Source organism: Clostridioides sp. ES-S-0010-02 (assembly GCA_020641055.1).
Taxonomy (GTDB): Bacteria; Bacillota; Clostridia; order Peptostreptococcales; family Peptostreptococcaceae; genus Clostridioides.
In genome coordinates, this window is sequence record CP067345.1 from 1,870,146 (window position 1) to 1,985,488 (window position 115,343).

At 27.3% G+C, this 115,343-nt stretch carries 97 protein-coding genes and 3 pseudogenes (2 of these 100 cut by a window edge); 80 read left to right on the forward strand and 20 right to left on the reverse strand.

The genetic code is table 11. The features are described 5' to 3' along the window. Window positions 1-1,342: the 3' portion of an FAD-dependent oxidoreductase gene (locus JJC01_08530; GenBank protein ID UDN59892.1), read on the forward strand. It extends 659 nt beyond the left edge of the window; 1,342 of the gene's 2,001 nt are visible here — the last part of the coding sequence; its start codon lies off the left edge, out of view; it ends in the stop codon at window positions 1,340-1,342. A 225-nt stretch (window positions 1,343-1,567) separates the two neighbouring features. Here JJC01_08530 and JJC01_08535 read toward each other — a convergent pair whose 3' ends face one another. Further along, entirely contained in the window at window positions 1,568-2,200 is a 633-nt protein-coding gene (locus JJC01_08535) for a CatB-related O-acetyltransferase (GenBank protein UDN59893.1), read from the reverse strand. Window positions 2,201-2,616: 416 nt separating this feature from the next. On the opposite strand from JJC01_08535, the gene JJC01_08540 reads away from it, so the two are divergent. Then, window positions 2,617-3,828, forward strand: a complete 1,212-nt coding sequence (locus tag JJC01_08540; GenBank protein UDN59894.1) for a GNAT family N-acetyltransferase — start codon at window positions 2,617-2,619, stop codon at window positions 3,826-3,828. A gap of 78 nt (window positions 3,829-3,906) precedes the next feature. Here the strand turns inward: JJC01_08540 and JJC01_08545 are convergent, their stop codons facing one another. Then, on the reverse strand, window positions 3,907-4,815 hold the full coding sequence (locus tag JJC01_08545; GenBank protein UDN59895.1) for a LysR family transcriptional regulator: 909 nt from the start codon (window positions 4,813-4,815) through the stop codon (window positions 3,907-3,909). 303 nt (window positions 4,816-5,118) lie between these two features. Here JJC01_08545 and JJC01_08550 point away from each other — a divergent pair, with 303 nt between their 5' ends. The 10 genes from JJC01_08550 (at window position 5,119) to JJC01_08595 (ending at window position 18,274) form a co-directional block, all read left to right on the forward strand. Beyond that, the gene (locus JJC01_08550; GenBank protein ID UDN59896.1) at window positions 5,119-5,886 is read left to right on the forward strand and encodes a type I 3-dehydroquinate dehydratase; all 768 of its coding nucleotides are present in this window, start codon (window positions 5,119-5,121) and stop codon (window positions 5,884-5,886) included. Between the two features lie 451 nt (window positions 5,887-6,337). Continuing rightward, entirely contained in the window at window positions 6,338-6,904 is a 567-nt protein-coding gene (locus JJC01_08555) for a carbonic anhydrase (protein ID UDN59897.1), read from the forward strand. A gap of 304 nt (window positions 6,905-7,208) precedes the next feature. Further along, window positions 7,209-7,670, forward strand: coding sequence for a MarR family transcriptional regulator (locus JJC01_08560; protein UDN59898.1), 462 nt, complete (start codon window positions 7,209-7,211; stop codon window positions 7,668-7,670). Between the two features lie 67 nt (window positions 7,671-7,737). Then, the gene (locus JJC01_08565) at window positions 7,738-9,984 is read left to right on the forward strand and encodes an ABC transporter ATP-binding protein (protein UDN59899.1); all 2,247 of its coding nucleotides are present in this window, start codon (window positions 7,738-7,740) and stop codon (window positions 9,982-9,984) included. Continuing rightward, window positions 9,977-11,809 carry an ABC transporter ATP-binding protein gene (locus JJC01_08570; protein ID UDN59900.1) on the forward strand — a complete coding sequence of 611 codons (1,833 nt, stop codon included), beginning with the start codon at window positions 9,977-9,979 and terminating at the stop codon, window positions 11,807-11,809. The genes JJC01_08565 and JJC01_08570 overlap by 8 nt, the downstream gene beginning before the upstream one ends. A gap of 648 nt (window positions 11,810-12,457) precedes the next feature. Further along, window positions 12,458-13,735 carry a GTPase HflX gene (gene hflX / locus JJC01_08575; GenBank protein ID UDN59901.1) on the forward strand — a complete coding sequence of 426 codons (1,278 nt, stop codon included), beginning with the start codon at window positions 12,458-12,460 and terminating at the stop codon, window positions 13,733-13,735. A 232-nt stretch (window positions 13,736-13,967) separates the two neighbouring features. Continuing rightward, on the forward strand, window positions 13,968-14,507 hold the full coding sequence (locus JJC01_08580) for a flavodoxin (protein ID UDN59902.1): 540 nt from the start codon (window positions 13,968-13,970) through the stop codon (window positions 14,505-14,507). A gap of 207 nt (window positions 14,508-14,714) precedes the next feature. Then, window positions 14,715-16,175, forward strand: a complete 1,461-nt coding sequence (locus JJC01_08585; GenBank protein ID UDN59903.1) for an aldehyde dehydrogenase — start codon at window positions 14,715-14,717, stop codon at window positions 16,173-16,175. A gap of 51 nt (window positions 16,176-16,226) precedes the next feature. After that, window positions 16,227-17,393: an AI-2E family transporter gene (locus JJC01_08590; GenBank protein ID UDN59904.1), complete on the forward strand. Its 1,167-nt coding sequence runs from the start codon at window positions 16,227-16,229 to the stop codon at window positions 17,391-17,393. Window positions 17,394-17,491: 98 nt separating this feature from the next. Next, entirely contained in the window at window positions 17,492-18,274 is a 783-nt protein-coding gene (locus tag JJC01_08595; protein ID UDN59905.1) for an esterase family protein, read from the forward strand. A gap of 120 nt (window positions 18,275-18,394) precedes the next feature. On the opposite strand, the gene JJC01_08600 is transcribed toward JJC01_08595, so the two are convergent. Both JJC01_08600 and JJC01_08605 read right to left on the reverse strand, forming a co-directional pair. Beyond that, window positions 18,395-19,048: a TetR/AcrR family transcriptional regulator gene (locus tag JJC01_08600; protein UDN59906.1), complete on the reverse strand. Its 654-nt coding sequence runs from the start codon at window positions 19,046-19,048 to the stop codon at window positions 18,395-18,397. A gap of 23 nt (window positions 19,049-19,071) precedes the next feature. Beyond that, window positions 19,072-20,436 carry a sodium:solute symporter family protein gene (locus JJC01_08605; GenBank protein ID UDN59907.1) on the reverse strand — a complete coding sequence of 455 codons (1,365 nt, stop codon included), beginning with the start codon at window positions 20,434-20,436 and terminating at the stop codon, window positions 19,072-19,074. Between the two features lie 674 nt (window positions 20,437-21,110). Here JJC01_08605 and JJC01_08610 point away from each other — a divergent pair. The 7 genes from JJC01_08610 (at window position 21,111) to JJC01_08640 (ending at window position 28,569) form a co-directional block, all read left to right on the forward strand. After that, window positions 21,111-22,541, forward strand: coding sequence for an MFS transporter (locus JJC01_08610; protein UDN59908.1), 1,431 nt, complete (start codon window positions 21,111-21,113; stop codon window positions 22,539-22,541). 99 nt (window positions 22,542-22,640) lie between these two features. Continuing rightward, window positions 22,641-23,744 carry a histidinol-phosphate transaminase gene (locus tag JJC01_08615; protein ID UDN59909.1) on the forward strand — a complete coding sequence of 368 codons (1,104 nt, stop codon included), beginning with the start codon at window positions 22,641-22,643 and terminating at the stop codon, window positions 23,742-23,744. Window positions 23,745-23,776: 32 nt separating this feature from the next. After that, window positions 23,777-23,995 (forward strand): 4Fe-4S binding protein, encoded by a 219-nt coding sequence (locus JJC01_08620; GenBank protein ID UDN59910.1) that lies wholly within the window; start codon window positions 23,777-23,779, stop codon window positions 23,993-23,995. 16 nt (window positions 23,996-24,011) lie between these two features. Then, window positions 24,012-25,061, forward strand: a complete 1,050-nt coding sequence (vorB, locus tag JJC01_08625; GenBank protein UDN59911.1) for a 3-methyl-2-oxobutanoate dehydrogenase subunit VorB — start codon at window positions 24,012-24,014, stop codon at window positions 25,059-25,061. Window position 25,062: 1 nt separating this feature from the next. After that, the gene (locus tag JJC01_08630) at window positions 25,063-25,803 is read left to right on the forward strand and encodes a 2-oxoglutarate oxidoreductase (protein UDN59912.1); all 741 of its coding nucleotides are present in this window, start codon (window positions 25,063-25,065) and stop codon (window positions 25,801-25,803) included. A 2-nt stretch (window positions 25,804-25,805) separates the two neighbouring features. Then, window positions 25,806-26,345 carry a 2-oxoacid:acceptor oxidoreductase family protein gene (locus tag JJC01_08635; GenBank protein ID UDN59913.1) on the forward strand — a complete coding sequence of 180 codons (540 nt, stop codon included), beginning with the start codon at window positions 25,806-25,808 and terminating at the stop codon, window positions 26,343-26,345. A gap of 124 nt (window positions 26,346-26,469) precedes the next feature. Further along, the gene (locus tag JJC01_08640; protein ID UDN59914.1) at window positions 26,470-28,569 is read left to right on the forward strand and encodes an acetate--CoA ligase family protein; all 2,100 of its coding nucleotides are present in this window, start codon (window positions 26,470-26,472) and stop codon (window positions 28,567-28,569) included. 133 nt (window positions 28,570-28,702) lie between these two features. Here the strand turns inward: JJC01_08640 and JJC01_08645 are convergent, their stop codons facing one another. After that, the gene (locus tag JJC01_08645; GenBank protein ID UDN59915.1) at window positions 28,703-29,218 is read right to left on the reverse strand and encodes a ferritin; all 516 of its coding nucleotides are present in this window, start codon (window positions 29,216-29,218) and stop codon (window positions 28,703-28,705) included. 99 nt (window positions 29,219-29,317) lie between these two features. Continuing rightward, window positions 29,318-30,528: pseudogene (locus JJC01_08650) on the reverse strand (ROK family transcriptional regulator). Window positions 30,529-30,747: 219 nt separating this feature from the next. Here JJC01_08650 and JJC01_08655 point away from each other — a divergent pair. The 12 genes from JJC01_08655 (at window position 30,748) to JJC01_08710 (ending at window position 46,605) form a co-directional block, all read left to right on the forward strand. Next, on the forward strand, window positions 30,748-31,113 hold the full coding sequence (locus JJC01_08655; protein UDN60148.1) for a hypothetical protein: 366 nt from the start codon (window positions 30,748-30,750) through the stop codon (window positions 31,111-31,113). Between the two features lie 976 nt (window positions 31,114-32,089). Further along, complete coding sequence (locus JJC01_08660; protein UDN59916.1) at window positions 32,090-33,532, forward strand: cell wall-binding repeat-containing protein; 1,443 nt, start codon at window positions 32,090-32,092, stop codon at window positions 33,530-33,532. An 80-nt stretch (window positions 33,533-33,612) separates the two neighbouring features. After that, window positions 33,613-33,966, forward strand: a complete 354-nt coding sequence (locus JJC01_08665; GenBank protein ID UDN59917.1) for a hypothetical protein — start codon at window positions 33,613-33,615, stop codon at window positions 33,964-33,966. Window positions 33,967-34,169: 203 nt separating this feature from the next. Then, window positions 34,170-34,991, forward strand: coding sequence for a histidinol-phosphatase HisJ family protein (locus JJC01_08670; GenBank protein ID UDN59918.1), 822 nt, complete (start codon window positions 34,170-34,172; stop codon window positions 34,989-34,991). A 273-nt stretch (window positions 34,992-35,264) separates the two neighbouring features. Then, window positions 35,265-37,148, forward strand: a complete 1,884-nt coding sequence (locus JJC01_08675) for an alpha-glycosidase (protein UDN59919.1) — start codon at window positions 35,265-35,267, stop codon at window positions 37,146-37,148. A 225-nt stretch (window positions 37,149-37,373) separates the two neighbouring features. After that, entirely contained in the window at window positions 37,374-38,258 is an 885-nt protein-coding gene (locus tag JJC01_08680) for a hypothetical protein (protein ID UDN59920.1), read from the forward strand. A 94-nt stretch (window positions 38,259-38,352) separates the two neighbouring features. Continuing rightward, window positions 38,353-39,033 carry a beta-phosphoglucomutase gene (gene pgmB / locus JJC01_08685; protein ID UDN59921.1) on the forward strand — a complete coding sequence of 227 codons (681 nt, stop codon included), beginning with the start codon at window positions 38,353-38,355 and terminating at the stop codon, window positions 39,031-39,033. Beyond that, complete coding sequence (locus tag JJC01_08690; protein ID UDN59922.1) at window positions 39,030-41,327, forward strand: glycoside hydrolase family 65 protein; 2,298 nt, start codon at window positions 39,030-39,032, stop codon at window positions 41,325-41,327. Before pgmB ends, JJC01_08690 begins: the two co-directional genes overlap by 4 nt. Window positions 41,328-41,544: 217 nt before the next feature. After that, complete coding sequence (locus JJC01_08695; GenBank protein ID UDN59923.1) at window positions 41,545-42,438, forward strand: glucosaminidase domain-containing protein; 894 nt, start codon at window positions 41,545-41,547, stop codon at window positions 42,436-42,438. Window positions 42,439-42,485: 47 nt separating this feature from the next. Then, the gene (locus tag JJC01_08700; protein ID UDN59924.1) at window positions 42,486-44,786 is read left to right on the forward strand and encodes a glycoside hydrolase; all 2,301 of its coding nucleotides are present in this window, start codon (window positions 42,486-42,488) and stop codon (window positions 44,784-44,786) included. Window positions 44,787-45,179: 393 nt separating this feature from the next. Then, the gene (locus JJC01_08705; protein ID UDN59925.1) at window positions 45,180-45,908 is read left to right on the forward strand and encodes an ATP-binding cassette domain-containing protein; all 729 of its coding nucleotides are present in this window, start codon (window positions 45,180-45,182) and stop codon (window positions 45,906-45,908) included. Continuing rightward, window positions 45,901-46,605, forward strand: coding sequence for an ABC transporter permease (locus tag JJC01_08710; GenBank protein UDN59926.1), 705 nt, complete (start codon window positions 45,901-45,903; stop codon window positions 46,603-46,605). Before JJC01_08705 ends, JJC01_08710 begins: the two co-directional genes overlap by 8 nt. Before the next feature lie 156 nt (window positions 46,606-46,761). Here JJC01_08710 and JJC01_08715 read toward each other — a convergent pair. Continuing rightward, a pseudogene (locus tag JJC01_08715) lies at window positions 46,762-48,017 on the reverse strand (MFS transporter). A 258-nt stretch (window positions 48,018-48,275) separates the two neighbouring features. Here JJC01_08715 and JJC01_08720 point away from each other — a divergent pair. From JJC01_08720 to JJC01_08755, 8 genes are all read left to right on the forward strand, one after another. Then, window positions 48,276-48,773 (forward strand): DUF3794 domain-containing protein, encoded by a 498-nt coding sequence (locus JJC01_08720; GenBank protein ID UDN59927.1) that lies wholly within the window; start codon window positions 48,276-48,278, stop codon window positions 48,771-48,773. A 27-nt stretch (window positions 48,774-48,800) separates the two neighbouring features. Beyond that, window positions 48,801-49,814, forward strand: coding sequence for a DUF11 domain-containing protein (locus JJC01_08725; protein ID UDN59928.1), 1,014 nt, complete (start codon window positions 48,801-48,803; stop codon window positions 49,812-49,814). A gap of 632 nt (window positions 49,815-50,446) precedes the next feature. Next, a complete protein-coding gene (locus tag JJC01_08730; protein UDN59929.1) occupies window positions 50,447-50,989 on the forward strand; it encodes an N-acetylmuramoyl-L-alanine amidase in 543 nt (180 codons plus the stop codon). A 343-nt stretch (window positions 50,990-51,332) separates the two neighbouring features. Beyond that, window positions 51,333-52,826, forward strand: a complete 1,494-nt coding sequence (locus JJC01_08735; protein UDN59930.1) for a DEAD/DEAH box helicase — start codon at window positions 51,333-51,335, stop codon at window positions 52,824-52,826. A gap of 129 nt (window positions 52,827-52,955) precedes the next feature. Next, window positions 52,956-53,195 carry a hypothetical protein gene (locus tag JJC01_08740; protein ID UDN59931.1) on the forward strand — a complete coding sequence of 80 codons (240 nt, stop codon included), beginning with the start codon at window positions 52,956-52,958 and terminating at the stop codon, window positions 53,193-53,195. 84 nt (window positions 53,196-53,279) lie between these two features. After that, on the forward strand, window positions 53,280-53,444 hold the full coding sequence (locus tag JJC01_08745) for a hypothetical protein (GenBank protein ID UDN59932.1): 165 nt from the start codon (window positions 53,280-53,282) through the stop codon (window positions 53,442-53,444). Between the two features lie 145 nt (window positions 53,445-53,589). Continuing rightward, window positions 53,590-54,354 carry an alpha/beta hydrolase gene (locus JJC01_08750; protein UDN59933.1) on the forward strand — a complete coding sequence of 255 codons (765 nt, stop codon included), beginning with the start codon at window positions 53,590-53,592 and terminating at the stop codon, window positions 54,352-54,354. Window positions 54,355-54,436: 82 nt separating this feature from the next. Next, complete coding sequence (locus JJC01_08755; protein UDN59934.1) at window positions 54,437-54,880, forward strand: VOC family protein; 444 nt, start codon at window positions 54,437-54,439, stop codon at window positions 54,878-54,880. A 308-nt stretch (window positions 54,881-55,188) separates the two neighbouring features. Here the strand turns inward: JJC01_08755 and JJC01_08760 are convergent, their stop codons facing one another. Next, complete coding sequence (locus JJC01_08760) at window positions 55,189-56,046, reverse strand: LysR family transcriptional regulator (protein UDN59935.1); 858 nt, start codon at window positions 56,044-56,046, stop codon at window positions 55,189-55,191. 113 nt (window positions 56,047-56,159) lie between these two features. Between JJC01_08760 and JJC01_08765 the strand changes: the two genes are divergently transcribed. Together JJC01_08765 and JJC01_08770 are read left to right on the forward strand one after the other, a co-directional pair. Next, window positions 56,160-56,732 carry a chromate transporter gene (locus JJC01_08765; protein ID UDN59936.1) on the forward strand — a complete coding sequence of 191 codons (573 nt, stop codon included), beginning with the start codon at window positions 56,160-56,162 and terminating at the stop codon, window positions 56,730-56,732. After that, window positions 56,729-57,289 carry a chromate transporter gene (locus JJC01_08770; protein ID UDN59937.1) on the forward strand — a complete coding sequence of 187 codons (561 nt, stop codon included), beginning with the start codon at window positions 56,729-56,731 and terminating at the stop codon, window positions 57,287-57,289. The genes JJC01_08765 and JJC01_08770 overlap by 4 nt, the downstream gene beginning before the upstream one ends. A gap of 148 nt (window positions 57,290-57,437) precedes the next feature. Here JJC01_08770 and JJC01_08775 read toward each other — a convergent pair whose 3' ends face one another. Further along, window positions 57,438-60,626 (reverse strand): DEAD/DEAH box helicase, encoded by a 3,189-nt coding sequence (locus tag JJC01_08775; GenBank protein UDN59938.1) that lies wholly within the window; start codon window positions 60,624-60,626, stop codon window positions 57,438-57,440. Window positions 60,627-60,885: 259 nt separating this feature from the next. Between JJC01_08775 and JJC01_08780 the strand changes: the two genes are divergently transcribed. Both JJC01_08780 and JJC01_08785 read left to right on the forward strand, forming a co-directional pair. Then, window positions 60,886-63,060, forward strand: a complete 2,175-nt coding sequence (locus JJC01_08780) for a molybdopterin-dependent oxidoreductase (protein ID UDN59939.1) — start codon at window positions 60,886-60,888, stop codon at window positions 63,058-63,060. Between the two features lie 13 nt (window positions 63,061-63,073). Next, a complete protein-coding gene (locus tag JJC01_08785) occupies window positions 63,074-63,505 on the forward strand; it encodes a 4Fe-4S binding protein (protein UDN59940.1) in 432 nt (143 codons plus the stop codon). A 170-nt stretch (window positions 63,506-63,675) separates the two neighbouring features. Here the strand turns inward: JJC01_08785 and JJC01_08790 are convergent, their stop codons facing one another. After that, window positions 63,676-64,428: an AAA family ATPase gene (locus JJC01_08790; protein ID UDN59941.1), complete on the reverse strand. Its 753-nt coding sequence runs from the start codon at window positions 64,426-64,428 to the stop codon at window positions 63,676-63,678. A gap of 327 nt (window positions 64,429-64,755) precedes the next feature. Here JJC01_08790 and JJC01_08795 point away from each other — a divergent pair, with 327 nt between their 5' ends. The 4 genes and pseudogenes from JJC01_08795 to JJC01_08810 all read left to right on the forward strand — a co-directional run bounded on the left by JJC01_08795 (window position 64,756) and on the right by JJC01_08810 (window position 66,994). Then, entirely contained in the window at window positions 64,756-65,235 is a 480-nt protein-coding gene (locus JJC01_08795) for a DUF2975 domain-containing protein (protein ID UDN59942.1), read from the forward strand. Window positions 65,236-65,724: 489 nt separating this feature from the next. Then, window positions 65,725-65,856, forward strand: a pseudogene (locus JJC01_08800) (amino acid ABC transporter permease). Window positions 65,857-65,902: 46 nt separating this feature from the next. Then, window positions 65,903-66,112, forward strand: a complete 210-nt coding sequence (locus tag JJC01_08805) for a hypothetical protein (protein ID UDN59943.1) — start codon at window positions 65,903-65,905, stop codon at window positions 66,110-66,112. Window positions 66,113-66,244: 132 nt separating this feature from the next. After that, on the forward strand, window positions 66,245-66,994 hold the full coding sequence (locus JJC01_08810; GenBank protein UDN59944.1) for an amino acid ABC transporter ATP-binding protein: 750 nt from the start codon (window positions 66,245-66,247) through the stop codon (window positions 66,992-66,994). Between the two features lie 201 nt (window positions 66,995-67,195). Here the strand turns inward: JJC01_08810 and JJC01_08815 are convergent, their stop codons facing one another. Beyond that, window positions 67,196-67,912 (reverse strand): Crp/Fnr family transcriptional regulator, encoded by a 717-nt coding sequence (locus JJC01_08815; GenBank protein UDN60149.1) that lies wholly within the window; start codon window positions 67,910-67,912, stop codon window positions 67,196-67,198. A gap of 163 nt (window positions 67,913-68,075) precedes the next feature. On the opposite strand from JJC01_08815, the gene JJC01_08820 reads away from it, so the two are divergent. The 5 genes from JJC01_08820 to JJC01_08840 all read left to right on the forward strand — a co-directional run bounded on the left by JJC01_08820 (window position 68,076) and on the right by JJC01_08840 (window position 74,181). After that, a complete protein-coding gene (locus JJC01_08820) occupies window positions 68,076-68,804 on the forward strand; it encodes a 4Fe-4S binding protein (GenBank protein UDN59945.1) in 729 nt (242 codons plus the stop codon). A gap of 63 nt (window positions 68,805-68,867) precedes the next feature. After that, window positions 68,868-70,460: a hydroxylamine reductase gene (gene hcp, locus JJC01_08825; GenBank protein ID UDN59946.1), complete on the forward strand. Its 1,593-nt coding sequence runs from the start codon at window positions 68,868-68,870 to the stop codon at window positions 70,458-70,460. Between the two features lie 373 nt (window positions 70,461-70,833). Further along, a complete protein-coding gene (locus JJC01_08830; protein UDN59947.1) occupies window positions 70,834-71,745 on the forward strand; it encodes a patatin-like phospholipase family protein in 912 nt (303 codons plus the stop codon). 191 nt (window positions 71,746-71,936) lie between these two features. Continuing rightward, window positions 71,937-72,890, forward strand: coding sequence for a peptide-methionine (S)-S-oxide reductase MsrA (gene msrA, locus JJC01_08835; protein UDN59948.1), 954 nt, complete (start codon window positions 71,937-71,939; stop codon window positions 72,888-72,890). 160 nt (window positions 72,891-73,050) lie between these two features. Continuing rightward, window positions 73,051-74,181, forward strand: coding sequence for a helix-turn-helix domain-containing protein (locus JJC01_08840; GenBank protein UDN59949.1), 1,131 nt, complete (start codon window positions 73,051-73,053; stop codon window positions 74,179-74,181). Between the two features lie 166 nt (window positions 74,182-74,347). On the opposite strand, the gene JJC01_08845 is transcribed toward JJC01_08840, so the two are convergent. Both JJC01_08845 and JJC01_08850 read right to left on the reverse strand, forming a co-directional pair. Next, window positions 74,348-75,301 carry an L-lactate dehydrogenase gene (locus tag JJC01_08845; protein UDN59950.1) on the reverse strand — a complete coding sequence of 318 codons (954 nt, stop codon included), beginning with the start codon at window positions 75,299-75,301 and terminating at the stop codon, window positions 74,348-74,350. A gap of 109 nt (window positions 75,302-75,410) precedes the next feature. After that, on the reverse strand, window positions 75,411-76,379 hold the full coding sequence (locus tag JJC01_08850; protein UDN59951.1) for an L-lactate dehydrogenase: 969 nt from the start codon (window positions 76,377-76,379) through the stop codon (window positions 75,411-75,413). Window positions 76,380-76,738: 359 nt separating this feature from the next. On the opposite strand from JJC01_08850, the gene JJC01_08855 reads away from it, so the two are divergent. The 6 genes from JJC01_08855 to JJC01_08880 all read left to right on the forward strand — a co-directional run bounded on the left by JJC01_08855 (window position 76,739) and on the right by JJC01_08880 (window position 82,589). Then, window positions 76,739-77,938, forward strand: a complete 1,200-nt coding sequence (locus JJC01_08855) for an alanyl-tRNA editing protein AlaX-L (GenBank protein ID UDN59952.1) — start codon at window positions 76,739-76,741, stop codon at window positions 77,936-77,938. A gap of 55 nt (window positions 77,939-77,993) precedes the next feature. Continuing rightward, the gene (locus JJC01_08860) at window positions 77,994-78,494 is read left to right on the forward strand and encodes a GNAT family N-acetyltransferase (protein UDN59953.1); all 501 of its coding nucleotides are present in this window, start codon (window positions 77,994-77,996) and stop codon (window positions 78,492-78,494) included. Between the two features lie 138 nt (window positions 78,495-78,632). After that, the gene (locus JJC01_08865) at window positions 78,633-78,947 is read left to right on the forward strand and encodes a hypothetical protein (GenBank protein ID UDN59954.1); all 315 of its coding nucleotides are present in this window, start codon (window positions 78,633-78,635) and stop codon (window positions 78,945-78,947) included. A 174-nt stretch (window positions 78,948-79,121) separates the two neighbouring features. Beyond that, window positions 79,122-80,075, forward strand: coding sequence for a VanZ family protein (locus tag JJC01_08870; GenBank protein ID UDN60150.1), 954 nt, complete (start codon window positions 79,122-79,124; stop codon window positions 80,073-80,075). 111 nt (window positions 80,076-80,186) lie between these two features. Continuing rightward, window positions 80,187-80,975, forward strand: coding sequence for a putative ABC transporter permease (locus JJC01_08875; protein ID UDN59955.1), 789 nt, complete (start codon window positions 80,187-80,189; stop codon window positions 80,973-80,975). Window positions 80,976-81,269: 294 nt separating this feature from the next. After that, a complete protein-coding gene (locus tag JJC01_08880) occupies window positions 81,270-82,589 on the forward strand; it encodes an aminotransferase class III-fold pyridoxal phosphate-dependent enzyme (protein UDN59956.1) in 1,320 nt (439 codons plus the stop codon). A gap of 72 nt (window positions 82,590-82,661) precedes the next feature. Here JJC01_08880 and JJC01_08885 read toward each other — a convergent pair whose 3' ends face one another. The 6 genes from JJC01_08885 to JJC01_08910 form a co-directional block, all read right to left on the reverse strand. Then, complete coding sequence (locus JJC01_08885) at window positions 82,662-83,096, reverse strand: hypothetical protein (GenBank protein UDN59957.1); 435 nt, start codon at window positions 83,094-83,096, stop codon at window positions 82,662-82,664. A gap of 89 nt (window positions 83,097-83,185) precedes the next feature. Then, window positions 83,186-84,562: a [FeFe] hydrogenase H-cluster radical SAM maturase HydG gene (gene hydG, locus JJC01_08890; protein UDN59958.1), complete on the reverse strand. Its 1,377-nt coding sequence runs from the start codon at window positions 84,560-84,562 to the stop codon at window positions 83,186-83,188. Then, the gene (hydE, locus tag JJC01_08895) at window positions 84,563-85,648 is read right to left on the reverse strand and encodes a [FeFe] hydrogenase H-cluster radical SAM maturase HydE (GenBank protein UDN59959.1); all 1,086 of its coding nucleotides are present in this window, start codon (window positions 85,646-85,648) and stop codon (window positions 84,563-84,565) included. It abuts the gene before it with no gap. Window positions 85,649-85,683: 35 nt separating this feature from the next. Then, window positions 85,684-86,892, reverse strand: coding sequence for a [FeFe] hydrogenase H-cluster maturation GTPase HydF (hydF, locus tag JJC01_08900; protein ID UDN59960.1), 1,209 nt, complete (start codon window positions 86,890-86,892; stop codon window positions 85,684-85,686). 14 nt (window positions 86,893-86,906) lie between these two features. Then, window positions 86,907-87,158, reverse strand: a complete 252-nt coding sequence (locus JJC01_08905) for an iron-only hydrogenase system regulator (GenBank protein UDN59961.1) — start codon at window positions 87,156-87,158, stop codon at window positions 86,907-86,909. 379 nt (window positions 87,159-87,537) lie between these two features. Next, window positions 87,538-88,578 (reverse strand): M42 family metallopeptidase, encoded by a 1,041-nt coding sequence (locus JJC01_08910; protein ID UDN59962.1) that lies wholly within the window; start codon window positions 88,576-88,578, stop codon window positions 87,538-87,540. Window positions 88,579-89,058: 480 nt separating this feature from the next. Between JJC01_08910 and JJC01_08915 the strand changes: the two genes are divergently transcribed. From JJC01_08915 to JJC01_08965, 11 genes are all read left to right on the forward strand, one after another. Next, window positions 89,059-90,219, forward strand: a complete 1,161-nt coding sequence (locus JJC01_08915; protein ID UDN59963.1) for a DUF819 family protein — start codon at window positions 89,059-89,061, stop codon at window positions 90,217-90,219. A 342-nt stretch (window positions 90,220-90,561) separates the two neighbouring features. Beyond that, window positions 90,562-90,723: a hypothetical protein gene (locus tag JJC01_08920; GenBank protein ID UDN59964.1), complete on the forward strand. Its 162-nt coding sequence runs from the start codon at window positions 90,562-90,564 to the stop codon at window positions 90,721-90,723. A 189-nt stretch (window positions 90,724-90,912) separates the two neighbouring features. Next, window positions 90,913-91,542 carry an endonuclease/exonuclease/phosphatase family protein gene (locus JJC01_08925; GenBank protein UDN59965.1) on the forward strand — a complete coding sequence of 210 codons (630 nt, stop codon included), beginning with the start codon at window positions 90,913-90,915 and terminating at the stop codon, window positions 91,540-91,542. Between the two features lie 251 nt (window positions 91,543-91,793). After that, window positions 91,794-93,053: a VanW family protein gene (locus tag JJC01_08930; protein UDN59966.1), complete on the forward strand. Its 1,260-nt coding sequence runs from the start codon at window positions 91,794-91,796 to the stop codon at window positions 93,051-93,053. 171 nt (window positions 93,054-93,224) lie between these two features. Beyond that, window positions 93,225-94,214: a protein kinase gene (locus tag JJC01_08935; protein UDN59967.1), complete on the forward strand. Its 990-nt coding sequence runs from the start codon at window positions 93,225-93,227 to the stop codon at window positions 94,212-94,214. Window positions 94,215-94,464: 250 nt separating this feature from the next. Beyond that, window positions 94,465-95,532 carry an RNA ligase RtcB family protein gene (locus JJC01_08940; GenBank protein UDN59968.1) on the forward strand — a complete coding sequence of 356 codons (1,068 nt, stop codon included), beginning with the start codon at window positions 94,465-94,467 and terminating at the stop codon, window positions 95,530-95,532. A 507-nt stretch (window positions 95,533-96,039) separates the two neighbouring features. Continuing rightward, the gene (locus JJC01_08945; GenBank protein ID UDN59969.1) at window positions 96,040-97,956 is read left to right on the forward strand and encodes an endonuclease MutS2; all 1,917 of its coding nucleotides are present in this window, start codon (window positions 96,040-96,042) and stop codon (window positions 97,954-97,956) included. 151 nt (window positions 97,957-98,107) lie between these two features. Next, window positions 98,108-98,857, forward strand: a complete 750-nt coding sequence (locus JJC01_08950; GenBank protein UDN59970.1) for an ABC transporter ATP-binding protein — start codon at window positions 98,108-98,110, stop codon at window positions 98,855-98,857. 25 nt (window positions 98,858-98,882) lie between these two features. Next, complete coding sequence (locus JJC01_08955; GenBank protein ID UDN59971.1) at window positions 98,883-100,862, forward strand: FtsX-like permease family protein; 1,980 nt, start codon at window positions 98,883-98,885, stop codon at window positions 100,860-100,862. 112 nt (window positions 100,863-100,974) lie between these two features. Beyond that, window positions 100,975-102,561: a hypothetical protein gene (locus JJC01_08960; protein UDN59972.1), complete on the forward strand. Its 1,587-nt coding sequence runs from the start codon at window positions 100,975-100,977 to the stop codon at window positions 102,559-102,561. Further along, on the forward strand, window positions 102,539-103,144 hold the full coding sequence (locus JJC01_08965; GenBank protein ID UDN60151.1) for a response regulator transcription factor: 606 nt from the start codon (window positions 102,539-102,541) through the stop codon (window positions 103,142-103,144). Before JJC01_08960 ends, JJC01_08965 begins: the two co-directional genes overlap by 23 nt. A gap of 138 nt (window positions 103,145-103,282) precedes the next feature. Here JJC01_08965 and JJC01_08970 read toward each other — a convergent pair whose 3' ends face one another. Then, window positions 103,283-103,906 (reverse strand): manganese efflux pump, encoded by a 624-nt coding sequence (locus tag JJC01_08970; protein UDN59973.1) that lies wholly within the window; start codon window positions 103,904-103,906, stop codon window positions 103,283-103,285. Between the two features lie 183 nt (window positions 103,907-104,089). Here JJC01_08970 and JJC01_08975 point away from each other — a divergent pair, with 183 nt between their 5' ends. The 11 genes from JJC01_08975 to JJC01_09025 form a co-directional block, all read left to right on the forward strand. Then, on the forward strand, window positions 104,090-104,737 hold the full coding sequence (locus JJC01_08975; GenBank protein UDN59974.1) for a helix-turn-helix domain-containing protein: 648 nt from the start codon (window positions 104,090-104,092) through the stop codon (window positions 104,735-104,737). Window positions 104,738-104,940: 203 nt separating this feature from the next. Further along, window positions 104,941-105,999 carry a potassium channel family protein gene (locus JJC01_08980; protein UDN59975.1) on the forward strand — a complete coding sequence of 353 codons (1,059 nt, stop codon included), beginning with the start codon at window positions 104,941-104,943 and terminating at the stop codon, window positions 105,997-105,999. Window positions 106,000-106,102: 103 nt separating this feature from the next. Beyond that, on the forward strand, window positions 106,103-107,287 hold the full coding sequence (locus JJC01_08985; GenBank protein UDN59976.1) for a D-alanyl-D-alanine carboxypeptidase: 1,185 nt from the start codon (window positions 106,103-106,105) through the stop codon (window positions 107,285-107,287). 206 nt (window positions 107,288-107,493) lie between these two features. Next, window positions 107,494-108,207 (forward strand): 30S ribosomal protein S2, encoded by a 714-nt coding sequence (rpsB, locus tag JJC01_08990; protein UDN59977.1) that lies wholly within the window; start codon window positions 107,494-107,496, stop codon window positions 108,205-108,207. A 78-nt stretch (window positions 108,208-108,285) separates the two neighbouring features. Further along, the gene (locus JJC01_08995) at window positions 108,286-109,197 is read left to right on the forward strand and encodes an elongation factor Ts (GenBank protein UDN59978.1); all 912 of its coding nucleotides are present in this window, start codon (window positions 108,286-108,288) and stop codon (window positions 109,195-109,197) included. An 83-nt stretch (window positions 109,198-109,280) separates the two neighbouring features. Beyond that, window positions 109,281-109,985, forward strand: a complete 705-nt coding sequence (locus JJC01_09000; GenBank protein UDN59979.1) for a UMP kinase — start codon at window positions 109,281-109,283, stop codon at window positions 109,983-109,985. A gap of 25 nt (window positions 109,986-110,010) precedes the next feature. After that, entirely contained in the window at window positions 110,011-110,568 is a 558-nt protein-coding gene (frr, locus tag JJC01_09005) for a ribosome recycling factor (protein UDN59980.1), read from the forward strand. Window positions 110,569-110,570: 2 nt separating this feature from the next. Beyond that, entirely contained in the window at window positions 110,571-110,774 is a 204-nt protein-coding gene (locus JJC01_09010; protein UDN59981.1) for a hypothetical protein, read from the forward strand. 28 nt (window positions 110,775-110,802) lie between these two features. After that, window positions 110,803-111,537, forward strand: a complete 735-nt coding sequence (locus tag JJC01_09015) for an isoprenyl transferase (GenBank protein UDN59982.1) — start codon at window positions 110,803-110,805, stop codon at window positions 111,535-111,537. Between the two features lie 12 nt (window positions 111,538-111,549). Beyond that, window positions 111,550-112,329: a phosphatidate cytidylyltransferase gene (locus JJC01_09020; GenBank protein ID UDN59983.1), complete on the forward strand. Its 780-nt coding sequence runs from the start codon at window positions 111,550-111,552 to the stop codon at window positions 112,327-112,329. A gap of 617 nt (window positions 112,330-112,946) precedes the next feature. After that, window positions 112,947-115,343: the 5' portion of a diguanylate cyclase gene (locus JJC01_09025; GenBank protein ID UDN59984.1), read on the forward strand. Its footprint extends 648 nt past the window's final position; only the first 2,397 of its 3,045 coding nucleotides appear in the window; its start codon is at window positions 112,947-112,949; its stop codon lies off the right edge, out of view.

Below are 115,343 nucleotides of genomic sequence, written 5' to 3' on the forward strand. Positions count from 1 at the left end.
ATCTTTAAGGATAAGTGCTGATGAATTTATAGAGGGAGGAAATACTTTAGATGATACTTTAAAGCTTCTTGAATATTTAAATGAAGAAGTAGATATATATAATGTATCAGCAGCATTAAATGATTCTATACAATTTCAAATCGATACAATGACATTAGAAGATGGGTGGCGTTCATATATGTCTAAAGCAGTTAAAAAAAGATTTGGAAAAACAACAATAATAACTGGAAATATAAGGAATCCAGAGATAGCATCAAAAATACTTGAAAATAATGAAGCGGATTTTATAGGTATGGGAAGAGGCCTTATAGCTGACCCTAATTGGGCTGAAAAGGTAGAAAATGGAAAAGAAGATTCAATAAGAAAGTGTATTTCATGTAATATAGGATGTGCAGGTAATAGAATTGGAGCAAATAGACCTATAAGATGTACAGTAAATCCAGACTTAATAAATGGAGAAGAATATAAACAAAGAAAAGTAAATAAGACAACAAATGTGGTTGTTATAGGTGGAGGAACGGCGGGTCTCGAAGCCGCAGCCACAGCAGCAGAGGTGGGATGTAATGTATTTTTATTAGAAGAAAAAGCAGATATAGGAGGGCTTGCTGAGACAATATCAACTTTTCCGGATAAAAGTAGAATAAATGATTTTCCAAAGTATTTAAAACAGAGAGTTAATAAATTAAAAAATTTAATTGTTTTTAAAAATACAAAGGCCGATATTAAATTTATAGAAAATTTAAAACCTGATATAATTATAAATGCTACAGGTTCAAAACCATTACTTCCACCAATAACTGGTTTGATGGATAGGATAGACCAAGAAAATGGAAAGGTGAGTTCAATATTTAAGCTATTTAATGATATAGAATATTTTAAAACAAAAGACTTAGAAAATAAGAAAGTAGTAGTTGTGGGTGGTGGAGCTGTTGGATTAGATGTTGTAGAATTTTTCTCAGAAAATAAGGCTAAAACTTCTATAGTTGAGATGTTACCAGTTGTGGGCAAAGATTTAGACCCTATAACAAAGGTGACAATGATGAAGATGTTAAAAGATTACAATGTTGATGTTTATACAAATACAGCATTATTGGAAGTTGAGGATGATAATTTTAAAGTTAAGAAGAATGAAGAAGAGTTCTTACTAAATTTTGATTATGGATTTATATGTTTAGGAATGAAATCTAATAATCCAATTTTGAATAATTTAAAGAAATATTTTGAAGCTAAAAATGTGGAAGTTCTAAATATAGGAGATAGTAAAATAGCTCGAAGAATAATCGATGGAGTTAGAGAAGGAAGAAATATAATAACAACTTTAGAAAAGTTAAATCTTTTATGATAATAAATAATAGAGATGATTTTAGAAAAGTCGAATCTCTTGTAGAGAATAAATAATAAAAGTAAAGTAATTTTAGAAAAGTTAATTTATCTTTGTTTTATAACCTTAGTACTATTTTTAATTTTAATTATATCAAGTAGGACTATTGGCAATATAGTAGATTTAAGGGAATTCCTAAAAAGATTTCCCCTAAATCTCGTTTTAAGATAAATTAGTCATAAAATATTAAACTAATCTATCAATAGCTCCTGATTGAATGTGTTGAATACTTGATTGGATTTTTTCATATGACCAATCCCACCACTTAATTTTTAATAATTTTGAAATTATATCATCATTAAATCTTTTCTTTATAATTTTTGCAGGTATTCCTCCAACAATAGAATATGGAGGGACATTATTAGTAACTACAGCTCTTGTTCCAATAATTGCTCCATCACCAATTTTTACACCTGGCATAATTACAGCATCATAGCCTATCCATACATCATTTCCAATTACAATATCACCCTTATTATCCCAAGCATCTGTTATATGATTTATGTCTAAATCCCATTCTTCATAAAAGATTGGAAATGTATAAGTAGAGAGTGATTTCATAGTGTGGTTTCCACTAGTCATTAAAAACTTTACATTACATGCAATTGAACAAAATTTTCCGATTATTAATTTATCATTGTTTATAGGATATTGATATAGTACATTATTTTTTTCAAAATCCCTTGGGTCATTATAAAAGTCGTTATATATTGTATAGTCTCCAACTTTTATATTGTCTCTTGTAATCACATTTTTAAGATATATAGTTTGATAATCATTACTTCTTGGATATATTTTATCTGAATTTGGAATAGTCATGTTTAAATCTCTCCTTTATATTATGTTGTTTTCCTGACTATCCCATTATTACAATGCATCTCTTCACAGAATCACTCCTTATATATTACTTATTTATTTATAGTTTATTATTTTATTTTAAATAAAATATTTTTAACTAAATTGTATTTTATTACAATTGTCTATTTATTTGATTATATCAAAGTGATAAAAAATTACAAGTATTTAAGATATACTAAATATAAATCATTTTTTATTAAGTTAAATAATGCTATTATTGAATTAAACTTTAATTTTCAACAGTGATTTGACTAGAATATATTGGGTATGATAAAATTATGTTTATATAAATATTTATGTAGTATTTATGTAAATTTATTATCTATATTATATAAATAGATAGTATTTATATGTATTTATTTTTAGGAGGTTTTATTATGAGTCGACTAGAGAGACTCGAAATGAAGAAAGTAGAAACTAAGCATTTGCAACAATTCAATCAATTGTTACGTTATGTATTTCAAGTGACAAACCATGATTTACAACAAGTAGGTTGGGAGGAAAGAGAAATAACTCTTGCTAAACTACCTGTATTAAGACAAGCAGATGTATTTGGTTGGTTTGATGAGGATAAACTAGTATCTCAAATAGCTGTTTATCCATTTAAAATCAATATATTTGGTCAAGAATACGATATGGGTGGTCTTACTGGTGTTGGAACATATCCTGAATATTCTAATTTAGGTCTTATGGATAAATTGATGCGACAAGCATTAACAGATATGAGAAAAAGAAAACAATCTATATCTTATTTATTTCCATACTCAATTCCATATTATCGCCGTAAGGGATGGGAAATAATATCAGATAAGATATCTTTTGAAATTAAAGATACTCAGTTGCCAAAACCTAAAGCGGTATCAGGAGAAGTTGAGCGTGTAAGTATAGAACACGAAGATGTCAGAAATGTTTATGAACGATTTTCTAAAAAGAGCCATGCATCTATGATTAGAAGTGAGTTGGCATGGGAAGAATACTGGCGTTGGGATTTAGATGACTTAACATGTGCAATTTATTATGATAAAAACCATGAAGCACAAGGTTATGTGTTATATTGGATTTCTGATGAAATATTCTATATTAAAGAAATGGTATTTGTAGAAGAAGAGGCACGTACAGGATTATGGAATTTTATAAGTGCTCACTTTTCAATGATAAATAAAGTGGTTGGAAATACATATACAGATGAACCATTGGCATTTTTACTTGAAGATGGAGACATAGAAGAAAATATAAAACCATACTTTATGGGTAGAATTGTTGATATAGAACAATTTATAAATCAGTATCCATTTAAAGAACAAGAAAATGAAGTAAAGTTAGTATTTCAATTAAAAGACCCTTTATTAGATTGGAATACAGGAGTATTTACACTAAGTGTTTCTAAAGAAGGTAAAGGTATACTAACCTCTGGTGGTGATAAGTATGATTTGAAGCTTGATATACAAACACTTACAACTATGTTGCTTAGTTACAAAAGACCAACTTATCTTCATAGAATAAAAAGAATTACTTGTGATAAAGAAATAGTAGATTTATTAGAAAATCTTATTGAACGTGAAAATCCATATTTCTCAGATTATTTCTAATAAACTTTAATAAATTTTAAAATGTGTCTGGGATTGTACAGAGTATTTACTCTGAAACAATCCCTTTTTAACTTGTTCTTATTCCATTTTATCAATTAGATTATTGTTTTTACTATAATTAATAACAAAGTTTCTAAAACTATTAACAGCAGGAGTTAAATATTTATTTTTCATTGTAGCTAAATATATGTATCTTTCATGTATAGGATTTGTTATTGATAAAACCTTTACATTAAAATATTTAAGAGCAAAAATATTTGGAACAACTGCTATACCATAGTTAATAGAAACTAAACCTGCGACAGCTGTATCTTCTTCTGTTTCACATACAATTTGTGGTTTTACATCAACTTTTTCAAAGAGCTTATCAATAATTGGTCTAACTCCACTATCTTCACTGAAAAATATAAAAGGATAATCCTTTGTATCCTTTAAGTCTACACTTTCATTTGAGGCTAAAGGATGGTTATATGGCACTATTACAACCAATTCTTCCTGAAGTATAGCTGTAAAATCTATGTTGGGTTCATTTGGAACAAAAGAGCAAAATGCTAAATCAAATTTTTCATCTTTTAAACTTTGGATAATCTTTTTAGTAGTACCTTGACCAAATGAAAATGAAATATTTTTATTTGACTCTTTTTCTAAAAACTTACCAAGTATATCTGGAATGAAGTAAGCTCCCAATGTATAAATAAATCCTAAGTCTATGACACCTTTTGATATACTCGTATATTCTCTAAGCTTTTTTTCTCCTCTTTCTAATTCACTCAATGCTTTATCAACATAAGTTAAAAAAAATTTACCATATTTAGTTAAACGAACATTTCTACCTTGTTTTTCAAATAAAAAAGTTCCCAGTTCTTTTTCAAGAGCAGATATAGCATGACTTAAGCTTGGTTGAGTTATAGACAATTGTGTAGCTGCTTTTGTATAGTGCTCAACTTTGGCTAAAACTCTAAAGTAATGCAAATGATTTAGGTTCATTGATATTCAATCCCTTCATAAGTAATAAAATTCGGGTTATTTCTACAAAATTATACCATATTATACCATAATTCATAGATTAATTCTATCAATATTAAGAATAATATGTATTTTATTAATAATAATTAAGTAATATAATGAAATTACAAGAAAGAGTGTAAAAAAATTAAATGTAAGTATATAAAATGAAGTACTACTGTAGAATTAGTATTGTTATGACTTATAGTATTTTTACGATATAATAATATTGTGATGTAAAGAATATAAAATCTGATAAAACTTCTATATGTGTGGAGGAGAAATATGAATAATATAGTACAAGTAAAAAATATTAGAATAGGAGAAGGTATACCTAAAATCTGTGTACCAATAGTTGGAAAAACTAAAGAAGAAATTATTGAAGAAGTTAATGACTTAAAGGAAATTTGTTTGGATGTTGTAGAATGGCGTGTTGATTTCTTTGAGAATGTAGAAAATATTCAACAAGTTAAAGAAGTTATTAATGAATTAAGAAAATATATACCAGATACACCTCTATTATTTACATTTAGAAGTATAAAAGAAGGTGGACAAAAATTAATATCAAAAGATTATTATACTATTTTAAATAAGGAAATCTCTAATACAGGATTAATAGACTTAATAGATGTAGAGCTATTTATGGGAGATGAAATTGTAAATGAAATAGTCGAGTTTGCTCATGAAAAAGAAGTGAAAGTAGTCATGTCGAATCATGATTTTAATAAAACTCCCAAAAAAGAAGAGATTATATCTCGTTTATGCAAAATGCAAAAACTAGGAGCAGACTTACCTAAAATAGCTGTTATGCCAAAAAATGAAAGAGATGTTCTAGTGTTGCTTACAGCTACAAATGAAATGGTTCAAGTTTATGCAGATAGACCAATAATAACTATGTCTATGGCAGGAATGGGAGTTATAAGTCGTTTGTGTGGGGAAATATTTGGCTCAGCATTGACTTTTGGAGCAGTTAAAAAGGTTTCTGCACCAGGTCAAATGTCAGTTGAAGAACTAAATTCAATACTACGTATATTACATAAAAGTATTAATTAGTTTAAAAGACTTGAGTATATATGATAAAGGTTGATGTTGTTTCAGGTTTTTTAGGAGTAGGAAAAGCTACACTCATTAAAAAAATATTAAAGGCATAAGGTTTTGTAAATTCATCTGATGTATATTTAGAATTTAGCTATTCTTCTGGCAAAACTAATGTTTTTAAATATAGCGGAGTTAAGGATGGAAAAGTAACTATAATAGGATTAAATTTAGGTAATAAAGTTTTAAAAGAATTATTTAATTAAATAACAAAAATATATAATTCTAATTTTGATTATTAAAAGATTATTATAAGAGTCTTTACTAATATAACTAATATGTGAAATTATGGAAAAATAATAATTTTATAAAAATAGATGATAAATATAAATTAAATTATATATGTATATATTGTAGTCCAATAGTGATATAATAATATAAAAAATTTTTATAGAGAGTGAGATTACATATGCGAAGACTTGAAGAGATATTAGAGTACAATAAATCATTTGTAAAAAATAAAGAATATGAACAGTATGCAACCTCAAAACATCCAAATAAAAAAATAGTAGTCCTATCATGTATGGATACAAGATTAACTGAACTTTTACCTAAAGCCATGAATCTTAAAAATGGAGATGTTAAACTGATAAAAAATGCAGGTGCTACTATAATGCATCCATTTGGAAGTATTATGAGAAGTATTTTAGTTGCAATTTATGAATTTGATGTGGATGAAGTTATGGTTGTAGGACATCATGGATGTGGTATGTGCAATGTGGATACGGATAAATTACTAAATAAAATCTTAGATAGAGGAATATCAAATGATGTAATACTTACACTTCGTAGTGCAGGAATTGATACAAAACAATGGTTACATGGATTTGATTCAGCAGAGGATTCTGTAAAAGATAGTATTAATTTAATAAAAAATCATCCTTTAATTCCAGAGGGAATTGTTGTGCATGGGTTGATTATATCGCCAGAAACTGGAAAAATAGATGTTGTTGTAAATGGATATGAGGATAAATAATATATTGTTATAGTATATAAGTAATATATTATTAAATAAGAGGTTGTTTCAAAATTTATTTTGAGACAACCTTTTTTAATTGATAAATTTATGAAAAGGTTTATCTTAAGGTTTTAATGAAAAATATAAGTAGTTAGCTAATTAAAAAACTTATTATTAACTATTAAAATCATAACTAATCAATAGAAAAATATTTAATAAATGAAATTTATATGAATTTTTTATAAATATATTGAAAAAAGATAGCTGTTATAGTAAAATAATCATTAGCCGACTAAGTAATATAAAAATAAGGAGGGTAAGTATGAATAGCAATTCTGAAGAAAAATTAAATGATGTTTTCTTGCAATTGATGCGAATATATTTTATAAGAACTCATTTTTATTTTGATAAATTAGGCTTGTACCAGGGTCAGCCACAAATACTTTTTTCTCTTAGGATGAAAAATGGTCAAAGTCAAAAAGAATTAGCAGATAAAAGAAAAGTAAAAGCATCTACAACGACAGTTATGATAAAAAGAATGGAAAAAACTGGGCTTGTAGAAAGAAAACAAGATGAAAAAGACCAAAGAATTTCTAGAATTTTTTTAACAGATAAAGGCCTAGAAGTATGTAAGAAAGTTGAGGAATTTAACAAAGAATTAGAAAGAGAAATCTTTTTAGGATTTAGTGAAGAAGAAAAAATAGTACTTAGAAGACTTCTAATGCAAGTTAGAGACAATTTAAAAGCAGGATGTCATAAACATGAGCATGAAAAATATTTCTAAAGTTTAAAACAATGTTTTTCAATTTAATGCTATCAGACTAATTAATATTACAGAAGGGAAGAAGTGTATGTTTAAATTAATTAAATATTTAAAGAAGTCAGCCTTATCAATAGTAATAATAGTATGCTTATTGGTAGTTCAAGCAGTATGTGACCTTTCTTTACCAAAATATACATCTAATATAGTAAATATAGGGATACAGCAAGGTGGAGTAGAAAACTCTGTTCCATCTATAATTAGAAAAAGTGAATTAGATAAGATTACTTTGTTTATGGATAAAGATAATAAGGATAAAATATTAGACAATTATACTTTATTGAATAAGGAAGATTACAGCAAGTATAAAGAGAAGTATCCAAATTTAAAAGACGAATCTCTTTATGAGTTAAATACTAAAAACAAGGATACTATAGATGAGTTAAATACTATTTTTGGTAAATCTATTTTAATTGTATCAGGGCTTGAGGGGGACAGTAAGGAAGTAAAAGCAATGAAATCTCAGATAATGAGTCAACTTCCTACACAAGGGACTCAAGGTGAAGAAGTTGATATATTTAAAGTGTTATCAATGATGCCAACAGAACAATTAGACAAATTAACTAAAGAGATGAGCAAAAGCTTTGAAAGTATGCCAGAAAGTATGATAACACAAAGTTCAGTATCATATGTAAAAGCAGAATATGAAAACATAGGTATTGATACAGAAAATATGCAAAATAATTATATATTACTTACTGGTGCAAAAATGCTTGGTATAGCTATGATTAGTATGATAGCTACAATTACAGTTGGATTTTTAGCAGCAAGAGTAGCAGCAAGCGTAGGAAGAAATTTAAGAAGTGGAGTTTTTAGAAAAGTTATGTCATTTTCAAATAGTGAAATGAATGAGTTTTCTACAGCATCATTAATCACTCGTAGTACAAATGATATTCAACAGATACAAATGTTGATGGTTATGCTACTTAGAATAGTTTTTTATGCTCCAATAATGGCTATAGGTGGAATAATAAAAGTTTTAAATACTAATACTTCAATGGCTTGGATTATAGCAGTTGCAGTAGTAGCCATTTTATCTTTAATAATTGTATTATTCTCAGTTGTTATGCCTAAGTTTAAATTGGTTCAAAAGCTTGTCGATAAGTTAAACTTAGTAAGCCGTGAGATAATTACAGGTATTCCAGTTATAAGAGCTTTTAGTACTGAAAAACATGAAGAAAAAAGATTCGATGAAGCAAATAAAAATTTAACTAAAACAAATCTTTTTGTAAATAGAGTTATGACATGTATGATGCCTGCTATGATGCTTATAATGAACCTTATTACAGTTCTTATAGTTTGGAGAGGTGCATATAGTGTTGATTCTGGAGCAATGCAAGTTGGAGATATGATGGCATTTATACAATATACAATGCAGATAATAATGTCATTCTTGATGATATCAATGATATCTATTATGCTTCCAAGAGCATCTGTTTCAGCTACACGTATAGATGAAGTGTTGGTATCAGATATAAGTATCAAAGACCCAGAAAAATCAAAAGTACAAGAATTTAAAGAAGATAAAAAAGGTCTTGTTGAATTTAAAAATGTTTCATTCATGTATCCAGATGCAGAAGAAGCTATATTGACAGATATATCCTTTACAGCAAAACCAGGAGAAACAACTGCATTTATAGGAAGTACTGGTAGTGGTAAGTCGACTCTTATAAATTTAATTCCTCGTTTCTTTGATGTTACTGAGGGAGAAATATTACTTGGTGGAGTTAATATAAAAGATGTTGCTCAACATGATTTAAGAGAAAAAATTGGATATGTACCTCAAAAAGGAGTATTGTTCTCTGGTACCATAGAATCCAACTTGAAATATGGCAGAAAAGACGCAACAGATGAAGAAATGAGAGCTGCAGCTGAAATAGCTCAAGCTACAGAATTCATTGATTCTAAACCAGAAGCTTTTAAAACTGAAATTTCTCAAGGTGGAACAAATGTCTCTGGAGGTCAAAAACAAAGACTTTCTATTGCAAGAGCAATAGCAAAAAATCCAGAAGTTTATATATTTGATGACAGTTTTTCGGCTCTTGACTTAAAAACTGATGCAGCTCTTCGTAAAGCTTTAAAATCAAAAACTGCTGAAAGTACAGTATTAATAGTTGCACAAAGAATTAGTACCATCTTGCATGCAGAACAAATAGTTGTTTTAAATGAAGGAAAAATAGTTGGAATAGGAACACATAAAGAGCTTCTAAAAAATTGCGAAGTTTATGAGCAAATAGCTTTATCACAACTTTCAAAGGAGGAGCTAGCTAATGAGTAGAATGGGAAAAGGTCCTATGGGAAAATCTATAGGAGCAGGACAAAAAGCAAATGACTTTAAAGGAACCATGCGAAAACTAATTGCATACTTATCTAAATTTAAAATATCAATAATTTTGGTAATTGTATTTGCTATTGGTAGTGCATCGTTTTCTATAGTAGGTCCAAAAATTTTAGGTAAGGCGACTACAAAGATATTTGAAGGATTAGTGAGCAAAGTCTCTGGAGGCAATGTAGGTATAGATTTTGACGCAATTGGAAAAATTTTAGCCTTATTACTTTGCCTTTACTTGGTAAGTGCACTATTCTCTTTTATACAAGGATTCATAATGAGTGGAATTTCTCAAAAAGTATCTTATAATTTAAGACAAGAGATTTCAGTAAAATTGGATAGATTGCCAATGAAGTATTTTGACACTAAAACACATGGTGAAATACTATCAAGAATTACAAATGATATAGATACTCTAAACCAAAGTTTAAATCAAAGTATGACACAACTTATAACATCAGTAACAACTATGATAGGTGTTTTGATAATGATGTTATCTATAAGTGGTATTATGACATTAGTGGCAATTTTAATATTACCAATATCAATGTTTGTAATTTCAAGAATAGTAAAGAAATCACAAAAATACTTTAGATCCCAACAAGAATATTTAGGGAATGTAAATGGTCAAGTTGAGGAAACTTATAGTGGTCAAACAATAGTAAAAGCATTTAATCGTGAAGAAGAAGCAATTAATGAATTTGATAAATTAAATGATAGTTTGTATAATTCAGCATGGAAATCTCAATTTTTATCTGGGATAATGCAACCACTTATGATGTTTATTGGAAACTTAGGATATGTAATGGTATCAATCTTAGGAGGTTGGCTTGCAATTAAGAAAACAATTGAGGTTGGAGATATACAGTCATTTATACAATATGTAAGAAACTTTACACAACCAATGACTCAGATTGCACAGGTTGCTAACTTACTACAGTCAACAGCAGCAGCTTCTGAAAGAGTATTTGAGTTTTTAGAAGAGGAAGAAGAAGACCAAGTTGTTGAAAATGCAGTTTCAATAGATGGTTTAGAAGGTAAGATTGATTTTGAAAATGTTAATTTTGGATATAATTCAAATAAGACTATAATAAATGATTTCTCAGTAAATGTTAAACCTGGTCAAAAAGTTGCTATTGTTGGACCTACAGGAGCAGGTAAAACTACTATAGTTAAGCTTTTAATGAGATTTTATGATGTTAATAGTGGTTCAATACTAATTGATGGTCATAATATTAAAGATTTCAATCGTAGTGAGCTTAGAGAAATGTTTGGTATGGTTCTTCAAGATACATGGTTATTTAGTGGCTCAATTATGGAAAATATAAGATATGGTAAACTAAATGCTACAGATGAAGAAGTTATAGAAGCAGCTAAATCTGCACATGTTCATAGATTTATCAAAACATTGCCAGATGGATACAACATGAAATTAAATGAAGAAGCAAGCAATGTTTCTCAAGGTCAAAAACAATTATTGACTATAGCTCGTGCCATTTTAGCAGACCCTAAAATCTTAATATTGGATGAAGCTACAAGTTCTGTTGATACTAGAACAGAAGTATTAATTCAAAAAGCTATGGATAATCTTATGGAAGGTAGAACAAGCTTTGTTATAGCACATAGATTATCAACTATACGTGATGCTGACATGATTCTTGTTATGAATGAAGGAGATATAGTTGAACAAGGAAACCATGAGGAACTTCTAAAGAAAGGTGGATTCTATGCTAATCTTTACAATTCTCAATTTGAAGAAGATGAAGCAATGTAGTAAGAATTTACTTTAAAATATGAGTATCGTTGTAAGAGAAATATAGAATAAACTATGTAGATAAGATTATATTTTGTAAGATATAATCTTATCTATTTTTTTATGTATTTACAAAGTTATGTATTTTGTTATAATATATAATAAGGAAAATGTTGGAGGTGATTATCAAGATGTATATTTAATCGTATTCTTTAAATTTTATTAATAATAAAATTTAATTTTAATAGTTAACAATTATGTAAAGTTATCTACTTTAGTTACTTTTATTAGTTGTGTAAAAAACTACTTAAATTTAAGAATTGGGTTAAATATAATATAATAATCACATATGAGTCAATTAAATTGACATATTTTTAATATATATTTAGAATTTTAATCCTTCTTATAATGTAAGTAGATTGTTTTGTATTACTTAGATTTATAAGGAGTTTTTTTATTGAAAAAACTACATAATATAATTGAGGAGAGGTGTTTTAAAGTGATTTTTTATATAAGATTAAGAAAATAACGCACGATTATGGTTATTATAATATTAAATTAGAAGTATCATTTAAGGATAAAATTAAACAAGCAAATTCTTAATGAATTTAATTATAGAGCCATAATCTCGTGCTATATATTAAATAAAAAATAGTATATAAGGAGAATATGGATATGGCAAAAAAAGGAATAATAGTAGGACTAAACATAAATAGTAAATCTGAGGATTTCAACGAACTAATGATTGAACTTGAAAACTTATGCTCTGCATGCAATATTGATGTTGTAGGAAGTATAACTCAAAATGCAAAGCAGGTTAATAGAGCATATTATATTGGTATAGGTAAAGTTGAAGAATTATTAAATATAATAAAACAAGAAAAAGCAGATATAGTTGTGTTTTATAATGAGCTTTCTACATCACAACTTAAAAACCTTGAAGAAAAATTAAACTGTGAAATTATAGATAGAACAGCATTGATACTTGATATATTTGCACAAAGGGCAAAAACTAGAGAAGCCAAGCTTCAAGTGGAAGTAGCAAGTTTAAGATATATGTTACCAAGACTTATAGGCTCAAATGAAAATTTAGGGCGTCAAAGTGGAGGAGTAGGTACTAAAAATAGAGGTTCTGGTGAAAAGAAATTAGAGCTCGACCGTAGAAGAATAGAAGAAAAGATAACTTCTCTAAATAGGGAATTAGATGATTTAAAATTCCAACGAGAAACTCAAAGAAATATGAGAAAAAAATCTAATCTTCCAAATGTAGCTTTAGTTGGATATACAAATGCCGGAAAATCTTCAATAATGAATGAATTAGTTGATATATTTAAAAACTCTGAAGAAAAGAAAGTATTTGAAAAAAACATGTTATTTGCGACATTAGAAACTTCTATTAGAAGCATAGTTCTTCAAGATAATAAAGAATTTTTATTGTCTGATACAGTTGGATTTGTAAGTAATCTACCACATGATTTAGTAAAAGCATTTAGGTCGACATTAGAAGAAGTGTGCGAAGCAGATGTGTTATTACATGTTATTGACGTTTCAAATCCAAGCTATAAAAATCATATTAAAGTAACAGTAGATACTTTAAATCAAATTGGCGCAAATGATATCCCTATAATAAATATTTACAATAAAATTGATTTAGTTGATGAAGAATTATTAAATGATATTGTAGATGATATAGGCAAGGAAGGTATATTTGTTTCAGCCAAAAAAAATATAAATATAGACAAAATGGTAAAATGCATTTGTGATAGCATATTTAAAGATTATATAAGATGTAAGTTTTTGATTCCATACAGTGAAGGAAATGTAGCTTCTTATTTTAATAATAATACAAGTGTCATAAATACAGAATATATGGAAGAGGGAACTCTTTTAGATGTAGAATGTAGTAATATAGAATATAACAAGTATAAAAAGTATGTTTTAGAATAAACTTTTTAAAAGGTATTGTAATCTAGAATTTATTTAAAGTAGTTAGTTTGGAGTTAAGTTGTAAAATTATTATAAATTATAATTTGTATAAAGCGGTATAGTTATCTAAGCTATACCGCTTCATTATATATGATAAAAAATAAGATTATTGACACAAAAGTAATTAATTACTATAATATAAAGTAACTAGTTACTAATTATAGTTATTATCAAGATTAAGGAGATAATTAACATGAAAAATATAGTGATAATTTATAAAAGTAAGTATGGTTCAACAAAAAAATATGCTAAATGGCTTTCAGAATCATTAGCTTGTGATATTTTTGAAATTAAGGATGTTAATCTAGAAAAGATTATAGATTACGATACAATTATTTTAGGTGGAGGTCTTTATGCTTGTAATATAGCAGGAATTTCTTTTTTTAAAAAGCACTATGAGAAATTAGCAGGTAAAAATCTAGTTGTTTTTGGTGTAGGAGCATCTCCATATGATGATTCAGTAATAAGAAAACTGAGAGAAGTTAATTTTAAGGATAAGTTGAATAATATTCCTTGTTTTTACTGCCGTGGCGAATGGAATGAAACAAAAATGTCATGGCTTGATACCACTCTTTGTAGTTTTCTTAAAAAGTCAATAGCTAAAAAACAACGTCAAGGTTTTAATCCAATAGAAGCTCCTTTATTATTAGGAGAAGATTTTGATTGGTGTGATAAAAAGTATCTAAATCCTATACTTGATTATGTGGATAAACTTCAAAACACAAGCTTATAACTATATTGTAATTTATAGAGTAATTAATTCTTAAAAATACAATTTTTTTATTAGTTCTCCTGTATCTAAAAGGGGGGCTTTTTTTATTTGTAAATTTATGTTATATTGATATGAATTTATTATTGTATAAAAATTATATTAATAGAAATTTAAACAATTTGTTTTAAAAATAGAGTAGTCTAATTCTTAAAGAGGGGGGTTTAAATAGTGGATATAAATAAGATAGTAATGATGCAAAGGGAATACTATAATACAGGTAAAACAAGAGATGTATCATTTCGTTTAGAGCAGTTAAAAAAGCTAAAGTCAGTTATATTAAAAAATGAAGATAAAATACTTGTGGCATTAAAACAGGATTTAAATAAATCAAATTTTGAAGGATTTATGACAGAAGTAGGTATTTTATATAGTGAGTTGAATTTTGCTATAAAAAATATAAAAAAATGGAGCAAAACAAAAAGAGTTCGTTCAAGTATGGTCAATTTTCCATCTATATCTAAGGTTGTTCCTCAACCTTATGGTGTTACACTTATAATGTCACCTTGGAATTATCCATTTCAACTAGCTCTTATACCATTGGTTTGGTCATTAGCAGCAGGCAATTGTGCAATAATAAAACTTTCTGAGTACTCTGTATCAACTTCACATATAATCAAAGACATACTTGAAAGTATATTTTCAAAAGAATATATTGCAGTAGTTCAAGGTGACCAAGAAGAAAGCGAAAAAGTACTTTTAGAAAAATTCGATTATATATTTTTTACAGGAAGCACTGCGGTAGGTAAAGTAATTATGAAAGCAGCATCAAAGTATTTAACTCCTATAACTTTGGAACTAGGAGGAAAAAGTCCTTGTATTATACTAGAAGATGCAGATATAAATCTTGCTGCAAAAAGATTGACATGGGGAAAACTAATAAATGCAGGACAAACTTGTGTAGCACCAGATTATATTTTAGTACATGAGAATAAAAAAGATGAGTTAATAGAGAAAATAAAATATTATATTGAACAGTATTTTGGAGAGAATCCATGTGATAATGAGCAATTTCCTAAAATTATAAATGAAAAGCATTTTAAGCGTATAATATCCCTTATTGATATGGAAAAGGTAGTATATGGTGGTAATTATAATAACCATACATTAAAAATAGAGCCAACTATAATAGATGATGCTAGTTGGGATGATGATATAATGAAGGAGGAAATATTTGGACCAGTATTTCCTGTTTTGACATACAAAAACTTAGACGAAATTTTGCAAGAAATTATACAAAGACCAAATCCACTAGCTCTTTATATATTTACAAAAGATAAGTATTTGGAAAATAAAGTTTTAGAAATGATTCCAGCAGGAGGGTGTTGTGTAAATGATACAATTATCCATATAGCTACCAACTACTTACCATTTGGAGGTATTGGTGAAAGTGGTATGGGTTCATATCATGGTAAAGCAGGATTTGATACATTTACGCATTACAAAAGTGTATTGAAAAAATTAAATTTAGATATTCCTATTAGATATGCACCATATAATGATAAATTAATTAAAATTCTTAAAAAAAATGATGTAAACTATATTGTAGAAAAAATACAAATCAAATTAAAAATATATATTTTGATTATATTTTATCAAATTAAAAATTTTAATTTGGCATATTTGTTATAAAAGTAGTAATTTTGTGATAAAATTTAATTATATAGAAATAAGGAGGAAAAAATGAAAATTAATTGGAATACAAAGTACACGACAATAGCAATTTATACGTTTATAATATCTGCTTGTAGTATTATATTCTATCTTATATCATCACAAATTGATGTATTCTCCAACAATTTAGATATTATGTTTACAACATTACAGCCATTTATAATAGGGTTTGCTATTGCATATCTTCTGAATTTTATTTTGAAATTTTATGAAGAAAGACTTTTTATCAAAAGTGAAAAATTAAAAAGCCTAAAACAAAAATCAAAAAGAGGATTGGGTCTTTTATTAACATATGCAACAGCTGCATTGATACTTTACTTATTTATGCAATTCGTATTACCTCAAGTAATTGAGAGTATTGTTGGATTAGCAAATGATATACCTATGTATGTAAACAACGCAACTAAGCTTCTTGATAAATTAATGACTGATTTAAATCTTGATGAACAATACTTTAATTTAGCAGTAGATAAATGGAATGAATTTGTCACATACATTATAAAATTTGTAACAGATTTAATACCAATATTAGGAAATATGTTGAAGGATATAGCTTCTAGTATATGGAATATTGTACTAGGATTGATTGTTTCAGTATATTTGCTAATTGATAAAGAAAAATTCTATGGATTAAGTAAAAAAATAACTTATGCACTTTTTACAGAAACACAAGCTGCTAAAATTCTAGAATTAACTCACAGAAGTAACTATACATTTGGTAGATTTTTAGGTGGTAAGATACTAGATTCATTTATTATAGGTATTTTAACATTTGTAATACTTACAGTGGTAAAAATGCCATATACATTATTAATATCAGTAATAATTGGTATTACAAATATTATTCCATTCTTTGGACCACTGTTTGGAGCAATACCATCTACAATAATAGTAATGTTTGTTTCTCCAATACAAGCACTATGGTTATTGTTAATTATATTAATAATACAACAAATAGATGGAAATATTATAGGACCTAAAATACTTGGAGACTCAATTGGGATATCTGCATTTTGGATTTTATTCTCATTGTTGGTTGCAGGTAAATTATTAGGCTTTGTTGGAATGGTAATAGGAGTTCCTCTATTTGCAGTAATTTATTCTATAATTAAAGATATTATTGAGGGTAAATTAGATAAAAAAGGATTACCAACAGATACTTCTGATTATATGTAGTTAAAAATATATAAATTAATAAAATATTTAAAGCACTGAGACAATTAAAATCTTGGTGTTTTTTAGATAATAAATTCATTATAGAAGAGGTGTTTTTTGTGGCATTTATAGAATGTAAATTTAAATCAAAATATACAGGAGGAGAGACTGATATAATCGTAGTTTTACCTATAGCAAATGGAAAAGAACTATTTACTGGCAAAGAGATATATGACTTTGAAGATAAGTTTAAAACATTGTACTTATTTCATGGGCTAGAAGATGACCAAAGTTCATGGATTAGATACACTAATGTAGAACATTATGCCAAAAGCAAAAATATAGCTTTAGTAATACCAAGGGTAGAAACTAGTTTTTACACAGATATGTTATATGGACATAAATATTTCACCTTTGTAAGTGAAGAGTTACCTAGATTTGTTAGAGCTATATTTCCTTTATCAGATAAGAGAGAAGATAATTTTGTAGCTGGAATGTCTATGGGAGGGTATGGCGCTTTAAAATTAGCACTTTCAAAACCAAATGAATTTTCAGCAGTAGCAAGTTTTTCTGGTTCACCTGATATGATTCATGAGTTGGAAAATCAGCAAATAGAAACAAATGCTGATATTCTATTCCATGACTTTGGGAAACCAGAAGATGCTAGAAATAGTGAGAATGATTTACTTTACATACTTAAGAATCTTAAAGAGAGTAATAAAGATATTCCTAAAATTTATCAATTTTGTGGTGATAGGGATTTTTTATATAAGAATAATCAAACCTTTAAAAAATATGCAGAATCTTTAGATGTTGATATTGTATATGAAGAGTGTGTTGGTGGTCATGAATGGCGTCTATGGGATTTATGGATAAAGAAATTTATAGATGCAATTGGATAAGCATTTTATTGTCATTAGAGCAAAATATTATAAAGTATTTTTAAACGTAATAAAGACTGAAATATTAAAATACAATTATGATTTCAAAATTTCAGTCTCTAAAAGTTCAATAAAATTTTATTAAGTTCTTATGCGAGTTATTATTGGCGTAAAATTATCAACTATATCTATATAGTATTTACTCAATTCTTCTAAAATATCTTCGCATAAATCAGTGCTGTGACCAAGGTTAATTAGAAACTGTTTTGTAAAATATTTTATTACAGATTGATAAGATATATCATATTTATGTGAAGTATAGACCCTAATTATCTCAGGTTTCATAGCGAGTATACCAATACAGGAAAGTATCAATTCGTCATGTTCTATAGATTCTTTTTCATTAACATATCTTTTCATGACCATTTCAGTTACACTTCGTTGATAGCTTAAAATAGCTTCCTCATAAGCTATATCCAAATAAAAGTTTCTATACGCTTCATTTTTTAAAAGAAAACAAAGGTCAGCATTCATAGCAAGAAAGAACATCATCATTGTACCTTCTTCATGATAATTATAGATTAAAGATTGCATTTCATCCCTTATATCTTCATATATTATAGCTCCTATTTCACTTTTACTTGAGAAATAATAACTTATTAAGCCTAAATTTATATTGGCTCTTTCTGCAATTTGCCTAGTGGTTGTCTTGTGATAACCTTGTTCAAAAAATAATTCTCTAGCAGCACTTATAATACTAGCTTTTGTTTCCTTACCTTTTTCTGATTTTGACATATTTACTGTGTATACCTTTCTTTTCAATCTTTTTTTGAAAATTTACTAACTATAAATATCGTAACCGAACCACCTATTATAGGTACTAAAATTCTGTCAAAGACAGTAAGGAGGCCAATCATATTTAAAAATGCTAATATTGCACTTACTATGACAGCACAGATAGCTCCTTTTTTTGTAGCACCTTTCCAGGAAAGACCAATGACAAATGGTGCAAATATCACACCTGTACATAATGGTGCTGGCCAAAATAATAGTTCTAATAAACTGTCAAACTTGAGTGCTATAATTGCTCCTATTATAGCTGTTAAAGCTGAGGCGATTTGAGAGTATTTAAGAGTATTTTTTAAATCATTAAACTCTATATTAGGATGTAATAATTTATTATAAATATCTCTCGATATTATGGCACTCATTGAGGTCATTAATGAGTCAGCAGTGGACATTATTGCAGCTAATATAGCAGCTAAGAATAATACAGAAACTAAAGGAGGTAGAGTTGTTGATATCATTTGAGGTAAAACCTGAACAGATGATATGTTTGGAAATAAACTACCACCAATAGCTCCAATTATGCCTATAGGGAAAGCAAGAAATAATAGTATAAATCCTGCAATAACACTGCTTTTAACTGCATTTTTAGCATTATCAGCACATTGGTATCTCAAAAAACTTTCATAAGAAAATATTGAGCCTAAAACCAATGGTAAAACTGTATACATAAAATCACTAAGCGACTTATTTCCTGGGAAGAATGGTTCTTTTACCATTGATTGTAACATAAGTAAAGGATTGTCGCCAACTAATTTTAAGCTTATATAAGCTACTATTGGCAAAAATACTACACAAATAGCAAGTTGAATAAATGCTGATACTGCAACTCCCCACATTCCTGATGCATAAGTATATATAATGATTACTATGACTCCTACAATTACAGCTATATCATAAGGGATACCAAATGCAGTAGATACAGAACCAAAAGATATTAGTTGACTGCCCATAATAGCTAATATTGATATTGGTGTTACAAGACATTGATAAGCTCTTAAGAATATACTATGACCATATCTAGTTTCAATATAGTCAGCAGGTGTTATATCACATGATAAGCTTCTTAATTTTCCTGCAAAAAACGCATTTACAAAACAAGCTAAAGCCGCACCTATAGTAGAGTACATACCAACCCATAGTCCTCTTTCAGCTCCCCATTGAACTCCACCAACCAAACATCCTCCTCCAAAAGACGTAGCAGCAATAGTTGCGGCAAGTATGGGTAAAGGAAGATTTCTACCCGCAATTAGGAAATCGGATGCTGTTTTAACTTTTTTAGAAAAATAAAAGCCAATCCATATGTACACTGCACATGTAGCAATTAAAAGTAACATAATTTTTTCTCCTTATATAATATTTTTTAAATAAAATTTATAAAATATATTTATAAAATATATTTTATATAAAAGTAAGACAATATTGACTTTAACTGGCTTTGGATTAGTGTAGCTACAATAATTTAACATATTATGTTATGTAAAAGTTAGATAAAATAAGAAAATTGAAAATTCTGAAATTAAAGATTATAATAAACGTTTACTTGATATATTCTTTTTTGTAATTGTAACATGCTTTTATTTTAAAATCAATAGTACATGTATAAAAATAAAAGGAATTTAAAGGGCGAAAAAATATTTTTAATATCTGATTGTAGTATATAAAAAGAAGATAAAAATTATTCTTGAATAAATTTATAATAATTTAAAATAAGTAAAATTTTGATAAAATAATTTGGAATGTATGCTTTGGTGACACTTTATATGGATATATTAATAAAAATAACGATTTAAATTAAGTATAAATGCCTTTTTGGTTCATTTGAGTAATGAAAAAATAAAACCAAAAAGTGTTTGACAATTATGAATTTTAAGAATATAATTAAATTAAAATTATACATATATAAAAATTTGATTCGAATTATAGAAAGTGTAGAGATGGATTTGAAATTCAAATTATTATACGTGAATAAAAATAAATAAAGAATAAATTATATTAAGGAGGGGTAGATGTGAGTAGTCAAGAAAGCAAACCAAAAGGAAACCTTATATCAAACTTTAGAGATGATATGAGAGACCCTAAAAAGAGAGCAGTATACACTTACTCAGGTTCTATAAATTTGGCATATAATTTTATAGGCTACTTTGTATCAACAGTAACAAACATATTTTTAACTGATGTAGCAAAGCTTGGGGTAATTATGGCAGGTGGTATGCAAATAATACAATCTTTCATAAAGATGGCTGTGGCTCCAATAACAGGGACTGTATTTGACAAACAACCATTTAAAAAAGGAAAATATTATCCTTGGCTTAGATATACACCAGCAGCATTAGCACTAACATATGGAGTATTTTTCATAGTTCCATTAATGAAAATAAGCCCAACATTACTTTTACCTTTAATGACAGCATTATTGTTAATAGCATCTTGTGCTCAGCAAGTAGTTTTCACTATAATCTATGCTATTTACCCTGTGGTTACTAAAACACCTAGAGACAGAGTTATAGGTTCGACTACTACAAATATATTCAAAGAAGTTGGAAAATTTTTAGTAGGTTTTTCATATCCGTTATTATTAGTTTTATTTGCAGATGTACTAGGTGGAGAAGGAATGGGTTATTTAGGTACTTATCTATTCTTTGCAGTAGGATGTCTTCTAGTATTTTGGTTTTCTTCAACAGAGATAATAAAGTCTGGAGCAGAAGCTGAAGTACTTCAAAAAGAAGAAAAACCAAAAATTAAAGCAAGTGAAATGCTAAAAGCTTTATTTACTAATGTACCACTTATGATGGCATTCTGTTTAGAGTTTCTTATATGCATAAGATCTATAGGGCTAGGACCTTTAGCTCCTTATTACTTTAAGTATGTAATAGAAGATGAACGTGGATTAGCAGTATTTTTAGCAATAATGCCTTTGGTAAGTGTAGGCTTTATGTTTTTCGCACCAGTATTTATAAGAATTTGTAAAGAACAAAAATTAGCTTCAATAATTTCTTTCTCTATATGTGCATTATGTCACTTGTTAGTTGCATGGACTCCTTGGGGGAGAACAACTTTAGGTGTAACTATGTTATTGGCAATTGGTGGAGGTTTCTCAAATGTAGTATCAATAATAAATCTTAACTTCTTTGCTGGTTCTTGTGATTATGGACATTGGAAATCAGGAAAAGATTTACCAGGTTTAAGTATGTCACTATATCCAGTTGCAATACAAGTAGGTGTATTACTTGCGACTACTATAAGAACAATTTTAATGAATTCAATGGGATATCAAGCTGATATGGTAGTTACAGCAGCAGTTAAAACAGGTTTTATAAATATGATTTCTTACTCTATGGCAATACCTTTAATAATAGCTGTTGTTATAGCAATCTTATATCCAGTAAGTGATAAAAAATTAAATCAAATAAGAGAAGAATTAAATCAAAGAAACGCTTAATAAAAAATTTGAGTAAATGACTTAGTTTAGTTGTGAGAGTAAGTAGACGCAATAGCGTTTATATAAATGAAAATACATATACAGAGGGGGCTTTTAAAAATGATAGAAAAATTATTGAGAAATACAGTAAAAGAATTACATCAATATGTTCCAGGTGAACCAATAGAAAAAGTAAAAGAAAAATATGGTGTAAAAGAAATAATAAAACTAGCTTCAAATGAAAATCCTCTAGGACCATCACCAAAAGCAATGGAAGCTATGATTGAAATGTTAAAACAAGGTCAACTTTATCCAGAGCCAGAAGCTAATGAACTTAGAAGAAAATTAGCTGAAAAATTGAATCTAAAAGCAGAAAATTTCATTGTTGCTAATGGAGCAGATAACGTTATCACGCTAATAGGTGAAGCTTTTATAAATAGAGGGGATGAAGTTATATACTGTGACCCAACATTCCCGTCTTATAGAACAGCAACTGTTAAAAATGAAGGAATACCAGTAGAGGTACCTTTAACAGAGGATTATAAGTATGATTTACAAGGTATATTAGATAAGATTACAGATAAAACAAAGTTAATATGTGTATGTAATCCTAATAATCCAACAGGAACAATTGTAGATGATAAAGAATTGGAAGAATTTTTAAAGAAAGTCCCTGAAAATATTATAACTATATTAGATGAAGCATATATAGAATTTTTAACAGTACCTAATTATGTGGATGGGCTTAAATATGTAAGAGAAAATTACAATGTTATAGTGACAAGAACTTTCTCTAAAATATATGGTCTTGCAGGACTTAGAGTAGGGTATGGTATTGCTAAAGATGAGATAATAAGAACTTTATTTACCGTAAAAGAACCTTTCTCTGCTAATCGTGTTGCGATAAGTGGAGCAACAGCAGCACTTGATGATGATGAATTTATAAAGGAGACATATGAGTTAAATAGAGTTGGAATGGATTATTTCAAAGACGAGTTCACAAAAATGGGATTTGATGTTGTAGATTCACAATCAAACTTCCTTTATGTAGATATGAAAACAGATATACCTAAGCTATTTGAAGACTTAAAACAAAGAGGTTTTGTAATAAGACCAAATGCTACACATGCACGTGTAAGTATTGGAACTATGGAAGAAAACAAGAAATTTGTAGCAGTTTTAAAAGAAATATTAAATCTTAAGGAAGAGCCAAGTATTGGCTAATAGATAGAAATATTACGAAATGGGGTGTAACTATGAGTTTAAAAATAAACGCAGAGAGATGTAAAAGTTGTGAATACTGCGTTATATCTTGTAAAAAAGGAGCATTAAAAATATCCGATAATATAAACACAGAAGGATATACTCATGTAGAAGTCGATGAAAGCAAATGCATACTTTGTGGAATCTGCTATCAAGTATGTCCAGATAATGTATTTGAAATAATTAAAGAAGAAGCATGTCAAGAGGCTTAAAAGGAGTTGGGAGAATATGAAAAAAATGTGGAAGGGGAATCACGCCATTGCAGAAGCAGCTCTAAGAGGTGGTTGTGAGTTTTATGCAGGATATCCAATTACACCACAAACAGAGGTAATGGAATTTTTATCACATAGAATGTCTGAACTTGGAAGAACTTTTATACAATCTGAAAATGAAATGGCTGCTATATATATGGTATATGGAGCATATGCAAGTGGAATGAGGTCTATGACAAGTTCTTCAGGACCAGGAATATCTTTAAAACAAGAAGGAATCTCATATTTATGTGCAAATCATTATCCTTGTGTAATTGTAAATGTGCAAAGATGGGGACCTGGTCTTGGTTCACTAGATTCAGCACAAACAGACTACCTAAGAGACACTAGAGGGGGAGGAAATGGAGATTATCATCTAATAGTTTATGCACCAAATAGTATTCAAGAAACTGTAGATTTAATGTATAACTCATTTGATGTAGCGGAGAAATATAGAGTGCCTGTTGAAATTTTGACAGAAGCAGCTTTAGGTCAAATGATGGAACCAGTAGAGTTTCCTGAATTTAAGAAAAGAGAAGAAGACTTAGGTTGGACTTATGATGGAAGCAATAGAGACCATGCAAAAGTTCCAGATAACCAAAAACCAGCTTTTTGTATGGAAAAGCGTATGAAAATAACTGAAAATGAACAACAATGGGAAGATTATCAAGTTGAAGATGCAGAATATGTGTTTGTAGCGTTCGGTATACCATCAAGAACAACTATGAATGCGGTTAGAAGACTTAGAGAACAAGGCGAAAAAGTTGGAATAATAAGACCAATAACAGTGTGGCCTTTCCCATATAAAGCATTTGAAAAGGTAAATAAAGATGTAAAAGGATTTATCTCAGTAGAGTCAACTGATACAGGGCAGTTAGTAGAGGATGTTGCATTAGCTTCAAAGAAAATATGCAAAGAAAATGTACCTGTTTATGGATTATTTAGTGGAAATCATATACCAAAAACATTACAAGTAATGGACACTTACAGCAAAATAAAATCTGGCGAAATTAAGGAGGTGTTCTAATATGGCTACAGATAGATTAACACCTAGCATTGTTTCAATACCAAATAAATTTTGCCCAGGTTGTGGTCATGGAATAGTAAACCGTATAATAGCAGAAGTGATAGAAGAAAATGGATATGAAAAAAATCATGTATTAACTTTAGGCGTTGGCTGTGTTTGTAATATGAATTTTAGCTGGAATGGAGATAAGATGCAAACCGCACATGGTAGAGCTTCATCTACAGCTATAGGAGTAAAAGTAGCACGACCAGATATGTTAGTTATGACTTATCAAGGTGATGGAGATGCATATGTTATAGGTCTTTCTGAAACATTAAATACTGCATATAGAAATCATAATATAACTGTGTTTGTAATAAATAACAATAACTTTGCAATGACTGGTGGTCAAATGTCATGGACTACTATGCCAGGTCAAGTTACAACAACAAGTGTAAATGGAAGAGATATAAAAACTACTGGTAGTCCATTAAAAGTTCCTGAAATGGTGGCAAATTACTTTGATGTAGCCTATGTAGCAAGAGGTTCAGTTCATAGTCCAAAAGAAATAATTAATCTAAAAAAATATATAAAAAATGCTATAGAAGCTCAATTGAATGGAGAGGGATATTCATTGGTTGAAATATTAGCACCTTGCCCAACTAACTGGGGTGTATCATTAGAAAAATCTATCCAGTGGATTGAAGAAGAAATAGTGCCATATTATACTCTTGGCGAATTTAAGCAAAGGGATGGTGAATAGTTATGGAAAAAGAGTTAGTATTTGCAGGATTTGGTGGTCAAGGAGTCTTAACTTTAGGTTTAATTGTGGCTGAATCAGCACTTGAATTAGGAAAACAAGTTACTTGGATGCCAGCATATGGTCCAACTATGAGAGGTGGAAAAGCATACAGTGTGGTTAAGTTTTCTGATGAGAGTATAGGTGGACCTGATATGGAAGAAATAGATGTTTTAGTAGCAATGAATAAGCCATCCTTAGATTATATAAATTTAGTAAAAGAAGGAGGAACAGTAGTTATTAATACGTCTGCTATAGATGAAAATATAGTATTAAGAGAAGATGTAAATGTAGTTAAAATAAATTGTCAGGAATTAGCTCAAAAGGCAAACAATCCAAAAGCCGCAAATGTAGTAGTTCTTGGAGCATTGGTTGCAAAAACAGGATTATTTGAGAAAGAATTAGCTATAAAAACTATGTGTGATTTCTTTGAGGAAAAAGGAAAAGGCAAATTTAATGTTCAAAATGAAGCAGCATTCATGGAAGGCTATAATAACGCCATTTAATAAATTACCCTTATCTTAAGTGATTCATCTCAAGATTTAGCAAATCTTAAGTGCCAAGAGAAGCTTTATCTTGAGATGGAATTTACTTAAAATCACAACTATAAACATATAGGAGAGTGAATTTATGAGTTTGGAAAAACTTATTAGACCAAAGAGTATTGCTATAGTAGGAGTTACTGATAAACTTGGTTTTGGTAGAAGTGCTGCACTTAGCATAGTAAAAAGTAAAGATACAGATAGAGTATATTATGTAAATCCAAAAAGAGAAGCGTTATTTGGCAGAAAATGTTATAAGACAATACAAGAAGTTCCAGAAGTTGTAGACTGTGTGGTAGTATGCACACCTAGAAATGTAGTTCCATCTGTGTTAAAGGATTCTGGAGAATTAGGAACAAAGGCGGCAGTGGTATATGCTAGTGGATTTGCAGAAGAAGGAACAGAAGATGGAGTAGATTTAGAAAATCAACTTATAGAAATATCTAATACATATGATATGAAAATATTAGGTCCAAACTGTATGGGATTACTAAACTGTATAGATAAAGTTAATCTATGGGCTGGTGGTTCTAAGTGGGATTTGGATACTAAAAAACCAGGGATAGGAATTGTAGGGCAAAGTGGATTTATAACTGCAGAAATTGTTTCAAGTGATTATTTTAATATATCTTATGGTTTTTCAACAGGAAATGGAAATATAGTTACACTAGAAGATGCAGTAGACTTTCTTGTAGATGATAATTATGCATCAGTAATAGCTATTTATCTTGAGGGACTAAAAAATCCTCAAAAATTTATAAATGCACTAAAAAAAGCAGCTCAAAAAAGAAAACCAGTAATAATCTTGAAGTCAGGAAGGTCAGAAAAAGGAGCTATATCAGCTGCTTCCCATACAGGAAACTTAGCTGGTTCAAGTAAAGCTTTTGAAAGTATTTTTGAAAAGTATGGAGTAATTTCTGTAGAGAATTTAGAACAATTTATGAGTTTAGCTCAGGCTTTTAGTGTCTTAGAGGGTAATTTACCTAAAAATTCTAATTTTGCAGCAATAAACTTCTCAGGCGGAGAAAATACTATTTGTGCAGATTTAGCAGAAGAAAATTGCGTAGAACTTGCAGAAATATCTGCTGAAACTAAAGAAGAGATGAAAAAATATCTTCCAGGATTTGCAACACCTAAAAATCCATTGGATGCTACGACTGCATTATTCCATGAAAAAGATATGATAGTAGGATTATTACACACATTTGATAAAGATGATAGTGTTGGATTTACTATGATAGGTGCAAATATAAGAGATGAAGAAAATGAAATGCATGAGACTCTTTGTCAAGCTGTAAGCGAAGCTAGAGAGCAGGGATTAAAGAAACCTGTATTTGCAGTTCCTACACTTGAAGGAAATAGATATCTGAATTATAGGGCTAGGTTAGAAAACAGCCAAGTACCTATAATGTCATCAGTTGGGACTACATTTACTTGTTTCAATAAAATGGCTAAATTTGTAGATTATGATTATTCAAAGAGAACTTTAGAATTTGAAGCTGTTAAGAAAAGAAACTCAAATAATGTAGTAGCTTTATCGGAATTAGACAGTAAAATTGAAATGAAGAAATATGGAGTACCAGTGCCAGGTCAAGGTATTGCAAAAAGTATTGATGAATTGGATGAAATTTTAAATTATATAAACTATCCTGTTGTCCTAAAAATAAACTCTTCAGAGATATTACACAAGTCTGATGTTGGAGGAGTCAAAGTAGGAATTAATAATAGAGAAGAGGCAGTAAACGCATATAATGAGATTTTAACTAACGTAAAAGAAGCAAAGCCAAATGCCAAGATTGATGGTATATTGGTTCAAGAAATGGTTGAAAGTGGAATAGAAATAATTATTGGTATAACTAATGATGACCAGTTTGGACCAATGTTATTGGTTGGTTTAGGTGGAGTATTTGTAGAAGTATTTAAAGATACTACTTTATATCCTTTGCCTATAAATCATGATGAAGCTATAATGATGCTTAAGAAGTTGAAATCATTTAAGCTTTTAAATGGATACAGAGGTAGTGAACCTTGTGATGTTGATGCTCTTGCGGATATGATGGTTAAATTAGGTAAATATGCTTATGAAAACAAGGATGAGGTTAAGGAAATAGATTTAAATCCTGTGTTCGTATATCCTAAAGGAAAAGGTGTATGTGCAGTAGACGCCTTAATAGTTAAATATAAATAGTTAACAAGTTTTGGTATTCAACCATAATTAAAGTACTGACTGAAAATCACACTAATTTATAGATTGTGATTTTCAGTCACCCCACATTTAATACACCTTATCTATTATACTAAAAATTTTAATGGTAATATTTTTATATTGTTACAGGTGGATTTGTTGGTGCTGAATATGTACGAGTAGCCAATTCTTGGTCCACAAAGAATAACCCACCTTCTCCAGCAAGTTTAACACGTTTTATATTGTCTTCGCAAGTTGTCTCTTCTTCTGCTTGTTCAGATATAAACCAAAGTAAGAATTGAGAAGTTCTAAAGTCTGCTTCAGAGTTTGCTACAGCAGCTAGATTGTTTATTAAAGCAGTAACTTTTTGTTCATGAGCTAATGTACGCTCAAGAACATCCATTGCAGAAGTGAAGTCTGCATCTGGCATTGGTATAGCATCAAGCTGAACATTTCCTCCTACATTATGTAAGTATTTGTAGAAATACATAGCATGGTCTGTTTCTTCTTTATATTGAACATAAAACCAATTAGAAAATCCTTTAAGTCCTTCTGCTTCAAGGTAAGAAGACATAGAAAGGTAAAGATATGCAGAATATAATTCATGGTTAATCTGTTCATTAAGTAATTTTTCCATTTTAGCTGAAATCATTTTTATACCTCCAAATTTTAAACGCTCTTATAAGATATAATAATATTAAATGGAAAAATATTCAACAAAAGTGATTAAATATTTTAATATTTTACATATTTAATCAAAACTTATACTACCATTAAAAAAATTATAGCTTACTATGGCTACAGAACCAATTAGTGGTGCATTTGCTCCAAAATTTGAATGCCTTACATTTATTTTTTTATATTTAGAAAAACTTGCTGAAGCAGTCAATTTCTTTAATAATGTATTTTCTATAAATGTACCAGGAATATTAAAGTCATAACCTATTATTATAGAACTACAATCAATTAAGGTAAGTGTATTTACTAATGCATATGATATATATGTACAAAATTCATCAAGTAAAAACATACCTAGATTATCCTTGTTATTGGCTTCATCTATTAACTTGACTAGAGAAAATCTTTACAATTAATTAGTGGAGAATCTGGATAAATATGACTTAACGATTCAATTCTTTTAATTAACTTACTCACACTTGTATAATAGTCTAGACATCCATTATTGCCACAACTGCATACTGGACCACTAAAATTAATAGATGTATGCCCTATTTCACCACTTTGCCCTAAATTACCAGTGTGAAGTTTATTTTCTAATACTAAACCAGCTCCGATTCCATTCATTATATGTAGATATATATAATTTGGAATATCTTTACCTAGACCATACATTTTTTCAGCCAAAGCACCTGCATTAGCATCATTTATCAAAAATATAGGTAAATCAGATATTTCTCCTATAAAATTTACTATGTTTAGGTTTGATACGTTTCCAAAGTCTGGAGGATTTAATATTATACCATTTATATTATCTACAGGACCTATTGAAGAAATCCCAATTCCAATTATATCTCTTTTGTTATTTTTCATTATTTTAGAAAACATTCGTTTTATTATATCTTTTAAAACGTCATTTGACAGATATTTAGGGTAAGTCTCAAAAAGTTGTTTGACAATATTACCTTTTAAATCTGCAATGATTACCTTACAAATATTTCTTCTTATCAAAATGCCACAAACACAAGGAGAGATATTAGAAATATCTAATAAAATAGGTTTACGACCTGATGAATGTGCATTTAAAGTTGATGATTCTATCTCTCTAATCATATTTTCATTAATAAGTTCAGTGACTAGGTTTGATAAAGTCATTTTAGTAAGACCTGTAGATTTAGCTAAATCAACTCTAGACATAGGAGTATTTGTAGAAAGTAGTTTCAGTATTATTAACTTATTTTTAATTTTTACATCTTTTATGTTAGAACCTTGTTTGTTGCTCATCGTAGATCTCCTTAAAAAAGTTAAGTATTTTTATGTATTTTCATATATATACTATGACCTTATAATAGAATAACATTTGATTAAGTTCGAAAATACCATTAATTAGAATATATCACATTATATATTAGAATAGCACTAAAAATATGTTATAATAGTATGAAAAAATATTAAAGTAAGTTAAGGTATACAATAATAAATTAGGATTTGAGGTGAAATACTATAGATAAATATACAAAAGAAGAATTGATACAAACACTAAGAGTTGTATCTTCAGTTATCGTAAGATGTGAAAAAGCACAACTAAAGTTTATGGAAGGGACTTCTCAACACTCACTCCTTAAGAATAGGATAAAAGCAATGTATATTTCAAAATCATTAATAACAGATGAAAATATAATTGATAAATATACAAAAGAAGAATTAATAGAAGCACTACGACCCGTATCTTCAAGTATAGGCAAATGTGAAAAAGCACAGTCAAAATTTGCAGAGGGTACTACTAATTACAAACGATTTAGAAATATAATAAAAGCAATGTATATTTCTAAATCATTAATAACAGACGAGATTAATAGAAGAAGTTAGATTCCAGATTTTTAAGTTATTAGAAGCTTATTTTTTAGGTTATTTTGAAAAAATAATTATTCCTATTTCTAAAATGGGAAAGTCATTTTATATAATCAATTAGAATAATAGTCATCCACTTAAATGCTATATTTTTGTGCCCTTTCTTAACTTTTTCATATCTAAAATTTTCTATTTTAATATCATGATGAAGGATTAGTCATACCTGCTACACTTGTTACTATAATATTTCTGCTTAAATTTATTACAATTGTTCCTGCACATGTAGTTACAAATACAATAATAAGGGTTTCAAGAGCAAAACCGAACATTAAAGAAAGAAGCAGTGAAATATTGATTGTTATTTTTCTCATTAACTTTAAAATAACAATTAGTACAATAAATAGAAAGAGCAATGTAATCGCAAATAACATGCAAATGATAAATGATAATATGATTTTTGAAAAAAACAAATCCTAAATTGTCTTTGTGCTGTTATTGAAAAGAGCTACAGTACCACCAGTCAGTACAGGTATTAAAGATAGGAGCAGAAGAGAAATCATTTTTTTGACTCCTTGGTTCTTATCTCCTACGCAATACATTATATTTCGTTTATTCAAATAAAGCAATAAAAGATATCTTTTATTGCTTTTTATAATATGTTTATTCAATAGTGAAAGTCTTATATAATTTTTATTAAATTTTTATATGCAATAAATTTCATTATTGTATAATATTAAAATGAATACAAAGTGTATTTACTATCTTTTATTACAAATTGTTACCAAATATGTATACATTAGAATTAAAAAATGGAAAATTGTAACTAAAATGTAAATTTTTTCTCTAATCTATCTAATATTATGGAAACTTTTTGTAATTTATGATATAATAAGAAACATATAATTATTAAATTATAATAAATGACTATAGCGTAGATGTATTACTATGTTATAGTCATTTTTGGATTAAACTTGATATATCAAGGGGGAAGAATATGAGAACAATTAAAAGAGTTTTAGCATTAGGTTTAACATTAGCTATATTTCTAATGAACGCACCTAATGTAAGTGCATTAACATCAGATACCATTAAAGGTAAGAACATATACGAGACGGCTGGATTAATAGCAGATAAAACGAGTTATGATACAGCAATTGTGGTAAATATGGATAGTTCTATAGCAGATGGTCTTTCAGCAAGTGGTCTTGCTGGTGCTGTAGATGCTCCGATTTTACTTGCTCAAAAAAGTAACATACCAAATGAGACAAAACAAAGATTAAAAAATGTAAAAAAGATATACATAATAGGTAAAGAGTTATCAATAAGTAAGTCAGTAGAAACTGAACTGAAAAATACAGGAGCACAAGTAACTAGATTAGGTGGAGATGATAGAATAAAGACTAGTTATAGTGTTGCCAAAGAAGTAAGTAGCATTAAAAAAGTTGATGAAGTTATATTAACTAATGCATATAAAGGAGAGGCTGATACTATAAGTGCTGCACCTGTCTCAGTAAGAGATGTAGCTCCTATAGTACTTACAGATGGAAAAAGTGTTCCTTTTTCAACAAGTAATGTAAAATCATATGCTGTAGGTGGAAGTATTTCTATGAGTACGAGTTTAGTTAACAAGACTAACTCTAAGAGACTTGGTGGTTCAGATAGATATGATACAAATAAAAAAGTTATAAAAGAATTTTATCCAGATTCATCAGAATTTTATTTAAGTGATGGATATGATTTAGTAAATGCTCTTACAGGTTCTACAATTGCTAAAGATAATCCAATTGTATTAGTATCAGAAGATAGTGATAAATCCATACTAGCAGGAGCAGATAAGATTACTAGATTAGGTTCAATAAGCGATAGTGTATATAATAAGTGTGTTTCTGCTGCACAGAATAATGGTGATTCGTCTACAAAAGGGGATTCACCTATGAAAGATGAGACAAGTATATTAGGTGAACCAACAGCTAGCTTAGAAGCTTGTTTAAAATGGGCAAAATCTAAAAAAGCCAATGATTTATTTATAGAATTAATACCAATACTGTATGATACAGCTGTTCAAGAAGGTGTAAATCCTGTTTTAGCTGTAGCTCAATCAGCAAAAGAAACTGGTTTCTGTAATTTTGGTGGAGTATTAGATGCATCTTTTAAGAATCCTTGTGGACTTAAGACTTCTGTTGGTGGTTCTGATACTGACAAAAATGCACACTCAAAATTTGATACTTGGGAAGAGGGAATACTAGCTCAAATTCAACATTTATGTCTATATGCAGGACAACAGGGTTATCCACTTTCAAATCCAGTAGACCCTAGACATGAAAAATCTTTGTTTGGGAAAGCTAAAACAGTTGAAAGTCTTTCTAATAATTGGGCTGGTGGTCAATATGGACAAGACTTAGTTAGAATGATGGGAGAAATTGAGGCGACAAAGTAATTAAATTATTAATTTAATGGTTATATTTAATGAGTTTCATTAAATAACCAATTCAAAATTACAAATAAGGAAAATTTATTATGAAAAAGAGTAATGTTTTTAGTATTATATTTCCTACAATCATAATGTTATTGGTGTTTTTGACTTTTGCTACAGATATATTCAATATACCAGATATTCATTCTAAAGGGATTTTTGTAATAGGGATGATTTTAATTTTTCCAATTGCCTTTTTAATTCAAGGGATAGTTTGTGTATTGAGTAAAACCAACTGGATTTTATCACTTGTAGTATCTTTAATAACTTATATAATATTAATGTATATGTTTTTAAATGATTCAGCATATATCTATATTTTACTTTATGCCGCTTTTTATATGATTGGATATATAACCACTAAAATTTGTCAAAAAATGCAAATTTTTAAAAGATAAATTAACCAAAATATATTAATAAGGAAGTGTCTGCATTGATTTTTTTAAATCAAAAGATAGACACTTCTTTTATTGTAAAAATAAAATATTTATTTAAGAGGAAGTATTGTAAATAAAATTTAACTATTATCATTTTCTTTTAACAATTGTATACAATAAACCTGTAGTATAATTAAGATAGATAAAATAAAGGGAGGGATAATATGAATTTAATTGATAATCATATTCATACTAATTTTTCAAGTGATGGAAAGGATTCAATGGAAGATACAATAAAAAAAGCTATAAGTATAGGTGTTAGATATTTAACTTTTACAGACCATTTAGAACATGATGAAGGGAAGGGATTTTGTATAGATTATAACAACTATGTCCCAGTGTTTAATACACTAAAAGAAAAGTATAAAAAGGATATAGAATTATTATTAGGTGTTGAAGTAGGATATAGAAAACATTTAAAAAATGAAATAAAAGATGTAATAAGTTCACATCCTTTTGATTTTATATTGTGTTCAACTCATACAATTGATAACGTACCTGTTCCATCAAAAAAATACTTTGAAGGACTTAGCAAAGAAGATGCGTACTATAAATATTTTAATAGCATACTTGAAACTAATCATGAGTTTAAAGATTATAATATATATGGACATTTAGATTATATATCTAGATATGGGATATATTCAGATAACAGAGTGATATATAATGATTTTAAAGATATTATTGATGAAGTTTTAAAGTCAATAATTAATAATGGAAGTGGAATAGAGTTAAATACATCTGGTTATAGATATGGATTAAATGCCATACATCCAAATGAAGATATCTTAAAAAGATATAGAGAACTTGGTGGTTTTATAGTTACTGTAGGTTCTGACTCTCATAGAGTAGAAGATATCTGCAAAGATTTTGATGTGGCTTACGATATGCTTAAATATCTTGATTTTAAATATGTATCATTATTTAAAGAAAGAGAAACTTATTTTTTAAACATAGAAAAAGTTAAATCTAATAATATAGCATAAAGAACTAATATGGCATATAGAGTCTTTTTAAATAATTTGAAAGTTAGTATAAAAATTAATAGCAGAATATTGTATCCTCTAGGAAAATACTAGAGGTTTTTATTTTGTAAAAAATGATAATAAAGAGGAGTTTAAGTTTAAGAAAAATGATTGTCTTAAATTAGAAAACTATTACTATTATATTTAACTATTATATCTTTTTATTATGATATAATAGTTAAATACATTAACCTATCTTTAAATCATGCAAATTATTAGAAAGAAGGGATAAAGTTGTCTAATAAAAATAAAGAAAATATAACCTTAAGCAATCAAATCACAGAATCAACTCAACAAACTTTAACAAAAGAGGCTATACTACATATACCAATGAGCAACTATGCTTATGGCTATGATAGAGAAACATTACATATAAGAATTAGAACCAAAAAAAATGAGGCAAAAAAAGTGACCTTAAGGATAGGAGACCAATATGTATGGGACAAAGGAGGTGCAGGAGGAGGGAATCTAAATGCATCTGGACTTGGTTGGTCTGGTGGAACAAATATAACAATGAACAAAGAAGTAGAAACAGAATTATTTGATTATTGGATAGCTGAGTGTAAGCCTTTAAATAAACGTTCGAGATATGGATTTATAATAGAAGGTCAAGAAGAAAAAATTTTATTTACAGAGAAAAAGATAATAAAATTAGGAAACGAAAATGATGAAAAAGAGTTATGCGAAATAAGTAATTTTTTTGGATATCCATATTTGAATTATATAGATATACCTAAAGTTCCAGATTGGGTAAAGGAAACTATTTGGTATCAGATATTTCCTGATAGATTTGCAAATGGAAATCCATCTATAAATCCAGAAGGAGTAGATATATGGGGCGCTATTCCAACAAGAGATAATTTTACAGGTGGAGATTTACAAGGTGTAATAGACCACCTAGATTATTTGAGCGATTTAGGGATAAATGGAATTTATTTTTGTCCTATTACAGTTGGAAAAACTAATCATAGATATGATACGATGGACTACATGGAAATAGACCCTACCTTAGGTGATAAATCTACTTTGAAAAAACTAATAGAAGAAGCCCATAAAAGAAATATAAAAATAATGTTGGATGCTGTATTTAATCATATAGGATATTATTCTAAGCAGTGGCAAGATGTAGTTAAAAATAAGAATAATTCGAGATATAAAGATTGGTTTTATATAAAAGATATGAGTAAAGTTGATACTCCAATAGAAGAAATAGATGAAAAAAACATACCTTATGAAACTTTTGGGTGTGAAAAATACATGCCAAAACTTAACACAGAAAATTCAGAAGTAATAGAATATTTATTGCGTGTAGGGAGGTATTGGATACAAGAATTTGATATAGATGCATGGAGATTGGATGTATCAAATGAAGTAGATCATGTTTTCTGGCGAAAATTCAGACAAGAGATTAAAAGAATAAAACCTGATATATATATATTAGGAGAAATTTGGCATGGAAGTTTACCATGGTTGATGGGAGACCAATTTGACTCAGTTATGAACTATTTAATGTCAGAAGCTATGAAACAATTCTTTTGTACAAATGAGATAAATGCTGAAGAATTTAAATACATGATAAATGATGTAATAGTAAGCTATCCAATGCAAGTTAATGAAGTTATTTTTAATTTACTTGGAAGTCATGATACTACTAGAATATTGAGCTATGCTGATGGAAATGTGGATAAATTTAAACTTGCATATTTGTTTATGTTTATACAATCAGGAAGTCCGTGTATATACTATGGTGATGAAATAGGAATGCAAGGAGAACTAAGTCCAGTATCTGAAGGACAAAGAAAATGTATGGAATGGAATGAAGGAAAGTGGAATAAAGATATACTTGATTTTATGAAGAAGATTATTAGACTTCGTAAATCAAATAGAGAACTTAGAACTGTATCAAATGAATGGATACTAGCAGATAAAGAAAATGGAACAATTATATTAAGGAAAGAATCTATTACAATAATAATAAATAATTCATCCAAAGATTTAACCTTAAGATTACCAGATTATTTGGTAAATAGAAAAGTAAAAGATTTATATGAAGAAAAAATAGTTGATTTAAAGGAAGAAATAACATTAAAAAAATACAAGTTTATTATTTTAAAATAATATAACCATGTGTTTGTTAGATTATACTATAACTTTTTATATTATTTAAACAAAGTATCATTAATTATAATAAGTGAATTCAGTATAATTTTATATACAAATTATTTGCAGTAAAACTTGTTAAGTAAAGTTTTTATTTGAATAAAAATTAATATTGAAATTTTTAATTATTTTGTAGTTAAGTAAAGATGTATAATTACTGAATAAGTAGAGGGAAGGGAAAACATGAATGACTATGAAGAATATATAGTTACAGTAAAATCTAGTATCGTGAATCTAATTTTAGGTTTAATATTTTTATCAATTGGGATTGTATTAATTGTATTTTGTGTATATATTAAACAGTACTATATATTATTAATTACTCTTGTACTTACAATATATGGATTAATTTCAATTCTCAAATATACAAGAAAGTATATTATTTTTGATTTATATAATATTAAAGTTCGTAAATGTATAGGGAGTGAAAAAGAGTATTCATATAATGATATTACTAGAATTTCAATAAATAATAAGAAACAGGAATGTCCAGTTAATATATATGTGGATAATAATAAAATTGCAACTTTTTTTGTATCGGATAAAAGTTATATGTCTGCTATAGCGGAAATGAAGCGAAGAGAGTTGCCATTTGATGATAAAAGTATAGACTATATATCAGATATGCCACTTTGGATTCCAATTCCATCTAGTGAGATTAAAAAATTTTGCAATGAAGCTTCAAGAAAACTTGAAAAACAGGTTAAAGAGGATTTGTGTAAAATAGAAAAGGAGTTTGGAAAAGATATATCCTTTTCTTTTGGTATAGATGTTGAAGAAAAAATATTTGTATGTGTATTTTTAGTATGTATTATGAAAAATGGCAACTATACAAAAGTTATAAAAAAATACAGAGGAAAAAAAGCATGGGCTATGTTTCCTGTATATATAGTGGGTCCACAACTATATAAGAAAGAGATTGAAGATGGCAAATTTATTTGTAATATAAATTATTTAAATGCTTTTTCTGGAAAAATGTGGTCAAATTTTTCTAAAATGATAAAAAAATATGGTGTGCAAGAGAGTGAAATAGAAGTTGATTTTGAATTAAAGAGTGAATTGGATTAAATAGTTCTATAGAGAATATCTTAAATATAAGGTATAGACACAAAATAAATTAATTATTAGTCTAAAAAATCCTTATAGAGAAAGGGGTACAAGAATGCTAGAAGCATTTATATTTGATTTAGATGGAGTGATTGCAGACACAGCATATTATCATTATTTAGCTTGGAAAAAACTAGCTGATGACATTGGCATAGATATAGATATAGAATTTAATGAGTCTTTAAAGGGTATAAGTAGAATGGAGTCATTAAATAAAATATTAGAATATGGATATAAAAAAGATTTATTTTCAGAAGAAGAAAAAATGAAAATGGCAGAAGACAAAAATAACTATTATGTATCTTTAATAAACAAAATAACTTCAAATGATATTTTGCCAGGTATAAAAAATTTACTTGATGATATAAAATCTAATGATGTAAAGATAGGGTTGTCTTCTGCAAGCAAGAATGCTACAAATGTATTAAAACATCTAGGCATAAGTGATAAGTTTGATTTTATAGCAGATGCGTCAAAATGTAGGAACACCAAACCATATCCAGATATATTTCTTATGTCAGCAAAGGGACTTGGTGTAAATCCTAAAAATTGTATAGGAATAGAAGATGCAAGTGCAGGTATTGATGCTATAAACTCAGCCAATATGTTTTCTGTTGGAGTTGGAGATTATAAAAATCTAAAAAAAGCAAATTTACTTGTAAATTCAACAAGTCAGTTAAATTTTAAGTATATATTAAGTGAGTATAATAAGTATATAGTTAGGAGCATTATATGAAATGTTTGTTTGATAATATAAATGAGTGGAAAGTTATACAAGACAAGATTGAAATTAAAGAAAATAGATTAGCAGAGTCTATAATGAGTATAGGCAATGGTTATATGGGTATGAGAGGAAACTATGAGGAAAGATATAGTGGAGATAGCCATAGAGGTTCTTATATAGCTGGAGTATGGTTTCCTGATAAAACTCGTGTTGGATGGTGGAAAAATGGATACCCAGAATACTTTGGTAAAATTCCTAACTCAGTTAACTATATAGGGATAAGAATTTTCATAGATGGGGTAGAGTTAGACCTTGAAAAATGTAATGTTGAAAATTTTTATAGAGAATTAGATATGAAAAATGGTATTTTAAAACGTAAATTTACTGTGAATATTAATGGTAAAAAATTTGAAGCTAATATAACAAGATTTTTAAGCGTATCAGTTAAGGAATTAGCTGTAATAAAGTATGATATAAAAGCTTTGAATTCTAGTGCTAAAATAAAATTTATTCCATACTTAGATTCAAATATAAAAAACGAAGATTCAAATTACGAAGAAGAATTTTGGAATGCAGTTTCTTCAAGTTCCTCAGAATATAGAGGAAATATACTTTCACGTACAAAAGAAAATACATTTAAGACACCCATATTTACAGTAGGTGCAACGATGCATATTAAAGCAAGAGGTAAAGTAGATGATATATCTTATTTAAGTACTGATAATTACTGTGAAAATTCAATAACAATGGATGTTTTAGAAAACGAAACTATTGGAATAGAAAAATATGTAACAATAACTTCCACTAGAGATTATAGTGAAAATGAGTTATTAAAGAAATGTGATGATATCTTAAATATAGAAATATCTAAAGAGTATGAAGAAATTTTAAATGAACATACAAAATTGTGGAATAAAAGATGGGAAAGTGCAGATATAAAGATAGAAGGAGATAAGAGTAGTCAACAAGGTATAAGATATAATCTATTTCAATTATTCTCGACTTATTATGGAGAAGATTCAAGATTAAATATAGGGCCAAAAGGTTTTACTGGTGAAAAATATGGAGGTGCTACTTATTGGGATACAGAAGCATATTGTCTTCCAGTCTATTTAGGTGTAGCAGATAAGAGTGTAGCAAGAAATCTTTTAGTATATAGATACAATCAGCTAAAGCAAGCAAAAGATAATGCCAAAAAACTTGGACTTAAGGGAGCACTATACCCAATGGTTACTTTCGATGGAGTGGAATGTCATAATGAATGGGAGATAACATTTGAAGAGATTCATCGCAATGGAAGTATAGTATATGCAATATATAATTATACAAATTATACAGGTGATTTTGGATATATAAAAGAAAAGGGCATAGATGTAATAGTAGAAGTAGCTAGATTTTGGGCTAGTAGGGTACATTTATCTACAAGAAAAGATTTATATATGATACACGGAGTTACAGGCCCAAATGAATACGAAAGTAACATCAATAATAATTGGTATACTAATTATATAGCTAAGTGGTGTTTAGAATATGCTGTAGAAAACATCTTAAAATTAGAAAAAGAGTACAGTGAATGTATTAAAAGAAATAATGTAAGTAAAGAGGAAATTGAGGACTGGAAAATAATATCAAATAAAATGTATTTGCCATATGATGAAGAATTACAAATAATAGTTCAAAATGATAATTTTTTAGATAAGGAATTTATAGAGGTAAAGGATTTGCCAAAAGAGAATCTTCCTCTTAATCAAAAATGGTCTTGGGACAAGATTCTTAGGTCATGTTTTATAAAACAAGCAGATGTGTTACAAGGAATTTATTATTTTGGGAATATGTTTACTAAAGAAGAGAAAAAGAGAAACTTTGATTTTTATGAAAAATATACTGTACATGAGTCTTCTTTATCTTCTAGTGTTTATTCTATTATTGCTTCTGAAGTAGATGACTTAAAAAAAGCTTATGAATTATACTCAAGAACAGCTAGGCTTGATTTAGATAATTATAATAATGATACTAATGATGGTCTTCATATAACTTCAATGTCTGGCTCATGGCTTTCTATTATACATGGATTTGCAGGGATGAGAACATGGAATGAAACACTATCTTTTGAGCCTAAGTTACCTCAAGAATGGAATAATTATTCTTTCAATATAAATTATAGATATAATAATATCCATGTTGATGTATGTAGTAATTTAATTAAGATAGAAAATTTAAAGGGAAAACCAATAAAAATTATTGTATATGGAGAAGAGTATGTATTAGAAAAATCTATAGAAATTAATAGAAGTAAATTAAAATAATGTCTTAGTGTATAAATAGTTAAAATAAATTTATCTAATTTTAAATTTATTTTAACTATTTTTTATTTAATGCAAACCTATATATTATAACAATAATCGTGCTTTAAATTAAATATATTACATAAATCTTCATAAAATCTTCATAATTTCGTAAAGAATATGTAACAAAAGTAGGGTATATTGTATTCTGTAGAGAATATAAGGGAGGAAATAATTTATGAAGAATAAGAAGTTCATTATAGCAATACTGATAATAATAGTTGGAATAGGTGTGTTAGTAAAAGAATATTCAATTAAAGAGATAAATAAGGCTGATATAGATGTTAGTAAGTATATAGAATATGCTGATTTAGCAAGTGAAAATAATGCACAAGTTAATTGGAAGTATGTAGCTTCTATCATTGCTGTATTAAATAAAAATAAGTTAGAAAAAGTTAATGATTCACAAATAAAAGAAATATCAGATTTATTTGTTAAAGATTTTTCTAAAAATAATAAAGTAGAAAATTTAAGTAGTGTTTTAGATGAGTTGAAATTTAATAATAAACAAAAAAGATTGGTTAATGATTATATAGAGGACCTTAAAGATTATGGAATAAAGCCAGAAAGATTAAAATCTGATACACAATATATGAAATTTATTAATGAGATTGAAACATCTGCTATACAAAACTATAAAAATTATAAAATATTGCCATCTATAACCATTGCACAAGCAATAATTGAATCTAGTTGGGGTAAATCAAGTTTAGCAAAAGAGTATAATAACTTATTTGGTATAAAGGCTGATGCCTATTGGAAAGGAAAATCAGTTACTTTAGAAACAAAAGAACATTTAGATACAATTATAGATGATAAATTTAGAATATATGATGATAAAAGTGAATCTATAAAAGACCATGCAGAATTTTTAGCTACAAATAAAAGATATAAAGCCAATGGTGTATTTGATGCAAAAACATATATCTATCAAGCTAAAGCATTAGAAAAAGCAGGTTATAGCACTGCAAAAGATGAAAGTGGAAGTAACATATATGCAGAACGTCTAATAGAATTAATTCAACAATATAATCTTCAATTAATAGATAGTGAAATTCAAAGTAAATTGTAACTTTGGTGTAACATAAGGGTGATATATTTATCGAGGAGGTGGATTTTATGAAAAAAATATTCTCGGTATTTACAAGTTGTATGATTATTGCAACTACTATCACTGGATGTAGTAGTAGTGAGGTTATTAATGACACATCATCTATGTATAATGTCAAAAATCTGGACTTTAATTTTGAAGTAAAACCAGAAACTTTTGAGGTATCAGTAGAATCTAATGGTTTAAAGGAAAAGATATCTGAACCATTAAAAGAAAGGAAAGTATCAAATTTTAAACAGACAAAAACAGAGACATCATGGACATATCCTGATGAAAACATAGACATAAATATAAAAAAAGAGGAAAGCTATTTAGATGTAGATATTAAATCTAATTCAGAAAAAGAAGCTAGTTTTAATTGGCCAAGAATTGAAGGCGAAAGTTATGTGTTACCACTTTATGAAGGTAAATTTATACCAAGTGATGATAAATACTGGAAAGAGCATTTAAATGAATCAGCTTACAATGTCATAGAATCCTTTTCGATGCAGTTTTTTGCAGTAAATAAGACAAAGTATTCTGTGCTTTATATTATTGAAAATGAATTTAATAATGAGATTAAATTTAATTCTAAAGATAAAATTAATTTTACATTTACACATGAATATCCAAGTATAAATAAAAATAAAGAGTATGGATTTAAAATATATTTGACTGATAAAAATATTACAGATGTGGCAAAAACCTATAAAAATTATATAGTTGATAAAGGTGAGTTTAAAACATTAGAAGAAAAATCTAAGGATAATAAAAACATTGAAAAGCTTTATGGAGCTCCTCAGATTTATTTTGCAGACAAATCTATAATAACAGTAGGTGATATTAAATGGGACAAATTAAAGGAAAATTTATCAGATGATTTAATTAATTGGATGAAAGAACTCCTAAGTAAAAAACCTGATAATAGTGAATTTATAACTGTACTTAATCAAATAAAAACCCAAGATTATATAGATAAATATCAAAAAAATCAAATAGTTCAAGCCTTTAATCAAGTTATGCAACTAAATACTTTTTATAATAGTAAGGTTTTTGATAGTAATGATAAAGAAATAAAAAAAGTACTAGATAAAGGAATATCTAAATTAAATAGAGTAGAATTTATAGAGTTTAACAAAAAGTTATTAAAGTCAAAATTGGGGAATAGTGTGAATAAAATTGATACATGGGCAAGATATAATACAATTGATGTAATTAATGATATGAATAAATCTGGTATTGATAATGCTTGGATAGGGTTTGATGATATGGAAGAAGGTTATGTATCACCAGAAATAGTCAAAAGAGCTAATGATTTAGGTTATCTTGTAGGACCATATGATTCATATCATTCTATACACAAGCCAGGGGAAGAAAAATGGAGTACAGCATCATTTAAAGATAAGTCACTATATGAAAATGCTACTATAGAAAATAAAAAAGGTGAAAAAGAATCTGGATTTCAAGGAGAAGGAAGACAACTAAATCCTACATTATCTTTACCAAGTGTAAAAGAGAGAGTAAAAAGTATATTGAATGAGGGGTATGAATTTAATTCTTGGTTTATAGACTGTGATGCTACAGGAGAAATTTTTGATGATTATTCTCCAAATCATATAACAACACAGTCACAAGATTTAAAAGCTAGACTTGAAAGAATGTCATATATAAGAGATAATGCAAATATGGTTATAGGTTCAGAAGGAGGAAATGACTTTGCAAGTAGCACTATAGCATTTGCACATGGGCTTGAAACACCAGCGTTTGCTTGGGTAGATAAAGATATGAGTAAGAACAAAGAAAGTGAATATTATGTTGGTAGATACTATTCTCCAACAGGAGGAGTGCCAGAAGTCTTTTCAAAGCAGATACCTGTAAAAGAAAAATATAAAAAAATATTTATAGACCCAACTTATTCTTTACCTTTATTTAGATTAGTTTATAATGATTCTGTTGTATCTTCTCATCAATGGCTATGGGGAACTTTCAAAATTAAGGATGAAGTTGGAAGTAGAATGATGAAAGAAGTATTATATAATACACCACCTATGTATTATATAGATAGAACTGAATGGGAAAAACATAAAGGTGAAATAATTTCTCATGATAAAGTATGGACAGAGTTCAATAAAAAGGCTATTAAAAGAGAAATGACAGACTTTAAGTTTATTTCTGATGATAGATTAGTTCAAATGACTAAATATGGAGATGATTTAAAAGTAGTAGCTAATTTCTCTGAAAAAGATGTTAAATATGAAAATGAAATTGTAAAATCAAATTCTTTGGTAATATATGATAATAATAAGAAAATTATGTATAAATCAGAATAATAGATTTAATGAAAATAAATTCTATCAAACTCACATATAAAATAATATTTAATTAAACTATACAAAATGGTGACTATAATTAATTTTAATAATTAAGATAGTCACTATTTTTATATCATTTTTAATATTGAAAGCTTTACTTCAGTAATATTAAATATCCTAATTATTCTAACATATGTCATACTCATTGTGCCTCTTAATAAATATAAGTTTTATTTTTATTTTAGACAATATATTGACTTTTTGTATTTGAAATAGTATTCTTAGATAAGACACTATATTGTCTAATTGAAGTAATATTATTTTATGAATTATGAATGAATCAAATTTGAAAGATTTAATAAACACTAAAAATAAATACTGGTTCATAGAGAAAGGAAAATATTAAAGAAAATGAATACAATCATTAAAGTTCAAGATTTGGTAAAAGTATTTGATAATCAAGAGGTCATAAAACATTGCAATATAAATGTAGAGAAAGGAAGTATTTATGGATTTTTAGGTGCAAATGGAGCTGGAAAAACTACAGTACTAAAATTGATAGCAGGTTTATTAAAACCAACCACTGGGAATATAATGATTTCTGATATGAATATATCAGAAAATCGTAATAATATTTTAAGAAAAATTGGATGTATTATAGAAACACCAATTTTTTATGAACATTTATCAGCTGAGGAAAATTTAAAGATACATAATGCTTACATGAATTTTTATGATGCAGATATAAATGCTGTTTTGCAAAAAGTAGGACTCGAAAATACTGGAAAGATACAGGTATGTAAGTTTTCTTTGGGTATGAAGCAAAGGTTGGGGATTGCTCGTGCAATGATACATAATCCAGATATTCTTTTACTTGATGAACCTATCAATGGTCTTGACCCTATGGGAATAAAACAAATGCGTGATTTATTCAGAACACTTGCAAAAGAATATGATATGACACTTATTATTTCAAGTCATATATTAAGTGAAATAGAGTATATAGCTGATACAATAGGCATTATTTCGAATGGAAGTATTTTAAAAGAAATTCCTATGTCTACAGTAAAACAAGAATTTCCTAATGGCTTGGAAGAGTATTTTTTTGAAATAATGAATGGAGGAAACAACTGTGTATAAACTTATAAAATTAGAACTAAAAAAAAATAATATTCGCCCTTATCTTCATGCCATGGGTATCATTACCTTATGTGTATTAGGATTTTTGTATACATTTGCTATGATTGCTTATACAGGGGGGGATACAGATTCTGCTGAGTTTTCTAATTACCATAATATTTGGGTAATCACTAACGTTCTACAAATGTCAGCTTATGCCATTTTATCAGCTGTATTGTTTTCCACATTTGTTATAAAAGAATATTCTGGAAAAAATGCAATTTTGATTTTTACTTATCCAATAAATAGAAAGACTTTATTGAACTCAAAGATTGTATTGATAGCTACATTATGTTTGAGTTTTATGTTGCTTGGGACGATTATTTCCCTCCTTATATTTATGGTTACAGAAGCTTTTTTTCCTATGATTTCTGATAATTTTACTCTTGGATTGTTTTTTAAGATTATTATTGAAACAATTTTGTGTGCTGTATTCTCTTTATTTATAGGTGTAATTTCTGCTAGCATTGGATTTCGAAAATATTCCATTCAAACAACGATTATAGTCTCTGTTATTCTTGCTTCCTGCACTGCTAACATTATAACAACTATGCTTCACACATATATTCCTTTTATTATTGTATGGATAGTAGCAGCAGTATTAGCTGGACTTTCGTATTTATGGCTTATCTCAAAAGTTGAAGACATAGAAGTATAATTGTATACTTAATAAAGGTAGTTCTAATGAATAAAGCAACAGATAATAATGCGTCATACTTTATTTATCTGTTGCTTTTTAACATTTTGTGGATGATTAAAGTATGTTTTCCAATCGGTTTGTACATTTAAAAATAATTTTTAATTATTTTATACTTTATGCTTTTGATTCATTCTTATATAGATACTTAGCAAGAATTGAAATTAATAGCATAATTATGAACATACATACTATAGGTATATAGACTGTGGAACTGAAAATTTCAAATAATTTTCCATGCATAATTTGACCAACTGGAGCAACACACTGTGATACAGCGGTAACAGTAGCCATTACTTTACCCAATAATTCATTAGGAGTTTGTTTTTGAACAATAGTTAAAACGAATATAGTAATAATTGTCATAGACATGGCTATAGGTATAACACAAATAAATAACAATATAAAAGATGGATAATATCCTAGTCTAAGCATTAAAGGTGAAATAGAAATAGCCATTGGTATCATCAGAATACTAATTAACATTAACCAGCGATACAGTGTATTCATTTTCATTTTTTAGCAAACAGACCTATTGAAAGTGCACCTAAAACACTACTAAATTCAATAATTCCTATCCCTATGCCATACATATTATTACTACTATGCATTGTTATACGTAAAATATATTGTATTCCTACAAGTAAGAATGGAGTCAAAAATAAATTTAAAGAAGCAGCTAGAATCATGGCTTTACTAATATAAGATTGTTTTATAACATAAGAAAATCCTTCTTTCATATCACTGACTATTGTTGATACTATGCTTCCATTAACTTTTCTTTTATTAAAAGGTATATGAATAAACATTTCCATTACTGCGGATAGAAAAAATGCAATACAACTTACAATAAGAAGCATCTTAATTCCAATAAGACCATATAACAAACCTCCAAGTACAGGAGCAAACATACTTGAAAGAGAGCTTATTCCGTTTACAATTCCATTTGCTTGTTCTAAATCTTTTTCATTTGCTATTAAAGGTATGCTTGCTTGTACAGTAGGTTGATACATAGAACTAATAATTGATAATAGTACCATAATAACCCCAATTAATATAATAGAATTGTTTAAAGTAGAAAGAAGACAAATAAAAGTAAAAATAATAACTGAACTAATAAAATCAAATATAACCATTAAATTTTTACGATTAAATCTATCAGCTATTGCACCACCAATTGGAGAAAATAAAAGAGGTATGCTTGATATTGCGTATAAAGCTGCAAATATGTCTGCACGTCCTGTCGTGTCTAAAATATAAGTGGAAAGTCCAAATCTTAACAACGATGAACCAAGTATAGAGACAATTTGACCAAGTACTATTAAATTAAAATTCTTATTAAAACAACTATTCATTTTATTTAAATCTTGCATTTCTAGAACACCTCACTTTTTAAGACTGACCGTCGGTCTATAAAAATTATAATCAATCACAAATAAAAAGTCAATAGAAATATTTAATTTATAATTTTAAAATTATATTTTTATTTTAAATAAAAGGTATGATATCTATCAAAAATATATCATATCTTATAAATAGCGATATTTATTTCATACAAAATTAAAAATGGTAATTTGAAATAGTTATAATGAATAGTATTAATATATAGATATAGGGAGATTGATGAAATCATGCATGAAAAAGATAAGGTTATATATAATCTGGAAGAATGTGAGAGTCTAGAAAATACACTCTACTTTTCTCAATTTAATACATATAAAAATTTTAAGCTAGTTTCTAAAAAATCTGGAGTAAATTTATTAGATACATCTGTTTGTGGAATGAATATCCACGATATAAAATTGATTGATACAATAGAATGTATGTCGTTAGAGGATGAGCAGATGACTGGTAAAAAGTTAATTTTAGTTGGTGATATAAATACTAACATAAGGTTAGAAAATATAAATAATGCTAAAAGAAATAGGAATTTTACAAAGAAAAATATACTTGAATTAAAAATACCTTTTAGTACATTTATACAAATGCCTAGAGGAATAAAAAATAACGATAAAATTAATTTAAAGTATATTATACAAGATATAACATCATCCATTTTAGATGACAATAATTTATTTATAAGTATAACTACAATTATAAGTTATGACAATAATTTTAAAATAAGATAATATTTAAATTATAGAAAGGTGGGTGCAATGAGAGGTATCAATGAATATGGGGGAGATTTTAGTTATAAGTTATTATCTAGAAGCCCTATAATAACAAAAACTACTTTTAGTAATATTGTTTCAAATGATATGAGTGGAAATATTTTAGAGGTAGAAAAATATGTTGATAAAGAATGTGCATCTGTATTTGATATTTTAACATATACTATTGTTGTTACAAATATGAGTAATCGCAAAACTGGGAATATATTTTTTAAAGATTATATTTCTAAGTACATAAAATTTATAAATAATACTGTAGAAGTTAATGGTATCAGAAAGGGTGGATTAAATCCACAACAAGGTTTTTACATAGGTAAAATAAATGGAAATTGTAAAAAAATAATATCTTTTAAAAGCATAGTATTAGCAAATTCAGCATGTAGGGTTATAGAAAACCACGCTAATATATATTATTATTATAAGTATGATATGGAAAAATTTCCAATGAAAATATCAATAGAAAGTAATCGTGTTTATACAAGTATTAAAAAAGCTGTATTTAAACAATTAAATATAAGCAATACTTTAAAAGCACCTAAAAATCTAAAAGATATATTAAAAGTGAAGACAAATAGCAAAATACTTAGTATAAAACTTATAAAAAATCCTATAAATAAAGACAAAAATCTAAAACTATGCAATTTAATAATTGTTGGAAGTATAGAGTTTGAAATTAACTATAGTTGTAGAAATTATAGTAGATTTAAATCAGTAAATAAATTAGATAATAGTTATAACATTCAAGAAGATAAGGACTATAGAAGTAATATAAAAATGGCTAATGAAAATATAGAAAATTACAAAAATCAAATTAATATTACTCCTAGCAAAGTTAAAAAAGTTACTAAAACCTTTGGTTTCTCTTGCTTTATTTGTTCACCTGTTGGAATAGTTTATGAAGATGTAAAAAGTATAAATATAAAAACTGAACATATATCAATAAATGAACTGAATAATGGTGAATTATTCATAAATACATCGCTTTTATTATACTATTAATTGGTTGTACATAAAATTTAAAATTACTAAAACAACTATATGATTTAATGTATACAAATATTATTATAGATTAGATATAAGGTGATAATTATTGTTAAAATAGCATCAATTATAAAAAATCAGTTAATCAAGTATTTATGACTTATAAATTGATTATAAAGCCTTAACAATAAGCTATTATCAAATAATTTATTATAATATTATAATGACAAGTATATAGTTTAAGAATAAAAGTGTTAGCAAAGTTAGAGATAAGAAATTTATGATTCTTGAGGAAATTTTAGCTTGCAATATATCTGTAATAAATATAGAAATATAAATTTAATAACCACAGTATTCTTAGGAATACACCAAATAATTCAATGTTTGTAACATATACTGTTAGATAATGTGTTGAACTATAATACTTATACTGGATTTACAGTAGTTATTATGAAATAGAGTTAAATAATAATTGTAATAAATAAAATTAAGCATCTAGATTTATGCTAAAATAAGACAAATATGTTAAAAAAATGATAAGTTATGAGAACTTTTGCCATCTTCAATTAATATATTATTACTAGTAATAGCTTTAAAATCATATTACTATTATACAAATTTTAGCTTTAAAAGAAGGTGACAAAAAGTAAATGAAAATATGCATAACAGTAGGTCATAGTATACTAAAAGGTGGAAAAAGTACAGGTGTAAATGCAATAGTTGATGAGTATAGTTATAATAAAAAATTAGCTCCTATGTTAGCAGAGATGCTCATAAGTCAAGGTAATACAGTAGATGTAATAATTTGTCCAGAAAGACATTTTGTAGCAGAAAAAGAAGAGTTTTTTTATAGAGTTCCAAAAGTAAATAGTGGCAAATATGATTTACTAGTAGAGCTACATTTAAATAAAAGTGATGGAAAAAGCTTTGGTGCAGAAGTACTTTATTATGGTAATGAAGGATTAGAATATGCTAAAAGAGTATCTAATAAACTTGGAGAATTATTTGAAAATAGAGGAGCTAAAAAAAGAGAAAATTTATATATCTTGAGAAACACGAATCCAGTTGCAATACAAATTGAAAGTTTTTTCTGTGATAATGTGGATGATTGCAATAAAGCCAATGAAGCAGGTTATGACTATATAGCACGATTAATTACAGAAGGTATTTTGAATAAAGATATAGGTATGTGAGATTATGGTAATTTAGGTATTGATTAATACCTTTTAATCTTAGATATAAATTGAAAAATTGTCTAGGAATATAAATTAAACCTAAGAAGTATACTAATTCAGTTTATTTAAATCAATTTAATTATCTAAAAAAAATACCCCTTGAAAATATTGACTTATCAATGTTAATAAGGGGTATTTTTTTAGATTTTATTTTGATTTAAGGACTAGTTCATAATTTTTTCTGCTAAAATCTATATATAATGATAAAAAGTATAAAAATATCGGTGTCTTACATTATAATAATATAATGGAGAAAAATATAATTGATAAGATAAAAATAAACATAATAAGGTGGTAATATATGAAATATACATTCGAAAGTTTTAAATTGGATAAAAAGATACTTAAGTCATTAAAAAATTTAGAATATAATGTACCTTCTAAGGTACAAATAGAAGTTATTCCAGAATTGTTAAATAGTAAAAATATAGCAGTAAAATCAAAAACAGGAAGTGGGAAAACAGCAAGTTTTGCAATACCGATATGTGAAAATATTGATATAGAATACAATAATATTCAAGCACTTATAGTAGTACCAACGAGAGAATTAGCGCTACAGGTAAAAGATGAGATATCAAGTATAGGAAGGTTAAAGAAGGTAAGATGTAGTGCTATATTTGGTAGACAATCTATAAAAGAACAAGTAGCTGAGTTAAAGCAAAGGGTTCATGTCGTTGTAGCTACTCCGGGTAGAATAATTGACCATATAAATAGAGGCACTATTAATTTAGAAAAAATAAAGTATTTAATAATAGATGAAGCTGATAAAATGTTTAATAAAGGTTTTCTTGAACAGATGGAAACAATATTAACAAATATACCTAAAGAGAGAACCTTAGGTCTTTTTTCAGCTACAATAGGTGAAGAGATAAAATATATATGTGAAAAATATACGCCAGATTACGGCATTATAAATGTAGAAGGAAATGAAAGTAACACTAATGAAGGATTAAGACAAATAGATGATAAAATAATCAAGTCAAAGGAAAGAAATAAGTATGTAGTTTTAAAAGAATTAATATACAGCGAAAATCCAAGGAGTGTAATAATATTTTGTAATACTAAAGAAAAAGTATCTAAACTATATAATAAAATGAGTAAGGAAGGTTTTTTGGTAAGAGAGTTACATGCAGATTTATCACAAGAAAAAAGAATATTTGTGATTAAGGATTTTAAAAATATAAAGTTTAATGTATTAGTTAGTAGTGATGTAGCATCTAGAGGAATACATATTGATGATATTTCTTTAGTCATAAACTATGATGTGCCACAAGATAAGGAAAACTATATACATAGGATAGGTAGGACTGGTAGAAAAGGAAATAGTGGAAAAGCTATCACTATAGTAGATGAAAAAGATGAGAAATATATAGATAATATAGAAACATATGTAGGATATAAAATAAATGAGTTAACTAATATAGAACAAAGTAGTATTATTAAGGGTAAAGTTTTGTTTGAAGAATATTCAAAAGAAATTTTGAAAGAAGTATCGAAAAGAAAAAAAATTGCTAAAAATTCAAACAAAAGTAAAGATATAAAATCAAATCTAGAAAATGAAGTAGTTAAATTGTATTTAAATGCTGGTAAAAAGAAGAAGATAAGGGTCTTAGATATAGTTGGAGCATTTAGTAATATAAAAGGTATTACTAATGATGATATAGGTGTAATCGAAGTTCAAGATTTATGTTCATATATAGATATATTAAATTACAAGGGAGACTTGATATTGAAAAGATATAAAGAGATTCCTATAAAGAAAAAAATGGTTAAGGTAAAAAGAGATATACAATAATTCAATTATCATTATTAGTTAATTATTATAATAAATTGCATTGGTTTTGTATTTTCTAAGTATAATGAGATTATAAAGGCTAGATAAAATAAAATTAGAAGAAAAAAGAATTTGATTAAGAGGTACTATATGAAATATTTTGGAAATGGGTTAAGTGAAGTACACAAAGAATTAAATAAAATCATACGTAAAGAAGAAAAAATAGAACAGGTAAAAACACTATTTTTAGAAATTCATTCAAAATTACATCTCTCAGAAATATCAAATACAGAAAAAAATGAAGTGGACAAACTTATTAATGACTTAAACAGAAATGAATATGCTATTGTGCCAACAAGTAAAGACGAAACTATTGCATGGGTTTTGTGACATATCTCAAGGATTGAAGATTTAACAGTAAATGTACTAGTTGCCCAAAAAGAACAAATTTTTAATGAACAATGGAAAGAGAGATTGAATATTTTTATTACAGATACAGGAAATGCTCTCTTTGATGATGAAATTATGAATTTAAGTAAAAGTATCAATACTAATGAATTGCTTTGCTATCGAAATGAAGTTGCAAATGGAAAGAACATTTTCGTACAAAAAAGAAACTTTACAGAAGTTAGATTATAATAACTTAAGTAAACAACAAATCAACTAAGGTATTATTGATTTTGGTTATACTCTAAGTTATACTATTTTTAAGTGTTTATGACAATAGTCATTTTAAATGTAAATCATAAACATATATTTATAGAAATATTAAAGGGGGAAACATATGGCATACTTTAAATATAATAACAAACAGTGTTACTATAATGAAATTGGAGATGGTACACCATTACTTTTTTTACATGGAAATACAGCCTCATCTAAGATGTTTGATGATATAATCGATTTTTATAAAGATGAATATAAAATAATATTAATTGATTTTGTTGGTCATGGCAAATCTCAAATGGTTGATAAGTTTTCTGTCGATTTATGGTTTGATGAGGCTATGCAAGTTATATGTTTTTTAGAAAAGATGAACTATAAAAAAGTAAATATAATTGGCAGTAGTGGAGGAGCTCTTGTTGCATTAAATGTTGCACTTGAAAGACCCGATTTAGTGAATAAGGTAATTGCAGACAGTTTTGAAGGAGAAGCTCCTCTAGAGTCATTTGTGCAAAATGTGAAATTAGAGCGTGAAGCATCAAAGCAAGATGATGATGCAAAAGCTTTTTATATTTACAATCAAGGCGAAAATTGGGAGCAAGTAGTAGATAATGATACAGAAGCTATTTTTGAACATTATAAAACTATAGGTAAATTTTTTCATAAGCCTCTAGAAACTATGCAACCAGATGTACTTTTAACAGGAAGTAAAGAAGATGAATTTGTATCTTTAGTAGCTCATGATTTCTTTGAAAATACTTTTTCATCACTTCTTGAAAAAATTAAAAATGGAAAAATGCATCTGTTTAATAAAGGTGGACATCCAGCTATTTTATCAAATGGATTAATTTTTTCAAATGTAGCAAAGAAATTTTTAAAAGAATAATTTAATGATATAATTTGAGCATGGAATAGAGTGTGTTATGGAAATAAAGAATACTTTATATTTTATAAAGGAGTTGGAATATATGAGATACGTACATACAAATATAATAGCAAGAGACTGGGAAAAGCTGTCTGAATTTTATAAAGATGTATTTGAATGCAGAAAAGTACCACCACAAAGAAACCTAAAAGGTGAATGGTTGGATAGATTGACAGGGATAAAAGATGCTCATATTGAAGGTGTGCACTTAGCTTTACCTGGATATGATGATTGTTTACCAACATTAGAAATATTTTCATATAATTTATATGGTGAAGTGCTTCAAAAAAATATAAATAATTATGGTTTTTCACACATCGCATTTGAAATTGAAAATGTTGAAGAAACCCTAAATAAAATAAAAAGTGCAGGTGGAGGTCAAGTTGGAGAAATTGTTAAAACAAAATATCCTAATGGACAAGTTGCTACATTTGTATATGCAACAGATATAGAGGGAAATATTATTGAATTACAGAGCTGGGATTAAATAATAACACAAACAAATTTTTATTTATATTACAAAAAATTTAAAAAGGGTGTTATTAAAATATGTAATTAGACATATCTATTATGTATTGATAATACTTTTTTAATAAATTGGTCATCCTGCAATTTTATCAAATGGTCTTGCTTTCTTAAAAATAGCTAAAGGTTTTCTTAAGAAGTAATTTAAAAAGTTTTTGTATATAATAATGAATAACAAACAATGGAAGAGAGACTTATAAAAAATAACAAACATTGTTTAAAAAGGATACTTGAGTATCTCATAGAATTTATCAAGTATCCTTTTAAATGCTAAATTAATTTACATAGTTTTTCTAATGAGGCAGATTTATACTTATTTTTATTTATTACTACAGTAATATCATTAAAAAGTTTAAAATCAGGAATAAATATCTGTATAAGGTTTCCTTTTTCTATTTCTTGCTCAACTAGAATTTTAGGAAGAATTGAAACACCTAAACTATTTTTAGTAGCTTCTATTAGGGATTGTGAATCTACACTTTCCCAGCTTGCATGTACTTTGTAACCTTGCAAGGTTACAGCTGATTCAAAAGTTTCACGTACAGCACTTCCTCTTTCTCGTAATAGTAAATCCATACCCAATAGTTGAGATAAACTTAACTCGGCAGTATTGCAATAGCTTGGTGAAGATACAATGCATAATTCATAAGAAGAAAATTTTCTGATTTCTAATGCGCCTTGTATGATTTTCCCTTCAATAAAAGCTATATCAACCTTTCCTTGTTTCAATAATTTTAATGCTTTTAATGCACTATGAACTTCAACATTAATCTTAGTATTTGGAGATATTTCTTGAAATCTCCTTATTAATTGAGGCAGCCATATTTGAGCAAACGTAATACAAGACGCAATATGTATGGGCGTTTCACACTCTAAGTTTTTAATCCTTGATTCAACATTTTCTAAATTTTCAAGTATTGGCAAAATTTCTTGTAAAAGAAGTTCTCCTGTTTTTGTTAATTTAACACTTTTATGTAATCGCTCAAATAATTTGGTTTCAGCCTCATTCTCAAGCTCTCTTATTGCATGGGAAACTGCTGATTGTGTAATAAATAGATTATTTGCAGCTTTAGTGAAATTTTCTACTCTTGCAACTTCTCTAAAAATAATGCAATGTTTAAAATTCATAATTAGACTCCTTTACTCATGAATTAAATTCATGTCTGCAACAATATTTTATCATTTTACAAATAGCAGTACAACATTTATAATATGTCCATGTGCACATAGAAAGGAATATTATGAGAAAAAATATTAAATTGTATTTATGGCTTTGCTATATAAGTTTATTTATAAGTGCCTTTACTTTTGGTGGTGGATACGTTGTTGTTCCTATGATAAAAAAGTACTATGTTATGGATAAAAAAATATTTAGTGAATCAGAGCTTATGGAAATGGCTACAATTGCTCAATCTTCACCTGGAGCAATTGCAATCAACTTAAGCATTTTAGCAGGTAAAAGAACAGCTGGATTTATAGGAGTAATTATCAGTTGTATTTGTTCAATTATACCTCCTATAGTAATTTTAGGACTTGTTTCAAGGTGGTATGTTGCGTTTTCTTCAAATATTTATATAATTGCAATCTTAAAAGGTATGCAGGCATGCGTTGCTGCATTGATTGTAGATTTGACTATAGATATGTATAAAATGATTCTTAATGAAAAATCAATGTTATTAAATCTATTAGTACCATTTTCATTTATTGCTTGTACTTTCCTTAAAATTAATGTAATACTCGTATTACTTTTAAGTTGTTTGATTTGTTTATTTGCTATATATATTCAACTTCGAAAAAAGGGGGAGAGTATATGATTATAAATTTATTCTTTACGTTTTTGAAAATAGGAATGTTTAGTATAGGTGGTGGTTATGCTATTATTCCAATTATACAGGAACAGGTAGTTTTTAAGCAAGGATGGATAACACAAAAGGTTTTTACTGATATTATTACAATTTCTCAAATGACTCCAGGTCCATTAGCTGTTAATACTTCTACTTTTGTTGGTATGCAAGTGGCAGGAATTGAGGGTGCTATATCAGCAACAGTTGGTTGTATAATATCAGGAATAATTATTTCTATGTTTTTATATGGATTTTTTAAAAAATATAAGAGTTCGAAATTTGTTTTTGAAATTTTAAATGGACTGAAAGCATCCTCTTTAGGATTAATCATCTCAGCAGGATTTACAATTATATTGTTGACATTTTTTGGTTCTTCAAATTATTATACTACCAATATTTTCAAAAATATAGATATTATAGCTGTTATTTTATTTTGTTGTTCATTGTATTGTTTACGAAAATATAAGATTGGACCTATACTTATGATGGTGTTATCTGGATTGTTTGGATTAATTGTATATTTATAAAGAAGGTTAATATATAAGCAAAGAAAGATTTACATATAATTTGCAAAGCTTAAGATATTATGGAGTCTCCTATATTTTAGGAAACTCCTGTTTATCAATTACAAATAACATAGTAGTATTTTATTTTTACTTACTATATATCTTACCTTCAATTAAACAAGTCCATTATCTCACTATCAGATAAACTTCTTAATACACCTTCGTTAGAAAGCTCTCCATTTATAAATTGATTTATAAGCTCTTTTTTATTTTCTTGTAATTTTATTATCTTTTCTTCTATAGTGCCTTTAGCAATTAACTTTATAACTTGTACTACATTTTTTTGACCGAATCTATGAGCTCTGTCACTAGCTTGATTTTCTACTGATGGATTCCACCATGGGTCAAAGTGAATTACAATATCAGCAGTTGTAAGATTTAATCCTGTACCACCTGCCTTTAAAGATATTAAAAAAACTTTTTTGTCAGTACTATTATTAAATTTATCTACAAGTTCAAGCCTTTCTTTAGCATTAGTTTTACCATCTATATAGTGATATGCAATTTTACACTTATCAAGTTCCTTGCCTATATTTTTAAGGACAGATGTAAATTGTGAAAATAATAATATCTTGTGATTTTCATTTATACTATCTCTAAGTATTTCTAGACATGTTTCTATTTTTGAACTTTTTTTATTATAATCTTTTACCACTATACTTGGGTCTAAACAAAGCTGTCTTAGTTTAGTTAAATAAGAGAAAATAACTATTTTATCTTTCTTAAGATTTTTATCTTTCATTTTATCTTGTATATCTTTTGCATACACACTATATATTTTTTTCTGTTCCTTATTTAATTCAACAAAAAAGTTTTTCTCAATCTTGTCTGGGAGTTCTTTCATTACTTCTTTTTTACTTCTTCTAAGAATAAAAGGCTTTATAAGTCTTTTTAAATTTTCAACATTATCTTCTTTATTTATAAATAACTCTTGAAATTTTCCTCTACTATATAAATATCCAGGCATTATAAAATCAAATATAGACCATAACTCTACTAAATTGTTTTCCATAGGTGTACCAGTAAGTGCAAATTTATTTTTTGCATTTATATTTTTTACAGCTTCTGTTACTAAAGCCACTGGATTTTTAATGTTTTGAGCCTCATCTATTACACAATAATCAAAAATTATTTCATTATATTTTTCTAAGTCATTTCTAAGAGTACCATATGTTGTAAGGACTACATTAAAATCGTTTATTTCTCTAAAGCACTTTTCTCTATCTTTTTTATTTCCATGTATCAATAGAACTTTTATATCTGGAGCAAATTTTTCAAATTCATTTTTCCAATTATAAATAAGTGATGTTGGCGTAACAATAATACTTTTTTTATTGAATACAGATAGTAAAAATGTAATAGTTTGTATTGTTTTTCCAAGACCCATTTCATCAGCTAATATACCACCAAATTTATAAAAATCTAAAACTTTAAACCAATTAAAACCATTTATTTGGTAGTCACGTAGATTTGCTTTTAAATTACTTGGAATTTCTGAATTTATAACATTAAAATTTCTAAATTTAGCACATGTATTTTCTAATTCATTTTTACCAGTTATAAATTTTAAATCTTTACCTTTTATCATTTCATTTATATATAGAGCTTTATTATTATGAATTTTATTATCTTTTGATTTATCAATTACATCCAAATTTTCAACCAGTTCAAAAAAATCTTTAGTTTCTTTTTCTGATAAGTCTATAAAACTTCCATCTTTTAGCTTATAAAAAGTACGTTTTTCTTGGAGAGCTTTTAGAATATCTTTGTACTCTTTTGGATTTATATCAGATATATTAAAATTAAATTCTAGATAATTTTGATTAGTTTGATTAATTGAAGCTTGAATTGATGAAGAATTATATATTTTCTTCAATTTAAACTTTTCAGAATAATAGATATCTCCAAATTCCTTTAAAGATTCTAACTGTGAATCTAAAAATGTAAATAGGTCATAGTCAGTTCCTTTAAATGTATATCTGTTATTTTCTTTTACAAATTGTGAAGAAAGCATTTTATTTTCAATTTTAGCCTCCTTTTGTATATTGGGAAGTATAAATTTTTTACCACTTTCATCATCATAGATATACTTTATGTCGCAACATACATTGCCACCAATTATATCAAAGTAAAACTCTGTTTCAAAATTATTTGCTATATTATTTTTTATGTTTTCATCCAAATAAACTTCTTTGGATATTGACTTTAATTTAGGCACTAATAGCCCTAAAACATCTTTAGAGTCTTCTTTATCAAATTTTAATTCCTTAGATTTTGATAATACTTGATAGATTTTTGAATAATCTCGAGCCTTTTTATGAGACAATAAGTAGATATTATTCTCATATAAAAGTACATCACCTTTTCTACTAAGTGGAACAGGTAGTAAGTCTTTGGAGGATAAGACAATTTTATCTTCTATATTTTTAAAATTAAATTTTATTGGTAAAATATCACTTGATACTTTTGGATGATATTCTTTCTTAGAAAAAATTAGAGTAAAATCCTTGTCCTTAAGAGCATTCAAAAATTGTTTCAGAGAACTCATATTTATTTCCATGAACTTTTTTGAGTATGACGAAGAAAAATTATATGAAAGATTTGTTCCATATTCTTCTATCATATCTATTAACTTCTCATCTTCATCAGCAAAATAATGGATGTTAGGATTATAAATAAATTTTTTTCCAAACTCCAATTCATATCCATTAAGTTTTGAATATGCAAATTCAGTGATATTTTTTAAAACATACATTTTATCGATTCCAATTTTAAACTCAGCAATTGCTTTGTTTGAATCAATGTTTAATAATACATCTAAATTGACTCTTTCTTTTTTAGTATCATTTAAAAAAGAAAGTAGTTGTTTACTTAAGTCCAAGCCGACTTTAGAATCAGTCTTAGAAAGTTTATCTTTATCATCATCTAATATATCTATTAGAACAGGAGGAATGTCATTTTTACTTTTTATTTGCTTTAGGCTTTTTATCACAATAGCAACTAGATGTTTACATATAAAGATGCCTCGATTTGTAATATTTGATTGACAATCAACACAACTACAGTCACTTTCAATTATTTTAAAGTGTTTTATATCTATTGTTATTGAATTAAAATAAAAGCTATAATTATCCTCAGAATTGACTCCACCACGAAATGTTAGCAAGTTATTTTGTAAGTCATCAATATCAATGTCTATATAATCAACTAATTGATTACTATAGTATTTTATACCTCTTGACCATCTTGATGGTTCTGTATTTCTTTTGATTAATTTATATATCATATCTATTTTCATTTTATTCACCTTACCTCACTGTATATATTATAATCTAAATCTATTCAATTTACACTCTAAATACAGTGTTTAAATTAAAGCATATATAAATAGCTTTTATCTATTGCAAAATATATATAAATAACAATTTGCTATTAGATTTTTATTGTAATCTCCTGTAAACTAGGAGTGAAAAATAATGATTTAAGTAGTTTATAAATGTATATAAAATTTAATTATTAAAAACATATTTTAAGTTTATGATATTTAAATTAAAAGAATGTATAATAATTATAGTGTTTTATATTTATCATTGGGAAAGGAAGATATTGATATGGATAGTTATAAATTGATTAAGGCTAAGATACCATGTAAGGAAACAGGAATAGAAATAAAGAAGACTTTATGTGATATTTGTTCTCCAGGAATTCATTGTGGAATTGATGCATATGTCAAAGATGGCAAAGTAATAAAAATAGAAGGAACAAAAGAGCATCCAATGAACAGAGGGTTGTTGTGTACAAAGGGGCTTTGTAATAGAGAATATATGTATCGAGAAGATAGAATAAAAACACCACTGAAGAGGATTGGAAAAAGAGGTGAAGGAAAGTTTAAGCCAATATCATGGGAAGAAGCTTATAGTGAAATAGGGGGAAAATTAAATAAAATAAAAGACGAATATGGAGCAAAACATGTAGCATTTTTTACAGGGTATGGAAAGTGGTATAGACCGTTTTTACAAAGGTTTGCATCTTCATTTGGTTCTCCTAATTATGGTACAGAATCAAGCTCCTGTTCAACATCAGCACAGATGGCTGGAAATGTTGCAACTGGGAGAAATTTTACAATGCAGGATATGGAAAATGCAAATACTTATTTAGGTTGGGGGTTTAATCCATACTACTCTAAATTTTTAAATAGTGTAAATTTAAGTAAACTAAAGGAAAAAGGTTTAAAATTTATAATTGTAGACCCTAGGATAACACCAACAACTCAAAAAATATCAGATTTGCACTTGAGAGTTAAGCCTGGTACTGATGGAGCTTTAGCTCTAGGAATGGCTAATTTATTTATAGAAAAAGATTTGATAGATAAAGAATACATAGAAAAACATGTACATGGGTTTGATGAATACAAGGAATATGTAAAATTATTTGATTTAGATACTGTCAACAAAATTACAGGGGTTTCTAAAGATGATATAGTAAAAGCTGTAGAGATGTTATCGAAAGGTCCATTTTGTATAAATGAAAGTGCTGCTCCAGTAGTTCATCACCAAAATGGATTTCAAAATTATAGGGCAATGATGTCTCTATCTGCTATAACAGGTAATTATGATAAAATTGGAGGTAACATACCAAAACAAGATTATTTTGCTGGTAAGGTAGGAGGATTTCAAACATTAGAAAAAGAGTTTGTAAAAGAAGTGCTACCTAAAAATATAAATGAAAGAATTGGTGGGGAAAGATTTCCTCTTTGGAATGAAATGGTAAATCAATTTCAAGCTATGGATTTAACTCGACAAATAGAAGAAAAGACACCTTATGAAATAAAAGCATTGTTTTGTCATGGTATAAATGCTAGAATGTTTCCTAATTCAGGTAGGCTTTTTAACGCTCTAAACACTGTAGATTTCTTTGTCAATATAGATTTATTTATGACAGATGCATCAAAATATGCAGATATACTTTTACCTGCATGCACATCTTTTGAAAGAGAAGAATGTAAGAGTTATCCAGGTGGATATATTACATATACGAAAAAAGTAATTGATACATTATATGATTCAAAATCAGATGTAGAAATACTTTCTGACTTAGCAAATGTTATGGACATAGATGATGATTTCTTAAAAGCAGGTTATGAAGCAAGTATAAGACATATGTTTAAAGGAACTTGTGTAGATGTAGATGAACTTAAAGAAAGTGATTCACCATTGAAATGTAAAGATTTTAAATCATATGAGGTAGGTTCGTATACAATGGAAGGTTATGATACTAGTACATCTAAGTTTGAATTAAAATCTACAATTATTGAAAAATATAAAGATTTTGGATTAGATACATTACCAACATACAAAGAATTTAATGATGATATAGATGAGTATAATTACCTATTAACATCAGGTGCAAGAATTCCAAATGCATTACACTCAAGACTTCATGATGTTAAGCTTTCGAGAATATTAAAAAATGAGGCTAGTTGTGACATTTCTAGTTTAGATGCAAAAGACTTAGGTATTAATAATGGAGATTATATAAAAATAACTACTAAAATAGGAAGTTTGAATGTCAAGGTCAATGTTACTGATAGAGTTTTATATAAAAACATACATATGTATCATGGATATAGAGAAGCTGATGTAAATAGTATCATCTGTGATAATTTTGACCCTTATAGTGGATTCCCTGCATATAGAAGTTGTAAGTGTAAGATTGAAAAAGTGAATAAATAATTGGGGGGATATAATGAAAAGTTTATTTGAATTCAATAAAGAGTTATGTACAGCATGTGGGGCTTGTTTGCTTGCTTGTATAGACCAAAATGATAATGACATAGATAAGGGTGAATTTTTTAGACATGTATTTACAGTGGAAGAAAAAGAAAAGGTAGAATATTTTTCATTATCATGTGTTCATTGTGATGAAGCAAAATGTGTAGATGTATGTCCTAAAGATTGTTTTAAAAAAGAAAATAAATTTGTCATATTAGATAATCAAGATTGTATAGGATGTAAACTTTGTGAAAAAACTTGTGAATATGGAGCTTTGATTTATGGAAATGATGGTAAAGCAAACAAGTGTAATGGTTGTGTTGAACGAAATGAGTGGGGTATGGATGCACCTTGTGTAATGGTATGTCCTACAGGAGCATTAAAGTTTAATATGGAAGTAGATTAATTATAAATTATAATTTATACTAAGATGTAAAATGAACTTTGTAAAAGACTACATTAAATTTGTATTATAACTAATTTAATATAGTCTTTTTATGTATATACTTATAAAATAAAAAATTGAGATAGTTAGAAGTTTAAATTTTTATTTTAAAAAGTTTGTCTTATGGATTACTAATCAATTAACATGTTTAAGAATTTTTCTTTATGATTTAAAAAATCTTGAGTAAGTTGATAATTTTCACTATCTTCGCATTTAACTTTATTAATGCCATTCTCATTTATTTCATAGATGATTGAATTAGGATAACAAATTAATATGGGTGAGTGTGTTGCTATGATGAATTGGCAATTTTGGGTTACTAATTCGTGTAATCTTGTTATAAAAGCCATCTGTCTAGCAGGTGAAAGTGCTGCCTCTGGTTCATCTAATATATATATTCCTTCTTTAGAAAATTTATGAATAAATAATGAGAAGAATGATTCACCATGAGATTGTTCATGCAATGATACTCCTCCATAATAGTTTATAGTTTTTACTCCTGACGAAAACCTAGAAGCTTTATCTATTGCAGTAGCTACATTATAAAAAGATTCAGCTCTCAAGAAAAAATTTTGCTTAGGTTTTTTAGGTCCTTTTGTGATTGTTATATATTTATGAAGTTCAGAGTGGCTATTATAAGTACTAAAGCCAAAGTTTTTTGTACCACCTTCAGGGTTGAATCCATATTCAATAGCTATTGCTTCTAATAATGTTGATTTTCCACTTCCATTTTCACCAATTATAAAAGTTACGTTTTTATGAAACTCAAGTTGATATAAGTTTTTTACTATTGGTAGATTAAATGGATATTCATTTATACTATGTATACCTTTTCTGTTTAGTTTAACTGACCTAATATATTGATTTATTTTTTCAGCATTCAAATTTAAAACTCCCTTTTATTGATTTTAATATACTTATTATAACTTAAAATTAGTGACTATATTTAGGTTTTTATCTAATAAATTTTAATATAGATATTAATAATTTTTAAATTGGAATCTAGATATAGATATTCATAGTGTTAATTATCAGAAACCTTACACTAACAACAGATAATTTTAATTACTCTTAAAATATTTACTTAGGAAATTAAAATATTTTATATTTTTAACAATAAAAATATATCTTTTATTATAAAAAAATTATTGAAAAACGATATTGTATGATGTAGTATATAATATATAAAATATTTTAAAGGAGTTGATATAGTGTCTGATAAATTTATAAAAAATCTATTAAATGGTATATTACAAATTTTATTTTTTCTTTTAGCATTAGTACTTTCTGTAGGAGGAATTAAAGGCTTTAGTTATATTTGTTTTAGTGGTGAAGCAACTATACAAAGTTTTATATCTGGTATGTTAAGGTTTTCTTTGGTTGTATCATATTTTATTATAGTAAAGTCATTGTTAGAAATATTAAATAGTTCTGAATATAGCTTATTCATAAATGAAAATGCAAAAAGATTTAGACTTATTGGCTATCTTTTACTTTTAAATTCTGTTATAGAATTTAGTTCAACTTTCGGTACTACTGGAACAGGAATGAGGTTCCTAGATTTAGGATTCGGATTTTACTTCACAGTCCCAACTCTTGTATATTTTGTGGTTGCTCTTATGAGTTTTGTGATTTCAGACGGATTTAAGAAGGCAATAAAGATAAAAGAAGATAATGATTTAATTATTTAGGAGGCACACTATGTCAATTATAGTAAATTTAGACATGATGTTTCGATAACTCTATATTTATGTTTAGTATATGGTAATAAAATATTTAATATATACTCAGTCTTTATTTTAATATATCCAGTATTCGTTCCATCACTACATCCATAATAATTCTTCTGAAGTAAATGATACACGAGATATATTTAATTCTTTACTAAATTTTTTCGTATCTAATTTTTTATTGATTAATATACAGTCTTCCACGGAGGTTGATTTGCAATAGCAGTAATGATATGTAAATATCTATATTACAACTTTTTCATATGTTTTAATTTTATAAAAACGAGTTAGACAGCCCAATTATATTAAATAAATTTGATATTAAAAAGGGCTATATAAGTGGGTAAGGAAATAGTTTTTTTCTATTGGAAAAATAAATAAAATTCTATTATAATTTAATATGTGACAAAAGTTTGCAAAAAACAACATTAAGTGAGGGGGACTTATTTTATGATTTTTAACATGAAATATTTTTTGGAATTATTTCAAATAATAATGAAATCATTCAATGTAACTGTGATTTTAGCAATAAGCTCACTGATATTTTCATTAATTATAGGAACGATAGTAGCGTTATTATCTTAGAAGAAAAAGTGCTTTAAAAATACTTGGAGATGAAAATATTGAAATGATTGATTTTTCAGCAATGACAGGTGAAGATTTTGCTATTTATATGAAGGAAAGACCTAGTTTATTTATGTATATAGGGGTAGGAAATAAAGAAAAAAATATAAATTACAGACTTCATAATAACAAGTTTAATATAGATGAAAAATGTTTAAGCACAGCATCTTCATTATTTGCACAACTTGCAGTAGATTATCTTTGTCAATGTTAGATTATAATTATAAGAATATATTCTATTTAAAAATAAAATGACTAAGTTATTTTTAGATTTCAAATTAACATATTAATTTTAGTATCAAATATATGATTAGTCTATTATATTTATTAAAAAAGGTGGATACTGATGATAAAAGTAGAGAATTTACATAAAAGTTTTAAAGGTACAGAAGTTCTTAAAGGTATAAATTTAGAAATAAATCAAAGTGAAGTAGTAGCTATACTTGGTCCATCTGGAACAGGTAAATCTACGTTACTTAGATGTTTAAATTATTTAGTTGAGCCTACAAAAGGAAAAATAATGATTGGAGATGTAAAAGTAGATGTAGAAAAAGCAACAAAAAAGGATATAGCAAATTTAAGAAAACATACATCTATGGTATTCCAAAATTATAACCTATTTAAAAATAAAACAGCATTAGAAAATGTAATGGAAGCATTGATAGCGGTACATAAAAAGAGTAAACAAGAAGCTAGAGAAATTTCGATAAAATTAATAGAAAAAGTTGGGATGTTAGATAGAAAAGATTTTTATCCATCAAAGTTATCTGGAGGTCAGCAACAAAGAATAGGTATAGCTAGAGCGATGGCAGTAAATCCAAATGTAATATTATTTGATGAACCAACATCTGCACTTGACCCAGAACTTGTTGGAGAAGTTTTAAGTGTTATAAAATCGCTTGCAAAAGATGGAATAACAATGCTTATTGTGACTCACGAAATAAATTTTGCAAAAGAAGTTGCTGATAAAATTATATTTATGGATAATGGTGTGATAGCTGAAGAAGGAACTCCTGATGAAATATTTAATAATCCAAAAAATGAAAGAACGGCAAAATTTTTAAATATTATTAGGAAAGAAGAAGTATTTAATTAAAAACATATAATTGAAGTATGTCTTAAGACATATGAGATACTTTCATAAAAGTAAGCTAATTAACATACAAAATTAATAGATATCTTAATTTATATAATTAAGATATCTATTAACTTTTTGAGTAAAAATATAAATTCTAGATTTAGACGTAATGCCTATAATTTGAATTAATTAAAATTATGTGTATTGAATCATATAAGTTTAAATATCAAACTTATTTTGGAAACAAAAGATTTCAAACTTATTTTTGTTAAAAGATAATAGACCTTCATCTCTCATTTTTCCAAGTTCTCTTGACATAGAACTTCTATCAACACATAAAAAGTCAGCCATTTCATTTCTTGAAAAAGGGATTGTAAACTTATAGTTACCTGTTCTCTCTATTTGATTTGAAAAGTACATGAGCAATTTTTCACGAGTTGTTTTACAAGAAAGCAACTCTATTTTGTTATGAAGTAAAATATTTTTTTCAGCTATTAATTGTAACATATTTTCAACAAGTCTATTGTGAAATTCACATGTAGACGAGCAAATACCAGTCACACTTTTAAACTTTATAAATAGAACTTCACATGAAGATGTTGTCACTACTGTTACAGTACTTTTATGTAGTCTAGTGCAAGCAAACACCTCTCCAAATAAATCACCAGGTAAAAGTTCAGCCACAATATTTCTATTACCTTCAATATCTTCTTTTATTATGTGTGCACTTCCCTTAAGCATAATTCCAATAGAAGTCACTTCATTTCCTACAGAAAATATTATGTCATCTTTTGGATAAGTCTTATCAGTAACACCCAAACATTCTAACATTGCTTCAAGTTCATCATCTTTAATCCCTTCAAACAGAGAAATCCTTCTTAATAGATTTATATGTTTTTCTAAAAATTTTTTCAAATAATCACTTCCTTGTTGCATATGCAACCGATAATTTCTTTTCATTGTACTATACTAAATTTATAAAAGCAAGGAGATATAAAAATCCTGATACAAAAATCTAAAATAAAAAAGACCTATGTCTTAAAAATAAATATCTAGTAAAGTAGTATTTTAAACAAAAAAATTTTATGAGGTGATATAAATGATTAGAAAAATAATTAAAATTAATGAAGAAAAATGTAATGGTTGTGGATTATGTGTTGAAGCTTGTCATGAAGAAGCTATAGGTATGGTAAATGGAAAAGCAAAACTTTTAAGAGACGATTATTGCGATGGTTTAGGAGATTGTTTACCAACTTGTCCAACGAATGCAATTTCATTTGAAAATAGAGAGGCTGCAGAATATGATGAAGAAGCAGTAAAAGCAAATATGGAAGCAAAGAGAGCACAAAAAGAAAATTTAGCATGTGGATGTCCAGGTTCTCAGTCTAAGTCTATAAAAAGACAAGATTTAGATACTATATCTACAAATAACAATATAGTAATGGAGGCACAAGAGTCTCAGCTTAATCAGTGGCCAGTGCAAATAAAACTAGTACCTGCTAATGCATCATATTTAAAGAATGCAAGTCTTTTAATAGCAGCAGACTGTACAGCATATGCATATGGAAATTTCCATAATAAATTTATGAAAAATAAGGTTACATTAATTGGTTGCCCTAAACTTGATGAAGTTGATTATGCTGAAAAACTTACAGAAATTTTAAGATTAAATGATATTAAAAATATAGTGGTAACACGTATGGAGGTACCTTGTTGTGGTGGTATCGTAAATGCAGTTAAAACAGCCCTACAAAATAGTGGAAAGATGATACCATGGCAAGTAATTACTATATCTGTAGATGGGAAAATAGTAGATGGAGAAATCTAATTAAGTAAATCGTAAACAATTTAATAAATTTTAATAAATAAAATTAAATGGGAGGAATAAAAGATGGAGAATATGTTTTGTTTTCAATGTGAACAGACAGTTGGTGGTAAAGGATGTACTATAAATGGAGCTTGTGGTAAAAAAGGGGGAACAGCTAATTTACAAGATGAACTTACAGGAGTATTAATTGGACTTTCAAGAGCAACTGTTGGAAATAAAAATAGACCAACAAGAGAAACAGATAAAGTTATGATAGAAGGATTGTTTACTACTGTAACAAATGTAAGTTTTGATGATGAAGCTATAAAAAGACAAATTGAAAAAACTGAACTAGCAAAAAGTGAACTTGTACCTAGATGTTCAGATTGCTCAACAACTTGTAGTAGAAATGATAACTATGATATGAAGAATTTATGGAATGATAATGAAGATATACGTTCATTAAAATCATTAATTTTATTTGGATTAAGAGGGATGGCTGCTTATGCTTATCATGCAATGGTACTTGGATATACAGATAAAGAAGTGAATGACTTTTTCTACGAAGGGTTAATAGCAGTTGGAGAAGACTTATCTAGTGATGAACTTTTAGGATTTGTAATGAAAACTGGGGAAATAAACTTAAAATGTATGGAATTACTTGATAGAGCAAATACCGAAACTTATGGAACACCAGAGCCAACTCAAGTACCTATGAAAATTGAAAAAGGTCCATTTATTGTAGTTACAGGGCATGACCTTTATGATTTACACAAATTGCTAGAGCAAACAAAAGATAAGGGAATAAACATATACACTCATGGAGAATTATTACCAGCACATGCATATCCAAAATTAAAAGAATATAAGCACTTAAAAGGAAATTTTGGTACAGCATGGCAAAATCAACAAAAAGAATTTGACAATATACCTGCTCCAATACTATTTACGACAAACTGTTTAATGCCTGTTAAGGATAGTTATAGAGATAGAGTATTTACTACAGAAGTGGTTGCTTATCCTGGTATGGTTCATATTGGAGAAGATAAAGATTTTTCTAGTGTAATAGAAAAAGCACTTGAACTTGGAGGATATAAAGAAGATATGCATATGACTGGAATAAATGGAGGTGATATGCTAACTACTGGTTTTGCAAGAGGAACAGTTTCATCTGTACAAGATACAGTAGTAGAAGCTGTAAAAAATGGTGCCATAAGACACTTTTTATTAGTTGGTGGTTGTGATGGTGCAAAACCTGGAAGAAATTATTATACTGAATTTGTAAAACAAGCTCCTGAAGACACTGTTATATTGACTCTTGCATGTGGAAAATATAGATTTAATGATTTAAATCTTGGAGAAATAGGTGGTTTACCACGTTTAATGGATATGGGACAATGTAATGATACTTACAGTGCAATTCAAGTGGCTATTTCATTGGCAAATGCTTTTGAATGTGATGTAAATGAATTACCTCTTAGCATAGTTCTATCATGGTATGAACAAAAAGCTGTTTGTGTACTTCTTACATTGCTTTACTTAGGTATAAAAAATATCTATATAGGACCTTCTTTACCAGCGTTCTTGTCTGAAAATGTATTGAATATATTGGTTGAGAAATTTGCTTTAACTCCTATATCTACTCCAGAAGAAGATATGAAAAAAATATTAGGATAAAGAAAATACGCTTAGCTGATAAGGTATAAATTTTATAATCAAAGTATTATTAAGATTAATTATAATTAACATAAATAAGGGGTGGCTTTGTATAAGGTCAACCCTTATTTATATTTTTATGGTCTATTACTAAAGTATATATTATTTTAATCAATTATTTATAATAAATCATACTTTTAAACTTATAATACTTAAAATATGTGTATAGTACAAACAAATAAAAAGTATAGTTTTAATAGTGCAGGATACTGAATTTAATTATAGAAAGAGGAACTTTGTAATATAGAATTTGCATAATATATATATATTATAGTGTAATTATTTTAACTAAAATTTAAAATATATAAGGCATTTTATATGGGGGTATGTATATATGAAAAATTCGAATTTTAATATATTAACATTCGATGGTGGTGGATTAAAGGGAGCATTAAGTATATCCATACTTGAGAGAATAGTAGAGGAGTATCCAAGTTTGTTAAATAACATAAATATGTTTGGAGGAACATCTACAGGAAGTTTGATTGCATTAGGGCTTGCATATGGTGTAAGCCCAAAAGAGATAAAGACTCTCTATTCAATTGAAAATTCAAAGTATATTTTCAACAAAAGTTATGCAGAAATGCTCAGACCAAAGTATGAAAATAAAAATTTAAAGGAAATTTTACTAAGTATATTTCCAGAAGACTTAGAATTGAAAGATTTAAGTAAATTAGTCATGGTACCAAGCTTTTATATAGGTAATGAAGAACATTCATGGAGGCCTGTATTTTATAATAATATGCCAAATTCTCTTAATAAAACTAGTAAAGTTGTGGATGTAGCAATGGCAAGTAGTGCTGCACCAGTATTCTTTCCAACCTATAATTGTCATGTTGATGGTGGTATAATAGCAACTGACCCAAGTTTAGCATGTATAGTTTATTCAATTGACAGTGGACTTAAGCTAAATTATAAAAATACAAGACTTTTTTCTATAGGGACTGGATATGTATATAATAGTATAAAGACAGATACAACTGAATGGGGAGCTATTGACTGGATAATCAATAAGGAGCCAGACTTACCAATTATATCTGTTACACTAGAAGGGAACTCTCAAATGAGTCAACTATTTTCTCAAAAACTTCTTGGAGATAATTACTATAGGTTAAATCCTAAAATGGAGAGAGATGTAGCTATGGATGATTGTGATTCACTAGAATATTTAATATCTCTAGGTGAAAACTGTGATATAAAAGATGCATTTGAATGGATAAATAAAAAAGGTTTTTATAAAAATTAGGTATAGTTTTTCATTATATTTATAAGTAGAAAATTTTTATAGTTTATAATTTTGATAAAAGATTTTGCAATTTTAAATACTTTAATATCATATAGTATTTTCTAAATAAAGTAAAAAATAATAAAATACAAGATTATTAAGTTACTTCTTAGGGAATAAATAAAATATAATTTTTTTAAGGAGTGATGAAAATGATAAAACTTGCTACTTTTGCAGGTGGGTGTTTTTGGTGTATGGTAAAACCTTTTGATAAATATGATGGAGTTATAAAAGTAGTTTCTGGATATACATCTGGTCATGTTGAAAATCCTACATATCAAGAAGTATGTTCAGGAACAACTGGCCATGTTGAAGCTATTCAAATAACTTATGATGATAATATAATAAGTTATGATGAACTTTTAAATATATTTTGGAAACAAATTAATCCTACGGATGATGGTGGACAATTTGGTGATAGAGGAACTCAATATAAAACTGCTATATTTTATCATGATGAAGAGCAAAAAAATACAGCTTTGAAGTCAAAAGAAAGCTTAGAAAATAGTAAAATATTTGATAGTAAAATAGTTACTGAAATAATTCCAGCAACTAAATTTTACGAAGCAGAAGAAAATCATCAAGATTATTATAAAAAAAGACCATTAAATTATAATATGTATTATAAAGGTTCAGGAAGATATAATTTTGTAAAAAGTTATTGGGATGGAAATAATGTAGATAGGGAAGCGTTAAAAAAGACTTTAACTCCTATTCAATTTGAAGTTACTCAAAATGACATGACAGAAGTACCTTTTGAAAATGAATATTATGATAATAATGAAGAAGGTATCTATGTGGATATAGTAAGTGGAGAGGTTTTATTTTCTTCAAAGGATAAATTTGATGCAGGATGTGGATGGCCTAGCTTTGCAAAGCCAGTTATAGATAAGTCTATAATTGAAAGAAGTGATTTTTCACAAGGCATGTATAGGGTTGAAGTAAGAAGTGCTAAAGGAAATTCTCATCTAGGTCATGTTTTTGATGATGGGCCAAAGGAACTTGGAGGTTTAAGGTATTGTATAAATTCTGCTTCTCTTAAGTTTATACCTAAAAAAGACATGGAAGAATTAGGATATGGAGAATATTTAGAGCTTTTTAAATAATTAAAACTAGTTATATCATATATTCAGATTAGAGATGGAAATATAAATTTATGTTTTCATCTTTTGTTTTTTTGCCAATAATATGATAAATTATTAATTGTAATGTTATAATTTATATTTGTATGACTAAAGAATTTAATTTTTGAAAGAGAGAAAACAAATGAATTTAAAAGACTTTAATGGAAAAAGATTAAAATCAGCTAGAGTTTTTAGAGCTAAAACTCTAGAGCAGTTATCTAAAGAAACTAAAATAAATAAAAAAGATTTACAAGCTTTTGAAGAAAATAAGTATGTTCCAAATATTGAAAATGCATTAAAATTATCAAATATATTAAACTTCCCAAAAGAGTATTTTTATAAAAACGAAAGTATAAATGTTATTGTGGAAGATAGTCATTTTAATCCTCAATCTAAACTTCCTAGAGTGGAGGAAATTTCTTATAGAGAAAAAATAATAATCATTCATAAAATATACTCGTTTATGGAAAGTTATATAAAATTTCCAAAAGAAAACTTACCAAATAGAAAACTAATTAAGGATGTTAATATAAATGATATAGAAAGTCTTGCTAATAAGACTAGAGAACTTTGGAATTTAAACAACAATCCAATAGTAAATATGGTAAGTTTATTAGAGGCTAATGGGATTATAATATCAGGAATGAATGTAGATAGAAAAGGAGCAACCGTATTTACTCAAAAACAGAGAATAGGTAAAGAAACTAAATATCTAATATCTCTTGGGAATGATAAAAAATCAGCATCAATTAGAAACTATGATTTAGCCTATGAGCTTGGATATATAATATCAAGTCAATTGGGAATACCAAATAAGCAATTCTTAGCAGATGAATATGCCTGTGCATTTTTGCTTCCAAGAGAGACTTTTTTAGAAGACTTGGTTTATCCAGAAGACCTAGATTATTATGTAGAACTAAAGCAAAAATGGATTGTACCTATATCTGTTATGATTTTTAGAGCATACAATTTAGGTGAGATAAGCTATAAAAAGTATAATTATCTTATGAGCGAAATGGATAAACGAGGATGGTTAATAGAAGAACCATTAGATAAAATGAAGGGTGTAAGTCCAGTATATTTAAAAAAAGCAGTCGAATTACTGATAGAAAACAAAATAATGAACACAGACAATATAGTATCAAATTTAGGAGATATAGGAATAAGTCTTTATCCAGAAGACCTAGAATTATTGATGGGATTGAAAAATGGACTCCTATCTCAAAATACAAAGAAAAAAAGTAAAGTTATAAAATTTGATGGGAAAAGATAAATTAATATTTTAATATTGAAAGATAAAAGCAGGTATTTATGATTTAAATTTAAGGTTTATTAAGATAATTTTTTATCATAAGAAATTTACCTGCTTTCAATATTAAATTTGAGATACACTTAAAATATGCTATTAACTTAAATATGTATTCTAATATGGTATTAATCTAAATATCCTTAGCAATTTTAATGTATTCTTTTAAAATAGTACATGATTTATTGAATTTTTTTTGTTCATCATCAGTTAAATTAATTTCTACTATAGACTCAACTCCATTTATGCCAATTATGGCAGGAACACCAGCAAACACATCTTTTTGCCCATACTGACCATCTAATAAAGTAGAAACAGGAAGGATTTTTCTTTCATTATGAAAAATTGTCTTTACTATTTCTGTTAAAGCAGTACCAATACCAAATTCAGTAGAACCTTTGCCATAAAGTACATCCCAACCAGCTCTAGCTGTTTTTTCAGTTAATTCATCTAAGTTTAATTTTCCATAAGTGTTAGGATTTTCTTTCATAATATCAAATAATGGTTTACCACCAATTGAAACATGAGACCAAGGAACCATCTGAGAATCTCCATGTTCACCCATAGAATAAGCTTGTATTGATTGTTGAGGAAGATTTGTTTCCTCAGATAAAAGCCTTCTAAGTCTCGAAGAATCGAGTGCAGTGCCTGTACCCAAAACTTTATTTTTAGAAAATCCAGAAACTTTCCAAATATAATCAGAAATTATATCAACTGGATTTGAAATTACAATAAATATACCATCAAATCCAGAATCAACAATAGGTTTTACAATTGTTTTTACAATGTTGACTGTAGACTCAAGAGTATCCAATCTAGTCTGATTTTTTTCAGGTAATGGACCTGCACTTATTACTACAATATCAGAATCTTTACAATCATCAAGTGTTCCACTTTTTATTTTTGTAGCATGTTTAAGATAAGAAACTGCATCTGATAAATCTAAAGCTTGAGCCTTTGCTTTATTTTCATCTATATCAATCATCAGTAGTTCATCACAAACACCTTGAGTTATTAAACTAAATCCACAATGTGAACCGACATGACCAGTTCCTATTATTGATACTTTTCTTGGTTTTATTGACAAATTTAACATCTCCTTACAATTTGTTTTATGTATACATATGAGAATACTCTATAATAATTATAGAGTATCTAAATAAGTTAATTAAAGAATAAATCGTATAGATTTAAAACTAAATAGTCTTTGAAAGTGCAATATGGTCTCTTAAAACAGAACAAGATTTACTAAATCCTTCTTGCTCATCATTAGTTAAATTGATTTCAACAATTCCCTCAATCCCACTTTTTCCTATAATACAAGGAACACCTGCAAATACATTTTCTTCATTGTATTGACCTTCTAATAATGTAGAGACTGGTAAAATCTTTTTCTCATTATGTAGTATAGCCTTTACAATTTCTACTAAAGCAGTTCCTATTCCAAACTCTGTGCAATCTTTGCCATTTATTATGCCTATACCTGTTTTCTTGTTTTTTTCAACTATTGATGGTAAGTCTAATTTGCCATAAGTATCTGGATTATCCTTCATCATATCTAAAATTGGTTTGCCACCAATTGAAACATGAGACCAAGGAACTATTTGAGAATCTCCATGTTCACCCATTGAGTAAGCCTGTATTGATTGTTGAGCGATTCCAGTTTCTTCAGATAAGAGTCTTCTAAGTCTTGTTGAGTCTAAAGCTGTTCCAGTTCCAATAACTCTGTTTTTAGGGAAACCAGACTTTTCCCAGATATAATTTGTAACTACATCAACTGGATTAGAAATAACGATAAATATACCATCAAATCCAGAATCAATTATAGGTTTTACTATAGATTTTATCATCCCAATAGTTGGTTTTAGTAAGTCTAACCTAGTTGTGTTTTGTCTGCGTAAAGGACCTTCTGAAGAATCTGCAACACTTATCACTACAATATCAGAATCCTTACAATCATTAAAAGTTCCTTTTTCTATATGTACTTTATGTGGAAGATAGGAAACCGCATCAGCTAAATCTAAAGCTTGAGCCTTTGCTTTAGCTTCATCAATATCAATCATAAAGAGTTCATCACAAACTCCTTGAGTTATCAAACTAAATCCACAGTGTGAACCAACATGACCTGAACCTACAATAGATATTTTTCTTGGTTTTATTGGCATTTTAAATCACTCCCCCTACAAAATAAAACGATATATTTATAATACAATGCTATATGTTATTAAATATGTTTTTTATAGATTGCAATATTCTATCATTTCAGAAAATTTATTTAATATGATTTTATACTAAAGTTTTTAAAAAAGCAATGTTAATATACTTTATATTATTGAATATTTAAAATAATATATAATTATAAATTTGTTAACATTAATATCTATATGTTAAAATATAGTAGAAGATTACTATTAAAAAATAGGTTAAGCTCTATCTGGTGTAATTACTTTAAACTTAACCTAAAATATGTGTATATTTAAACAATAAGGCAGTTTAGAATAAAGGAAATGGAGATAAAATCATAATGGAAAAGTTATACTATACAAATCAGTATATAAGAGATTTTACAGCAGAAATAATTGAGATAAGAGAAATAGAAAATAAGTTTCATGTTTTGTTGGATAAAACAGCGTTTTTCCCTGGTGGAGGAGGACAATTTGGAGATTTAGGAAAAATAGATAATTATGAAGTAATAAGTGTATATGAAGAAGATAAAAAAGTATATCATATATTAGATAAAAAACCAATAAAGATACATAAGGTAAAGTGTAGTATTGATTGGGATAGAAGAGAAGATGGTATGCATCAACATTTTGGACAACATGTACTCTCAGGATGTTTTTTTAAGACTTTTAATGCAAATACAACGGGTTTTCATTTAGGTAATGAGTACAGCACAGTGGATATAGAGGGTAATTTAGATGAAGAAAAAATTAGAGAGATAGAGTTGCTTGCCAATGAAATTATTCATCAGAATATACAAGTAGAAACATTACTTCCAACTAAAAGAGAATTAAAAAAAATTTGGTTAAGACGTGCTTTACCAAACACAAATGAAGAAATAAGGGTAGTAAAAATAGGTGACTTAGATACAAATGCGTGTTGTGGAGTACATCCAACATCAACAAGTGAGCTTAGAATGATAAAAATAAAGAAATGGGAGAAGCATAAGTCTAGTACAAGAATAGAGTTTTTGGCTGGTAAAAGAGCTGTAGATGAAGTATTAAAAAGGGATATATATTTAACTAAAATCTGTAGATATTTAAGTTGTAGTGAAGAAGATGCTATAAATGGAATTGTAAATTTAAATGAGAAAGTGGAAGATTCTCTAAGTAAAAAAAGAAAACTTGAAGAAATAGTAGCTAAGTATCAAGTTAAAGAAATGGTTGAAAATGCAAATAAGATTGGAAATATTTCAGTTGTTAAAAAAATTTATGATGAAGAAGATTTAAAATATGTAAATAAAATTGCAAATAAAATTACAGAAGATGAAAATAAAATTGCATTATTAGCTGTTAGATTTGAAGAAAAAATAAACTTGATTTTTGCATGTTCTAAAAATTTGAAGGCTGTTAATATGGGAAGTTTATTGAAGGATGCAATAAGTCTTATAGATGGTAAAGGTGGAGGAAGTCAGGTTTTAGCTCAAGGTGGGGGAAAAAATAATGGTAACTTAGAATCTACCTTCGATTATGCATTTATGAAACTAGAAAAATTTTTATAATGTATTATTACAAAGAGATTAATGTAATACGTAAAATAGATATGGGGGAATAAGTATGGAACAAAAGGACTATATAGAATTATATGAAAATGAAGAACTGATAGAGATAAGAGAAGCCCGTTTAGATGATTTGGATATAATAGCGAGATTTAATTATAATTTAGCTAAAGAAACAGAAGGAAAAGAACTTGACATGGATGTTTTAACTAAAGGTGTAAGGGCGCTGTTATTAGATGAAAGAAAAGGAAAATACTATGTATATACAGTATTTGATAAGGTTGTTGCACAGATTATGTATACATATGAGTGGAGTGATTGGAGAAATGGAAACTTTCTTTGGATTCAGAGTGTATATGTAGAGAAAGAGTATAGAAGAAAGAACATCTTTAATTATTTATTTAATCATATAAAAAATATGTGTGATAGAGATGAAAATATTGTTGGCATGAGATTATATGTAGAAAAAGAAAACATAAATGCAAAAGCAACATATGAGTCTTTAAATATGTATGAATGTGATTATAATATGTATGAATATGAAGTAATAAACCAGTAATGTAAATATAAGATGTAATAAACCAATAATATAAACTTATACTATTATTATATTAAGATTATAAGTTTATATTGGGTATATTGAGAATTGTATGAAATAAAGCAGATATTATAATTAAATTTTTTAGGGGGTATAAGTATGGGCGTTTTAAAAGTCATGTTTTATGTATTTTTGTTTTTAGATTTAGTATCAATATTCTGTTTCTTTTTTAATAAAGGCAAGATAGCATCTAACACAATTGTATTTAATGCAATAGGTGTATATACATTTGTACTTTGTTTCATGTATTTTAGTTCTTATCCAAGTAATAATATTCTTGGTAAATTTATTGCATCTCTCTTTTTTATACTTGGAGTTGCAGGAGTTATGCTTAAAGAAAAAAATTTTTTATATGCTAGATTACTTTTAACTTTGGTTATTGTTTGTTCTACACTTAAATTGTTTGTCATTTAATAAAATGTATCTATAATGAAATTTATGAAGGTCTATATTTTAAAGTATAGACCTTTTTAATATGTTTTAATTTAACACTTAAGGAAAATTTAAGAAAATTTTAAAGGCATCTTAAACACTTGTTGGCATTATTAAAATATTAGAAGAGAGAAGGTGTTATTATTGAAAAAAGACATGTGTAGAACTTCAGAAAAATTATTATTATCAATTATATACATAATATTTTTTGTATATGTTCTAATAACTATAAGGATAATTTTATTTAAAGATGTACCAATTTATGCCATTTTCAAGGGTGGATTTAGGTCTGTCAACTTAATTCCATTCTATACAGTATGGGAATTTATGACAGATAGTAACATTAGTCTTATAAGAGCTATTGCAAATATCATAGGTAATATTGGTATATTTATTCCAATGGGAATTTTTCTTCCTGTAGTATTAAAAAAATTAGATAAAAAAACTATAATTATAATAATTTCTCTTATTAGTTTAGGATTTGAATTAATACAATATATTTTGGCTATTGGAAGCAGTGACATAGATGATGTGCTTCTAAATTCATTAGGTGGGATACTTGGTATTATTATTTATACAAAGGTGACCAAATTATTTCCTAATAACATTAAAAAATTCCAAGCCATAATAAGTACAAGCATAGTTTTGGGAGTAATAGGATTAGGTGTCATTGTTACAAATTACCAAAGCTTGTTAACTTTTAAACTCAAGCCAGATAAACAAGTTTCAAGAATATTAGTTGAAGAAAATAAGGAAATAATTAAAGATATAGATAAAAATGAGGGAGATATAATTGGCTCATTTGAAAGCTTTAAAAATGGTGTATTAACTATTAAGGCAGCTTGTAATAATAATATAAAGAGTCCAGATAATTTAATGGATAAGAATGGTAATATAAAAGTTTATCTAAGTAAAAATACAAAACTAATATCCTTTGTAATCACTGAAGGAGAGAATAAAGATATAATTAGATATGAAGAATTTGATGCTAAAAATTTGCCTCTGTTAAAGAAATCTGATACATTTGAGATTTGGATTGATAAGTATAATCGACCAAAAGATGAACATGGAATTACAGCTGCTAGATTATTAATCGGATTAGATGAATAGAATATCCAACAAAAAAGAATAACAACAGTAAAAAACGAAAAAACTATTTCTATAATTATTTTTACATTATGCACAAAAATATATCAACTATTGAAGGAGTAGAGATAAATTATGGAGATAATAAAATATATTTTGTATTTTTTTATATATTCATTTCTAGGATGGGTAGTAGAAAGTGCAGGATGTTCTATAGCAAGCAAAAGGATAATCAATAGAGGTTTTTTAAATGGCCCAATATGTCCTGTTTATGGTTTTGGAGCAGTACTTGTGATATCAATATTAGGCAGGTTTGACAATATAATTATTTTATTTTTGATAGGAATGATTTTGACTACAATACTAGAATATTTTACAGGATTTATTTTAGAAACATTATTCCATGCTAAATGGTGGGATTATTCTGACCAAAAATTTAATGTAAAGGGAAGAGTCTGTTTAAAAAATGCAATATATTTTGGAATAATGTCTGTTGTAATAATAAAATTTATACATCCCTATATAGAATACATTGTGAGTACTATTCCGTATAATATATTAATTTCAATAGTGGTAATTACGACTTTATGGACAATTGTGGATTTAATTGTTACTATCATATCACTTAAAAAATTAGACATGAAGCTCAATTTATTAGATGAAATAATTACAGACCTAAATGGTATAAACATGAAATTAGATAAGTTTGATAGAAGAGAGATACAAGCTTTATTTAAAACAATAAATAGTGAAGAGTTAGAAGCCAGAGAAAAATTAAACAGAATAAACAGTAAATTAGACCGTATAGAATCTAATATTATCTTACAAAAAAGAATTATCAAGGCTTTCCCAGATATAAAACATAAAAAACAACAAGAACAATTACAATATTTTAAAGAAATCATTAATGATAATAAAAGATGATAAGATGATTTAATTAAAAATAAACGGAAAAATAGTATTTATAAGATAATTTGCAAAGAACTCTATTATAATAGAATAGAGTTCTTTATTTTTTGGAGAAATAGAGTTGATTTGCTGAAAATAAAATATATTATCTCTGAATAACAAATATTTTGAAAATTATAAAAACATATATTGACAATTTGTGTCAAAAATACTAACATTAGTATATAAAGAATTTTATATAAAAATATCTTTATAAATTGCAATAATTCTAAAAATATAAATTTACTTAAAGAGGGGAATGATTTGCCAATGAGCGAGATAACTAGTCAAATGATAAGTACAGAAGAAAAAAAATATGTTGCTAAAACTCAAAAAATACCTTATTATCCAGTAGCATTTAAATCAGGTGAAGGTGCAATGCTATATGATTATGAAGGTAATGAGTATGTAGACTTTTTAGCAAGTGCAGGCTCTGCAAATGTAGGTCATGGAAATAAGGAAATCTCACAAGCAGTTAAAGAACAAATGGATGATATCACACAATATACACTTGCATATTTCCATAGTGATCCTCCTGTAAAGTTAGCTGAAAAGCTTGTGGAAATAGCCCCTGGAGATAATGATAAGAAAGTATTATACAGCGCAACAGGCTCTGCTTGTATAGATGCTGCTATAAAATTAGCAAGAGGATATACTGGAAGAACAAAAATAATATCTATGTGTGAATCATATCATGGAAGTACTTATGGAGCTATATCTATATCTGCATTAAGTACAAATATGAGAAGAAAAATGGGTCCATTATTACCAGAAGTTTATCACTTCCATTATCCAGATAAAAATAGAACTGCCAAAGAATGTTTAGATGAAATGGAATATGCTTTTGCACACTACTTACCAGTAGAAGAAGTAGCTGCAATATTTATAGAACCAATTGCAGGAGATGCAGGAATAATAGTGCCTCCAGTAGAATGGATTCAAGGATTAAGTAAAATATGTAAAGAAAATGGAATACTACTTATAAGTGATGAAATACAGCAAGGTATGGGAAGAACAGGTAAATGGTTTGGTATAGAAAATTTTGGTGTTGAAGCAGACCTTATAGTTCTTGGAAAATCTGTTGGTGGAGGATTACCTTTAGGAGCAGTTGTTGGAAGAACAGAAATAATGCAAAGTCTTGATGCACCAGCACATCTATTTACTTTAGCTGGAAATACAACAGTATGTGTAGCTGCTTTAAAATCTATAGAAATAATTGAAAGAGAAAATCTACTTCAAAAGAGTATAGAAATGGGAGATTATATTAAAGCAGGATTTGAAAAACTAAAAGAAAAATACGATATAATTGGAGAAATAAGAGGCTTAGGTTTATCTATAGGAGTTGATATAGTTAAAGGAAAAGGTTCTACTGAAAAACATCCAGATGCTACAGCTAAGATATGCTACAGATGTATACAAACTGGTTTGATAATGATATTCTTAGGACAATCCACTTTAAGAGTACAACCACCTTTAGTAATAACTAAGGAGCAAGTAGATAAAGCAATGAGTATTATAGATTCTGCAATAGATGATTATTTAAATGGTAGAATTGGTGACGAAGTTTATGAAGTAACTCAAGGTTGGTAAAATAGATATTAAATAAAAAAGAGTTATCTCAATTTTAGAAAATAATTTCTGAAATGAGATAACTCTTTTAAGTTACCCACAAGTAAGAAGATTAGTCGATTCATTAAAGGTTATGTTTTGGGTATTACTTTTGTGAGTATTAGAAACAGTATTACGAGAGTAGTTGCTCTTACTCGAACTATCTGTCAATTTTGTTATAATCAAAATTGCTAAAAGAATAAAAATTACTGTGTATAAAGCAATAACATATGGTTTTCTTTTATATTTGTATTTGTTATTAAAAAAAGAATGTCCATAATTATCTTTATTGACCTTATGTTTATTTATATTTGTATTCTTTTTTTTGTTATTCTTCTTTTTATCATCCTTTTTTCTATTTTTAGGGTAAGGAATGACTTTGTGTGTATCATCAAGTTTGACATTTTTATTTTTTTGAATATTGTTTTCTAGGTTAGCTTTTTTTTCTCCAAATTGAATAGTTTTATTGGTATTGTTGTTATCTTTCAATGTTAATCTCCCTCCCTTAAACTTTCCCTTTAGATAATATTACTACTAACCTATAGAATATACAATAATAATATACAACGAATAAAATTTTATAAGTATAAATCTCTTTCCCCACGTTCTAAGGCAGTCATATTGTTAGATACGATGTTTCTTATGTCTTCTCTTTCTATCTTAGATATTTCTTCAGTAATAAGTTTTTTACCCATAGATTTAAGTTCTTCGTCACCATAATCAATTAAAAATTCATTCAATGTAGTAAGTGCATTTGGTGTGCAGACATTGTGAATTTGACGACTCTTAGCCAAACTCATAAATCTATCTCCAGTTCTACCTTTTCGATAACAGGCTGTACAGTAACTAGGGATATATCCATCAGTGATTAATTCCTTAAGGACTTCTACAGGGCTTCTGTGGTCTCCAACCTCAAATTGCTCTGTATTGTCACCATCTTCATATGCTTTATATCCACCAACACCTGTTAGAGAACCTGCACTAACTTGTGATACACCATATTTTAGTAATTCGTTTCTCATTTCAGCAGTTTCCCTAGTAGACATTATAATTCCAGTAAAAGGAACTGCCAATCTAGTTATAGCTACAATTTTTTTGAACATATCATCAGAAACTAAATGAGGGAAATTTTCTAAACTCATACCCTCAGCCTTTTTTAATCTAGGGAAAGATATAGTATGGAATCCTACACCAAATTTTTCTTCTAGGTGTTCATTATGCATCATAAGTCCTAAAACTTCAAATTTAGGGTCAGCGAGACCAAACAAAACTCCTGCACCAACATCATCAACTCCAGCTTCCATGGCTCTATCAAAAGCTGTTAAATGGTAGTAGTAGTCATTTTTTATAGACTGACCATGCATCTTTATAAATGTTGGTTTATGGTAAGTTTCTTGAAATAGTATATAAGTTCCTATTCCCTTTTCTTTTAGTAGTTTATATTCTTCTACACTAGTAGCTGCTATGTTAACGTTTACCCTTCTTATGTTTCCATTTTCATTATATGTTGAATAAATTGCATCTAAGCAGTCTAGTATATAATTTATATCACAATTTTTAGGGTCTTCACCAGCTTCTAAAGCAAGTCTTTTATGACCCATTTTTTCAAGTATTTTAACTTCTTCTCTTATTTCGTCCATAGTAAGTTTTTTTCTTTTAAATTTATTACATGTATTGAAACCACAGTAAACACATTCATTTACACAGTAGTTTGATACATAAAGAGGGGCAAATAAAACCACTCTATTACCATATATTTCATTTTTTATTTGCCCAGCTATACTAAATAATCTATCAAGTTGTTTTTTATCTTCTACTTCAAGAAGTGTAGCTATATCTTTATAACTAAGTTTTTCTCTTCTATCAGCCTTATCAAGTACTTTTTCAATATCATCAGAAGTTGAATTTTTTGCATCCTCTAACAAAGAATTAATAAGTTCATGTTTTATGAACATTTACAAACGCCTCCATTCAATATTATCACCACGAGAGTAGTCAACTTTAAGTCCTAGTGACTTGATATTTTCCTCTAAACTCTGGTGATATTCACAAGCTTCTTGACCAGTAAAGGCTTTGTTATCATAAAGAGAATATTGTTTTCTAAATTCTTGAGGAGAAAGGTTTGGCATAATTACATTACAACCAGCTAAAAGACCTGCATTTCTACCACTAGGGTTTATAGATGCAAGAGCTGTTGTAGCAGGTAATAAGACTTTTGGAAGTAGAAGTCTTGTAATTGAAAGCATAAGTAGTGTTTTTTCTAAATCACCATGTTTATAATCTTTAAAGATTGTATCATGATGTGGGATAAAAGGTCCTATACCAACCATATGAGGATTTAACTCTTTTAGGTATAATAAGTCACGAACAAGGTCCTCATTGCTTTGGAATGGTGACTCAACCATAAATCCAGCACCTACTTGATAACCAATTTCCTTGAGGTTTTTAAGGCATTCTTTTCTAGTTCTAAGTTCAATGTTTGGCGGATGTAATTTTTTGTAATGGCTGTCTGTAGCAGTTTCATGTCTTAAAAGATATCTATCTGCACCACTTAAAAAGTATTTTTTATAGGAGTCATAGCTTTTTTCTCCTAATGATAATGTTATAGCACAATCCTCATATTTATTTTTGATACTTGAAACAATCTCACATATCTTATCATCAGTAAAATATGTGTCTTCACCACCTTGTAAAACAAAAGTTCTGTATCCTATCTTATAACCTATATCACAACATTCAAGTATTTCATCCGTTGAAAGTCGATATCTTGTAATATTTTTATTAGAAGATTGTATACCACAGTAGTAACAATTGTTTTTGCAGTAGTTTGTAAGTTCTATAAGCCCTCTTAAGTAGACCCTATTTCCATAGTGTTTATTTCTCATATCGCTAGCTTGCTTGTAAAGATAGTTTCTCAAATTTTGTTCAAAGTTATATTCTTCATTGTCGATATTCTCTATTAAGTATAGTAGTTCATCAAAGCTTAGTGAATTAATGCTGTAAAGTTTATCTATAAAGTATTTAATCTTATTTTTAGTCATATCTAAGTATGTATTTATTAAATATATTTAAATTTTTAGTAATTGAAAAGTTCAAGGGATCTTTCCAAAATACCTTTTGTATATGCTATTAAAATACCATAGTTTACGATAGGTACATTGAAAGATTTTGCCTTTTCTATTCTAGATAACATTCCAGCTCTATTCATCATACAAGCTCCACAGTGAACTACAAGTGCATATTTAGTTATATCTTCAGTGAAAGATACTCCAGAACTAAATTCAAAAGTAATATTTTTACCAGTTTTCTTTCTAATCATATTAGGGATTTTAACTGTTCCAATATCATCAGTTTGTCTGTGATGAGTGCAACCTTCAGCCATCAAGACCTTGTCACCATCTTTTAAATTTTCTAAAGCATAGGCACCATCAATTAATTCTTTAAGGTCTCCTTTTTGTCTAGCGAACAATATAGAAAAAGATGTAAGAGGAATATCTTTTGGAGTATCTTTATCCACTTGTGGAAATACTTGAGAGTCAGTAATAACAAGCTTAGGTTTTTTACCTAAATTAGATAGAGTTTCTTTTAAGCTATCTTCTTTTGTAACTATAGAAATTGCTCCAATATCCAAAATATCTCTTATAACTTGCTGTTGAGGAAGTATAAGCCTACCTTTTGGAGCTGCCTTATCTATTGGAACAACTAAGACAACTAAATCATTTGGCTCAATTAAATCTGATACCAATTTAAACTCATTACTGTCTTTAGGCAAAACCTTTATTATTTCATTTTTTAAATCTTCAATTCCAATTTTATCTGTTGATGAGACAGAAACAACTGGACATTTAACTTTATTTTTAGTTAAGTTTAAAATTTCAGATTGATTTTTAATTGTATCAATCTTGTTAAGTACTAAAATGTGAGGTATATTTTTATCATTAAACTTTTCAATTAGTGATAAATCTTCTTTTGACACACCAATTTGGCAATCCACTACTAGTAAAGCTATGTCTGTCTTTTCTAAAATATCTAATGATTTGCTTATTCTAAGCTCACCAAGTTCACCAACATCGTCAAGACCAGCAGTATCTATAAGAACACAAGGTCCTATAGGAAGGATTTCCATTGGTCTAAATACTGGGTCTGTAGTAGTTCCAGCAATATCTGATACTATTGCAGTACTTTGATTTGTTATAGCGTTTATTACGCTAGATTTACCTGCATTTCTTTTACCAAAGAGACCTATATGTACTCTTATTGATTGTGGAGTAGAATTTAGACTCATTTGTACTCACCACCTTAAATTTCTTTTTTTGATATACTAGTTTTTACAGATACATGAGGTATATTTCCCAATTTACCAGTCAAACTATTGATAATATCCATTTCGCCAACAACTGCTATACATACAATTGAGACACCTTCTTCTTCACAAGGAATTCCCATTCTACCTTTAATAATACCTTTAAAAGTTGATACAACTTCATTAAATTTAAGCTGACATTCTTTTGGTTCTTCCAAAATAGCACTTATAACCGCAACCTTTTTCATAAATATCCTCCTAACTCAGAAAATATGTTCTTAAACAAATCCAAAATCAAAAAACTTTTCTTTTTAAAGAAAAGTTTCTACAAAAGAAAAGTTATTAATTACACAATTATAATGTGCTATATTAAACTATTTCCTTACAGATTAGATAACTCTTTTCTGGTAGGGTTAGCTTGTAAAATTTATTTTAACAACAATTAGCTAAAGAAAATTTTTATACAATTTGTGTGAATCATATAAAAATTAACTAAAGAAAATTGAAGTTACTTATATAATAGTAGTAAATCGAGATTAAGTCTATAGAAAAACCAATTTTTGTATAAAAATAAAAATAAAAATTGGTTATTTACAAAGAAATGACTTTAATAAAATATATAGTTAATTATTTTTTTAGCATGTAGTTTATAAGAAGTTTTAGAGTATTTTCAATTGCTTCTATATGAGTTCTTTCGTAGTGGTGGCTATTATTTGTTCCAGGGCCAACACAAGCTATTTGAACATCTTCTCCCCAACGAATAGCCTCTGAAGCATCTGAACCATAAAAAGTAAATACATCGACAGCATAATCTAAATTATTATCTTCTGCAACATCTACAAGTTTATTTCTTAAACTAAAATCATATAGAGATAAGTTATCTTTTGCAACTATAGTTACACCATGTTCACTAGATGTTTGACTTGGTCCAGTAGGTGCTATATCTATTGCTACAAATTCTCTAGTTTTTTCAGGTAAAGCTTTAGAGACACCATGTCCAATTTCCTCATAATTACTTATATAAAAGTTAGTAGTATGCTTAGGTATTAAGTTGTTTTCCTTAAAGTATCTAGCTATTTCAAGAACCATTGCTACAGCTGCTTTGTTATCTATATATCTAGATTTTATAAAACCAGATTCTGTAGTTTCAAAACGATGGTCTAGACATACAAAATCTCCAACATTTATTCCCAAATCCAAAATATCCTGTTTATTAAATACTTTTTCATCAAGTCTAATAATCATTGTTTCTTCATTTCTTTCAGATGCAGCTTTTGTCTGTCCATATATATGAGTAGAAGCGTATTTAAACACAACACTTCCTCTAATTTTTTTACCTTTTCTAGTTATAACAGTGCAATTTTCACCTTCTATAGCGGCCCAACAACCACCACCGACTTTATGGTATTTAAGAGTACCATCTGGTGATATTTCTTTTACCATAGCACCAAGTGTATCCATGTGTGCAGATATTGTTATTTGATTTGAATCATCTTCACCAGGAAGAGTAGCTATAAGAGCACCTTTTTTTGTAAGAGTAGTATTAAGACCTAAAGTTTCAAAATCCTTTTTGCTTTCTAAAACTGCATTTTCAGTATATCCAGCTGGACTTGGTATATCAAGATACTTCTTCATCAAATTTATAGTATTAGTTAAATTTAAATTCATATTATTTCCTCCTAAAAAATGTATATTCATACAAATTATAACATAAATACGAATGTTCTGAAAACTGTATTTGAAAGAAAAATTTCTAAATCTATTAAAAAAAATAATATATAAGGTAAAATTAATTTATATTATATGGGTTTAAGTTGAAAATAGTTTTATTGTATAAATAATAAAAATAAATAAAAAACAAATAAACAAATAAAAACAAATAAATAAAATATTTAGTTTAATTCTCTTTACAAATAAAGATTTTAGTAATAAAATAATTTTTGAAAAAGATTTTAAATTCAGACTATTCGTTTTTAAAGTAATTAATCTGTAAACCTTTATTAATATGTGTAAATAGTTGGTTATATATGTATTTAATTAGCTAAATATAAAAAAAAGTTTATTTTAATTATTTTCATTATTTGGAAAAAATTTATTAGGAATTATAAAAAATCTGGATTACTTAGAAAAAGAGAGGGTGTGTATAATGTGATTGAAAACGGATTCGTATTTTGTAGTTTTTTAGTTGTATTTGTAGGTGGCATTTTTTACATGGTTGATAAATTAAAATGGAAGATATTCGATGTTATTAATCCAATGCTTTTAATCTATTTAGGAGCTGCTATACTTGCATCATTTGGTTTATTTGCACAAAATGAAGAAGTTGGTATCTATCAGAATATAATAACCGTAAATTTTCTACCATTAATGTTAGTATTCTTATTAATTCAATGTGATTTAAGAAAAATATTAAAAATGGGCCCTAAAATGTTATTATCATTTTTCTGTGCTACATTGACATTTATGTTTGGGTTTGTTATAGCCTTTATAATTTTTAAAGGTTCAATGGGTGCAGATTCATGGAAAGTTCTTGGTGCAGCATCTGGGTCATGGATAGGTGGTTCATCAAATATGATTGCAGCAGCTAATGCTTTAGGTGTTGCAGAAGAAGGGCTTAGTTATGCAATACTTATGGGTTCTATAGGATATACAGTATGGATGTCTGTTTGTCTAATGTCTGTAAAATTTGGACCTAAATTTAACAAATGGACAAAATGTGATACAAGTTTTATAGATGAGGTTACAGCAAAGCTTGAGAAAGAAAATAAAGATAATACAGCACCTACGTTTGTGGAACTTATGACTTTATTATCTGTTGGATTTGGAGTTGCAGCATTTGCACAGATTGTATCTAAGATACTTCCAACTTCAGGCATACTTAATGAGACTATGTGGGTAGTGCTTGTTGCCTCTACAGTATCAATACTGTTAGGTATGACTAAGATATCAAAACTTAAAGGAAGTACATTAGTAGGAAATGTGTTTATGTACTTGCTTCTTGCAGCAACAGGAAGTAAAGCAAATTTCTTTGGACTATCAGAGGCTCCTGTTTACATAATGTTTGGATTAGTAGTAGTTCTTGTACATGCCATTTCATTTATAGGACTTGCAAAACTATTTAAATTAGACTTATTTACTTGTGAGGTAGGAAGTATAGCTAATATAGGTGGTGTAACTACAGCACCAATGATTGCTGGGGTTCATAATCCAGTATTAATTCCAGTAGGTGTACTTATGGGGCTTTTAGGAAATGTTATAGGAACTTATTGTGCTCTTATAGTTACTCAAATATTACATATGTTAGCTTAATGAAACTATAGTATAAAGCTAAATAATTCATATCAAAAAAGTTATTTCAATTTAAGCATAAGCTTTTATCGAAATAACTTTTTTTATTTGGCAAAATAAGTCGTTTTAAAAAGTTGTTTTGACATATTTAGTGAATAATATTGTAAAAATTACCAATAACGATATATATTTAATTTTTATATTGAATCGAACGTTTGTATGATGTATAATAAATATATAGAACGAATGTTTGCAGAACGAATGTTTTTTGAAATTATTTTAATAATTTATGAATATATATCACAATGCATAAATATATTTAAATATAAAGATAAAAAGAATTTAAAGGAGTGTTGATAACTTATGATAATTCCATCAAGAAAAATACAGGATATAACATTAACAAATTTAAAAAATGGTGAAGTGACTTTAATTGAATTAGATGAAATATATAAAAAGATGGGATTTTTATTTGTTGTAAGTGAAGGCAAATTGAAAAAAATAAAAAAGGAGAATCATCATTAAAAATGCATAAAATAAATACTATAAAATTTTGTAAAACCTAACTTATGTAGAATATAAATACTTAAGTTAGGTTTTTTGTGATAAAATCTGTGATTACTTGAGTTTTAGAAAGCAGTACAGTGTTTTATAAACTAAAAAATAAATGAGTTTAAATCTCAAGGGCATAATACTGCATAAGAGGTGATATTAATGAAAATAGTAACCTACAATATTCATAAAGGTATGGATTCAAATAATAAATTGACATTATCTAAAATGGGAATATATTTAAAGAACTTAAATTGTGATGTAGTTTGTTTGCAGGAAGTACTATACCCTCAATTTTTAGCTTTAAAGGCTGTTTTAAATATGGATGGTGTATTTGCTACAAATGTAAAAAAGGTAAATATGCTATATGGAATTTGTACATTTACAAAATTAAAAATATTAAACAATAATCATTTTTTTTTAACTAGTAAAAAAGAACAGCGAGGAGCACTTTGTATAACTGTAGATGATTATGGAAGAATTATAAATATTATAAATGTTCACTTAGGTTTAGATAGAGAAGAGAGAGCAAAGCAACTGGATGAAATAATAGACTATAGAAATAGATTAGTAGGAGCTGTTGTTTTATGTGGTGATTTCAATGAAAAAAATATCTCTTTAGATATGTTTAGTGATATGGCTGTTTGTCTAAATAAATCTCAGTTTGCAACCTTTGAAAAGTCAAATTCTAGGATAGATTATATTTTTGTTGATAGAAAAACTGAACTAAAAGGATATATAGTAGAGAAGATTTATTTATCAGACCATTATCCAGTAATAGGATATATTTGATTTTTAATGTAACTTAATCAATATTCGTAAATAAAGAGTAAATTTTTTATTAAGGTATAATTAAAAAAATATAATTAAAAAGTGTCAAAAAGAAATCTAATTATAAGACATAAATTTACAATAAAGTTACATTTGCTTAAATGCCTTGTTTAAAAAAAGCTATTCAAATATAATCTAAAGTAGTTTTGAAAGGGAAACTTTAATAAGCAAAATTAAGATAAATTAAGTTAGTGTTAAAATGAGGTGAATTTATGAGCAGAAGTACAACAAGGGTTTCAAAATTAGGAAAAGAAAAAAAACGAAATTTTATAATAGTGTTAGCAGTTTTAGCTGTAGCGATTGGTGTGTCTACTTATTTTTTTAACAACAAATTTCTATATAATGGGAAAATAGCTAAAAATGTATATATAGAAGATATAAATGTATCCGATATGAGCAAAGAAGAAGCATTAAAAGCTGTAACAGATAAGTATACTCCAGAAGACCTGAATCTTACTTATGATGGAAAAGATTATAAAATATCTCCAAATGATATTGATTTAAAATATAACACAGAAGAAGTTGTAAAAAATGCTTATGAGAGTACAAAAAAAGGTTCTTACTTTCAAAACTTAAAGAAGTATATTGATATAAGAATAAATAAGCTATCCCTGAAAATAGAATCTGGATATGATGAGGCAAAACTTAGTGCTCAAGTATCTTCAGTAGCAGATAGCATCAACGTTAAAATGAAAAATGCTTCAGTTAGTGTTGGAAGTGGTGGATTAAATTACACAGAGTCTGTTATAGGTAGAGAATTTGACTTGGCATCAAATAAAGAATCTATATACAACATGATAAAAAATAAAGAGCATAAGCCTTTAGAACTAAAAGTAAACCTTCAAAAACCAGATATAACGACAGAACAAGTAAAATCTGTGAATTCTGTTATAGGTCAATATTCAACAACATATTCTCAATCTGTATCAGGTAGAGCATATAATGTGGCATTGTCAGCAAGAAAAACTAGTGATGTTTTACTAATGCCAGGTGAAGAATTTTCATATAATAAGCTTACAGGGCCTAGCAATAAAGCTAATGGTTACAAAGATGCACCAGTTATAGTTTATGGAAAATTAGAGCAATCAGCAGGTGGAGGTGTTTGTCAAACATCTTCAACAGTTTATAATGCAGCTCTTCTTTCAGGTATGGAAATAACACAAGTTACAAACCACTCATCTGCATCTACTTATGTACCAAGAGGTAGAGATGCTACGGTAAGTGATGGAGGATTAAATTTAAAATTTAAAAATCCATATAACCATCCTGTATATATTAAAAATTATGCAGGTGGAGGAAGTGTATCATCTATAGTATATGGCAATTCTGGTGATAAACCAAATATATCTATAGAAGTAAAAAACACTGGAAAAGATAAATATTCTACATATAGGGTGTATAAAGACTCAAATGGAAAAGTCATAAAAAGAGAACATATATCAAATAGTTCTTATAAAGAATTGAAAAAATAGATTATTTTTTAGCTTAATATTGAATTGATACAAAAAACAAGAGAGTTGATAACTCTCTTGTTTTTTGTATAAGAGTAGACTTACTAATTGTCGTTTTGATATTAGAATCATTAATATATAGAAAATATTCCTATATATTGGTATAATTATAAATAGATTTAGTTATATAAAATGTATGAGGAGGTGACAGGGTTGAATTTTATAGGCAATAGGTATGAGGTAGTAAATTCTGATGACGTTTTAGAAATTAACAAAATCTATAAAGCTAGGGATGTTTTTTACAGAAAAAATGTGTTAATAAAAGTTATAAAACACAATAACTATATTTGTGAAGATTTTGTATCAAATTTAATTGATGAAAGTACTGCTTTAGATGAAATAAACTCTCCTTACATACTAAAAATAATTGATGTTGGGATTCATTGCACAGAAGAAACAACATTATATTATATTGTAAGTGAAGACTTTGATGGTATTGGCCTAGATGAATTAATTCTAGGTAATTATCTTCATCTAGAAGCAATTATAAATATAATGATACAAGTTTTAAAAGCTTTAGAAATGATACATAGAAATTATTCATATCATGGCAGTTTAAAGTCAAGTAGTATAATGGTGAATACAGAATATAATATTAAAATTTGTGATTTTGGAATTACAAAAGCAAATAATGGGGTTAATACAAGAAGCTATGGAAATAGAAGATATTTATGTCCACATCAACTATGTATAAACTATACTGATAGAGAGAGTGATTTTTTCGCAACAGGTCTTATTTTATTTGAGTCTATATTTAAGAAATTACCTTTTGGAGAAGCAAATTCAGAAGAAAAAATGTTACAATTGATTGATAAAGGGCTAGATTGGAATAGTATAAGAGCAATTAATGGCAACATAGAACTTATAAATGTTATAAAAAGACTGCTTGGTAGAAATAATAAATATACTAGAGCTAATGATATTATTGTTGACCTTAGTAAGGTAATGTATGAAAAAGCATATATAGAGGTTGAAGATAAATTAGAAGAAGAACCAAAAAAAATTGTTCAGGTTAGAAAAGAAGATAAAAGTAAAGTGAGAAGAAAATTACATAAAAAAATTGTTGTTGCTGGCTTAGCTATAGTTATGATTTCAATGATTATTATAGGTTCTATAATATAAAAATTATATATTGTACATTTTAAAATAAATGTCTATAAATAATATACATATAGATTAAAATTTTAGTATTGTTTTAATTATGAGAGGAAGTGGTTATTATGTTAGCAAAAAATAATGAGGTGTTAAACGTTTAAGAGTATTTTAACAAATAGCCACCTGCTTTTGTAGTTTAAAATAAAAAAGCTGTGGCTAAAAGTCACAGCTTTTTGCTACTTTTTAAAGGCAGGAGTATATTAAAAAGGAGCAAAGTATGAGTGAAATAAAAATAATAGCAAGTAACAAGTGTTGGATTGAAGATATAGCAAAGAAACAACTTGAAGATATTTTAAAATTGAATGGAGTTTTAAGAATAGTAGGATTGCCTGATTTACATGCAGGTAAAATACCTGTGGGCCTAGCAGTTGAAACCAAAGATATTATCTATCCACATATAATTGGAAATGATATAGGTTGTGGCATGACTTTATTTAAAACTGGAATTTCCAAAAAGAAATTTAAAAAAGATAGATGGATTAAACGTCTTTATGAAATTAAAGATTTATCTGATATAAAAATAATAAATCCATATGAAGAGGAATGCCCAATATCAAATTTGGGGACTATTGGAAGTGGAAATCATTTTATAGAATTTCAATGTGTAAATAAAATTCACAATAAAGAAAAATTTGAACTATTAAGATTTTCATCTGATGACATAATGATGTTAGTTCATTGTGGGTCAAGAAATTACGGAGAAACCATACTTAAAAAATTTTATAATAAAAATGGTATTGAAGTTGGAAGTGAAAAAGAAAGAGATTATATGATAAATCATGATAAAGCTTTAATCTGGTCAGAGCGTAATCGTGAAATTGTTAGTAAAAAAATCATGCAATCAATAGGTATATCTAGAGATATTGAAAAAATATTGTCTATAAATCATAATTTTATAGAAAAAAGGGAAGATAAATTCATACATAGAAAAGGTGCTGTTTCAAGTGAAAGAGGAGCTGTAATTATACCTGGTTCAAGAGGAAGTCTATCATATATAGTTATGCCTACTGAAAATACAGAACTGTCTTTATATTCTCTATCACATGGAGCTGGTAGAAAATGGTCTCGTTCAATTTGTAAATCTCGTCTTAAAAACAAGTATAATAAAGATACTATAAAACAAACAAAATTTAAAAGTCATATTCTATGTAATGATATAAACTTGTTATTTCAAGAGGCTCCAGAAGCATATAAAAATATAGAACAAATTATTGAAAGTTTGATAGAATATAAGCTTATTCAAGTAGTGGCAACTATGAAACCACTAATTACTTATAAAGGGTAATTTTAAAAATTATATTAAATTATAAATAACTGATTTTATTAAAGCATATTAAGAATGCTTTGATACTATCAGTTATTTTTTTGTTTTTTGTTAGGGTTAATAATTTAAAAAGCTTAACTTCATAATATGTAATTTTTATAAAATTACATTCTGTAAGAAATGTTGGGTATAAATGAAAGAATAAACATTATTTTTATTTTAATAGTGAGTATTATAGGTGTTTTATTATGTTAAAAGATAAATAAATTTATTTATATTGACACTAGGATATAATTTATGAAATAATGTTAAAGTGACTAAAATAGTTAAGTAAAAATAGAAAAGGAGCAGTGTTTTATGAAAAAGAATACTAACATTAGTGAGTCCGGGGTTAGACTTCTTAATAAATAAGGAGTTTAATGAACAATAATTCCTTATTTATTAAGTCGATTACAAATAATTATTATAAAAATAAGTGAAATAGTTATTTAAAATTCATGACTTATAAATAAAGGAGAAAGTAAAATAATGAATAGTAATACAATTGAAAGACTACAACTAAATGAGGTTAAAGAATTAATAAAAATACATTGTGTAAGTTCACTTGGAAGAAATTTAATAGACAAATTAACTCCTAGTGGTAATATTGAAGTAGTAAGAAGGAAATTAAAAGAAAATAAAGAAGCTAGAAAAATAATTGAAAATAGTAATCATATACCACTTGAAGGGTTGTTTAATGCAGGTTCTACAATAGATAAAATTGAAAAAGGAATGATAATAGAACCTATTGAACTTGTAAATATAGAGGATTTTTTAAGAGGTTGTAGGAAGATGAAAGCTTTTATGTTAGACAAAGAATTTTATTCGCCTACATTAAGTTCTTATGCTTTAAATATAACAGAATGCAAAAACATAGAGGAAGAGATAAACTACTGCATAAAATCAAATAAAGTTGATTCTAATGCCAGTAAAGAATTAAAAAAGGTAAGAAGAAATATAGAAGTTACAGAAGGAAAAATAAAAGATAGATTAAATAAGTTTATAACATCAAGTATAAACAAAAAGTATATACAAGAGTTTATAATAAGTAAAAGAAATGATAGATATGTAATACCAATTAAATCTTCTTATAAAAATGAAGTTGATGGTACTATATTAGATACTTCATCAAAAGGAAATACTGTATTCGTTGAACCAATAAGTGTGTCAAATTTAAGTACAGAATTGACTATGTTAAAAGCTGACGAGACTATTGAAGAATATAAGATATTATCTTATTTAACAGAGCTTATATTTGATAAAATAACTCAGATAAAGTTAAATATAGAAATACTTTCTGAATATGATATGGTATTTGCAAAAGCTAAATATAGTCAAAAAATAAATGGTATTACTCCAAGAATAAACAACAATGGATATATAAAAATAATCAAAGGTAAGCACCCACTTTTAACAGGAGATGTGGTACCTTTAGATTTTGAAATAGGTAAAAGTTATAGAAGTCTTGTAATAACAGGACCTAATGCAGGTGGAAAAACTGTAACTCTTAAGACTGTTGGTCTATTAACTTTGATGGTTCAATGTGGTTTTGATATTTCTGCTAAAGAAGACAGCGAACTAAGTGTATTTGAAAAAGTGTTTGTAGATATAGGAGATAATCAAAGTATTGAAAATGCTCTAAGTACTTTTTCATCACACATAAAAAATATTGCAGAAATTATGGACTCATCAAATAATTCTACACTTGTTCTATTTGATGAGATAGGTAGTGGAACTGAACCCAATGAAGGAGCAGGACTAGCAATATCATTGCTAGAAGAGTTTTATAGTATGGGATGTATAACAATAGCATCAACTCATTATGGCGAAATAAAAAAGTTTGCTAATTTGCATCCAGAATTTGAAAATGCAGGTATGATGTTTGATAAAGAAACTTTAGAACCATTATATAAATTAACAATAGGAAAATCTGAAGATAGTAATGCTCTTTTTATTTCTAAAAAGATGGGAATAAAAAATAAGGTATTAAGTAGAGCTAAAGAATATATAACTGATAGAAACTACAATTTAGATTTAGTTAAGAGAAGTAAATTAAAATCCCATACTGAAAATAAAGATAATGTTGAATTTATTTCCAATTATACAGAGTATAATACAGGTGATAAAGTAAAATTATTGGATGAAAATGACTTTGGAGTTGTGTATAAACCTAGAGACAAATTTAATAATGTAGAAATATTATTTAAAGACAATTTTGTTTTAGTAAATATAAAAAGATTAGAACTTAGTATAAAAGCAGAAGAGTTATATCCAGAAGGATATGATTTAAATTCATTGTTTACTAGTTTTAAAGATAGAAAATTAGAAAAAGACATTCATAGAGGTTCAAAAAAAGCTCTTAAACAGATTCAAAGAGAAATTAGAGAAAATAGAAAACAAATGTAAAAAACATAAATGACTATTTAAAATGTAAATAATTATTTTACAAAACATGAGTAATAAATGCGATTATTTTTGCGTATTTTACTCATGTTTTTTTGTGTGTAAAAATTTATACTTTAAACATAGATGAAATAATATTAAAGGAGGTATAAATATGGATGTTCTATTATCTGTAAAAGATGTAACAAAGACTTACAGTAAAAATAAAAAACCAAGTTTGAATCATGTTTCATTCGAGGTAAATTCTGGTGAATTTGTTGGAATTATGGGAGCATCAGGTTCTGGAAAAACAACTTTACTAAATGTATTATCTACAATAGATAGTGTAAATAGTGGTGAGATAATAATTAATGGTGTAAATTTAAAAGAATTAAATAATAACTCTACTGCGGATTTTATAAAGGATAATATTGGATTTATATTTCAAGAATACTTTTTGATTGATAGTTTGAATGTTTTTGAAAATATAGCTGTACCACTTACTTTAAAACATATGCAAGCAAGTGAAATCGAAGATTCTATCAAGTTATTGACAAAACGTTTTGGAATAGATTCAACTTTGTATAAGTATCCAAATGAGTTATCTGGTGGTCAATGTCAAAGGGTTGCTGCAGCAAGAGCTATTATAAAAAAACCATCTATAATACTTGCAGATGAGCCAACTGGAGCACTTGACTCAGTATCAGCAAATGAGTTACTAAAAACACTAAGTGATGTAAATCGAGAATTAAAAACTACTATATTGATGGTAACACATGATGCTTATGTAGCTAGTTTTTGTAGTAGAATTTTGATTTTTAGGGATGGTCAAATTATAGATGAACTTCAAAAAAATGAAAAAAATCATAAAGATTTCTTTGAAGCTATAGTTAGCAAGACCAGTAAACTAGAAGAAATATATTAGTATACATTAAAAGGAGATAGTAAAAATGAATATATATAACATTGCTAAAAAGAATCTCAAGAAAAACTTTTCGTTTTATTCATTATATTTGTTTTCTGTAGCTTTTATACTCATGATATTTTTTAGTTTTGTATCTTTTTCTGTGAATGATATTATAATGAATAAAATTTCATCAGATGGAAGAGTAGAAACTATGACAAAAACTATTTCAATTTTTATAATTTCATTTGTATTATTCTATATGCTTTACTCAAATAGATTTTTTATAAGACGTAGAATGAGAGAGCTTGGCATATACACCTTGATGGGATATAGAAAATCAAGTATATTAAAATTAGTTATGATTGAAAATATATTTATTTGCATGATTGCTTTTATTATAGGTGTTTTAGCTGGTTCATTATTACATAAGTTTATTATACATGTAATTGTGCATTCATTAAATTTAAATGTAGATAGTTCAAAGATACCTTTTTTCAATGTAAATGCTGTTATTTCTAGTATATTATTTTTAATTGTTATATTACTTGTACTATATTTTTCAAATTGGAAATTGATTCGAAGAAATTCTCTTCTTAATTTAGTCAAAATAGAACGAAACGAAGAAAAACAGATTATAATAAGACCTTTGATAGCTTTTATAGGTATTTTTATGCTTGTATTAGGATATGTACTAGCTTTTGATATGACTAGAGGAAAGGATTCTGTTTGGTATAGTATTGGTTTTTCTCCAATTGCTATATTGACCTTACTTTGCGTAGTTGTTGGAACTGTTTTTTTTATAAATTCATTTTTACCTTATATTATTAGAATATTAAAAACTAAAAAAAATCATTTTTATAGAGAAATACAGATTATTACAATTCCTAAGTTTATTTACTCCATACGTTCTAATGCAAAAACATTAATTTTATTAACTTTGTTGTCAGCAGGAACATTATGTATATTTGCGTCAACTGTTTTATCAATTTATTATCCTGTAGTAGCAGTTTCTCGTATAGTACCTTCTGCTATTGAGTTTAAGTTAGAAGAAAAAAGTAATGTTGATAAAATTATTAATGCTGTAAGAGATTATGAATTAATAGAAAACCTTAAATACAGAGAAACAAATATTATAAAAGTAAATTCTTCATCAAAAAATTTACCGATTGAGTATTCTATTGGCAAAGACAAAGGAAGAATCTCTGGATTTGACTGTATATCAGAGTCTGATTATATAGAATTAATTAAACAACAAGGGAAAAAATTTGATTTAAAACCTCTGAATTATAATGAAAGTGTATTAGTAAAATATAGACCAAGTGAAGAGAATGTGGATAAAGGGAAAATCCTTAACTTAGATTTATATTCAGATAAAAAGGTAGATGTGGTTATAAAGGATACTACATTAGATAATCCAATTAGTTTTTCAAATAGTATTGGAACATTAATAGTGTCGGATAAACTATATAATGAAATATCTAGATACAATAATCTATCAAGAAATTCTATTATAAGTATTGATGGAAAAGATATGAGAGATAATAAAGAAATTTATGAAAAACTTAAAAATTTATTAAAGAATAATCCATATTTTATAAGTGCTTATCAAAGAAAATTTGAAATTGTGCATGAGAGTAGTTCAACTTTTTTATTGATTAGCTTTCTTTCTGTTATATTTTTTATTGCTACAGGAAGTATGCTGTATTTTCACAGTATTTCTAATGCCATTTATGATAGAAATAGTTTTAATATATTGAGTAAAATAGGATATAGTCAAAAAAATATAAAGAAAATAATTAAGAATCAGATTTTAGTGTTTTTTTCGATACCATATGTATTAGGAATGGCACATAGTATATTTGGATTAATTGCTTACAAATCTGCTTTAATAGATAACATATTAGGAAATAATACACCTATAATAATTCCAATAGTATTTGCAAGTGTCATATTTACACTAGTATATATAGGATATTACATTTTAACAAAGTATTCATGTTATAAAATAGTGCTTAAAAAATAGCATTAAAAATTTTATAAAATATTTGGAAAATAGAAGATAAGCATCTTGTATATAAATTAATTTACAAGTTATGTAATGTTATCATATAATTAATTATCAGAAAGGAGTTAATATGTTCAAAGTCAGTTATAATAAAAGAAAGATTTTCATATTAATAAATCAATTATTGATAATATTATTTCTAATTTATGAATTTTTTAATAATAAAAATATTAAAAGTATTTCCATTTTCACTCTCTTACTTGTATCTATTATAGTTGTTGATATAATGTACATTGAATTAATTAACTTGAAACAAAATAGAGTGCTCGTACAATTTACAAACTTGCTTGTTTTGCTTTCTTGGTATTTTTTATTTTTATTTGATAATAGTAAAACATCTTCTGAATTAATTTTTTTCCTAAGTCCAATTATTGTTTTTGAAAGTGTAAGATTTTTATTTGTATTTTTCTTTCAAGATTACAAATACAACTACCAGAAAGGCTTAGAATTTATATTGAAACTTATGTGTGCTTTGACAGTCGTTTCAAAATTTATTGATAATCATCTGTTTGCACTACTTTATTTATTACAAATAATTATAAGTTTGATAAGCTTTATATTCTTAATAGTCTTATATAAAAAAACTGTGATACTTGTTTTAAAGTGTGAGAAAAGAAATTTTATATATTCAGCTATTTTATTGTTTATATTCCTTGTATATGCTATAGTTTTTTCTAAAAAACAGGAATATGTTGAGAATCTAGGAATGTATTTAATTATATCATTAGCCATATTTAGTATCCATAATATTGCTATAAAAGATAAAGGTTATATAAAACAAAATACTATGCTAAATGGTAAGAAAAGATTGATTTTTATTTCTTTAATAAGTGTATTTTTCGTTGGAATTGGAAAACTATTAGACCTTAATATAATTACGTATTTTATAATAATACATTGTATATTTTGGTTTACTCTACTTTACTTTATTTTAATTTACACAAACATTGATGATATCATATATAATAAAAATTCAGTAAAAAAATTTAGTGTGCAAGAAAGCAACTTAATAAATAATCTAATGCAGATATATAAAGAGGAAGAGCTTAAAAAGGATTTTTCTAATTATCTACATGATGAAGTATTACAAGATTTACTGTCAATTAAAAATATGATGAAAAAATCTGAAAATCCAGATGTAAAATATATAATCGTAAGTACATTAGAAAAATTAAATCTATCTATTCGCAATCAAATGCAGGATTATCATCCAATATTGTTAAAAACACTTACATTAAAAGAAAATATAGAAAATATGTTTGTTATGGTTAGAGGTAATTATTTATCTAAAAATATAGAAATTTGTTTTACATGTGAAGATAATATATTTTTGGCTGAACCATATAATTTTATTATATACCGTATATTAAAAGAGCTAGTAACAAATGCTTTTAAACATTCAAATTGCTCTAAAATCGAAATTTCACTAATTCAAAAAAATAAAGATATAATTCTTTCAGTATTAGATAACGGAGTGGGAGTGGAAAGTGAATATGATTTAATAAGATATCAAAATAATGGGCTATCTTCTATTCAAGAACAATTACACAGATTAAATGGTGTTTTTAATATTGATAAGACAGCTTCTGGGTTTAGTATTGTTGTAAAAATTCCTATGGAAGGAGAGAATTATTATAAATATTTTATTAATAGATGACCATGTGTTATTTGCAAAAAGCTTAGAAATTGCATTAGAAGATTATACTGAAATAGAAAAATTTATTTATATTAAAGATATTTCCCAGGTAATTTCAATAATTAAAAATGAAAAACCAGATATAATTCTTATTGATATTAATTTAGGAAAAATTGATAATGATGGGTTGTCTCTAGCAAAAGACATTATAAGAATAATACCTAAAGTAAAAATAGTCATGTTAACGGGTTATGATTTGCCTGTATATAAGTATGAAGCTCAAAAAATGGGTGCAAAAGGCTTTATAAATAAAAATATTGAGCCAGATAAATTTATTGAAATATTAAATCAGATTCAAAATGGATATAATTATTTTCCCAATGAAATAAAATATATTGAAGAGCTAACACATAGAGAAAAATTAATATTGCAATTTCTATATAATGGAGTTAAGAGAAAAGATATAGCAACTCAATTATACTTAAGTGAGCGAACAGTATCTAATCATATCCAAAACATTTTTGATAAACTAAATGTATCTTCTTCATTAGAAGCTGTCACAAAGGGAGTTCAGCTTGGATATATTAAACTCAATATGCAATAAGAGAAGTTTGTAGTTCAGTAAATGTATTTGATTGTAAATTTTCATCTAATATAATAATTAAATTTAAGTAGAAATTTTTATCATTTAAAATATATATAAAAAGGCTATCTAAAATAAAATTTTAAGATAGCCTTTTTGTTAACATATTTTCATAAATCCAATAATTAGTAAAATCAAACCGCTTAACCAAGATAAATTTAGATTTATATTTTTAACAAATACATTTCCTAGTAAACAACCAAATGATACTGCTAATATATTTGAAATTAGAGAAAATAAGATAACTTGTATATAATTTACACCTACAAGACCACTTCCAAATCCAATAGCCAATCCATCTAAGCTTAAAGCAAGTGCAAGTGTAAATGCTTCAGCAGATTTAAGGATTTTAGATTTATTTGTATCTAAAGTGTCAGGTTCAACACTAACATTAAAATTTAACTTAAGGTCTAGCATATTAAAATTATAATCTTTTGAATGTATGGATTTTTTCTTGAAATAAGATTTAAAGAAACTCTCAACTAATCGAGAACTTCCTAATAAAAATAAAATTAAAAAGCATATCAACATTGTTATATTTTGAGGTAAGAAGTCTCTAGCTATTGTACCTGCAAAAAGTGATATTGCCAAAATTGCTGAAGAAACCACACTAATAATCATATTTGAATATAAAGGAACTTTAACTTTATTTACGCCATATCCAAAACTTGTTACAAAGGCATCTATACAAAGAGAAGTTACTAATAAAATTGATTCAATCACAGTAGATTAACATCCTTTCTCTTAAATTTTATACTTATATAGTTATAGTATTGTAAAAAGAGATAAATTGTTACAGATAAACCAATAGAGTGTTGATAGAATTTCAACATTTTGTAACACCTAAAAAACAAAAAATTCATATTATATAATATAAAATCAAACCTAATAAAGCAGGTGAAAATAATGGAGCAACATATTGAGGTTGAGAGTTTTGGTAATCTATTGAAGGCATTATTAAAAGAAAAATCAATATCAATGGGAGCGTTGAGTAAAAAAAGCGGAATTGATAAATCTACTATATCTCGCATAGCAAATAATAAACAAAAACCGAATATAAATCACCTAGAAAAGATTGCAATACACTTAAATGTAAATTTAGAAGAGTTATTAAAAGCATCAGGATATGAGTTTAAAAACAGTAATAATAAACAAATTTTTAATATAGATAGCGATTTTAGTAACTTTGATGATGTACTTGGATTTGCAAATTTAATTAATGATAAAAATTTCAACGGAAATATTGAGAAAGAGTTAAGTAAATGTGAATTATATGTTCAAACAGATGAAGGGAAAAAATTACTTTTTGATAGTTTTAGTAAAAAAATAGATTCTATAGAAAAACAAGGACAATTTACAGATAGACTGAGGGACATGTATGCTGAATTTTGTACAGGAAAATTAGGAATAAAAAAATATTTATTGACTGGAAGTATGCTGCTTTACTTTGTTATATCAACGGATGTTATTCCAGACTTTGTATTTCCAATAGGATTTATGGATGACTTAGTAGCATTAAATATGATTACAAAACTACTTAGAAAAGATAAGTAGTTTTGTAATTGTACTACTCTATGGAGATGACAAGCAAAGATACTGAGTATAGATAAATTTTAATGTTTATCTAAGGAGAAATAACTTGAAAATTTTAAAATAAACAATTTAATATATATTTTGTATGTATTTAAGTATATAAAATAAAATAATATCCAAACTAATACAAAATAGTGATAATTTTTTTGTACTGGAGGATATTTATGAATTGCAAATGGATATCTAAAATAGATGAAAGAAAAAAATGTCATAGAGAAGCAGATTCTTCTGGATATTGTATTTTTCACAAAGAGAATAAGTCTAGTGAAGATATAAAACTGATGATGGATAATATATATAAAGAAGAAATAAATGAATTTAATGGATTTATATTTGAAAATGAATTTAATGCAGAAGAAATATTAACTTATGACTATAAATTATTAAATTTTTCTGAAACGATATTTAAAAAAGAAGCAAATTTTAGAAAATATCTTTTTAAAAAAAATGTTATTTTTAACTATACAGATTTCAGGGGTCAAGTATCTTTTAATGCTTGTGTATTTTTAGAAAATTGTGATTTTAATAAAACAAAGTTCAATAAGGTATATATAAATGATAAGATATTTGAAAAAGTAAAATTTAAAGGGCCTGATTTAGTAGTTAATAAAGTAGAAAATTTTCCAAGAATGGATGGAATAATTTTTAGTATGTGTACAAAATTTATACTTAAAAATGTGGAGTATGGAAAAAGTGAATGCAAGCATGGAAAAATAAATTATAGAATAGCTAGAAATCAAGCTACAAAAATTGGAGATTATGAGATGATAGGTCCTTACTATTATAAGGAAAGAATTTATAGTAGCAAAATGATAAAACGTTCTGACTATCCAACTCTCAGCAGTTATTTAGTTGAAAAGTTTTTTGACCAAATAGCGCACTATACTACAGGTTATGGAGAAAAACCATGGAATATATTATTTGTGATTATAGCTATAATAAGTAGTTTTGCCTTATTATATCTATTCGTAGGTATAGAAAGTTCAAACAGTACACTTATAACTTTAAATATAAATAACTTAGGTAATTATTCAGCAAGTGAGATTTTTAAAACATATATAGATTTATGGTATTTTAGTATGGCTACATTTAGTACAGTAGGATACGGAGATATGGTTGCTACAAGTTTGATTGGTAAAGCTTTAGCAGGTATAGAAGTATTTTTAGGAGTTACAATAGGAGCAATTTGGGCATCTGTGATTATTAAGAGAATGATAAGATAATATCTGTGTAAATATGGATAGGTATTAATTACTAGATATAAATTGGACTAAAGAGGGAAAATTTAAATATAAATATACTTAATAATCCAAGAAGGTGAAAAAATTGAAAAACGGAATAAAAAAAATTTTAACATTAACTCTAATTCTAGCATTTATAATACCAAATTATTCATATGCTGATGAAAAATCCGTAGACAAATACTCAAAAACATCTATACTTATAGACCAAGAAACAGGTAGAGTCTTGTATGGTAAAGAGCCTGATATGAAGGTACCTTTAGCAAGTTTAAGTAAGATGATGACTTTTTTACTTGCAATAGAGGCTATTGAAAATAAAGAAGTAAAAGAAACTGACACAATAAAGATAGACAAGTCTATTGCTTCAGTGAAAGGTTCAAGCTATAAACTAAAAGTTGGTGAAGAAGTACCACTTATAGAACTTATGAGAGGTCTTATGATTGTATCAGGAAATGATGCAGCAATTGCTATAGCAAAACATATTTGCAAATCTAAAGAGGCATTTGTAGATAGGATGAACAAAAAAGCAAAAGAAATAGGAATGACTAATACTCATTTTTTAAATCCAAATGGTCTTCCAATATATGATTTAAGTAATCCCAAAAAACCAGCAAAAGAAAATATATCTACTGCAAGAGATATATCTATTCTTGGAAAATACATGTTTGACCATTATGAAAAGCAAGTAACAGCTATAACTGATATGGAAACCTATACGAACTCAGATAGAAGCTTTGAAAAAAGCAATACAAATGCATTATTGAGAATTATACCTGAAGTTGATGGTATAAAAACAGGGTACACTGGGAATGCTGGCTATTGTTTATCATTTTCTATGATTGTTAATAAGAATGAGAAAAATGAGAAAAAACGTAGAGTAATAGGCGTTGTATTAGGTGCTAATCATAAAGATAAAAGAATATCCTCTTCTTTGGCTATGTTAAAATATGGAAAAGAGAATTTTAATATGAAAAAAGTAATTGATAAAGATAGCTTTATTGGTAAGAAATATATAAAAGGAATGAAAGAACTAGAGGTTACTTTAAAAGCCAAAAATGAACTTTATACAATATTAAAAAATGATGAAAATATAAAATCTGAAGTAAAAATTAAAAATATGGAGTATCCTGTTAAAAAAGGTGATACTATGGGTACTATAAAATATTACACTAGTTCAGGTGATTTACTTGGAAGTGTAGATATAGTCAGTGATAATAGTGTTGATAATGTACCACTAAAAATAAAATTAAAAATGAAATTTGCAAATTAAATTCAAAAAAATGGTATAAAATATACAAAAAAATATAAAAATAGAAAATATGGAAAAAATATTGTTATTTTTTCACCTCTATGATATACTACTAGAGGTGAAAAAATAAAATAAATCACACACAGCATTGGGATCCTTAAAAGGTGCCTATTACATGGTTTTTTAGGGAGAAGATCAAGCTGGAGGTATAAAACCAGGAGGTAAATATGTCAGTAATATCAATGAAACAATTATTAGAAGCAGGTGTTCACTTCGGTCACCAAACAAGAAGATGGAACCCTAAAATGGCTAAGTATATATTCACAGAAAGAAATGGAATATATATAATCGACTTACAAAAAACAGTTAAAAAAGTTGAAGAAGCTTACAAGTTCACTAAAGAAGTAGCTGAAACAGGAAAGCCAATTTTATTCGTAGGAACTAAGAAACAAGCTCAAGATGCGATAAAAGATGAAGCTGAAAGATGTGGAATGTACTTTGTTAATGAAAGATGGTTAGGTGGAATGTTAACAAACCACAAAACTATAAAAACTAGAATAAATAAATTAAGAGAATTAGAAAAAATGGAAGAAGAAGGCGTATTTAACGTTCTTCCTAAAAAAGAAGTTATAAAATTAAGAGCTGAAAAAGAAAAACTAGAAAAGTACTTAGGTGGAATAAAAGACATGCCTGAATTACCAGGTGCAATGTTCGTAGTTGACCCAAGAAAAGAAAACATAGCTATTCAAGAAGCTCACAGATTAGGTATACCAGTAGTTGGTATAGTTGATACAAACTGTGACCCAGAACAATTAGACTTTGCTATACCAGGAAATGATGATGCAATAAGAGCCGTAAAATTAATAACTGGTGCTATGGCAACAGCTGTAATTGAAGGTAGACAAGGTGCTGAAGAAGAAGTAGCTGAAGACCAAGAATAATAATTTGACAATTAAATGGTAAGGGTCGCCCTTACCATTTATAATATGGAATAGAATAAGTAGGAGGAAACTTAAAAAATGGCTAATATAACTGCTCAAATGGTAAAAGAGTTAAGAGAAAGTACAGGCGCAGGAATGATGGACTGTAAGAAAGCTTTACAAGAAGCTGAAGGAAATATGGAAAAAGCAGTAGATTTATTAAGAGAAAAAGGATTATCAAAAGCTGCTAAAAAAGCTGGTAGAGTTGCTGCTGAAGGTCTAGTTGCAATAGAAATGAACGATGATAATACAGTTGCTTCTATGGTAGAAGTTAACTCAGAAACAGATTTCGTTGCTAAAAATGAAGACTTCAAAGTGTTCGTTAAAGATGCTGCTTGTATGGCATTAGCTACTGATAAAGAAGATATCGCTTCTTTATTAGGTGAAACTCATAGAGAAGGAATAACTTTACAAGAAGTTTTAAATAATAGAGTTGCAAAAATAGGTGAAAAATTAGACTTTAGAAGATTTGCTAAAGTTGTAACTAATGGACAAGTTGCTGGATATATCCACGGTGGTGGAAAAATAGGTGTTCTTGTTGAAATGGAAACAGAAGCTAGAGATGCCAAAGTTTTAGAATTAGGTAAAGATGTAGCTATGCAAGTTGCTGCTATGAATCCTAAATACGTTTCAAGAGATGAAGTAGATGCTGAATACATAGCACATGAAACAGAAGTATTAACTCAACAAGCATTAAATGAAGGAAAGCCAGCTAATATAGTTGAAAAAATGGTTAAAGGAAGATTAGAAAAAGAATTAAAAGAGGTTTGTTTATTAGAGCAAACTTTCGTTAAAAATCCAGATATAACTGTTAAACAATTAGTTGCTGATGTTGCTAAAGCAGTAGGTTCTGATATAAAAGTTGTTAAAGTTGTGAGATTCGAAGTTGGTGAAGGTATACAAAAGAGAGAAGAAAACTTTGCAGAAGAAGTTGCTAAGCAACTTAAGTAATAACCAAAGAGAGAACACGCAGGTGTTCTCTTTTTTAAAAAATAGAAAAAATGGATATGAAGGATTGAAATAGGAGGTTTCTGATGGATAAACCAATGTACAAAAGGGTATTGTTAAAATTAAGTGGAGAAGCATTAGCGGGAGAAAGAGGTTTTGGTATAAATAATGATGTAGTTAATGATATTGCTATTGCTATTAAAAAAATACAAGAAATAGGTGTTGAGGTGGCTGTAGTTGTAGGTGGCGGAAACTTCTGGAGAGGTAGAACTAGCGAAGGAATGGATAGAACTACTGCTGACTATATAGGTATGTTAGCTACAGTTATGAATGCAATGGCATTACAAGATGCACTAGAAAATATAGACGTTGCTACAAGAGTTCAAACTGCTATAGATATGAGACAAATTGCAGAACCATATATAAGAAGAAGAGCAGTTAGACATTTAGAAAAGGAAAGAGTTGTTATATTTGGTGCAGGAACTGGAAACCCTTACTTTACAACAGATACAACTGCTGCTTTACGTGCTGCTGAAATGGAAGCAGAAGTTATTTTGTTAGCTAAAAATGTTGATGCAGTATATGACAAGGATCCAAAAGTACATGCAGATGCTAAGAAATTTACAGAATTAAGCTATATGGAAGTTATACAAAAAGAATTAAAAGTTATGGATTCTACAGCTACATCTTTATGTATGGATAATAAGATTCCAATAAAGGTATTTGAGCTTACAACGGAGAATATAATAAGAGCAGTAAAAGGTGAAAATATAGGAACTACTGTAAAATAATGAAGAATGAAGGAGGAGTAAAATTATGAAACTAGAAATACATAAGCAGTTAGAAGAGAAAATGAATGGGACAATTGATGCTTTAAAGTTCGAATTTGGAACTATAAGAGCAGGAAGAGCCAATGCACAAATGTTAGACAAAATAAGAGTTGATTATTATGGAACTCCAACTCCAATAAATCAAATTGGTGCTATATCTGTACCAGAGCCAAGAATACTAATGATATCTCCTTGGGATAAATCTGCTATGCATGAAATAGAAAAAGCTATAGCTAACTCAGATTTAGGATTGAATCCATCTAATGATGGTGAAGTTATAAGACTTTCTGTACCAGCTTTAACAGAGGAAAGAAGAAAAGAATTAGCTAAAAAGGCCAGTAAAGCTTCAGAAGAATTTAAAGTTAGAATAAGAAATGAAAGAAGAGACGCCAATGAAAAAATTAAGAAAATGGAAAAAGGCGGAGAAATAACAGAAGATGAATTAAAGAAAGCACAAGATGAAGTTCAAAAAATGACTGATAAATTTATAAAAGAAATAGATACATTATTGGCTAAAAAAGAAAAGGATATAATGGAGGTATAATATTGAAAAAATATTATAACCTTTTAGGTCTTCATATAGATGAGGTAAAACAATATTTTGATGAACAAAATCTAGCTTATACCATAAAATCTATTGAAGGTAAAAAGGATAAAGATAAACTTGTAGTTCCTAGAGTTATAAAAATATCTGAGATAGGTGATAGTGTAGAACTAATAATCACATACTTTTCTGACTCCTTAATTTAAGGAGTCAGAACAATATTGGAGGCAAAATATGAATAACAACATCATGTATGACATAGACTTAAATAACATACCTACTCATATTGCTATTATAATGGATGGGAATGGAAGATGGGCAAAATCCAGATTTCTTCCAAGAACTGCAGGACATAAGGCTGGAGTAGAAACTATAAGAGATATAGTTAAAGAATGTTCAAATTTAGGTGTTAAGCACTTGACACTATATGCATTTTCAACAGAAAATTGGAAAAGACCAAAACTTGAAGTTGATACACTTATGAACTTATTATCTACATACTTAAGAAATGAAATAGCTGAACTGCATCAAAATAATGTAAAAGTAACAGCTATAGGAGAGATAAGTGCTTTACCAAAAACTTGTATAAGAGAATTAAATTCAGCTAAGGAAATGACAAAAGACAATACAGGAGTTAACTTAAATTTAGCATTGAACTATGGAAGTAGAGCAGATATAAAAAATGCTCTTATAGATATAGTAAAAAATTGTGAAAGTGGTAAAATAGATATAAACAATATTGATGAAGATATTATAAAAAACTATTTAAGCACAAAGTCTATACCAGATCCAGACTTGGTCATAAGAACAAGTGGGGAACAAAGATTGAGTAACTTTTTACTTTGGGAAGTTGCTTATTCTGAGTTTTACTTTACTGATATACATTGGCCTGATTTCAACAAAGAAGAATTACAAAAGGCTATATATTTATATCAAAAAAGAGATAGAAGATTTGGAGGACTTAAGTAAGGAGATTATTTTATGCTTACAAGAATTATTGCTTCACTAGCTCTGGTTCCATTATTTCTATTTGTTGTATATGGAGGGATTCCTCTTTATATAGCTGAGATGGCAATAGTTTATATTGCATTACATGAATTTTATAAAGCATTTAAAATAAAAGATATACATCCAATATTTATTATAGGGTATATATTTTCTATTTATTTAGCTGTAAAAAATATTTTTAACTTACCATTGGAATATACTTATGCAGTGCTTTTCATTTTATTTTTAGCAAGTATAATTTATATGTTGATGGGCAAAAGCAATGTTATAGATGTTTCGATTACATTTTTAGGAGTTTTTTATATAGGAGTATTTTTAGATTTTATAGTTATAACTATAAATAGCTTTGAAAGAGGGAATATCTATGTATGGCTTATATTTGTAATATCTTTTATGACAGATATATTTGCATATTTTAGTGGCTATTTACTTGGCAAACATAAGTTAATCCCTAAAGTGAGTCCTAAAAAGACTGTAGAAGGAGCTATTGGAGGAATAATAGGAAGTACACTTTGTTGTATTTTATTTGGGTATTTATTTGGTATTGATTTGCTTCAATTGGCTATAATAGGAAGCATAGGAAGTATAATAGCTCAATTAGGAGATTTATTTGCATCCTCAATAAAGAGATATGTAGGGATAAAGGATTATGGAAAGATAATACCTGGTCATGGGGGTATATTAGATAGATTCGATAGTGTTATATTAGTAGCACCTTTTGTATATAATACTATTAAATTTTTTATTAGATAAAGATTGGTTGGTTTTAAAAAGGCAGTCTATAATTGCTAGTAATGAAAATAGCTATGTAACTTTTAAAAAGCAGAAGAATTCTGTGAGTATTTAGTTACATGGCTATTTTCATTTTTTTATAATTTAGAAAATATTGTAAAAAATCTTTTTTTATTTAATAATTTCGACATTTTTAAATATAGTATCTTTTTATAAGCTATATATCTTAATATAACTAATTTATTCTCAATTATAAATTTTATTTTTATGTATAATTAATAAGTCATAAGTATATTATTGATTTTATTTGATAAGTATGGGTATAATTTAAGTAATATATCAAAAAAAAGGAAAATACTTCCAAAATATGATAAAATAAATTCAAATAGTTAAATTCTCAATAAATAATATATTTTACTTGTTTATTGAAATATATTAGGTACTCCATCTTCAACATCATCAAGTTGATGATGTAAATTTAAAGTATACCAGTATAAAAATAGCTTTTGAATTAGGTAAGAATTTATTATATATATAAAAATTTTCATAACTAGAAAATCTTATTGGAATTAAAAAAATAATAGAAAAAAGTTTATTTCAAGAAGTTAAAGCAATTTAGGGGGGATGGATTAATAGGCATGTTAACTAATAATATTATAGACAAATTAACGAATTTAAATGGAAATTACAATTTGAGAATGATGCTTTCAAGTCTAGAAACACAGAAAAAGCCATATGGTATTATGTTTATTGGAATTGATGATTTCGAACAAATTAATAACTTATATTCTTATTCATTTGGAGATAGGGTTTTAAAAAAGTTTTCTAAATCTATTTTACCTTTTTTACCTGAAGATATAAGTTTATATAGATTAGATGGAAATGGTTTTGGAATTTTGTATCCAAATGGAGATTGTTATGAATTAACAAAACTCTTTAATAGGTTTCAAGATATCGCACAATGTATAAAACAGATTAATGGACATGCTATTTCATTTACTATATCAGGAAGTATTTGTTTTTATCCAAAAGATGGTATAGATTGTGATACACTATACCAAAATGCACGTGTTACATTTGAAAAAGCAAAAAAGCAAGGGAAAAAAACACTAATTGTCTATTCAAAAGATGAGTTGACTTTTTCGCAGTATTCTATACAGTTGATAGAGTATCTAAGAGAAAGTGTATTAAATAATTTTAAAGGATTTTATTTAAATTATCAACCACTTATTTTTAACAATAGTAAGAAACTATATGGATGCGAAGTATTGCTTCGTTGGAGAAATCCTAATTTTGAAATGAAACTTGGTCCAACTGAATTTATACCTTTTTTAGAATCTTCTGGGCTTATGGATACAGTTAGTCAATGGGTAATTAAAACAGCTTTAAAGCAATTAAAAGTATGGACAAAATATATGCCAAATTTCAATATGAATATAAATGTGTCATATCAGCAGCTTGAAGACCCTAGCTTCAAGTTTTTTATTTTAGACACTATAAAGCAAGAGGGTATATCTCCATCTCTGATTACATTGGAATTAACAGAAAATAATAACATAAAACAAATAGAAGAAATAAGGAGTTCTTTTGATTTTCTTCGAAGTCAAGGTATTAAGATTACATTCGACAGCTTTGGAGCAAAACATTCATCTTTAGAAATTTTTCGTGAACTAAGTGCTGATTCTTTAAAAATTAATCATACTCTTTTAAACCGTATTACATATGATGTAATAGACCAAAAAATCGTCTCTCAAATTATTAATCTATGTCATAGTATGAATATGTCCGTTTATGTGGAAGGAATTGAAAATAAAGAAACTTTAAAAATAATTGAACAGATGAGACCAGAAATATTGCAAGGATTTTATTATAATGAGCCTATAAACGCAGAGAAGTTTTATGAGCATTACTTTGAAAAGAATATTGAGAGCATTAATTATCAGGAAGATGTTATATCAAAAGAACTTTCTATAGAAAAAGAAAAAAGTATGGTATATTCTGCCTTTACTCCAACACATTCAATGAATATAAAAGAATTGGTTGATAATGCTTATGCAGGCATATTTCAAGTAGGAATGAACCCTGAATTTACTTTTCTTACATGTAATGAAGGCTATAGAAGGATGTTAGGTTATACCATTAAAGAGATGGAAGAAAAATTTAAAAATCAAGCATTAGGATTTGTGCATCCAGATGATATGGAATATGTGAATTATGAAATTAGAAGGCAACTTGGAATTAGCGATATAGTTACAATTGAATTTAGGGTAGTAAAATCTGATGGAACTCCTATATGGATACTTGGAACAGGCAATGTAGTAAAAGGTAAGCAGGGTTCTAAAAGTTTAATTGTAGTCATAATAGAAAATGATAGGCTTAAGAAAAGGTCTTTAGAGATGGAAGAATCCTATTGGAAATACAGAAGAGTTTTAGATAATATTCCTGCTTGTGTAAAATGTATCCATTTTGATGAAAATTTTACTTTAGATTATATTTCTCCTAGCTTTATATCATTGATAGGTTATACAGAAAAAGAAATTAAAAGTAAGTTTGATGGAAAGTATATCAATTTAATTATAGAAGAAGATAGAAGAGTTGTACTTGGAGATATGATAAGCCAAGTTAATTCTGGAGATATAGTTACACTTCATTATCATGTTAGATGTAAAGATAATCGTTTGATTTCTTTAGAAACGATTTCTAGATTATGTGAAAATGATAAAGATGGCAAGAAGTACTTTTATTCAAGTATTGTGGATGTAACAGAGGCAACAGATGTAACTTCTGAAAAAAGTGATAAAAAATCTAATAGACTTGTTAATCGCTATCAAACAGCCTTAAAACAATGGGGAGATATATTATTTGAATATAGTTTTAAGGATGGTACAATAACATTTTCTGATAACTATTATAGTATATTTGAGATAGAACCAAGAGGAACAATTTCTGAACAATTATCAAATATTTATGAAGAAGACCATCAGATTTTACTTGACGCTTTAGAAAATGCACGTATTGGTAATAAGCCAGAAGCA

Bases quoted from the DNA above. Each gene is read 5' to 3' on its own strand.
- JJC01_08735 (UDN59930.1), top strand. From the start codon at position 51,333: ATGAAATATACATTCGAAAGTTTTAAATTGGATAAAAAGATACTTAAG.
- JJC01_08950 (UDN59970.1), top strand. From the start codon at position 98,108: ATGGATGTTCTATTATCTGTAAAAGATGTAACAAAGACTTACAGTAAA.
- JJC01_08765 (UDN59936.1), top strand. From the start codon at position 56,160: ATGAGAAAAAATATTAAATTGTATTTATGGCTTTGCTATATAAGTTTA.
- JJC01_08955 (UDN59971.1), top strand. From the start codon at position 98,883: ATGAATATATATAACATTGCTAAAAAGAATCTCAAGAAAAACTTTTCG.
- JJC01_08870 (UDN60150.1), top strand. From the start codon at position 79,122: ATGTGTAGAACTTCAGAAAAATTATTATTATCAATTATATACATAATA.
- JJC01_08555 (UDN59897.1), top strand. From the start codon at position 6,338: ATGCGAAGACTTGAAGAGATATTAGAGTACAATAAATCATTTGTAAAA.
- JJC01_08830 (UDN59947.1), top strand. From the start codon at position 70,834: ATGAAAAATTCGAATTTTAATATATTAACATTCGATGGTGGTGGATTA.
- JJC01_08670 (UDN59918.1), top strand. From the start codon at position 34,170: ATGAATTTAATTGATAATCATATTCATACTAATTTTTCAAGTGATGGA.
- JJC01_08960 (UDN59972.1), top strand. From the start codon at position 100,975: ATGTTCAAAGTCAGTTATAATAAAAGAAAGATTTTCATATTAATAAAT.
- JJC01_08805 (UDN59943.1), top strand. From the start codon at position 65,903: ATGATTGATTTTTCAGCAATGACAGGTGAAGATTTTGCTATTTATATG.
- JJC01_08630 (UDN59912.1), top strand. From the start codon at position 25,063: ATGGCTACAGATAGATTAACACCTAGCATTGTTTCAATACCAAATAAA.
- JJC01_08920 (UDN59964.1), top strand. From the start codon at position 90,562: ATGATAATTCCATCAAGAAAAATACAGGATATAACATTAACAAATTTA.
- JJC01_08820 (UDN59945.1), top strand. From the start codon at position 68,076: ATGATTAGAAAAATAATTAAAATTAATGAAGAAAAATGTAATGGTTGT.
- JJC01_08720 (UDN59927.1), top strand. From the start codon at position 48,276: ATGCATGAAAAAGATAAGGTTATATATAATCTGGAAGAATGTGAGAGT.
- vorB (UDN59911.1), top strand. From the start codon at position 24,012: ATGAAAAAAATGTGGAAGGGGAATCACGCCATTGCAGAAGCAGCTCTA.
- JJC01_08565 (UDN59899.1), top strand. From the start codon at position 7,738: ATGTTTAAATTAATTAAATATTTAAAGAAGTCAGCCTTATCAATAGTA.
- JJC01_08535 (UDN59893.1), bottom strand. From the start codon at position 2,200: ATGACTATTCCAAATTCAGATAAAATATATCCAAGAAGTAATGATTAT.
- JJC01_09000 (UDN59979.1), top strand. From the start codon at position 109,281: ATGGATAAACCAATGTACAAAAGGGTATTGTTAAAATTAAGTGGAGAA.
- JJC01_08775 (UDN59938.1), bottom strand. From the start codon at position 60,626: ATGAAAATAGATATGATATATAAATTAATCAAAAGAAATACAGAACCA.
- JJC01_08660 (UDN59916.1), top strand. From the start codon at position 32,090: ATGAGAACAATTAAAAGAGTTTTAGCATTAGGTTTAACATTAGCTATA.
- JJC01_08730 (UDN59929.1), top strand. From the start codon at position 50,447: ATGAAAATATGCATAACAGTAGGTCATAGTATACTAAAAGGTGGAAAA.
- hydF (UDN59960.1), bottom strand. From the start codon at position 86,892: ATGAGTCTAAATTCTACTCCACAATCAATAAGAGTACATATAGGTCTC.
- rpsB (UDN59977.1), top strand. From the start codon at position 107,494: ATGTCAGTAATATCAATGAAACAATTATTAGAAGCAGGTGTTCACTTC.
- JJC01_08615 (UDN59909.1), top strand. From the start codon at position 22,641: ATGATAGAAAAATTATTGAGAAATACAGTAAAAGAATTACATCAATAT.
- JJC01_08880 (UDN59956.1), top strand. From the start codon at position 81,270: ATGAGCGAGATAACTAGTCAAATGATAAGTACAGAAGAAAAAAAATAT.
- pgmB (UDN59921.1), top strand. From the start codon at position 38,353: ATGCTAGAAGCATTTATATTTGATTTAGATGGAGTGATTGCAGACACA.
- JJC01_08645 (UDN59915.1), bottom strand. From the start codon at position 29,218: ATGATTTCAGCTAAAATGGAAAAATTACTTAATGAACAGATTAACCAT.
- JJC01_08905 (UDN59961.1), bottom strand. From the start codon at position 87,158: ATGAAAAAGGTTGCGGTTATAAGTGCTATTTTGGAAGAACCAAAAGAA.
- JJC01_08935 (UDN59967.1), top strand. From the start codon at position 93,225: ATGTATGAGGAGGTGACAGGGTTGAATTTTATAGGCAATAGGTATGAG.
- JJC01_08995 (UDN59978.1), top strand. From the start codon at position 108,286: ATGGCTAATATAACTGCTCAAATGGTAAAAGAGTTAAGAGAAAGTACA.
- JJC01_08940 (UDN59968.1), top strand. From the start codon at position 94,465: ATGAGTGAAATAAAAATAATAGCAAGTAACAAGTGTTGGATTGAAGAT.
- frr (UDN59980.1), top strand. From the start codon at position 110,011: ATGAAACTAGAAATACATAAGCAGTTAGAAGAGAAAATGAATGGGACA.
- JJC01_08810 (UDN59944.1), top strand. From the start codon at position 66,245: ATGATAAAAGTAGAGAATTTACATAAAAGTTTTAAAGGTACAGAAGTT.
- JJC01_08780 (UDN59939.1), top strand. From the start codon at position 60,886: ATGTATAATAATTATAGTGTTTTATATTTATCATTGGGAAAGGAAGAT.
- msrA (UDN59948.1), top strand. From the start codon at position 71,937: ATGATAAAACTTGCTACTTTTGCAGGTGGGTGTTTTTGGTGTATGGTA.
- JJC01_08605 (UDN59907.1), bottom strand. From the start codon at position 20,436: ATGTTACTTTTAATTGCTACATGTGCAGTGTACATATGGATTGGCTTT.
- JJC01_08760 (UDN59935.1), bottom strand. From the start codon at position 56,046: ATGAATTTTAAACATTGCATTATTTTTAGAGAAGTTGCAAGAGTAGAA.
- JJC01_08840 (UDN59949.1), top strand. From the start codon at position 73,051: ATGAATTTAAAAGACTTTAATGGAAAAAGATTAAAATCAGCTAGAGTT.
- JJC01_08580 (UDN59902.1), top strand. From the start codon at position 13,968: ATGAAAAATATAGTGATAATTTATAAAAGTAAGTATGGTTCAACAAAA.
- JJC01_08590 (UDN59904.1), top strand. From the start codon at position 16,227: ATGAAAATTAATTGGAATACAAAGTACACGACAATAGCAATTTATACG.
- JJC01_08545 (UDN59895.1), bottom strand. From the start codon at position 4,815: ATGAACCTAAATCATTTGCATTACTTTAGAGTTTTAGCCAAAGTTGAG.
- JJC01_08680 (UDN59920.1), top strand. From the start codon at position 37,374: ATGAATGACTATGAAGAATATATAGTTACAGTAAAATCTAGTATCGTG.
- JJC01_08910 (UDN59962.1), bottom strand. From the start codon at position 88,578: ATGAATTTAAATTTAACTAATACTATAAATTTGATGAAGAAGTATCTT.
- JJC01_08865 (UDN59954.1), top strand. From the start codon at position 78,633: ATGGGCGTTTTAAAAGTCATGTTTTATGTATTTTTGTTTTTAGATTTA.
- JJC01_09020 (UDN59983.1), top strand. From the start codon at position 111,550: ATGCTTACAAGAATTATTGCTTCACTAGCTCTGGTTCCATTATTTCTA.
- hydG (UDN59958.1), bottom strand. From the start codon at position 84,562: ATGTTCATAAAACATGAACTTATTAATTCTTTGTTAGAGGATGCAAAA.
- JJC01_08750 (UDN59933.1), top strand. From the start codon at position 53,590: ATGGCATACTTTAAATATAATAACAAACAGTGTTACTATAATGAAATT.
- JJC01_08570 (UDN59900.1), top strand. From the start codon at position 9,977: ATGAGTAGAATGGGAAAAGGTCCTATGGGAAAATCTATAGGAGCAGGA.
- JJC01_08550 (UDN59896.1), top strand. From the start codon at position 5,119: ATGAATAATATAGTACAAGTAAAAAATATTAGAATAGGAGAAGGTATA.
- JJC01_09015 (UDN59982.1), top strand. From the start codon at position 110,803: ATGAATAACAACATCATGTATGACATAGACTTAAATAACATACCTACT.
- JJC01_08740 (UDN59931.1), top strand. From the start codon at position 52,956: ATGAAATATTTTGGAAATGGGTTAAGTGAAGTACACAAAGAATTAAAT.
- JJC01_08770 (UDN59937.1), top strand. From the start codon at position 56,729: ATGATTATAAATTTATTCTTTACGTTTTTGAAAATAGGAATGTTTAGT.
- hydE (UDN59959.1), bottom strand. From the start codon at position 85,648: ATGACTAAAAATAAGATTAAATACTTTATAGATAAACTTTACAGCATT.
- JJC01_08640 (UDN59914.1), top strand. From the start codon at position 26,470: ATGAGTTTGGAAAAACTTATTAGACCAAAGAGTATTGCTATAGTAGGA.
- JJC01_08600 (UDN59906.1), bottom strand. From the start codon at position 19,048: ATGTCAAAATCAGAAAAAGGTAAGGAAACAAAAGCTAGTATTATAAGT.
- JJC01_08560 (UDN59898.1), top strand. From the start codon at position 7,209: ATGAATAGCAATTCTGAAGAAAAATTAAATGATGTTTTCTTGCAATTG.
- JJC01_08855 (UDN59952.1), top strand. From the start codon at position 76,739: ATGGAAAAGTTATACTATACAAATCAGTATATAAGAGATTTTACAGCA.
- JJC01_08785 (UDN59940.1), top strand. From the start codon at position 63,074: ATGAAAAGTTTATTTGAATTCAATAAAGAGTTATGTACAGCATGTGGG.
- JJC01_08945 (UDN59969.1), top strand. From the start codon at position 96,040: ATGAATAGTAATACAATTGAAAGACTACAACTAAATGAGGTTAAAGAA.
- JJC01_08695 (UDN59923.1), top strand. From the start codon at position 41,545: ATGAAGAATAAGAAGTTCATTATAGCAATACTGATAATAATAGTTGGA.
- JJC01_08705 (UDN59925.1), top strand. From the start codon at position 45,180: ATGAATACAATCATTAAAGTTCAAGATTTGGTAAAAGTATTTGATAAT.
- hflX (UDN59901.1), top strand. From the start codon at position 12,458: ATGGATATGGCAAAAAAAGGAATAATAGTAGGACTAAACATAAATAGT.
- JJC01_08700 (UDN59924.1), top strand. From the start codon at position 42,486: ATGAAAAAAATATTCTCGGTATTTACAAGTTGTATGATTATTGCAACT.
- JJC01_08925 (UDN59965.1), top strand. From the start codon at position 90,913: ATGAAAATAGTAACCTACAATATTCATAAAGGTATGGATTCAAATAAT.
- JJC01_08755 (UDN59934.1), top strand. From the start codon at position 54,437: ATGAGATACGTACATACAAATATAATAGCAAGAGACTGGGAAAAGCTG.
- JJC01_08975 (UDN59974.1), top strand. From the start codon at position 104,090: ATGGAGCAACATATTGAGGTTGAGAGTTTTGGTAATCTATTGAAGGCA.
- JJC01_08540 (UDN59894.1), top strand. From the start codon at position 2,617: ATGAGTCGACTAGAGAGACTCGAAATGAAGAAAGTAGAAACTAAGCAT.
- JJC01_08815 (UDN60149.1), bottom strand. From the start codon at position 67,912: ATGCAACAAGGAAGTGATTATTTGAAAAAATTTTTAGAAAAACATATA.
- JJC01_08875 (UDN59955.1), top strand. From the start codon at position 80,187: ATGGAGATAATAAAATATATTTTGTATTTTTTTATATATTCATTTCTA.
- JJC01_08725 (UDN59928.1), top strand. From the start codon at position 48,801: ATGAGAGGTATCAATGAATATGGGGGAGATTTTAGTTATAAGTTATTA.
- JJC01_08930 (UDN59966.1), top strand. From the start codon at position 91,794: ATGAGCAGAAGTACAACAAGGGTTTCAAAATTAGGAAAAGAAAAAAAA.
- JJC01_08850 (UDN59951.1), bottom strand. From the start codon at position 76,379: ATGCCAATAAAACCAAGAAAAATATCTATTGTAGGTTCAGGTCATGTT.
- hcp (UDN59946.1), top strand. From the start codon at position 68,868: ATGGAGAATATGTTTTGTTTTCAATGTGAACAGACAGTTGGTGGTAAA.
- JJC01_08665 (UDN59917.1), top strand. From the start codon at position 33,613: ATGAAAAAGAGTAATGTTTTTAGTATTATATTTCCTACAATCATAATG.
- JJC01_08860 (UDN59953.1), top strand. From the start codon at position 77,994: ATGGAACAAAAGGACTATATAGAATTATATGAAAATGAAGAACTGATA.
- JJC01_08635 (UDN59913.1), top strand. From the start codon at position 25,806: ATGGAAAAAGAGTTAGTATTTGCAGGATTTGGTGGTCAAGGAGTCTTA.
- JJC01_08690 (UDN59922.1), top strand. From the start codon at position 39,030: ATGAAATGTTTGTTTGATAATATAAATGAGTGGAAAGTTATACAAGAC.
- JJC01_08620 (UDN59910.1), top strand. From the start codon at position 23,777: ATGAGTTTAAAAATAAACGCAGAGAGATGTAAAAGTTGTGAATACTGC.
- JJC01_08980 (UDN59975.1), top strand. From the start codon at position 104,941: ATGAATTGCAAATGGATATCTAAAATAGATGAAAGAAAAAAATGTCAT.